Annotated in this window: 104 protein-coding genes and 1 tRNA gene (1 of these 105 running past the window's edge); 72 read left to right on the top strand and 33 right to left on the bottom strand. The window is 35.7% G+C overall.

Features of this window, described 5'->3' with window-relative positions:
* A protein-coding gene (hemL, locus tag ACY2RS_RS09195) for a glutamate-1-semialdehyde 2,1-aminomutase (RefSeq protein WP_490098350.1) crosses the window boundary here: on the top strand, positions 1-398 show its end. The gene continues 895 nt to the left of window position 1, outside the view; only the last 398 of its 1,293 coding nucleotides appear in the window; its start codon lies beyond the left edge, outside the window; the stop codon is at positions 396-398.
* A gap of 50 nt (positions 399-448) precedes the next feature.
* Here hemL and ACY2RS_RS09190 read toward each other — a convergent pair whose 3' ends face one another.
* The gene (locus tag ACY2RS_RS09190) at positions 449-793 is read right to left on the bottom strand and encodes a hypothetical protein (RefSeq protein WP_490098349.1); all 345 of its coding nucleotides are present in this window, start codon (positions 791-793) and stop codon (positions 449-451) included.
* 219 nt (positions 794-1,012) lie between these two features.
* Here ACY2RS_RS09190 and ACY2RS_RS09185 point away from each other — a divergent pair, with 219 nt between their 5' ends.
* A complete protein-coding gene (locus tag ACY2RS_RS09185; protein WP_490098348.1) occupies positions 1,013-2,311 on the top strand; it encodes a hypothetical protein in 1,299 nt (432 codons plus the stop codon).
* A 104-nt stretch (positions 2,312-2,415) separates the two neighbouring features.
* Here ACY2RS_RS09185 and ACY2RS_RS09180 read toward each other — a convergent pair whose 3' ends face one another.
* Positions 2,416-3,954, bottom strand: a complete 1,539-nt coding sequence (locus ACY2RS_RS09180) for a hypothetical protein (RefSeq protein WP_490098347.1) — start codon at positions 3,952-3,954, stop codon at positions 2,416-2,418.
* Positions 3,955-4,119: 165 nt separating this feature from the next.
* Here ACY2RS_RS09180 and yiaA point away from each other — a divergent pair, with 165 nt between their 5' ends.
* Positions 4,120-4,605, top strand: a complete 486-nt coding sequence (gene yiaA / locus ACY2RS_RS09175; RefSeq protein ID WP_490098346.1) for an inner membrane protein YiaA — start codon at positions 4,120-4,122, stop codon at positions 4,603-4,605.
* Between the two features lie 154 nt (positions 4,606-4,759).
* A complete protein-coding gene (locus tag ACY2RS_RS09170) occupies positions 4,760-5,410 on the top strand; it encodes an LA_2272 family surface repeat-containing protein (RefSeq protein ID WP_490098345.1) in 651 nt (216 codons plus the stop codon).
* 95 nt (positions 5,411-5,505) lie between these two features.
* On the opposite strand, the gene ACY2RS_RS09165 is transcribed toward ACY2RS_RS09170, so the two are convergent.
* The 6 genes from ACY2RS_RS09165 to ACY2RS_RS09140 form a co-directional block, all read right to left on the bottom strand.
* The gene (locus ACY2RS_RS09165; RefSeq protein WP_490098344.1) at positions 5,506-7,140 is read right to left on the bottom strand and encodes an FG-GAP-like repeat-containing protein; all 1,635 of its coding nucleotides are present in this window, start codon (positions 7,138-7,140) and stop codon (positions 5,506-5,508) included.
* Positions 7,141-7,156: 16 nt separating this feature from the next.
* Positions 7,157-8,848, bottom strand: coding sequence for a lysine--tRNA ligase (lysS, locus tag ACY2RS_RS09160; RefSeq protein WP_490098343.1), 1,692 nt, complete (start codon positions 8,846-8,848; stop codon positions 7,157-7,159).
* Between the two features lie 67 nt (positions 8,849-8,915).
* Entirely contained in the window at positions 8,916-9,731 is an 816-nt protein-coding gene (locus tag ACY2RS_RS09155) for a tetratricopeptide repeat protein (RefSeq protein ID WP_490098342.1), read from the bottom strand.
* Positions 9,728-10,237, bottom strand: coding sequence for a hypothetical protein (locus tag ACY2RS_RS09150; protein WP_490098341.1), 510 nt, complete (start codon positions 10,235-10,237; stop codon positions 9,728-9,730). Before ACY2RS_RS09150 ends, ACY2RS_RS09155 begins: the two co-directional genes overlap by 4 nt.
* 5 nt (positions 10,238-10,242) lie before the next feature.
* Entirely contained in the window at positions 10,243-11,130 is an 888-nt protein-coding gene (locus tag ACY2RS_RS09145) for a hypothetical protein (RefSeq protein WP_490098340.1), read from the bottom strand.
* 114 nt (positions 11,131-11,244) lie between these two features.
* Complete coding sequence (locus tag ACY2RS_RS09140) at positions 11,245-12,291, bottom strand: response regulator transcription factor (RefSeq protein ID WP_490098339.1); 1,047 nt, start codon at positions 12,289-12,291, stop codon at positions 11,245-11,247.
* A gap of 121 nt (positions 12,292-12,412) precedes the next feature.
* Here ACY2RS_RS09140 and ACY2RS_RS09135 point away from each other — a divergent pair, with 121 nt between their 5' ends.
* The 3 genes from ACY2RS_RS09135 to ACY2RS_RS09125 are packed head-to-tail and all read left to right on the top strand — an operon-like array spanning position 12,413 to position 13,950.
* Complete coding sequence (locus ACY2RS_RS09135) at positions 12,413-12,571, top strand: YqaE/Pmp3 family membrane protein (protein WP_490098338.1); 159 nt, start codon at positions 12,413-12,415, stop codon at positions 12,569-12,571.
* A gap of 3 nt (positions 12,572-12,574) precedes the next feature.
* The gene (locus ACY2RS_RS09130) at positions 12,575-13,387 is read left to right on the top strand and encodes a hypothetical protein (protein WP_490098337.1); all 813 of its coding nucleotides are present in this window, start codon (positions 12,575-12,577) and stop codon (positions 13,385-13,387) included.
* A gap of 32 nt (positions 13,388-13,419) precedes the next feature.
* A complete protein-coding gene (locus tag ACY2RS_RS09125) occupies positions 13,420-13,950 on the top strand; it encodes a hypothetical protein (RefSeq protein ID WP_490098336.1) in 531 nt (176 codons plus the stop codon).
* 80 nt (positions 13,951-14,030) lie between these two features.
* On the opposite strand, the gene ACY2RS_RS09120 is transcribed toward ACY2RS_RS09125, so the two are convergent.
* A complete protein-coding gene (locus ACY2RS_RS09120) occupies positions 14,031-16,268 on the bottom strand; it encodes a reprolysin-like metallopeptidase (protein ID WP_490098335.1) in 2,238 nt (745 codons plus the stop codon).
* Between the two features lie 90 nt (positions 16,269-16,358).
* On the opposite strand from ACY2RS_RS09120, the gene lipB reads away from it, so the two are divergent.
* Complete coding sequence (lipB, locus tag ACY2RS_RS09115) at positions 16,359-17,063, top strand: lipoyl(octanoyl) transferase LipB (protein ID WP_490098334.1); 705 nt, start codon at positions 16,359-16,361, stop codon at positions 17,061-17,063.
* Here lipB and ACY2RS_RS09110 read toward each other — a convergent pair.
* The 5 genes from ACY2RS_RS09110 to ACY2RS_RS09090 all read right to left on the bottom strand — a co-directional run bounded on the left by ACY2RS_RS09110 (position 17,056) and on the right by ACY2RS_RS09090 (position 24,564).
* Positions 17,056-19,443, bottom strand: a complete 2,388-nt coding sequence (locus ACY2RS_RS09110; protein ID WP_490098333.1) for a hypothetical protein — start codon at positions 19,441-19,443, stop codon at positions 17,056-17,058. The genes lipB and ACY2RS_RS09110 overlap by 8 nt on opposite strands.
* 73 nt (positions 19,444-19,516) lie before the next feature.
* The gene (gene rnhB / locus ACY2RS_RS09105; protein ID WP_490098332.1) at positions 19,517-20,116 is read right to left on the bottom strand and encodes a ribonuclease HII; all 600 of its coding nucleotides are present in this window, start codon (positions 20,114-20,116) and stop codon (positions 19,517-19,519) included.
* 473 nt (positions 20,117-20,589) lie between these two features.
* The gene (locus ACY2RS_RS09100; protein ID WP_490098331.1) at positions 20,590-23,097 is read right to left on the bottom strand and encodes a TonB-dependent receptor plug domain-containing protein; all 2,508 of its coding nucleotides are present in this window, start codon (positions 23,095-23,097) and stop codon (positions 20,590-20,592) included.
* 4 nt (positions 23,098-23,101) lie between these two features.
* Positions 23,102-23,995 carry a FecR family protein gene (locus tag ACY2RS_RS09095; protein WP_490098330.1) on the bottom strand — a complete coding sequence of 298 codons (894 nt, stop codon included), beginning with the start codon at positions 23,993-23,995 and terminating at the stop codon, positions 23,102-23,104.
* A gap of 53 nt (positions 23,996-24,048) precedes the next feature.
* Positions 24,049-24,564 carry an RNA polymerase sigma factor gene (locus tag ACY2RS_RS09090; protein WP_490098329.1) on the bottom strand — a complete coding sequence of 172 codons (516 nt, stop codon included), beginning with the start codon at positions 24,562-24,564 and terminating at the stop codon, positions 24,049-24,051.
* A gap of 82 nt (positions 24,565-24,646) precedes the next feature.
* Here ACY2RS_RS09090 and ACY2RS_RS09085 point away from each other — a divergent pair, with 82 nt between their 5' ends.
* Together ACY2RS_RS09085 and ACY2RS_RS09080 are read left to right on the top strand one after the other, a co-directional pair.
* Positions 24,647-25,300 carry a hypothetical protein gene (locus tag ACY2RS_RS09085; protein WP_490098328.1) on the top strand — a complete coding sequence of 218 codons (654 nt, stop codon included), beginning with the start codon at positions 24,647-24,649 and terminating at the stop codon, positions 25,298-25,300.
* Between the two features lie 268 nt (positions 25,301-25,568).
* Complete coding sequence (locus ACY2RS_RS09080) at positions 25,569-27,404, top strand: fasciclin domain-containing protein (protein WP_490098327.1); 1,836 nt, start codon at positions 25,569-25,571, stop codon at positions 27,402-27,404.
* A gap of 159 nt (positions 27,405-27,563) precedes the next feature.
* Here ACY2RS_RS09080 and ACY2RS_RS09075 read toward each other — a convergent pair whose 3' ends face one another.
* The 6 genes from ACY2RS_RS09075 to ACY2RS_RS09050 all read right to left on the bottom strand — a co-directional run bounded on the left by ACY2RS_RS09075 (position 27,564) and on the right by ACY2RS_RS09050 (position 31,359).
* The gene (locus tag ACY2RS_RS09075; RefSeq protein WP_490098412.1) at positions 27,564-27,812 is read right to left on the bottom strand and encodes a VOC family protein; all 249 of its coding nucleotides are present in this window, start codon (positions 27,810-27,812) and stop codon (positions 27,564-27,566) included.
* 149 nt (positions 27,813-27,961) lie between these two features.
* Entirely contained in the window at positions 27,962-28,780 is an 819-nt protein-coding gene (locus ACY2RS_RS09070; protein WP_490098326.1) for a TPM domain-containing protein, read from the bottom strand.
* An 84-nt stretch (positions 28,781-28,864) separates the two neighbouring features.
* Entirely contained in the window at positions 28,865-29,308 is a 444-nt protein-coding gene (locus tag ACY2RS_RS09065) for a TPM domain-containing protein (protein WP_490098325.1), read from the bottom strand.
* 4 nt (positions 29,309-29,312) lie between these two features.
* Positions 29,313-29,921, bottom strand: coding sequence for a LemA family protein (locus ACY2RS_RS09060; protein ID WP_490098324.1), 609 nt, complete (start codon positions 29,919-29,921; stop codon positions 29,313-29,315).
* A gap of 20 nt (positions 29,922-29,941) precedes the next feature.
* Complete coding sequence (locus tag ACY2RS_RS09055) at positions 29,942-30,271, bottom strand: MerR family transcriptional regulator (RefSeq protein WP_490098323.1); 330 nt, start codon at positions 30,269-30,271, stop codon at positions 29,942-29,944.
* A 110-nt stretch (positions 30,272-30,381) separates the two neighbouring features.
* Positions 30,382-31,359, bottom strand: a complete 978-nt coding sequence (locus ACY2RS_RS09050) for a M23 family metallopeptidase (RefSeq protein ID WP_490098322.1) — start codon at positions 31,357-31,359, stop codon at positions 30,382-30,384.
* 121 nt (positions 31,360-31,480) lie between these two features.
* Here ACY2RS_RS09050 and alaS point away from each other — a divergent pair, with 121 nt between their 5' ends.
* The 5 genes from alaS (at position 31,481) to ACY2RS_RS09025 (ending at position 39,094) form a co-directional block, all read left to right on the top strand.
* On the top strand, positions 31,481-34,099 hold the full coding sequence (gene alaS, locus ACY2RS_RS09045) for an alanine--tRNA ligase (RefSeq protein ID WP_490098321.1): 2,619 nt from the start codon (positions 31,481-31,483) through the stop codon (positions 34,097-34,099).
* A 151-nt stretch (positions 34,100-34,250) separates the two neighbouring features.
* Positions 34,251-35,198, top strand: coding sequence for a GSCFA domain-containing protein (locus ACY2RS_RS09040; RefSeq protein WP_490098320.1), 948 nt, complete (start codon positions 34,251-34,253; stop codon positions 35,196-35,198).
* 324 nt (positions 35,199-35,522) lie between these two features.
* The gene (locus ACY2RS_RS09035) at positions 35,523-36,074 is read left to right on the top strand and encodes a DUF6252 domain-containing protein (protein ID WP_490098319.1); all 552 of its coding nucleotides are present in this window, start codon (positions 35,523-35,525) and stop codon (positions 36,072-36,074) included.
* A 367-nt stretch (positions 36,075-36,441) separates the two neighbouring features.
* A complete protein-coding gene (locus tag ACY2RS_RS09030) occupies positions 36,442-38,385 on the top strand; it encodes a tetratricopeptide repeat-containing sensor histidine kinase (protein WP_490098318.1) in 1,944 nt (647 codons plus the stop codon).
* Between the two features lie 58 nt (positions 38,386-38,443).
* Positions 38,444-39,094, top strand: coding sequence for a response regulator (locus tag ACY2RS_RS09025; protein ID WP_490098317.1), 651 nt, complete (start codon positions 38,444-38,446; stop codon positions 39,092-39,094).
* Here ACY2RS_RS09025 and ACY2RS_RS09020 read toward each other — a convergent pair.
* From ACY2RS_RS09020 to ACY2RS_RS09000, 5 genes are all read right to left on the bottom strand, one after another.
* Positions 39,087-39,629, bottom strand: coding sequence for a CIA30 family protein (locus tag ACY2RS_RS09020; protein ID WP_490098316.1), 543 nt, complete (start codon positions 39,627-39,629; stop codon positions 39,087-39,089). The genes ACY2RS_RS09025 and ACY2RS_RS09020 overlap by 8 nt on opposite strands.
* 92 nt (positions 39,630-39,721) lie before the next feature.
* Complete coding sequence (locus ACY2RS_RS09015) at positions 39,722-41,353, bottom strand: serine hydrolase domain-containing protein (protein WP_490098315.1); 1,632 nt, start codon at positions 41,351-41,353, stop codon at positions 39,722-39,724.
* Positions 41,354-41,431: 78 nt separating this feature from the next.
* Complete coding sequence (locus ACY2RS_RS09010; RefSeq protein WP_490098314.1) at positions 41,432-42,232, bottom strand: helix-turn-helix domain-containing protein; 801 nt, start codon at positions 42,230-42,232, stop codon at positions 41,432-41,434.
* Between the two features lie 206 nt (positions 42,233-42,438).
* Complete coding sequence (gene metK, locus ACY2RS_RS09005) at positions 42,439-43,695, bottom strand: methionine adenosyltransferase (protein WP_490098313.1); 1,257 nt, start codon at positions 43,693-43,695, stop codon at positions 42,439-42,441.
* Between the two features lie 217 nt (positions 43,696-43,912).
* Positions 43,913-44,434, bottom strand: a complete 522-nt coding sequence (locus tag ACY2RS_RS09000) for a hypothetical protein (protein ID WP_490098312.1) — start codon at positions 44,432-44,434, stop codon at positions 43,913-43,915.
* 194 nt (positions 44,435-44,628) lie between these two features.
* On the opposite strand from ACY2RS_RS09000, the gene ACY2RS_RS08995 reads away from it, so the two are divergent.
* The 7 genes from ACY2RS_RS08995 to ACY2RS_RS08965 all read left to right on the top strand — a co-directional run bounded on the left by ACY2RS_RS08995 (position 44,629) and on the right by ACY2RS_RS08965 (position 50,290).
* Positions 44,629-45,054, top strand: coding sequence for an OsmC family protein (locus ACY2RS_RS08995; protein WP_490098311.1), 426 nt, complete (start codon positions 44,629-44,631; stop codon positions 45,052-45,054).
* 18 nt (positions 45,055-45,072) lie between these two features.
* Entirely contained in the window at positions 45,073-45,495 is a 423-nt protein-coding gene (locus ACY2RS_RS08990; RefSeq protein WP_490098310.1) for an RrF2 family transcriptional regulator, read from the top strand.
* Positions 45,496-45,549: 54 nt separating this feature from the next.
* Complete coding sequence (locus tag ACY2RS_RS08985) at positions 45,550-46,491, top strand: pyridoxal-phosphate dependent enzyme (protein WP_490098309.1); 942 nt, start codon at positions 45,550-45,552, stop codon at positions 46,489-46,491.
* Between the two features lie 70 nt (positions 46,492-46,561).
* A complete protein-coding gene (locus ACY2RS_RS08980; protein WP_490098308.1) occupies positions 46,562-47,617 on the top strand; it encodes an acyloxyacyl hydrolase in 1,056 nt (351 codons plus the stop codon).
* A 10-nt stretch (positions 47,618-47,627) separates the two neighbouring features.
* Positions 47,628-48,401 (top strand): head GIN domain-containing protein, encoded by a 774-nt coding sequence (locus tag ACY2RS_RS08975; RefSeq protein ID WP_490098307.1) that lies wholly within the window; start codon positions 47,628-47,630, stop codon positions 48,399-48,401.
* Between the two features lie 14 nt (positions 48,402-48,415).
* Positions 48,416-49,540 carry an acyloxyacyl hydrolase gene (locus ACY2RS_RS08970; protein WP_490098306.1) on the top strand — a complete coding sequence of 375 codons (1,125 nt, stop codon included), beginning with the start codon at positions 48,416-48,418 and terminating at the stop codon, positions 49,538-49,540.
* Positions 49,541-50,290 carry a head GIN domain-containing protein gene (locus ACY2RS_RS08965; RefSeq protein WP_490098305.1) on the top strand — a complete coding sequence of 250 codons (750 nt, stop codon included), beginning with the start codon at positions 49,541-49,543 and terminating at the stop codon, positions 50,288-50,290. It abuts the gene before it with no gap.
* On the opposite strand, the gene gldA is transcribed toward ACY2RS_RS08965, so the two are convergent.
* Entirely contained in the window at positions 50,277-51,185 is a 909-nt protein-coding gene (gene gldA / locus ACY2RS_RS08960) for a gliding motility-associated ABC transporter ATP-binding subunit GldA (protein WP_490098304.1), read from the bottom strand. The two genes, ACY2RS_RS08965 and gldA, sit on opposite strands and share 14 nt — an antisense overlap.
* 247 nt (positions 51,186-51,432) lie before the next feature.
* Between gldA and ACY2RS_RS08955 the strand changes: the two genes are divergently transcribed.
* From ACY2RS_RS08955 to rlmN, 10 genes are all read left to right on the top strand, one after another.
* A complete protein-coding gene (locus ACY2RS_RS08955; RefSeq protein WP_490098303.1) occupies positions 51,433-52,302 on the top strand; it encodes a prephenate dehydratase in 870 nt (289 codons plus the stop codon).
* Positions 52,292-53,377: a chorismate mutase gene (locus ACY2RS_RS08950; protein ID WP_490098302.1), complete on the top strand. Its 1,086-nt coding sequence runs from the start codon at positions 52,292-52,294 to the stop codon at positions 53,375-53,377. Before ACY2RS_RS08955 ends, ACY2RS_RS08950 begins: the two co-directional genes overlap by 11 nt.
* A 41-nt stretch (positions 53,378-53,418) precedes the next feature.
* Positions 53,419-54,372, top strand: a complete 954-nt coding sequence (gene rsgA, locus ACY2RS_RS08945) for a ribosome small subunit-dependent GTPase A (RefSeq protein WP_490098301.1) — start codon at positions 53,419-53,421, stop codon at positions 54,370-54,372.
* 47 nt (positions 54,373-54,419) lie between these two features.
* Positions 54,420-54,872: a D-aminoacyl-tRNA deacylase gene (gene dtd / locus ACY2RS_RS08940; RefSeq protein ID WP_490098300.1), complete on the top strand. Its 453-nt coding sequence runs from the start codon at positions 54,420-54,422 to the stop codon at positions 54,870-54,872.
* Positions 54,872-55,198 carry a nucleotide pyrophosphohydrolase gene (locus ACY2RS_RS08935; protein ID WP_490098299.1) on the top strand — a complete coding sequence of 109 codons (327 nt, stop codon included), beginning with the start codon at positions 54,872-54,874 and terminating at the stop codon, positions 55,196-55,198. The genes dtd and ACY2RS_RS08935 overlap by 1 nt, the downstream gene beginning before the upstream one ends.
* The gene (locus tag ACY2RS_RS08930; RefSeq protein ID WP_490098298.1) at positions 55,198-55,437 is read left to right on the top strand and encodes a hypothetical protein; all 240 of its coding nucleotides are present in this window, start codon (positions 55,198-55,200) and stop codon (positions 55,435-55,437) included. Before ACY2RS_RS08935 ends, ACY2RS_RS08930 begins: the two co-directional genes overlap by 1 nt.
* Entirely contained in the window at positions 55,434-56,675 is a 1,242-nt protein-coding gene (locus ACY2RS_RS08925; RefSeq protein WP_490098297.1) for a 3-phosphoshikimate 1-carboxyvinyltransferase, read from the top strand. The genes ACY2RS_RS08930 and ACY2RS_RS08925 overlap by 4 nt, the downstream gene beginning before the upstream one ends.
* Before the next feature lie 164 nt (positions 56,676-56,839).
* Positions 56,840-57,889, top strand: a complete 1,050-nt coding sequence (queA, locus tag ACY2RS_RS08920) for a tRNA preQ1(34) S-adenosylmethionine ribosyltransferase-isomerase QueA (RefSeq protein ID WP_490098296.1) — start codon at positions 56,840-56,842, stop codon at positions 57,887-57,889.
* A gap of 159 nt (positions 57,890-58,048) precedes the next feature.
* Positions 58,049-59,671, top strand: a complete 1,623-nt coding sequence (locus tag ACY2RS_RS08915; protein WP_490098295.1) for a T9SS type A sorting domain-containing protein — start codon at positions 58,049-58,051, stop codon at positions 59,669-59,671.
* Positions 59,672-59,772: 101 nt separating this feature from the next.
* On the top strand, positions 59,773-60,813 hold the full coding sequence (gene rlmN / locus ACY2RS_RS08910) for a dual-specificity RNA methyltransferase RlmN (RefSeq protein WP_490098294.1): 1,041 nt from the start codon (positions 59,773-59,775) through the stop codon (positions 60,811-60,813).
* Between the two features lie 60 nt (positions 60,814-60,873).
* On the opposite strand, the gene ACY2RS_RS08905 is transcribed toward rlmN, so the two are convergent.
* The gene (locus tag ACY2RS_RS08905) at positions 60,874-61,698 is read right to left on the bottom strand and encodes a T9SS type A sorting domain-containing protein (protein WP_490098293.1); all 825 of its coding nucleotides are present in this window, start codon (positions 61,696-61,698) and stop codon (positions 60,874-60,876) included.
* Positions 61,699-61,829: 131 nt separating this feature from the next.
* Between ACY2RS_RS08905 and ACY2RS_RS08900 the strand changes: the two genes are divergently transcribed.
* The 7 genes from ACY2RS_RS08900 to dnaG all read left to right on the top strand — a co-directional run bounded on the left by ACY2RS_RS08900 (position 61,830) and on the right by dnaG (position 70,384).
* Positions 61,830-61,979 carry a hypothetical protein gene (locus tag ACY2RS_RS08900; RefSeq protein ID WP_490098292.1) on the top strand — a complete coding sequence of 50 codons (150 nt, stop codon included), beginning with the start codon at positions 61,830-61,832 and terminating at the stop codon, positions 61,977-61,979.
* A gap of 10 nt (positions 61,980-61,989) precedes the next feature.
* Positions 61,990-64,524, top strand: coding sequence for an alkaline phosphatase family protein (locus tag ACY2RS_RS08895; RefSeq protein WP_490098291.1), 2,535 nt, complete (start codon positions 61,990-61,992; stop codon positions 64,522-64,524).
* Between the two features lie 82 nt (positions 64,525-64,606).
* Positions 64,607-65,584 (top strand): polyprenyl synthetase family protein, encoded by a 978-nt coding sequence (locus tag ACY2RS_RS08890; RefSeq protein WP_490098290.1) that lies wholly within the window; start codon positions 64,607-64,609, stop codon positions 65,582-65,584.
* 156 nt (positions 65,585-65,740) lie between these two features.
* Positions 65,741-66,307, top strand: coding sequence for an RNA polymerase sigma factor (locus ACY2RS_RS08885; RefSeq protein ID WP_490098289.1), 567 nt, complete (start codon positions 65,741-65,743; stop codon positions 66,305-66,307).
* Entirely contained in the window at positions 66,294-67,151 is an 858-nt protein-coding gene (locus ACY2RS_RS08880) for a hypothetical protein (RefSeq protein WP_490098288.1), read from the top strand. The genes ACY2RS_RS08885 and ACY2RS_RS08880 overlap by 14 nt, the downstream gene beginning before the upstream one ends.
* Positions 67,152-67,252: 101 nt before the next feature.
* The gene (locus ACY2RS_RS08875; RefSeq protein ID WP_490098287.1) at positions 67,253-68,296 is read left to right on the top strand and encodes a hypothetical protein; all 1,044 of its coding nucleotides are present in this window, start codon (positions 67,253-67,255) and stop codon (positions 68,294-68,296) included.
* A 126-nt stretch (positions 68,297-68,422) separates the two neighbouring features.
* Complete coding sequence (gene dnaG, locus ACY2RS_RS08870) at positions 68,423-70,384, top strand: DNA primase (RefSeq protein ID WP_490098286.1); 1,962 nt, start codon at positions 68,423-68,425, stop codon at positions 70,382-70,384.
* Between the two features lie 123 nt (positions 70,385-70,507).
* On the opposite strand, the gene ACY2RS_RS08865 is transcribed toward dnaG, so the two are convergent.
* Positions 70,508-71,140, bottom strand: coding sequence for a response regulator (locus ACY2RS_RS08865; protein WP_490098285.1), 633 nt, complete (start codon positions 71,138-71,140; stop codon positions 70,508-70,510).
* Between the two features lie 150 nt (positions 71,141-71,290).
* Complete coding sequence (gene nadE, locus ACY2RS_RS08860; RefSeq protein ID WP_490098284.1) at positions 71,291-72,079, bottom strand: NAD(+) synthase; 789 nt, start codon at positions 72,077-72,079, stop codon at positions 71,291-71,293.
* A gap of 173 nt (positions 72,080-72,252) precedes the next feature.
* Here nadE and gldB point away from each other — a divergent pair, with 173 nt between their 5' ends.
* The 3 genes from gldB to ACY2RS_RS08845 are packed head-to-tail and all read left to right on the top strand — an operon-like array spanning position 72,253 to position 73,916.
* Positions 72,253-73,212 carry a gliding motility lipoprotein GldB gene (gene gldB / locus ACY2RS_RS08855; RefSeq protein ID WP_490098283.1) on the top strand — a complete coding sequence of 320 codons (960 nt, stop codon included), beginning with the start codon at positions 72,253-72,255 and terminating at the stop codon, positions 73,210-73,212.
* Positions 73,212-73,550, top strand: a complete 339-nt coding sequence (gene gldC / locus ACY2RS_RS08850) for a gliding motility protein GldC (protein ID WP_490098282.1) — start codon at positions 73,212-73,214, stop codon at positions 73,548-73,550. Before gldB ends, gldC begins: the two co-directional genes overlap by 1 nt.
* Before the next feature lie 9 nt (positions 73,551-73,559).
* Positions 73,560-73,916, top strand: a complete 357-nt coding sequence (locus ACY2RS_RS08845) for a GTPase (protein ID WP_490098281.1) — start codon at positions 73,560-73,562, stop codon at positions 73,914-73,916.
* 17 nt (positions 73,917-73,933) lie between these two features.
* Here the strand turns inward: ACY2RS_RS08845 and yihA are convergent, their stop codons facing one another.
* Together yihA and ACY2RS_RS08835 are read right to left on the bottom strand one after the other, a co-directional pair.
* Positions 73,934-74,542 carry a ribosome biogenesis GTP-binding protein YihA/YsxC gene (yihA, locus tag ACY2RS_RS08840; protein WP_490098280.1) on the bottom strand — a complete coding sequence of 203 codons (609 nt, stop codon included), beginning with the start codon at positions 74,540-74,542 and terminating at the stop codon, positions 73,934-73,936.
* A 55-nt stretch (positions 74,543-74,597) separates the two neighbouring features.
* On the bottom strand, positions 74,598-75,362 hold the full coding sequence (locus tag ACY2RS_RS08835) for an alpha/beta fold hydrolase (protein WP_490098279.1): 765 nt from the start codon (positions 75,360-75,362) through the stop codon (positions 74,598-74,600).
* A 287-nt stretch (positions 75,363-75,649) separates the two neighbouring features.
* Here ACY2RS_RS08835 and mraZ point away from each other — a divergent pair, with 287 nt between their 5' ends.
* From mraZ to ACY2RS_RS08685, 30 genes are all read left to right on the top strand, one after another.
* Positions 75,650-76,120: a division/cell wall cluster transcriptional repressor MraZ gene (gene mraZ / locus ACY2RS_RS08830; RefSeq protein WP_490098278.1), complete on the top strand. Its 471-nt coding sequence runs from the start codon at positions 75,650-75,652 to the stop codon at positions 76,118-76,120.
* Complete coding sequence (rsmH, locus tag ACY2RS_RS08825; protein WP_490098277.1) at positions 76,107-77,003, top strand: 16S rRNA (cytosine(1402)-N(4))-methyltransferase RsmH; 897 nt, start codon at positions 76,107-76,109, stop codon at positions 77,001-77,003. The genes mraZ and rsmH overlap by 14 nt, the downstream gene beginning before the upstream one ends.
* A gap of 76 nt (positions 77,004-77,079) precedes the next feature.
* A complete protein-coding gene (locus tag ACY2RS_RS08820) occupies positions 77,080-77,397 on the top strand; it encodes an FtsL-like putative cell division protein (RefSeq protein ID WP_490098276.1) in 318 nt (105 codons plus the stop codon).
* A 4-nt stretch (positions 77,398-77,401) separates the two neighbouring features.
* Positions 77,402-79,405 (top strand): penicillin-binding protein, encoded by a 2,004-nt coding sequence (locus tag ACY2RS_RS08815; protein ID WP_490098275.1) that lies wholly within the window; start codon positions 77,402-77,404, stop codon positions 79,403-79,405.
* Positions 79,402-80,865, top strand: a complete 1,464-nt coding sequence (locus ACY2RS_RS08810; protein WP_490098274.1) for a UDP-N-acetylmuramoyl-L-alanyl-D-glutamate--2,6-diaminopimelate ligase — start codon at positions 79,402-79,404, stop codon at positions 80,863-80,865. The genes ACY2RS_RS08815 and ACY2RS_RS08810 overlap by 4 nt, the downstream gene beginning before the upstream one ends.
* Before the next feature lie 3 nt (positions 80,866-80,868).
* Entirely contained in the window at positions 80,869-82,101 is a 1,233-nt protein-coding gene (mraY, locus tag ACY2RS_RS08805; protein WP_490098273.1) for a phospho-N-acetylmuramoyl-pentapeptide-transferase, read from the top strand.
* A 73-nt stretch (positions 82,102-82,174) separates the two neighbouring features.
* Positions 82,175-83,509 (top strand): UDP-N-acetylmuramoyl-L-alanine--D-glutamate ligase, encoded by a 1,335-nt coding sequence (gene murD, locus ACY2RS_RS08800; protein WP_490098272.1) that lies wholly within the window; start codon positions 82,175-82,177, stop codon positions 83,507-83,509.
* A 67-nt stretch (positions 83,510-83,576) separates the two neighbouring features.
* Positions 83,577-84,767 carry an FtsW/RodA/SpoVE family cell cycle protein gene (locus tag ACY2RS_RS08795; protein ID WP_490098271.1) on the top strand — a complete coding sequence of 397 codons (1,191 nt, stop codon included), beginning with the start codon at positions 83,577-83,579 and terminating at the stop codon, positions 84,765-84,767.
* Positions 84,768-84,829: 62 nt separating this feature from the next.
* Positions 84,830-85,936, top strand: a complete 1,107-nt coding sequence (gene murG, locus ACY2RS_RS08790) for an undecaprenyldiphospho-muramoylpentapeptide beta-N-acetylglucosaminyltransferase (protein ID WP_490098411.1) — start codon at positions 84,830-84,832, stop codon at positions 85,934-85,936.
* Between the two features lie 109 nt (positions 85,937-86,045).
* Positions 86,046-87,422: a UDP-N-acetylmuramate--L-alanine ligase gene (locus ACY2RS_RS08785; RefSeq protein ID WP_490098410.1), complete on the top strand. Its 1,377-nt coding sequence runs from the start codon at positions 86,046-86,048 to the stop codon at positions 87,420-87,422.
* The gene (locus ACY2RS_RS08780) at positions 87,412-88,128 is read left to right on the top strand and encodes a cell division protein FtsQ/DivIB (protein ID WP_490098270.1); all 717 of its coding nucleotides are present in this window, start codon (positions 87,412-87,414) and stop codon (positions 88,126-88,128) included. The genes ACY2RS_RS08785 and ACY2RS_RS08780 overlap by 11 nt, the downstream gene beginning before the upstream one ends.
* 5 nt (positions 88,129-88,133) lie before the next feature.
* Positions 88,134-89,492, top strand: coding sequence for a cell division protein FtsA (gene ftsA, locus ACY2RS_RS08775; RefSeq protein ID WP_490098269.1), 1,359 nt, complete (start codon positions 88,134-88,136; stop codon positions 89,490-89,492).
* Positions 89,493-89,648: 156 nt separating this feature from the next.
* Positions 89,649-91,808, top strand: a complete 2,160-nt coding sequence (gene ftsZ / locus ACY2RS_RS08770) for a cell division protein FtsZ (RefSeq protein ID WP_490098268.1) — start codon at positions 89,649-89,651, stop codon at positions 91,806-91,808.
* 152 nt (positions 91,809-91,960) lie between these two features.
* Positions 91,961-92,413, top strand: a complete 453-nt coding sequence (locus tag ACY2RS_RS08765; protein WP_490098267.1) for a GatB/YqeY domain-containing protein — start codon at positions 91,961-91,963, stop codon at positions 92,411-92,413.
* 27 nt (positions 92,414-92,440) lie between these two features.
* Positions 92,441-92,514 (top strand) — tRNA-Arg (locus ACY2RS_RS08760).
* 442 nt (positions 92,515-92,956) lie between these two features.
* A complete protein-coding gene (locus ACY2RS_RS08755; protein WP_490098266.1) occupies positions 92,957-93,835 on the top strand; it encodes a helix-turn-helix domain-containing protein in 879 nt (292 codons plus the stop codon).
* Between the two features lie 109 nt (positions 93,836-93,944).
* Positions 93,945-95,396: a nuclear transport factor 2 family protein gene (locus tag ACY2RS_RS08750; protein ID WP_490098265.1), complete on the top strand. Its 1,452-nt coding sequence runs from the start codon at positions 93,945-93,947 to the stop codon at positions 95,394-95,396.
* Positions 95,397-95,438: 42 nt separating this feature from the next.
* Entirely contained in the window at positions 95,439-95,828 is a 390-nt protein-coding gene (locus tag ACY2RS_RS08745; protein WP_490098264.1) for a hypothetical protein, read from the top strand.
* A 123-nt stretch (positions 95,829-95,951) separates the two neighbouring features.
* The gene (locus ACY2RS_RS08740; protein ID WP_490098263.1) at positions 95,952-97,178 is read left to right on the top strand and encodes a hypothetical protein; all 1,227 of its coding nucleotides are present in this window, start codon (positions 95,952-95,954) and stop codon (positions 97,176-97,178) included.
* A gap of 3 nt (positions 97,179-97,181) precedes the next feature.
* A complete protein-coding gene (locus ACY2RS_RS08735) occupies positions 97,182-98,279 on the top strand; it encodes a hypothetical protein (RefSeq protein WP_490098262.1) in 1,098 nt (365 codons plus the stop codon).
* Between the two features lie 9 nt (positions 98,280-98,288).
* A complete protein-coding gene (locus ACY2RS_RS08730) occupies positions 98,289-99,872 on the top strand; it encodes a GMC family oxidoreductase (protein WP_490098261.1) in 1,584 nt (527 codons plus the stop codon).
* A 12-nt stretch (positions 99,873-99,884) separates the two neighbouring features.
* The gene (locus ACY2RS_RS08725; protein ID WP_490098260.1) at positions 99,885-100,904 is read left to right on the top strand and encodes an MBL fold metallo-hydrolase; all 1,020 of its coding nucleotides are present in this window, start codon (positions 99,885-99,887) and stop codon (positions 100,902-100,904) included.
* A gap of 69 nt (positions 100,905-100,973) precedes the next feature.
* On the top strand, positions 100,974-101,732 hold the full coding sequence (locus ACY2RS_RS08720) for a flavodoxin family protein (protein WP_490098259.1): 759 nt from the start codon (positions 100,974-100,976) through the stop codon (positions 101,730-101,732).
* Positions 101,733-101,755: 23 nt separating this feature from the next.
* Positions 101,756-102,448: a hypothetical protein gene (locus ACY2RS_RS08715; RefSeq protein WP_490098258.1), complete on the top strand. Its 693-nt coding sequence runs from the start codon at positions 101,756-101,758 to the stop codon at positions 102,446-102,448.
* A 201-nt stretch (positions 102,449-102,649) separates the two neighbouring features.
* Entirely contained in the window at positions 102,650-103,402 is a 753-nt protein-coding gene (locus tag ACY2RS_RS08710; RefSeq protein WP_490098257.1) for a nuclear transport factor 2 family protein, read from the top strand.
* A gap of 62 nt (positions 103,403-103,464) precedes the next feature.
* Positions 103,465-103,860, top strand: a complete 396-nt coding sequence (locus ACY2RS_RS08705; protein ID WP_490098256.1) for a hypothetical protein — start codon at positions 103,465-103,467, stop codon at positions 103,858-103,860.
* Positions 103,861-103,866: 6 nt separating this feature from the next.
* A complete protein-coding gene (locus ACY2RS_RS08700; RefSeq protein ID WP_490098255.1) occupies positions 103,867-104,553 on the top strand; it encodes a Pycsar system effector family protein in 687 nt (228 codons plus the stop codon).
* An 86-nt stretch (positions 104,554-104,639) separates the two neighbouring features.
* Complete coding sequence (locus ACY2RS_RS08695; protein WP_490098254.1) at positions 104,640-108,359, top strand: bifunctional metallophosphoesterase/BamA family protein; 3,720 nt, start codon at positions 104,640-104,642, stop codon at positions 108,357-108,359.
* Positions 108,360-108,530: 171 nt separating this feature from the next.
* Positions 108,531-109,391 carry an alpha/beta fold hydrolase gene (locus ACY2RS_RS08690; RefSeq protein WP_490098253.1) on the top strand — a complete coding sequence of 287 codons (861 nt, stop codon included), beginning with the start codon at positions 108,531-108,533 and terminating at the stop codon, positions 109,389-109,391.
* A 6-nt stretch (positions 109,392-109,397) separates the two neighbouring features.
* Positions 109,398-110,249: an SDR family oxidoreductase gene (locus ACY2RS_RS08685; RefSeq protein WP_490098252.1), complete on the top strand. Its 852-nt coding sequence runs from the start codon at positions 109,398-109,400 to the stop codon at positions 110,247-110,249.
* Between the two features lie 187 nt (positions 110,250-110,436).
* Here the strand turns inward: ACY2RS_RS08685 and ACY2RS_RS08680 are convergent, their stop codons facing one another.
* Together ACY2RS_RS08680 and ACY2RS_RS08675 are read right to left on the bottom strand one after the other, a co-directional pair.
* Positions 110,437-113,061 (bottom strand): T9SS type A sorting domain-containing protein, encoded by a 2,625-nt coding sequence (locus ACY2RS_RS08680; RefSeq protein ID WP_490098251.1) that lies wholly within the window; start codon positions 113,059-113,061, stop codon positions 110,437-110,439.
* Between the two features lie 499 nt (positions 113,062-113,560).
* Positions 113,561-115,201: a tetratricopeptide repeat protein gene (locus ACY2RS_RS08675; protein ID WP_490098250.1), complete on the bottom strand. Its 1,641-nt coding sequence runs from the start codon at positions 115,199-115,201 to the stop codon at positions 113,561-113,563.
* Positions 115,202-115,343 lie beyond the last annotated feature (142 nt).

Below are 115,343 nucleotides of genomic sequence, written 5' to 3'. Positions count from 1 at the left end.
CATTGAGTGGAAATCCTTTAGCCATGTCGGCTGGATTGGCGATGCTATCTGAACTAGACAACAAACCAGAAATTTTCACCTCCTTAGAAAAAAAGACGGCATATCTTCATAAAGGACTCTCTGAAGTTTTAACAAGAAGAGGTGTGGCGCATACCATTAATAGAGAGCAATCTATGATTTCTGTTCATTTTATGGAAGCACCTGTAACTGATTTCGAATCTGCTGCGAAAGCGGCTTCGAATGGTGCTTTTAATACCTTTTTTCATAGCATGCTCGCTCAAGGAATTTATATTGCTCCTAGTGCCTATGAGTCCTGGTTTTTAACAGAAGCGCTTAGTTATGAGGATATTGATCAAACCATTGCAGCTGCAGATACAGCGGCAAAATTATTGGCATAAAAAAAGTCCTACTAGATAAAGTAGGACTTTTAAATATGTATGCGTTAGCTTTATTGCTTTGCTGCCCATTTAGCGTATTGCTCTGGAGTTAATGTTTTCTTCATAGCTCTTACTAAAGCATCATCAAATTTTTTCTTGTTTGCTGCTACTTCTGGGTTGTTAGCATCTTTTCCGTTCACACTTTTTCTCATGTTTACTTCATTTGCAGTAAGTGCTCTAAAGATGTAACGTTGTTGGTTTCCGTCTAGACCTAATTCTTCAGTTAGCTCAGCAGTTTTTTGCTTAGCCACAACTTCTGGTCTGTCTTGATTTGCTGATAGCGTTTGCGCAGTTGTGTTTTGAATTCCTAAAACAAATACCCCCGCAATGGCAATAATTTTTATTAAATTTTTCATTATCATGTGTTTAAAATAGGTTACTAAAGTATGTAATTTGAATATAATAAACCAATAATTAAGCCAAAAACCTCTAATTTTCTATCAACGGTTCTTTTTGAAAAATACTGCCTTCCTATTTCTACCTGTTTACGCATTGAAAAGTCCTCTTGACTCATTCTCCCTTTAACATTTAGTAAAGCCCACATACTTTTACTTTAAATCATAAAAAGATACATAATGAAAACAAAAATGTTAATACTAGTCATTCCTTTTTTAGTGGGAGGAATTGTATTTAAAAGTACACAGCCTAAAAGTGAATATGCCGAAACAAAGAGAGTCTTGGCACCTATAGATGGATGTGTATTTATGACGGTTATGGGAGAGCAATCTTCTAAAGACTTTAATGTGTTTAAAACAGATGAAAATCTTGACCTGGCTGTGAGAGATGGTTTGGCTTGGCTTTCTGAAGCACAACTCCAAAATGGAGGGTATGGGGAAGGTTCTCATGCATCACAACATGTTAGAGATCCACATGCAGTGTCAGGAGATCCGGCAACTACAGCGATGGTGGCTACTGCTTTTTTAAGAAGCGGAACCACAGTTAAAAAAGGGAAGTATGCTAAAAACCTAAAAGGAGCTATTACATATTTGCTAGCTGAAATTAATGAGAACGAAAATCAGCCTTTTATTACACAAACAAGAGGGACCCAAATACAACGTAAATTAGGTGAAAATATAGACGCGGTAATGGCAGCTCAGTTTTTGTCGAATTTATTAGATAGAGATATGAAAGAGGTCAACACAAAAGAAGTAAAAAAAGCATTGGCAATTTGTATTTCAAAAATTCAAAATGCTACCGATGGTCAAGGAAGACAAAAAGGTGCTGGTTGGGCAGGTGTGTTACAAAGTGGCTTGGCAAACAGTGCTTTGGAAGCTGCTCAGAGCGTAGGGGCCGAAGTAGATGATGAAATATTAGAGCGTTCTAGAAATTACCAGCAATCTAATTACGATGGTGTTTCAGGAAATGTGAACACCGAAGATGGTGCTGGGGTGATGCTTTATAGTGTTAGTGGAAGTGTACGTGCTACTGCTAAAGATGCGAGAAAGGCAGAAAAAGCTATTCAAAGAGCTAAAGATAAAGGCTTGTTAGATGAAGTTATTGTTACTGCAGAAAATTTAAAAAAGGCTGGGTATAGCGAATCTGAAGCCATCGGGTATGCGGCATCTTATAATGTATACCAATCGGCAAAACAAAAAGCACAGCGAGAAGATGTATTAAACGGTTTTGGAAATAATGGAGGCGAAGAGTTTTTAAGCTTCCTTCAAACCGGAGAATCCTTAGCGGTAAATCAAGATAACGACTGGAAAAAATGGTACGATGATATGAGTGGTCGTATTCTTAAAATACAAAATCAAGATGGTAGTTGGAACGGACATCATTGTATTACAAGCCCTGTTTTTTGTACTGCAACAAGCTTGCTCTTATTAACCATAGAGAATGATATTGACTACTTGCAGCAAATGGGAGAAGAATAAATGAGTCTTCATTTATAAATACCGCGTCTTACTATTTTGAGCGCAAGCAAGAAACAAATATCTTAGCCTAAAGTTCATGTTTTGTAAAAACACTGTTGGTAATCTTAGTTGTGAATACTAAGCCCCTTATGCCAAAAAGGAGGAAATAGTACCGACAGTGTTTTTTTTATTTTTCTGAAATTGTATGTTGTTCCAACAAGTGCTAAGGTAACTTCATAGAGATCTTTTGCTTCCATTTTCGCTTTTAGCCAAGCATAGAAACTCAATACAAAAATATCTTCTCTTTCTCTACCAATCCATTCAAAAGAACCTTCTACTTTTTCGGCAAATGCTTCTGTGGTAACTTGCTTCGGATTTTCATAGTAATACGATACTAGCTTTATAAAAGTAAGGACTCTGGTTTCTCCTTGTGCTTTTAGTTTTTTTGAAAATTTAGTTTTAAAACTTTGTAGTCTTGACAATACCAAGTCTAACTTGTCTAGTTCAATTAAAACTAATAACTCTATGGTGGCTTTTTTTACAACCCATAGCCAGCCAGCTTTCTTTTCATACCAAACATCACTGTGTTGAAATCCTTTAATGATTTCATAAGTTTCTGTAAATTTTCCTTTTTGATACAAGCAAAGCATCAATGACAGTTGCGCTTGTAAGGAAGGTTTTTTTGAAGCAGTTAAAAGTGAAATTGCTTTTTCATTTGCGCCACTATAAAAATGATTCAAAGATTCGGTCACCAAAATTCGATCCTCAAATAAGTGGCTATAGTTGTTTTTATGTTCAGCCAATGTTTGTTTTAAGGTTTCTATAAATTGCTGTGAAATGACAAACTCTTTGTTTCTGAAATATGAAAAACCCATAACATATAAAATCTCCAAATAGTAAAACAAGTGCTTTGTCGCGATTGCTTTTTTCTTTTCTACAATGGCATACACATTTTTTAGAAAAGGCATCACATCGTAATAATTACTGCTAGTGCGTGCTGCACTTGCCGAAATAGTCATGAGCTGAAAAATAGATTTATAGGTAAGCGCTTCGGAAATTTGAATGTCAAATTTTTCTAGCGCTTCATCTATAATGTGTAAGGGGTTAGCGTGTGGCTGTTCTCGAAATGCTTTTTTAATAGTAGCATAGGCCATGTTTAATTCTTGTTCTTGTAACAGGGCTAAGGTGTTTTGTTTTGAGGTCTGTATAATCTCTTGTAGATTCCAAGAAGGAATAACATGTGCATACTGAATTTTGGTATGATACAATTCACTTAATAAGGTGTAAACATCATATTGTAAAGCTATTTTTTCAGCTTTCTCTAAGGTTTTAGCTGCAATTTTATAGCGTTTGTGTTCAAAGAATATCCGCGCCGATAGTACTAACTTTAACATGCTTAGCTCTTCTGCACTTTCATCATTAAAGTTTTGTATGGCTATAAAGTCGATGAGAGCATCTTGTACTCTTTTGCAAAGTGCATGATAGGCGTTTCTAGATGGTTTTCCATACAAATGTATGTCAAGACCGTCTGTATTTCCAGCCAAAAGGAGTTTGCATAATTGGATGTTTTTAGTGTCACCTCTCCGATTCTTTTTGTGAAGATATTGAAGAAAATCTGCTTGCTCTTCTGGAGTTAATATGTCTAATACAGATGCTAATAGCATTATTTAATCGTAAGTTAATTAATCTTATTTTAAATAAATATAGTACTAATGAGTGTTTATTGTTTTATTAAATCATAAGTTTTTTTGAAAACTAACATTTCCGAAGCTAAGAACATCTCACATCTTTGTGCTGTGAACTATTTTAATCATCAAAATTTAAAACTTATGGAAACGACATTCACAAAAGACAAAAAACCAGTTAATGCACCTTTAATAGAAACGATTACCAAAGGTTCAAAAAAAGAAACAACATTTAATTGTAAACCGAGTCCGGCCTTTATTGGAGCCTCTTGGTCTGCCTTACTCATTGGGATGGTCTCTTACTGTATCGGTCTCTGGAACGTGGGGATGGAGCTCAATGAAAAAGGGTACTACTTTACCATTTTACTCTTCGGATTGTTCTCTGTAGTCTCAGTACAAAAGAGTGTACGCGATCGTGTAGAAGGAATTCCTGTTACAGATATGTATTATGGCATTAGTTGGTTTACCACTATTGCATCTATATGTCTCTTGATTATCGGACTCTGGAATGCAGACATAGCACTCAGTGAAAAAGGCTTCTATGGTATGTCATTTACCTTGGCACTTTTTGCCGCAGTAGCCGTGCAAAAGAACACCAGAGATGTAAAATTTTTGGAAGCGAATAATTAATAACCATGATGATGTCTAGAAGGTCAATATAGATGTCTGTTCGAGCGCAGTCGAGAACTACAACTCTCTGATGGTCAATGTAGGTTTCGACTGCGCTCAACCTGACAAAAGTCTATTTTTTACTTTTTGGACATTATCACAAAATCAATATAGAATGAAACAATTTATATTTATAACAGCAGTATTACTTGCATTTCAAAGCTTTGGACAAAGTTATAATGAGAAAACCTCAAATGTGTTTGGAACATTTCACACTACAAATACTACCATTAATGGTGTTTCTGTAGGGGCTTTTCCTCAATTGAACAATACCAAAAGATACGTTCTTACCAATGGTATTAGACTTGAAGTGCCAGGGATTGGTTTTTTAGGATTATTGGCAAATGGAAGTTTGATTCCAAGAGAGGCTACTAGCGAAAAGGTAAATGGTCTCAATATCTCAAGTGGAACATTAGGAAACGTACATTACAATGGTCTCACCTTAGCTCTTGGTAGTCAAAATGGAACAGAACAAAATGGAATCGCGCTTGCTGGGTTTGGTAATTCGATGCAAAAGAGCAACGGACTTATGGTGTCCTTTATGTATAATGAAACTCATTCTAGTAATGGGTTACAAATTTCGTTAGGAAATCACACAGATCATTTAAAAGGAATCCAATTGGGTGGGTTCAATACTGTAAATAAACAAATGGTGGGGCTACAAATAGGGCTTTTTAATGAAAGCAAGAATACCAAAGGTATGCAAATAGGGCTCTGGAACATTAATGAAAAAAGAAAGCTACCTTTTGTAAATTGGAATATATAATTGACTAGATGTGTACAAAATAAAACGCCGAATTATTTTCAGCGTTTATTTTGATGGTGAGAACGGTTTTTTCAGATGTCTGAAGAGACCGTTTTTTATTGCTTGGTAAATTGCTTGGTCACTTTTACACCCGTTAAAGTTTCTGAAGTAATACGATACACACCTGCAGCTAGATAGTGTACATTAATGGTTCCATTTTTAATGGTTGCTATGAATTTTGCACCTGTATTTGAAGTAATTGTTACTTGACTTTTTAACTCCTTTGGCGAGGTAATGTAAAGAAGATTACTAGTAGGAACTGGATACAGCACTATGCTGTCTTTGTTGTTTTCTGAAATATCCAAAATCGGGAAGCTTCCTTCTTCTACAAACACACTTTGATTAACCTCCACGTTTTCTAAAAAGTCCACTTCTCCCGAAGGCCATTCAATTAATATAGTGCCTACTATTTCATCGCTACCCAAGCCAAAATGGGGGATGATAGAATGCGCATTTAAAAAACCTTCACCACTGCGTACATGTCTCATCTGCATTCCAGATGCCGTCTCAATAGTAATAATAGCACCAATACCATTATAGTTGCTTTCTACACCTTTGAGGTTTAGTTTTAACCAATTGTTATTGTTTCCATCATTGAGACGTACATTGTTTCCTCTATAGATGTCATAAAATCCATCATTATTGGCATCACCAACGCTTCCTCTTTGTGGTGGAAGAAAGGTGTTTGGAGTAAAGGTTAGATCTCCATTTCCAAGATACAATCTAGCACCTACTTCTACATAAATATCTAAAAAACCATCGTTATTAAAATCGAAGGTTGTACAAGTAACACTCCCATCAACACCTCCTAAACCAGATCCTGAAGTTTGATTTGTAAAAGTGCCGTCTCCATTGTTTTCCATGACTCTAGTGCCTACTTCTCCTACATGCTGGTCGGCAACAACTAAGTCCATGTCGCCATCATTGTCAAAATCTCCTACCGCAGTAGACCATCCTTGCGAAGGAATATCGACGCCTGCTTCTGGTGCAACATCTGTAAAGGTACCATCGCCATTATTTCTATGTAATTGGTTGATGCGTTTTGGATCTGTAAGTTCTCCACCTAAGAAATAACATTTAGAAATATATAAATCCATGTCTTTATCACCATCAAAATCAAACCAAATAGAACCATAATCGCCACCACCATCGGTGTCTCCTAGACCTCCTTGTATTTCAGGTAAAAAACTACCTGCGCCATCATTTAAAAAATAGACATTTGCTTCTGTATCATGACACATAAAGGCGTCTAGGTCACCATCATTATTAATGTCTACAAAATTTCCACGTTGAGAAACAATAGGGTCTTCTGTGTTGCTTGCAAAGACTTCTGTGAAAGCACTACCGTCCTCATTAGCACTAAAAAAACTCACGCCTGTACTACTTGCATACATAACATCATTTATGCCATTGCTATCAAAATCTGCCACTGCTACGGTCCATTCGGGTAGATAGGTAGGAGTGATAGGAAAGGTGTTTTCTTCAAAACCAGTATCGGTTTGATAATACACTTTGATGTTGTTGTTTAAAGGAACAAAAATATCATCTAAATAATCTCCATTGAGATCGACTACACCACTTAAAACACTTGGTCCAATAAATTGATTTGTAAAGGTTACTTCTTGGGCATAGAGGAAACTGCCAAAAAATAACATGCTATATAAGATGTGTTGTTGGATTATTTTTTTCATGGTATGTAGATTAGGGTTACACGATATTCACAAACAAACCATCTTCTGTTTTTGCAACAGTTGCAAGTTTGTTCTTGGTCAAACCTTTTATGGTTTTATCCCATTTTTTATTACTTAAACCGCTTTGCTCTTTTAAGGCGTTAAGTGCTAATGGGCTATTTGCTTTTAAAATAGCAAAAACTGCTTTTTCTTCATCGGTCATGGCAACTTGCTTTACCTCAGGTTTCATTTGAGGGAAGAAAAGCACCTCTTGAATAGAAGCATTGTTTGTAAGATACATAATTAAACGATCCATCCCAATACCCATACCACTAGTTGGTGGCATACCATATTCTAGAGCACGTAAGAAATCGTAATCTATAAAAGCCGTCGCTTCATCATCACCTCGATCTGCTAACTTAAGCTGGGCTTCAAAACGTTCGCGTTGGTCTATAGGGTCGTTTAATTCACTGTAAGCGTTGGCAATTTCTTTACCACATACCATCAACTCAAAACGCTCGGTTAATTCTGGGTTGTCGCGGTGTTCTTTACACAAGGGACTCATTTCTTTTGGGTAATCTGTGATAAAAGTAGGCTGTATATAATTACCTTCACACTTCTCACCAAAAATCTCGTCGATTAGTTTTCCTTTCCCCATGGTAGCATCTACAGCGATGCCCATGTCTTTACAAGCAGCTCTTAATTCATCTTCACTTTTTCCAGTAATATCAAAACCAGTAAAATGTTTGATAGAATCTGCCATTGTTACTCTTGCATAGGGAGCTTTAAAGTCTATTTCATGCTCCCCAAAAGTCGCTTTTGAAGTACCGTTTACTTGGATAGCACAAAACTCTAATAACTGCTCGCAAAACTCCATCATCCAATTGTAGTCCTTGTAAGCTACATAGATTTCCATGGCGGTGAATTCTGGATTGTGAGTTCGATCCATTCCTTCGTTACGGAAGTTTTTTGAAAACTCATACACGCCATCAAACCCCCCTACTATCAATCTTTTTAAGTAGAGCTCGTTAGCAATTCGCATATATAGCGGAATGTCTAGTGAATTGTGATGTGTAATAAAAGGACGTGCTGCAGCTCCACCAGCAATGGGCTGTAGAATTGGCGTTTCTACTTCAAAATACTCACGCTCATTAAAAAAGGTACGCATGGCATTAAAGAGTTTGGTGCGCTTCATAAATACCTCTTTTACATGAGGATTTACTACCAAATCTGCGTAACGCTGACGGTATCGTTGTTCTGGATCTGTAAAGGCGTCAAACACATTTCCATCCGCATCAACTCTTGGCTGAGGTAAGGGTTTTAGAGCTTTACTTAGTAAAGTAAACCCTTTTACCATCACCGTTTGTTCTCCTACCTGAGTCTTAAAAAGCGCTCCTTCAATCCCAATAAAATCACCTATATCTAGTAATTTTTTGTAAACTTCATTGTACTGTACTTTGTCTTCACCAGGACAAATTTCGTCTCTGTTAAAGTACACTTGTATACGTCCTTCACTGTCTTGTAATTCTGCAAAAGAAGCTTTTCCTTGGATACGTCTAGACATTAGTCTACCCGCGATCACTACTTTTTTACCTTCTGAAAACTCCTGTTTAATCTGTTTGCTTGTGTGGTCTACAGGAAACAAATCTGCTGGATAGGGGTTGATACCTAGGCTTCTTAATTGAGCCAGTTTTTCTCTACGAATGATTTCTACTTCAGAAAGTTGCATACAATACTTTTAAAAGCGCAAAACTATACTTTTTAGAGGTAAATAGAAACGATTTTGACTAGGATATTTAGTGTTGGAGTTTTTCTATTTCATTGAGTACATCACTTCTCGAAACAGGAAAACCAGCATTGATATTTTGAAAGCGATATTTGTCATTAAAAATAGATAAAGCTTTATTAAATTTTAATGTAGCTTCTTTGAAATTTAATAGGTTCTTATAAGCAATTCCAAGAAAGTAATAAGCCTCTGCAAAATTTTCATTATACATCAGTTGTTTTTCTAGCGCTATCTTTGCTTTGTTAAATTCTTTGTTCTTGATATATAAAACTCCTAAAGTATAATAATCTGAGAGTCCTAGTTCATCTATAGTACTATGATGATTAATATATTTCTCTAAGGTTCTAATCCCTTTTTCTAAATTCTTTGTTTTTGCATAAGCCATGCTAAAAATTACTTTCATATTCTTTTCTCCTCCTGGGGTAAATTCTGGATAGGCTTTTGGTGAGCTATAAAATTGCTCTAAATCTCGAATGCATAATTCATAATTTTTATACTGCCAAAACCAATACGCTCTGTAACATAGATAATTTAGAGGTTCAAGTTTAACCGCAGTATTTAAATGTTCGAGCCCTTTCAAAAGGAGTCCTCTTTTCAAATAAGGAACAGATTTTTGATAATGAGCCCAAGCATAATTTGGACCAACCGCAATGGCTTTATCAAAAAGTATTTGAGATTCTTTACTGCCTTGTGGGTATTCAATTGCTTTATAACTTAATTCACAAGCTTTTCTTTCTCCACTATTTTCAGAATATACTAGGCAATTTCCTTGACCATAGAGATAAAAAGAACATGCAAAGTATATATATAAAGTAAGTTTTTTCATGGAATAGAAATTATACCATTTGTGATTTTTATTATAAAAAAGGTGTAGCCATCATAATCTTTATCATTAAATCTAGGGTGTTTCCATCCTTTTAATTTTTTAATACTCAATAAAAGACTAGTTTCTAGTTTTATTGGAAATTTCAGAAAATTGAAATTTTTGTCAAGAGTTTCTAATCTATATCTTCCACTCTCATCGTTACAATTTACCCCTAATCTCACAATACAATAACCATTAAATAATGAGTACTCCTCAAGAAATTTGAAATTTTTAATAAGGTCCTTTTCTAAAGTTTTATTTCCGCCAGTATACTGAATTCGAGCTCTTTTATGTAGCACATTAGAATTGTTACAAAATTTAAACTTTTTACTATCAATATCTTTATCAAATTGTGTGTCTCCAATTTGTTTTTCATATTCTTGTTTATAGGATGTATTTTTTTTGTTACATCCTATAAATAGAATTAATAGTAAGAAAGCTAAATACATTAAATGGTTTTTACGCATGAAGCTTAACTGTTTTTTTGTAGTTTTTTTATTGCTTCTTTCGCTTGTTTGTGCTCTGGGTCTAGAGAGAGTGCTTTTTCATAGAGCGTTAAAGCTTCTTTTGTGTTGTTTGTTTGTACTAACTTGTTTGCCAAGGAAACAAAGGTGTCTGCTTCTTGAGGATATAATAACGTATTTAATTTTGCTACGGCTATGGCTTCTTCTTTTTTGTTGGCAAAGAATAATACAGTACTATAACCATTAAGTTCGTAATGGTTTTTTGATATGGGTTTTAGTTTTTTGGCGAGTCTTTTTGTTTTTTTCTGAAATTTTAGTGTTCCCATTTCTGTGAGTAACTCCCCAGTTTTGGCTACAATTTGATACGAAGATTGGTATTCGCCTTGTAATAATTGTAAAATGTCTTTTTCCAAGGTTTCAACAGGGCGTTCTACAAAACGGTTAATTTCTTTACCATCTTTATAGAAAATAAAGGTGGGCACTCTTGCAATATGAAGCCCTTCTTCTTCGCCACCCGGACTTTGTTTATAGGTGACTCTATCTCGACTAAGACCTACCATAGTTAACCTGTCTAAAGGAAATGATGCTTCGTCGAGTAATTTGTAAAATTTTGGAACTTCTTTTTTGCTGTCGCCACACCAAGTCCCCATAAAAGCTTTTATGGTGATGCCTTCTAGTTCGGTTTGTAGTGCATCGATAATTTCTGGGCTAGGATTATAAGCAGCATAGTTTTTTGTAAACCATTCTCCATAACTATTACTGGATAATCCTTCCTTATTTATTTTACCCTGTAAGGATGTCGTTTTTCCTTCGGTGATTTCGGTGTTAAAAGATTGGGCAGATAGTTGGCTAATAGATAGCGCGGCACTGATAAAAAAAATGATGATCGTTTTCATATGATGATATTGTTGATTATGAGATCAAAAATGAAAAACTATGAAGGCGTTTTATAGTTTGGGAGGGTTGAAAAGGGGACTAGACCCCGTAGGAAATAAATGAATGGTATTAATTTATAGGTTTTTGGCTTCTTCTCTAGAGGAGATCTCCAACTTTTTATACAAGTTATTGATATGCGTTTTCACAGTACTAACACTAACAAATAATGCTTCAGCAATTTCTTTATTGCTTTTGTCTTGTTGTATTAAAGATAATACACGCTGTTCTTGTTTGGATAAGGATTGGTTTTTTTGGGTAGCAGTTTGTAGCGTTTTGTTCTTTTTCAACAATAGTATATTTCCGAAGAAAGATACCAACGCAAGAAGTGCAAGTAGGTAGGCCCACCAGGGTAAGGTATTTTCGAAAGAAGAAGTAACAAGCATGTTATCTGCTCTCAATTCTGCTTTGTATTGTTGCGTGTAAGCACTATTTGGGTAGTTTGTTTCCAATCTACTTTGCAATGCCTCATAATAGCTATTGGTTTTTAAGTCGTCTAGATAATATCCATGTAAATCACTGGAGCGATCACTTAAAAAGGCATAACTGTATAATTCTGCTAAGGGTTCTTGTAGTTGTGCGCCATATTCTTGTAAAATTCCAAACCACTTTTTGGAGTTTAGTTTTCTATTGGCCTCGCTTCTGTAGGTGCCAAAAGCATACTTCATGTCGTTTTTTAAAGAGTCGATTTTTAAGAAAGCGCTGGCTTTTTCATTCTTTGAACGAATGCTACAAAACATTTCGTTTTCAAACCCAAAGGGTAGCGATAATTTGGTATTATTATTTGCAACAAAGACAATTTCTTTACTGTTTTTGCAATGTCCTGTAAAATGGTTGGTTTGCTGTTCTTCTTCGGTACAGCTGTCAATGTGTATTCTGTAAATGGCATTTTCTTTGGAAAGATTATTGCCGCTAAAGGTGAAGAAGCCAGTGGTGTCTGCTTTTGTTTTATTTAGGATTTGTTCTGGATGCACACCCGATATCTTACGGTAATCTTCTACCAGTGAAAGGTATACGGTGCCTTCAATATAATCTTCATTTACATTTCCAGAAAATTCATACTGCGCCCAGACACCAGTTGAGAACAAAAGGCAAAGGATAGATAAAACGAAACAATTTTTCATGTGCTAAAATTTCCGCGAAAGCGAAATAAACCACTAAGATACATTTTTACTGCGTGTAACAAAACCAAAATTGATAGACCAATAGGGTAATTAATTGTAATTTTGTAATATAATAATTCCTATGAGTTTTTGGAGAGTTTTGCTTTCAATTTTGTTTCCACCACTTGCCGTAATAGATAAAGGTTGTGGTTCTTTTTTAATTGTTTTAATTTTAACCTGTTTGGGTTGGATTCCTGGAGTGATTGCCGCCCTTATTATTTTAAATAATCCTGATAGATAAGGTATGAAAAAGTATATTGTTTTAGTAGTACTTGCCATCACTGTGATAAGTTGTAATGTGCAAGAGCGTATTGTGTTTAATAACAACATGGGAGGTACCTATGAAAGCACTTTCGATTTGGGGCAGATGATGCAAATGGTAGGGCAAAGTGGATCTGCTAGTACAGAAGAACTCCCTGTAAAAATGGATACCCTCATTAATTTTAATGATATGATGGTGCAATACAAAGACAGTATTGCAACGCTTTCTCCAGAAAAACAGGAGCAATTAAAGCAACTAAAAGGCATGACTATGCGCATGCAAATGGATCAAGAAGCTGGTGTGTATAGTATTGCTGCAAATAAAGAGTTTGTTACTTTTAGTGATATCGAATTTGTGTCTTACCAAATGGATGAGGTATTTAACATGGCAAAACAACAAGGAGCGCAAGAGCAACAAGCAGCGGGTCCTGGTGGCGATATGCTAAAAACAGATAAAGTGCGCTATACTTTTAAAGATAACGTGTTTAGACGTGTTGATGAGAAAACTTTTGAGAAAGAGAATCAAAAAGAGGGTGAAGCAATAGAAGTAGAAGATGAAGATGAAGATACTACAGAAGACGACATGATGAAAGGCATGCTGGCTCAATTTGATGATATGCTAGCCCAAAGTAAAATGACCTTGGTGTATACCTTTCCTAAAAAAATAAAGTCTGTTTCTAATGATATGGCAGAAATTTCGGAAGATGGCAAAACCGTTGTGTTTGAAGTAGACTGGAAAACATTGCTAGATGATAAAACTATATTAGACACTTTTGAAGTTGTCTTAGAAGAATAAAGATTCATTTACTATCTTTAAAGAAAAATAGTATGAAACTTATCATTTTATGTACCTCCATTTTGTTGGTTGTAAACAGCTGTGGGAATACCAAAACAACTACAGAATCTGTGAATACCGAAAATCCACAAGAAAATGAAGCAAAGATGTCTTTGAATAACGACATCACAGTAACTGTAAAAGAAAACACAATCTACAGTTTAGAAGAAGATACCATTGGGGCTTTATACCCAGCTTTTTCTGAAGGAGATGCCACTGTATTAGTTTTTAACTACCAAGAAAAAGGGGCTCCAGGTACTGCCGATGGAGATTATAATGAATCTATACATATCATGATTCCCAACAACATGAAAGAAAAAACAATATCGGGGGCAGCGTTGAAAGATGTGGGTATGACTTTCGGTAAATTTTGTTTCTGTAAAGGGGAAGCGGGATACCATCGAGTGACAAATGGTACACTCCATATCCGTAAATCAGATGGGAAAATTGAGATTAAGGGAAATTTTACAATTCCTGAAATAAGTCACAAAATAACTGAATTTGAGCAAATTATTTTACTGTAATTTTTTTAAAAGTATCTACATAAAAAAAAGAAAAACCGCTCATAGGCGGTTTTTCTTTTATGCAGTTATAAATTAAAACACTACTGTTTTAAAAGTTGTTTCGTTAGCATGGTAGTACCTTGTTTGATATTTAAAAAGTACATGCCAGCATCTAATGTATTGTACTGTAATGTCTCTTTAAAAAAGGTAGCATTGCTTTCAAATTGTTGTGTTTTTAATATGCGTCCTCGTACATCATATACTGAGATAATGACTGGTGCATTGTTTAAAGGCGTGAATGAAACGGTGTAAATACCATTTGAAGGATTTGGATAAATGCTTAGATCTGTGAGCGTGTTATCTTCTGTTCCTAAGGTGCCATCAATAACAAAATCAGCTTCATTGATATCATAAAATATATGGTTAGACCCTTGTATCATAAGACGAGCCTCGTTAGTATCTATGTCTGGTGAAACAACTACATGTTCTCCATCATTTGGAACATTGGAAGCTAATACGATGTCAAAATTTTCTCCACCATCAATTGACAGTAAAATGTCAACATTAGGGGCATTTACAGGAGCTTCGTTAGATCCAGCAACATTCCAAGTAACCGTTTGATTAAAATTATGTCCCCAAGCAGTTCCAGCAGTTTGAGAGGTTACTTCAAAAGGTCCGTTGTTTGTAGTTGTAATGGTAACCAAATCACTATTGCTAGCACCGCCACCAGCTACATTATCACGCACGGTAAGTCTAAACCTCATGTTTCTTGCAACAGCTGGCAGTCGCTCCCATGTAGTTCCTGTTTGATTGTTTAATACTGTTTCAAAAGCAGGCATATATCTGTCTGTTTCTGCTACTGGATCTAGAGATCTAAATAGTGGTCCTGCGGTTGAATTTGCAGAAGGAGGCATCTGTGCTGGAGTTGCATCCATTTGTTCCCAGCAGTATGACAATACATCTCCTGTGTTTGGATCTGTAGCAGCTCCTTTTAATATAAAAGGAGTATCATTTGGTATGGTAAAGTTTGGTCCAGCATCTGCGTCTGGGGCTTGGTTGTTTGTTTGTGATTTTGCAGCGCAATCATTATTGTTGATACCATTCCACATTTCAATAATACTTAAACCATTGAAGTAGTCATCACTAGCGTTTTGAACATTAGGAGCACAGATTCCTGCATAACCCATAATGGTGGAAGCACTACCAGGTTCAATTGAAGACCCTGAACGTTGACAGTTATTATTTTGTGGATGTCTTGCGCCATATTGGTGTCCCATTTCATGCGCCACATAATCGATATCAAATGGGTCATTAATGGGGTTGTTAATTCCCGTTACTCCACGAGCTTTACTGCCAGTATTACAAGGTGAATTTAATTGAGCAATCCCACCACCCTGCGTACTAAAAACATGGCCAATATCGTAGTTTGCATTTAGAATCACAGCATCGCAAATATCTTGACACTGTTGAAGGAGTGCTCCTGGGTTATTATTGGTAAGTCCATCTGTGGCAGGGTCTAAGAAAATAATTTGATCATTGTTAGGAACTAATTCCATGGTTAAGGCTAAATCACGTTCAAAAACACCATTTATTCTAGCCATAGAAACTGCCATGGCACTAAGTACTCCAGCCTTTTTATCAGCATCAGATGCAGAGGAAGGGATTCCTTGTTGATTGATATGGAATTGAGAATATTCACCTGTACTTACTAAAGCCAGTCGGTAGGTTCTTAACATTCCATCATCTGCATTTCTTGTTGCTTCAAATGGGAATGATGCATTCGTAGTCACTGTTTCTTCAATTAGACACTCAAAGTCTAGCGGATTTTGAGCAAGTGATTCTCTTGAGTAACTTATGTAATAGTTATTTTCTTTTGTATAAGGATCTATATATACTGTTTTGTGTTTTCCAGAAGTGACCATGATGTGAATTCCTAATGAAGTGGAACTGATGATAGCAATTGCGGTGGGATCATCAATTCCTTGCGCAGTATAGGTGTTTATCATTGGGAACTTTGATTGCAGGCCTTCCGAAAGCACTGCGCTCTTGTATACACGAAATTGCTCCATACCAATATTTTCTACTGGTATATCAACAGTCACATTTGATGTAAGACCACTATTTTTAGAAGGAGCATTTTGAAGACTAGTTTCAAAATTAGTTGTGTTGAGGGCATACACAGAAAAAGCTTCTGGCATTGTTTTTCTAGCTTCTTTTACTAAAGTGCTTGTTCTAGAGGGGCTTGTTTCTTGCCAAAATCCTGTATTATTTTGAGCAAATACTGCAGTGCTTACAAATAGTAGCATGCATACGATCATTTTTTTTCTAGTAAATTTCATATCAATCTCTTTTTTAGTTAAACAAATCTACTTTATTATAATTCAAAAGAATCAATATAGAGTAACTTTGTATCTCACAAAAACCTCATTTTGAATAAACAAATTTTCATAGAAGACTTAGGTCTAAAAGATTATAAAGAGACTTGGGAATACCAAGAACAGCTCTTTCAAGATATTCTCAATATAAAAATTAAGAATAGAAGGGAAGATGCTGGTCTAGAAACACCTAATTATTTTTTGTTTGTTGAGCATCCTCATGTCTATACCTTAGGCAAAAGTGGAGACCTCGATAATTTACTCATCCCAGAAGCTACCCTTGCCGAAATAGGAGCTACATTCTATAAAATTAATAGAGGAGGAGATATTACCTATCATGGACCCGGACAAATTGTTGGGTATCCTATTGTAGATCTTGAAAATTACTTTACAGACATTCATAAATATTTACGTCTTCTGGAAGAAATGGTAATTTTAACGCTTGCCGAATATGGAGTTACGTCCCAACGCTCAAAAGGAGAAACAGGGGTTTGGTTGGACGTAGGAACTCCTTTTGCACGTAAAATTTGTGCCATGGGTGTACGTGCAAGTAGATGGGTGACCATGCACGGATTTGCTTTAAATGTAAATGCAGATTTAGGCTATTTTGATCATATGATTCCTTGCGGTATTAAAGGCAAAGCAGTGACTTCTTTGAATGTAGAGTTGGGCATCCCTAAAATTGATATGGAAGAAGTAAAAACAAAATTGCTCAAACATTTCTTGGTGCTTTTTGAGGCACATGTAGCGACTACTTAATTGTGTAGACAACGACAGTGGTATCTGCCTCCTTGGTAGCAACTAACAACTCTTTTTTTGAAGCAATTAGGGCAGATGAGGAAGTTCCAAATACAGGAAAGCCTCTGTAAAGATTCCCTTTAAAATCATATACATAGACCTTTTTTTCTTGTGTTTCAGTAATAGATACATAGCCTTTTTTATTTGCATAATAGACTGTAGGTGGTGTATATATTCCAAAGGGAAGTTCGATGTATTTATTGTTGATTTTTAGTTGATTATCCATTAGGCTAATCGTGTTATTTCTCACAATGTCTAAGAAATAATCACTTGTAGTGTTCAATTTTTTAGTGCTCACTTTTCCTTTCTGCGAAATGGTTTTTTGTTCATTGTCTTGGGTGACAAGTACAAAGCTATTTCTGGTTTTTTGAATGGGGTTTCCTGTGAGATCTAATTTTTCAGAAACAGTAACACGCGTTTTTCCTGTCCTGCTTACAATACTGAGGGTGCCATTTTTCTGTTGAAATAGTAAATAATCCTTGTTTTGTAATCGAATGTGTTGTGGTACACCCAAAATACTACTATTGGTCTTTTTAAGTGTAAAACCTTTTACAACCTTTCCTTTACTATTAAGCATGACAATTTCGTTGTCTTGCACAATCACAAATCTATATTTCCTATTTGAGTCATAATCAAACAGAGCCAAAGGTTGGCTAATATCATCTTTAAAACTAATAGGAAAAGGCGCTACATCTTTTCCGTTTCTATCCAACACATGCATTTTGTTTTTGGTTACAAAGGCTAGTTGTTTTTTCCCATTTCGCAGCAAATCTACTTCATGAATTGTTCCTAGTATTGGATTTTCAAGAGTGCGAGTCCACAATTTCTTTCCGTTCAGCGCATATAGATGTAGCGTATTCTCTATATCCTGAACAATAAGTTCTTTTTCTTTGGATTTATGATTGGTAAAAAAAGTAGGATCTCCTAGTATTGTTTTTTGTGTGTCAAAAGCAATTAATTGAGAGACACCTTTTGATGTAGGAGTTTCTTTTCCAGCTATCTGACAAATAAAATTAATGTGTGCAAAAGAGTTGTCATATTGATATTGTTTGATTGCAATCGGAAACTTTCTTTCTTTCTTTTCTGAAATATCCGTACCCAACATTGTGTTAGAAAATCCTGCAACTTGTTCTTGCTCAAATTGAATCAAAGATGCATGTGTAGGCAATTGCTCTACAGCATTTTTATAATACCCAGTTGCTGCAAGGGTATTGTTGGTTTTTACTGTGGTGATATATTGTTCTGCAACTTCTTGAGAATTGGCTCCAATAATATAATTATCAAGAGGAAAGAGCACATTTATTTCTTGTGCTTCTAGTAAAGGATTAAATGCAGCGCTCACAAAGTTTGGGGTGTTGCAACTATAAAGTACAATGTCTCTGTAGCTTTCTTTTTCTGAAATATTAGCCGATAAACTCTCTAGGCTTAATTGAGGATCTAGGCTTTCTAAAATTGTAATGGTACCGTCATTTAGTTCAATTTGTGCGATTGTTTTTATGGTTTCAAAGACATCTGCTACTACAGTTGCAGTGCTGTCATTTTTTACTTTGTTGATGTTTTGATATAATAAAGCAGCATTCGAATATCCAATTAGAGTACCTCTTTTGGCATTACTAGGAATCATTGTTTCTAGTTGAATTGGGTGTGTTTTTTGGCCTTTAAATACCGATATTAAATTCAAACTGTCTTGTTCTATAGCAACACCAGAGGCTTTTATGCCCTTAGAAATTAGGGTGATGTCTAATGAGTTCCAAGTACTAAAAAGGTGTTGACTGGTTTTATAGCTATTGTTTTTTGTGTAGGTACTTATTCCTTTATGAATATTTGAAAGGAGTATCTTTTCTAGAAGGGTATCTTTTTTGTTTTCCTTAGCTAGCGCTTTTTCTATTTGTTCTTTTTGAGGCGATACCAATACATAGTCCCCAACCTGTGTTTGGTAAACTTCTTTAGCTGCATACGTTTCTGTGAAAATTCCTTTTGTAGCAGCCTTCGATTCTTGAAGCGTATCTTGATCGGTGTTTTTGTTTTTTTTGGCAATAATTAAAATATTAGTGGTGTCTAACGCAGTGGGCAATGCTACTAAAATTTCCGAAGTAAAAGGAAGTTCAGAAATAAAAGAATGCTGCTTTAAGAGCCTTTGCAAAGCAGAAGTGTTCATGCTATTTACCAATACATTATCATCCAACTCTTTTGCTACTTGAGCAATATCATCTATGGCATAGATAAGATTTGTGTTGGTGCTTATAAAATCTGCTGGCGATGTTGGAGTAGGTTGAAATGTTTCGCAAGCGCAAAAAAGAAAACTACTCAAAATGACACATACAATTGCTAGAAATCTCATACTACAAAAATATAAGGAATGTATGATAATTGAACGTATCTGCTATTAGTTTATTGACGGGTTTTCAACAGCATTAAAAATCTAAACGTAACTGTTCGGGTAATAATTTAAAGCTTTTTCTGTGGTAAGGTGACGGACCGTACTTTCGAATAGCTTCTCTGTGTTCTTTGGTAGGATAGCCTTTGTTTTGTTTCCAATTGTACATGGGGTATTCTTCATGCAATTGCTCCATGTATAGATCTCTTGCAGTCTTTGCAAGAATAGATGCTGCGGCTATGTGTAAGTATTTGCCATCACCTTTTACTATGCACTCATATTTGGTTTTTTGATACGGCTTAAATCGATTGCCATCGATTGCAATAAATTCTGGACGTGTGCTAAGTTGGTCTATAGAGCGATGCATCCCTAAAATAGAGGCGTTTAAAATATTAATTTGATCAATCTCTTCCATCATCACATGCGAAACTCCATAGCAAAGTGCCTGTGCTTCGATAATGGGTTTGAGTTCCATTCTTTTTTTCTCGCTTAATTGCTTTGAGTCGGTAAGGAAGGGATGGCTAAAATCATCGGGTAAAATAACAGCAGCAGCTGTAACAGGACCCGCCAAGCAACCACGCCCAGCTTCATCGGTACCGCATTCTATTAAGTTTGAATGTATTTTTAACGCAAGCATTTTTTTTTCTTGGTTTAAAGATAGGATTATTTGGGAAATCGATCCCGAAGCTTCGGGAGAAATCGAACTTGAATTTGAAGATAGAGCTAAACATTTCAATGCGTCGAATTCTCAACTATATAAGAAAAGAGGTTCAAAGGATCAAAGGATCAAAGAAGCAAAGTTTCAGAGTGCAGGGTTTATATAGTAATATTGCTCTCCTCTCAGAGGGAGAGGCCCCAAAGCTTCGGGAGGGGGTGAGGGACTTTTTGACGAACTTGAACTTGAACTCGAATTTGAAGATAGGGCTAAACATTTCAACGCATCGACTTCTCAACTAAATAAAACTGCTCCCCTCTCAGCGGGAGAGGGGTTGGGGGTGAGGGACGTTTTGATGAAATCGAAACTGAACTCGAAATTGAAACTGAATTCCCCCTTTGACCGCGTGCGCTAAAGCTATAGAGGTGGCGCAAGGGGGCTAGGGGGATGTACGTTTAAAAAAACACTCTAAACGCAACATTAGGAGTAATTCCCAGCGAATTTTCACTTACTTCTTCTAAGGTGTCACTGTGATTTAAACGATAAAAGTGGTTCAGGCTATTATTGGTATTAAATAGATTCCAAATGGAAGCTGCGAGTTGCCCTTTTACGTTTTTGTAGACAGAAAAATCGTAGGTTGCAGAGAGGTCTACCCTAAAGTAATCTTCAATAGTACTGCTGTTGGGTGCTTGGTAATTGATAACACCATTCGTGACTGGGTTATTTTCAATAACAAACGTGGTGGGCTTACCACTGTGCCAATTAAATCCGGTGGAGAATTTAAATTGGTCAAGCACATAATTTACCCCGTAAGTAATGGTATGACGAATGTCTAAGTTGTTATGAAACTCACTGGGAGTAAAAGCTTCAAAATCATACACATTTTTAGCATAGGTGTAACTTAGCCATGTTGTAAATACTTTGTAGCGTTTATTAATTAAGAGTTCAAGTCCGCTAACAGTGTAACTTCCTACTGTTTTGATATCTTGAAACTGATTTTGAAATCCTTGACTCTGACTGGTAATACCATCTACTTCTTTGAGATATCCTTCTAAATTTACAAGCCATCCTTTACGGCTGTAACTAAGTCCCGTTGAGAGTTGCTTGCTTTTTATAATTGGAATTTCATCTGGATTAGAGAGTACCCAACGTCTGTTTTCTACGCCCAAAAAGTCTTCTTGGAAATCGATGACTTGTGAGGTGGTCTGGCTTTTAATTTCCCCTAACAGTTCGGCTGTAAAATAATCAAGAAACTCTTTTTTTAAGTTTACTCTAGGTTCTAGCCTTAAGGTTTCAAACTTGCTAAAATGATTAAGTCTTGCACCTACAGTGATGTCGAGTGCCGCTAGGGTATTGGTGTAGGATATTTCAGAAAAAATACTATTCGTACGTAATACTTGTGTGTCTGTTCTTTGAAATGCGGGTCTGTTGATGTTCTCAAAATTAGTGATGCCAGTTTCATTAAATTGGTAGCCAAAAGCTCCTTTGAATTGGGTGTTGAAACTATGTTTTGCAATGGCTTTTACCCCAGTTTCTAAAATTTCATTTTCCTGGATAAGTCGCTGGTCATTTAAAATATCAAAATTAGTAGCTTCTAATCCGTACGAACTGCCATAAAACTGTAACTCTGTTTGCCAACTATCGCTCCAAGTACGCTGATACCAGAGCCCTGCAGAGAAGTTGTTTTGAGATAAACTACTTCTTCTTGAAAGGTCAAAATTATCTACGGTGGCATTCTCTAAAAAACTAAGGTCGTTTCCTAAGAGCATTAGGTTTGCACGAATTTTATCGGTAGTACTAGGCTCGTAGAGCAAGCGCATGTTGGCGTCAAAAAATGAAAACGTATCGTCTGTACTTGCAGTAGTTTCGCTAGCAGAAATCACCTCTGTATTTTGAAAAGCTTTATCAAAATATTGATCGAATGTAGGAGTTCTTACCAAACCGTTAATAGAAGTCCTACCCGAAATTTGTATACCTAACTTTTTTGAAATAGGAATATCAATGGCCGCATCTGTACTCAATAGATTTAGACTTACATGTGCGCCGAGTTGCTCTGGTAGCTTAGATTTTCCTTGCATATCAATAACTCCAGAAACACCATCGCCGTATTGAGCACTAGTACCATTTTTTGTCACCGTTACTTTTTCGGTAAGAAAGGGATTAAAAGCAGAGATGAGTCCAAAAAAGTGACCGCTTTGATACATTTTAATACCATCCCATAGCATCAAGTTTTGGTCGTTAGTACCACCTCTAATGTTGAGGTTCGATACTCTCTCATTGACACTTTGTATACCTGGTAGTGCTTTTAGAGTTTGTAGTACATCTGCTTCAATAAGGCCTGGTAGCAGATCAAAATTTGTATAGTCTACAGTAATGGCTCCTGTATTGTCTTTGGTAATCCCTCTTGCGAGGTAATTTTGTAGCTGAACAGTTGCAAGGGTAGTGATTTCTGGTATAAGTGTAATGCTATTATTACAAAATTCACTTTTTGGAAGTATAGTGTTTACAGTTTCATAGCCTTGATACGTTGCGTTGACATTAAACTGTTCTCCTTCATGAAATATAGTAAAAGCACCTTCTTGGTTGGTATATAGTTGTTGGTATTTTGTAGTAATTAAAACATCTTGTAAGGGTATATTACCATCGGCATACACTACACCACAGGAAGAAATGATGGTTTCTTTTAGTTGTATTGTAATTGTGTTTTTGTCTAATACTGAAAAATTAAATGCCGTTTTATTGTTTAATTCCTGAAGATAACCTTCTAAAGTGGTTTCGTTAGAAAGTGAAACGCGATGGTTTTCTAATTGCTGATCTTGATATGAGAACAATACCGGAAAAGATTGTTCTATTTTTTTAATGGCTTGAACAAGAGAAATAGGCTCACTGTTTGTTTGAGAAAAGCAGCAGGGGATGAATTGAAAAAAAATAAAAATGACTACAAGTATTCTTGTGAGATGCACTTAATTATTGTTTTGTTAGCGTAACCTTGTTATTATTTATTTGGTAGTCTAATGTAAGCGGAATTGCAATACTTTGCAAAGCAGAAGCTAAGTTTTTGTGGGTAAAGCTACCTGTAAACAAAACAGTCTTGTCTACATCGATTGCATCGATGTCAATTTCGTATTGACGTTCTAGTTCTCTTAATACTTGTTCTAAAGATGTACTTTTAAAAATGGAGATACCTCGAATCCATGAAGGCTCAATTGCAGTAATTACTTCATTTTTTATGGTTCCATTTTCTATTTTTAAACTTTTACCAACGGGTAATTTGTATTCTTTGTTTTGATAGGTAACAGCCACAAGGCCTTCGTAACAAATCACTTCAAATAGATTAGGTCTGTCTTTTACAATAAATTGTGTCCCTAGAACTTGAATCATTCCTTGATTAGTGTGAACCGAAAATGTTTTGCCTTTAGCAACTTTGAAATATGCTTCACCTTGTAGTTGAATATTTCTATCCCAAGATTTTTCATTAAAATTAAGTGAAGAATAGGCATTTAGCGTAACGTTTGAGGTATCGGGTAATTCAATGTTTTTTTGTTCTCCAACACCAGCATAGTAATTTGTTGTTAATGGAGTTCCTAAAAATTGAAACAATCCAAATGCAATGACTAAAACAGCAGCAATAGTTGCAATATATCTTGATAAAGGAATTGCGGTTTTTGTGTTAGATTTTTTTGTTTCTGAAATAGAAGTGTAATTTGAATTAATGTCAAACTCGGGCGCTTTAAAATGCTGCGCTGCTTGGTCAATTTTTTTAAACGCAGCAAAGTCGTCCGTAGTCATAAACGACTTTAGCTCCGTTTCAGTAAGCTCGTTTGCGAGCCACTTTTGTACTAATTTTTCTTTCTCTTTCATAGCAATTTCATCTATATAACAACCAGGAAGTAAAATGTCCTACCATTTTATATTTAAATTTCTTTGATATCTTCTCGCAGGGCTTTTAGTGCTGTATAAATTCTTTTTTCGACTGCTTTTTTTGAAAGTCCTAGCATGTCTGCAATTTCTTGGTGTTTTTTTCCTTCTACCCGATTTAACATGAAAGCAATGCGCTGCCCTTCGGGTAATTTTGCCAAGGCTTTTTCAAAACGGGATAAGTATTGTTTCGATTCTAGTTCAAATTCTGGGTTTTCGTTGGTGTACGATTTTGGTTTTGTTTGCTGAAATTTTAAAACAACTTTATTGTGTTTCGCCTCGTTTAATGCTGTATTGTTGGCAATGGTGAATAAAAAACTTTTTGCCTTCTCGGGCGAGACCTTTTTGCAATTGTTCCATAGTTTTATGAATGCTTCTTGTATCGTATCTTGTGGATTAAAATGTGCGCCAAATTTATAGTAGATGAAGTCATGTAAATCCTTGGCATATTTGCTGTGAATTTGCTCGAAGATTTGCTCATCGCAAACGGTATCATGAAGTTGTTTTGGCATCTATTGGGTCGAGTTCAAAAAAAGGTTACTGTTGTAAGTAGGACTTTTTTGATTTAAGTTGTTTTATGTGAAATGTAAAAGTATGAAGAATTTATTGTTAATCCTCTGTGTTATTTTTTTAGGAGTTGGATGTCAAGAAGAAGAACTTACCATTGTACAACTTGAAGAAGAAGCTTCTTTTTTACAAGATGCACAATTAACCTCTTTACTAAAAGGAGTTTCCTCTCATGATGGTTCTTTTGATGATGTGATCGATCAATCCTCTTGTTTTAGTATTAATTTTCCATATCAAATTCTATTAAACAATGAAGCGCACACTGTAAACAGCATAGAAGATCTAATGCCCATAACCTCTGAAGATACGGTCGTTCCTATATTTCCCCTCACAATTACCTACGCAACGTACGAACCTCAGGAGGTTGCGTCGCAGCAAGCACTACAAGAACAAATAGCATTTTGTGCAAACGGAACTCTTTTTAATGACAGAATTACTTGTGTAGATATGGTATATCCTATTAATATCAATTTGTACAATCCTGAAACAAATAATTTTGAAACTGTTGTTTTTGATCACGATAAAAAAACATTCCAGTCTATAGTTTCTTTCTCTAACGATCAATTGGCGAGTATTTCGTTTCCTATTACGCTAACAACTTCGACTGTTGATGAAATTTCAATTACTTCAAACGAAATTTTAAAGGACGAAATATTATCTCAAGTTCCTTTCTGCGAATAAGGCAAGACAACCCTTTTTTAAAGCACATCTTAACCTAGCGTTACGATGTGTTTTTTTTGATTTACATCCCTTTGGTTAAGTGCTACTTAATCATTTTAACCCGAAAGCAAGCAATACAATTCGTTTTCTAATATTTCCGAAGTCATTTGTATTTCAGATAAAATTAACAGTTGTGTTAAATAAATATTAAAGTGAAAAAAGACGGTAGTACATTTTGAAAAGTGGTTGTTTCATGTACAAATAATCTAAAATCAAAAAAACAACAGTTATGAAAAATGTATTAAAATTAAGTTTGGTATTATTTGCTTTTATTTTTGCCTCTTGTGGTAATGATGATGACGCAGTTATTATTCCAGACGCAGCAACCTCGATCACAGAGTTTGTAGCAACCAATTCAGATTACTCTGCACTAGCTGCAGCTCTAGAGCGTGCGAATCTAACCGCTACTCTAAGCGGTGAAGGACCATTTACAGTTTTTGCACCTAACAATGCTGCTTTCGCAACCTTTTTAAATGCAAATGGTTTTGCAAGTCTTGAAGAAGTGCCAGTAGATGTGCTTACTAACACATTATTAAATCACGTAGTTTCTGGAACAAACAATGCTGCAGACCTAACTACAGGCTACATCAACTCGCTTGCTACTTTTGGCACGACAGATCGTAATCTTAGTTTATTTGTAGATCTTGCCTCCGGAGTTAAAATCAATGGAGTGTCAACAGTTACTGGTGCAGACATTGGAGCATCTAATGGTGTGATTCATGCTGTAGATACTGTAATTGCAATTCCTACAATTGTAACGCAAGCCACTGCAAACCCAGCATTCTCAACACTAGTAGATGCTTTAGTTGCAGGAACAGACGCTAACACAGATTATGTAGCTTTATTATCAGGAACAACGGCATCACCTTTTACAGTCTTTGCGCCAACCAATGATGCATTCTCTGGTTTGTTAAGTTCATTAGGACTAAGTTCTTTAGATGATGTACCACAAAGTTTGTTACAAACTATCTTAAATTACCATGTATTGGCAGGCGCTAATGTACAGTCTGGAGATTTAACAGACGGACAAGTAGCAACTACATTCCAAGGAGAAGATATTACCGTTTCATTGGCAAACGGAGCACAGATTATTGATGCGTCTGGAATGCCAGCTAACATTATTGTAGTAGACGTGCAGACAGGAAACGGTGTAGTACACGCATTAGACAAAGTATTATTACCACAAGCAGCCATTGATGTAGTAGACCCAACTATTGCTGGATTGGCAATGATGACACCAGATTTATCTTCTTTAGCACAAGCCTTACAAATTACAGGATTAGATGCTGCTTTAGGCGATAGAAATGCAGAATTTACAGTGTTTGCGCCAACCAATGCTGCCTTCGATACGTTCTTAGGAGGTGCAGCACTAGAAGATGTTGCAGTAGAAGCACTAACGCAAATTATATTAAATCACGCTTTGACAGGTATTAATAACGCAGCAGATTTATCTACAAGTTATACGAATACATTAGCAACCTTTAACGGTGAAGCAGACGCTCCATTGAGCCTATATATCAATACTGAAAGTGGAGTACGTTTAAATGGAGTATCAAGTGTTGCAACTGCAGATGTTGCGGCTGCAAACGGAGTAGTACATATTGTAGATGCAGTGATAGGATTGCCAACGGTAGTTACTTTTGCAACTGCAGATGCAACATTCTCAAATTTAGTTGCTGCCTTGACTAGAGACGATCAGCCAGATTATGTAACTACGTTGAGCACACCAAACGGAACTTCTCCGGCACCTTTTACGGTATTTGCACCAACAGATGCAGCTTTTGCAGATTTATTAGTAGAATTAGGGGCTTCTGAACTAGGAGATATAGATGGAGCAACATTAACTGCTACCTTAAATACACACGTTATTGCACCTGCTAACATTCGTGCAGAAGACTTAGTGGATGGTCAAGTTGGAACTTTAGGAGATGATATTATCATTGATGCAGCCAATGCAACGATTACAGATCTAAATGGTCGTGTAAGTAATATTATAGTAGTAAATGTACAGGCAGCAAATGGTGTTGTACATGCTATAGACAAAGTAATACTTCCAGAACTATAGGAAGCTATTATTTGATTGGTTAGGTTGTTGAACCGCTCTTTTTTTGCTATGAAAAAGGGCGGTTCTTTATTTTCTTAGGAAATATTATTGGGTTGAAAGTAGTTCTACAAAGAAAAGTGCATTCTTGTTGGGGTGAAAAAGGCCAAACTCATGCGTGATTCATGGTGTATTGTAATGAATTCTATTTTCAGAAAGACAACCCTTTTGTATGAACTCTGATACATACTTAGAAATATCTTCTACTACAATTTTTAAAACAGCGCCTCCATGAAGTGGGTCATCTTCAGTTCCAGCATGCCATTGCAAATGTATGGTGATGGTATCTCTTTTTAACACAGCATAGTGAGTGTTTGATGCAACTATCGTAAAACCAAGAATGTCTCTGTACCATTGGCAGTCATTAGCAATATCGCTACTTTCAAGAATAGGTATTATGTATGGAAGTTGAGGTATTTAGTCTTTTGTTCAAATTTTAAAAAATGTATGTGTTTAGAAAGTAGTGCTTTTTTATTTTGCCTACAGCCTACAGCCTACAGCCTACAGCTTATAGCACAACATCACCAACCTCCAGAAGCGCCTCCGCCTCCAAAGCCACCTCCGCCGAAGCCTCCTCCAAAGCCGCCTCCTCCTCCAAAACCGCCAGAGGAACCTCCACCAAAGTTTCCTCCTCCGAAGCCTCCAGTTCGGCCCATGTTCGATAAGATGATCACATCAAGTAGGCTGGTTCCTTTGTTAGAACCCGTACCGCCGCCGCCACGACCATTCTTTTTGGCGCTTAGCGCAATGATAAAAACGATGAATAAAAAGAATAATAAAAATACCAACTCTGCTGGAAAATTATCTTCTTCGTTAAAGTCTCTGGTTTCTTTAAACTCTCCATTGAGTGCTGCAAAAATAGCATCGGCACCTTGGTTGAGTCCTTCGTAGTAATTGCCAGTTTTAAACTGTGGTACCATGACTCTATTAATGATACGTTCGGCCATTAAATCGGTAATTCTATATTCTATACCATAGCCAGTATTGATGTCAATTTTTCGGTCTCCTTTGGCGAGTAGTATTAAAATACCATTGTCTTCATCGGCCTGACCAATACCCCATTTTTGTCCCCACTTAGCACCCAAAAAAGAGATATCTTCTCCTTTGGTGGTGTCTATTATTGCCACCACAATTTGTGTTGAGGTAGAATCTGCATAGCGGACTAATTTTCGCTCTAAGGTATTTTTTTGAGAGGGTGTTAATAGGTTGACATAATCATATAAGGATGTCTGCTCTTTTGGAACAGGAGGGATGTCAAATTGGGCATTGGTTGTACTAACCCCACAAAATAATGTGAGACAGATGATAAGTATTCTAGTATAAAAGTTTTTCGTTTTCAAATAAAATAATTTTGCCTAATGCCTAATGCCTAATGCCTAATGCCTAATGCCTAATGCCTAATGCCTAATGCCTAATGCCTAATACTAACCCACAGAAATAGTGTCTCCCAATTCATTAACATCATTGGATGTTCTTGGGAAATGTTCTTGTAATTGTTTGCCAGCACTTAATACGCCGTCTACCAATCCTTGTGCTATTTGGTTGTTTTTAAATTGCGATATGATGGCATCTTTTGTGCTTTCCCAAAAGTTTGTTGGTACGACATCGTTAATCCCTTTGTCTCCCATAATCACCAATGTTTTGTCGGCTACAGCAACATAAATTAAAACACCATTGCTATGTTTGGTATTATTCATATGCAGAAAATCGAATACTTGAGCAGCTCTGTCAAAGGCATTCATGTCTTTTACAGAGTTTTCTAGATGTACACGTATTTCACCACTCGTATTACTTTCAGCAATACGAATGGCTTCCACAACGCGTGCTTCGTCTTGTGCACTTAAAAAATCTTCTACTTTAGAGCCCATCTGTTTATGATCCGAAGTCGAAATCTACTTCTGGTGCTTCATCGCTTCCTTCTTTTGCTTTGAAATACGAAATAGGATCCCATTTTCCAATAAAATTATTAATCATATTGTTCGGAAAGGTTGCTATGTGTTTGTTAAAAGGTTTTGCCGATTCATTAAAGCGATTACGCTCTACATTAATTCTATTTTCTGTACGCTCTAATTCGTTGATGAGCTCCTTGAAATTTTCATTAGCTTTTAAATCTGGATAGCGTTCAAAAACGGCTAATAGTCTAGATAAAGCTCCTGTCATACTTTCTTGAACTTTTTGAAATTGCTCCATTTTTTCTGGAGTAATGTTGGTAGGATCTATGGTAATTGAGGTTGCCTTGCTTCTTGCTTCAATCACTTTGGTAAGTGTTTCTTGCTCAAATTCTGCATATCCTTTAGCAGTATTTACAATGTTAGGAATGAGATCTGCTCGACGTTGGTAAGCACTTTCTACATTCCCCCATTGTGCAGTAGCATTTTCTTTTAACTCAATTCCTGAATTGTAAAATTTCGGTCCTACAGAAAAAGCTATAAATGCGATTAAGGCAACAATAGCAATTATAAAAATGAGTGATTTTTTCATGATGATTGGTGTTTTTGTTGTTATAACTGGTCTTTAATTTTTAATAATTCGGCTTTCACCGTTTCTAATTTACGAATTATATCAAAGGTTTCTAATGTTTTGCCTTTGTTTTCTTTTAAGTGTGTTTTAGCACCGTCTAAGGTAAAACCACGTTCTTTTACCAGGTGATAAATTAGCTCAAGGTTTTTGATGTCTTTTGGAGTGAACTTGCGGTTGCCTTTGGCATTTTTCTTAGGTTGTAAAACATCAAATTCCTTTTCCCAGAAACGAATGAGTGAGGTATTCACGTTAAATGCTTCGGCAACTTCACCAATGCCGTAATATAATTTTTCTGGTAGCTCTACATGCATAATTTGTTGGTGGTCTTTGGTCGTTAGACGTTGGTTAAAAGTCTATGTTCTATCAGTCTCGAAGAGACGGTCTAACTTGTATCAGCGAAGCGGTCTAACATCCAAAGGCTTTAATCTAGAGACTGATTCTCTTGTTCACTAAGCTTCAATATATCAGCAAATTCTTCGGGACTCAAATTTCCGTAGTAAAAATTAATTGGGTTGATGCGCTCTTTGTCTTTAAACACTTCATAGTGTAAGTGAGGTGCTTCCGACCTTCCAGTACTTCCTACAAAACCAATTAAATCGCCACGTTTTACTTTTTGTCCTTTTTTTACATTGTATTTGTATAAGTGCGCATACAAACTTTCGTACCCAAAACCATGTTCGATGCGGATGTGTTTTCCATAGCCAGATGCACTATTGTCGGCACGTGTTACTTTACCATCACCACTGGCATACACAGGGGTCCCTCTAGGGGCTGTAAAATCCATTCCAAAATGAAATTTTCTAGCCTTGGTAAAAGGATCTGTACGGTAGCCATATCCAGATGCCATGCGCGTTAAGTCTTCATTGTTAACAGGTTGAATGGCTGGAATACTTTTGAGTAATGCTTCTTTTTCTGTTGCTAACGCAGCAATTTCGTCTAGGGATCTAGACTGTACTACAATTTGTTTGGTTAAAATATCGATACGCTTGTTAGAAGATACAATGAGTTTAGAGTTGTCGTATCCTTCTAAATCTTTATATCTGTTAATTCCTCCAAAACCTGCTTTTCTTTGCTCTTCAGGAATAGGGTTGGCTTCAAAGTAGATACGATACAGATTGTTGTCTCTTTCGGCGATTTCGGTTAATACGGTTTCTGCCTCATCCATTTTTTTGTTGAGGACATTGAGCTGAAATTCTAAGTTGGTTAATTCTCGTTTCAGTTCCTTTTCTTTGGGCGTTTCAAAATTTGGAAGGTTTAAGAAGAGTAGCATGAGTAAAAATCCACTCAGTATAATACCCAAAAAACTCAAAGCGAATAAGCCCGTTTTGCGTCCTTTTTTTCGCTCAATTTTTCGGTATGATAATGTTTCACTATCATAGTAATATTTTACCTTACTCATAAATTTAAAAAACTTATTTTTGCTTGTTGATAAGTAGCGTTATTTTGACTAACGTTACACAAATATAGAAATTGTTTTTGGCATTGCCTTTTCAACTAAAATTTCAGCTTAAAAAACACCTATGAAGTCTCAAGAAATTCGATCTACATTTTTAAACTTTTTTGAAAGTAAAAAACACAGTATTGTGCCCTCTGCGCCTATGGTGTTAAAAAATGATCCTACCCTTATGTTTGTGAATAGTGGGATGGCTCCTTTTAAAGAGTTTTTCCTCGGAAATGCTACACCAAAGAATAATCGTCTTACAGATACACAAAAGTGCTTGCGTGTGAGCGGAAAACATAACGATTTGGAAGAGGTGGGATATGATACCTATCACCATACCTTATTTGAAATGTTAGGGAATTGGAGTTTTGGAGATTACTTTAAAAAGGAAGCCATTGCTTGGGCTTGGGAACTACTTACCGAAGTCTACAAAATAGACAAAGATATTTTGTATGTCACCGTTTTTGAGGGAAGCGACGATGCAGATAATTTAGATATGGATACAGAGGCCTATGATATCTGGAAAGAATACATAGCCGAAGACAGAATCTTAAAAGGAAATAAAAAAGACAACTTCTGGGAAATGGGTGCGCAAGGACCCTGCGGACCCTGTAGCGAGATACATGTAGACATTAGAAGTGCCGAAGAGAAAGCTGTTGTAGATGGAAAAACCTTGGTGAACATGGACCATCCACAAGTGGTGGAGATTTGGAACTTGGTATTTATGCAATACAACCGTAAAGCAGATAGTTCTTTAGAGATATTACCCAACCAACACATTGATACTGGAATGGGCTTTGAACGGCTATGTATGGTATTGCAAGGCGTACAGAGTAATTATGATACTGATGTATTTAAACCACTTATTAGAGAAATAGAAGCTGTAACTCGTTGTGTGAAATACGGAAAAGATGAAAAAGTAGATGTGGCAGTTCGCGTTATTAGTGATCACCTGCGCGCAGTAGCATTTTCTATAGCCGATGGTCAACTTCCAAGCAACACGGGGGCTGGATATGTAATACGAAGAATATTACGTCGTGCTATACGATACGGATTTACCTTTTTAAATACCAAAGAACCTTTTATCTATAAGTTGGTAGATACCCTTATCAAGCAAATGGGGACGGCTTTTCCAGAATTAAAGCAGGAGAAGAATTTAGTCACCAATGTTATCAAAGAAGAAGAAGCTTCTTTTTTAAGAACCCTAGAGCAAGGATTGGTGCTGCTAGATTCTGTAATTGAACAAGCAGAAAACAAAACCATTGCAGGCACAAAAGCATTTGAGTTATATGATACTTTTGGATTCCCAATAGATTTAACGGCACTTATCTTGAGAGAGCGTGGCTACGATTTGGATGAAAAGGGATTTGAAGCTGCTTTAAAAGAGCAAAAAGATAGATCTCGTTCTGCGACCAAAGTGTCTACAGGAGACTGGGTTGAATTAACAGACGATAATGAAGAAGAGTTTGTGGGTTATGATACGCTTGAAACTAAGATTAAGATTGTTAAGTATCGAAAAGTAGAAAATAAAAAGGATGGAGAGATGTACCAATTGGTCTTCAATTTAACACCTTTTTATCCTGAAGGTGGAGGTCAAGTAGGAGACAAAGGCTATTTAGAAGCAAGTAATGGCGAAGTAGTATACATTATAGATACCAAGAAAGAAAACAATTTAATTGTTCATTTTGCGAAGAACCTACCAAGAAATCCAGAAGAAAACTTTAAAGCTGTTGTAGATAGCAAGCAACGTAGTAGGTCTGCTTCAAATCATACTGCCACGCACTTATTACACCAAGCCCTACGAAAGGTACTTGGAGAACATGTGGCTCAAAAAGGATCTATGGTGCATAGTAGAAGTTTGCGTTTCGATTTTTCTCATTTCAGTAAAGTGACTGATGAGGAGTTGCTACAGGTGCAAGATTTTGTGAATGCCCGTATCAAAGAAGAATTACCTTTAGAAGAAAAACGTAACATTCCGTATCAACAAGCTATCGATGAGGGCGCTATTGCCTTATTTGGAGAAAAATATGGTGATGCTGTTCGTGCTATTAAGTTTGGAAAGTCTATGGAATTATGTGGAGGGACCCATGTTCCAAATACTAGTAATATATGGCACTTTATCATTACCAGTGAAAGTGCTGTTGCAAGCGGAATACGCCGTGTAGAAGCTATCACTGGAGATGCTGCAAAGCAATACTTTATTGAAAGAAGCAATGCCTTTGCTAGCTTACAAAAATCATTAAATAATGCCCAAGATCCTGTAAAAGCAGTCACAAGTTTGCAGGAAGAAAATAGTGCTTTGCAAAAGCAAATAGCGCAATTATTAAAAGACAAAGCAAAAAATATTAAAGGTGAATTAAAGAATGAAATCACAGCCCTAAACGGCGTCAATTTCTTAGCAAAAGAATTGGATTTAGATGCTGGCGGACTAAAAGACTTAGCCTTTGAATTGGGTGGTGAAGTAGAAAATTTGTTTATTTTATTTGGAAGCAAAGCAAACGGAAAAGCACTTTTGACCTGTTATATTGATAAGCAATTAGCAGCAGATAAAGGCTTAAATGCTGGACAAATTGTTCGCGAACTTGGGAAACACATCCAAGGAGGCGGAGGAGGACAATCTTTCTTTGCAACCGCAGGAGGAAAGAACCCAGAAGGGATTGCAACAGCGCTTAGCGAAGTGAAAGGATATCTAGAATAGTCGTTTTCTTGTTTTTTAATTGAAATATTAGGTCTGGTTAAACCTATATCTAATAATTAATCTAAAAGATAAAACATAATAACCTGCAAGGTATGAGGAGGTACGACGATCCTTGTAGGTTTATTTATAGTATACTTATAACAATTACTACATGAAACTAATAACACCCATACAGCTCTCACCAGAGAGAAACCAGATAGACTACAAGTCTAAGGTATTGTTGTTGGGAAGTTGTTTTGCGGAAAATATAGGTGCTTCTTTGGAGTACTTTAAATTCCAACATCAGACTAATCCTTTTGGGGTTTTATTTCATCCTGTAGCCCTAGAAAAGTTGATTACCCGAGCTATTAATGAAACCTGGTTTACTGCAGACGATGTATTCTTTGAAGGAGAACAGTGGCATTGTTTTGAGGTGCACTCGCAGCTATCTCATGGTTCTCAAGAGACCTTGATTTTAAAACTAAACGAACAATTATCGCTCCTTAAAAAATGGGTAGAAGAAGCAACACATATTGTATGTACATTTGGCACTGCATGGGTGTATCGACATATTGAAACAGATCGTATTGTTGCTAATTGTCATAAGGTGCCTCAAAAGAAATTTTTAAAAGAATTGCTCTCTCCAGACGATGTAAGTGATGTGCTACTAGGTATTGAGGCATTGCTAAGAGTAGTCAATCCATCATGTGTGATCATCAATACGGTTTCACCAGTTAGGCATACCAAAGATGGTATGTTAGAAAATAGCAGGAGCAAAGCGCATCTTATTGCGGGGGTTCAAGAAATTGTGGAACCAAAAAAGAGGAATCACTATTTTCCATCTTATGAAATTTTGATGGATGAGTTGCGGGATTACCGATTTTATAAAGAGGACTTAATTCATCCAAATGCAACCGCAATCGCTATTATCAGGGAAAAATTTCAAGCTGTTTGGGTGGCTTCGGAAACATTAGCGCTCCGAAAAAAGATAGCGGTTATCCAAAGTGGCTTAGCGCACCGACCTTTTAATGAAGGTTCTGAAGCACATATCAATTTTAAAAAAGACCTGGCAACTAAAATTTCCGAAGTGAACCAAGAACTTCCTTGGGTGAAATTTTAGGCATTAGGCATTAGGCATTAGGTATTCCATTGCTTTGTTGCTAAAGGGTAACACTTTATCCTAGGTTAGATAATCACTACCTAAGATGCTAATGACCAAAGACTAAAGACTACCGACTATAAGCGCGCTATTCCCCTCCCGAAGTTTCGGGACTAAAGGGTGCGCGCTAGCTTCCAAAAGTTAAAACCTACAACCTACAAGCGTAGCGTCCTACCCATTACCTCCTTCTACCTATTTTTTGCGAATACGTCAATTGTCGTATTGTCAGGGTTTTAAGTCTGCTGCATCTTTGCGGTAGGTAACAACAATTAAAACTCAACTGATATGAAGACTTTAAAACAAATTTCAATTTTATTTTTTATGGCGCTGGCTTTTACAGCGTGTAGTAGTGATGACGATAACGCAACTGAAAATAACGGTGGTGGAAACGGCGGGGGTTCTGGAGAAGAATACTTTAGAGCAACAGTAGATGGGCAAGCTTTTGCTGCAGATACAGATTTGGCAACTTTAATAGGAGGGCAACTTAATGGGTCTGGTCCAACAAGAGTATTAACGGCTCAAGGAAGTACAAATAATGGTGATTTTATCAACTTTAATATCATTGGCTATGATGGTGTTGGTACCTATCCAGTAGGAGACGACATAAGCAATGCAAGTATGATTATGTATGGAGAATTAAATGGGACTTCGGTACAAGGATGGCAGTCTAATGGTATTATAGCTATTACAGGTGTTATTGAGCCTGGTAGGATCGTAGTGACTGCTCAAAACGATACAGGTGCAGAAGGAACGTTTTCTTTTGAAGGATATAATGGGGAAGACGAAACTGTAAAGGTGATTACCAATGGTGAATTCAAAATAATTTTCGATAACTAGGTAGCCAAGTATGAAAGATCTCACTAGTTGAGGTTTTTAACTGGGACCGGAAGTAGTCATCATGATGCTTCCGGTTTTTAACTTGATAGCAAAGTAAATGTCTTTATTGTACAATGTTTTTTCTACAGAAAAGTCGTGATTTGTTATGTATGTTTAGTGTAAATAAATCATGTTTTTATACGTCAAGTGCCGTATTGTTTTTTATGCTAATTCGTGGCATTTTTGATTCATAATTGTGTGACATGATTTTTTTTTCATTAAACAAGTTGAGGAGCTTGTCTTAATGGGTTAACCCCGTCTTTTGATGGGGTTTTATTTTAAAATTCGTTTTAAGTATCTTAGTCTCAACTAATCAATCCTTTACAACATGAGAGCTTGCCTTCTTGTGGTTTTTCTAGCAACCACAATTCATTCGGTGTCCCAAACTCCAATAGATAAAATTAATGTTTTAAAAGTGGAGCTTTCCAAGACTTCGTCAGATTCTGTTTCTATTAAATTGATGGGTGACTTATGCTGGTATTACAGAACGGTCAATATGGATTCTGCTTTTTATTTTGGAAATAAAGCGTTGGCATTATCGAAACGTACTAATAATGAGAAAGGAACAGCTCAATCGTATAATGATTTAGGAATTTTGTATTTCAACAAAGGTGAATATCCAGAAGCATTAGAAAATTATAGAAAATCTCTATCCATTAGAAAACGTCTAAGCGATAGTAGTGGTATTGCATCGGCCTATAGTAAAATGGGGTTGTTGTATCAAAATTCTTATAAGATGGATTCTGCTATTTATTATAATACAGAAGCCTTAAAAATATACATCGCTACAAAAAATGTAAGAAATTCGACCACCATTAGAAATAACATTGCTAACATCTATCGTAATTTAAAAATGTACGATAGAGCTTTAAAAGAGCAAAAAGATATTGTGGCATATTTAGAAAATAAATCGCAACCCTTGTTACTCACTCGAAGTTATAATAATCTGGCCAATACCTATTTGTATACAAAAGATACAGTACAAGCCTTAGACTATTATAAAAAAGGTCTTGCACTTGCGAGTACTCATAATTTTGAGAGAGAACTGGGAGGTCTTTATAATAATATAGGCTCCATTCATGAAGCTAGGAGAGAATTTAATAAAGCGAATCTAAATTTTAAAGAGTCCTTGGCCTATCGTGAAAAAATAAAGGATCAATTGGGCATCGCAAGTACCTCTATAAACCTAGCGACCTCCTATTTACAAACAGAAGAGTTACCTAAAGTAGTTCCTTTGTTACGAAGAAGTCTTAGTATTGGTAAAAAATTAGATGCTCAAGATATATTAAGAGGCACATACGCACAATTTTCTGCCTACTATGCCATGAAGAAAAATGTAGATAGTACCTTACATTATCAAGATTTATTTCGTGACATCAATGAAACAATCCTTGGAGAACGTATCACAAAAGAAATTGCTGAAGTGCAAGAGAAGTATGATGCCTCTGAGCGCGAAAAAGAAATACTTTCGCAGCGCGCTGCTCTAGCAGAGAAAGAGATTGAAGTGACCAAAAAGAACAATCAGATTTATGGTGGCTTTGGCTTGGCAACACTCTTAGGTCTTTTAGGCTTTTTGTTTTACAATCAACAAAAATCTAAGAATCATCAGTTAAAAAAAGAAGGAGAACTCAAACAGGCTTTGGCTAAGATCGAAACACAAAATAAGTTACAAGAACAACGTTTGCGTATTTCTAGAGACTTGCATGATAATATTGGCTCACAACTCACTTTTGTAACTTCTAGTGTCGATAATTTAAAATATGGCCTAAAAGATGCAGATCCAAAAATTACCAGCAAACTAGGAAACATAAGTGATTTTACAACCCAAACTATTTATGAGTTGCGGGATACTATTTGGGCGATGAATAAAACTGAAATTTCCTTTGAAGACTTGCAGGCTAGGATATCAAACTTTATTGATAATGCTGGAGCCGCGGCAGAACACGTGCATTTTACTTTTGAAGTTTCTGAAACACTTGATAAAGAAAAAACAATGTCATCTGTTGTGGGGATGAATGTGTATAGAATTATTCAAGAAGCCATTAATAATGCCTTAAAGTATGCCAATGCATCTACTATTTCGGTACATATTACTGAAAAGGATGCAGCGATTCATGTTACTGTCGAGGACAATGGTAGTGGTTTTGATATTGCCAATGCAGCTTTGGGGAATGGGCTTACTAATATGAAGAAACGTGCTAGAGATATTCAGGCTAACATTGACATAAGAAGTGAACTTTCAAAAGGAACCAAGATACTGTTGACAGTTTAATAGGGCAATTGCCCTATGTTTATTATATCGCTTTAGATATACCTTTAAAACAAAAAACATGAATATAAAAATAGCAATAGTAGACGATAACACGTTCTTGATTCACGCTATTAAGGAGAAGCTTTCTTTTTTTGACGATGTCACTGTAAAACATGTGAGTTTAAATGGTAGTGACTTGCTAACAAAATTAGAAGAGAATCATACCATTGATCTCATTTTAATGGATATTGAAATGCCTGTCTTAAATGGTATAGAGACTACGGCTGTGGTGAAACAAAAGTATCCACAAATAAAAATTATCATGCTCACTGCTTTTGATAATGATGAGCATATTTTTAACGCTATTAAAGCAGGGGCAGATGGGTATTTGTTAAAAGAAACCAATCCAGAAGCACTCTATAATGGTATAAAAGAAACACTAGATGGTGGTGCTGCCATGAATCCCTCTATTGCTTTAAAGACATTGAAATTATTGCGAAACCCTAACGCAGTAGAAAACCTAAAAGATCAAGAAGAAATAAAGTTGTCGAAGCGGGAGGTAGAAGTGTTAGAGCAATTAAGCAAAGGACTTAGTTATACAGTCATTGCTGGAAATTTATTTCTATCACCCAGCACCGTTCGGAAACATATCGAAAACATCTATAAAAAACTACAAGTACATAGCAAAATAGAAGCGGTGCAAAAAGCAAAGAATCACAATATTATTTAATGTATTCTAAGCGAATATTATCTATTATTAATGAAAAAGGTTCGGCTTTTTTATTTCCGGCTAGGAAGGTGATTTCTTCGATAACGTCACCTTTAAAATTTTGTAAATCTAAGGTCCTGCCTCGAAACGTTGGATATAGGTCTCCCAATACAATAGTTATTTCTTGCCAGTTTCCATTGGTAGTAAAGGTAGTGGTGTACGAGTATCTTTTTCTATAATCGTCACGAACTCTGCATTGATACTTCTTCCCGTCACCTTTTAATTTGATAATAATTTTGGTAGCGCCAGAAGCTTTCATAGGTTGTGGTAACCGGTAGCGAACCGAAGAAAAGCCTCCGTAGTTTTCTAGTGATATGTTTCCAGAAAAAACACCATAGCCCTCTTTATCTAATGCAATAGTTCCTTGAGAGAGCCCTCCCATCACACCGTCATTCACAATATACCAATTATTGATCTTAGCATCTTTATGAAAATCGAAAACGGTTTGTGCATTCATGCTTGTAGTAAAAAATAGTAGTATAATAAAATAGTGCATAATGTGTTTGTAAACTAGTGATGCTAAGGTAGTTTAAAATATCCAAAATTTAGGAAATGTAGTACCTAAGGTTTTTTTATTGGTGTTTGATTTTATTCTTTTTGAATAATTGCTGGCAATATATATTCAGTCATCATTTTATCGACATTTTCATGTGCATTTGGAATTTGATATGCAGAAGAAGTAATAACAATTACAAAAGGAAGTTCTTTAAAAATGTATATCTTATTTCCTCCCATACCATTACAATAGGATACTTCATATTCTCTATTGTTAATAGTAAAAGTTTTGTTCCAAAACAAATAGCCATAGAAACCATTACCAATAGATAGTTTTATGTGTTTGTCTAAGCTTTTTTCTACCCAATTCTGGTTTAAAATTTGTTTTCCATCCCATAGGCCTTTGTTTTTATATAATTGGCCATATTTTGCGAAATCAATTGCTCTTAGTCTAATTCCACCAGCGGTATTTCCAACTTTTTGTGGAGTAAATTCCCATCTGTAATTTGTAATGCCGAGAGGTGAAAATAATTTTTGATCAGCATAAGAAACTAACCCATTAGGAACAGATTTTTCAATAATATCTCCTAAAACAACTGCTCCTGCTGTGAAATAAGAAAAATCGTTTTCAATTTTATTGTCTTTTTGCATGGGTAAATCAAGTGCGAATTTCACCCAGTTTTTTGTTGGATACATGTTTTCTTCATTTCCTATACTACTGTAGTCATTATCATTTCCTTCAAATCCTGAACTCATTGTTAGGAGAGATTTAAGTGTAACAGAGTCTTTTTTTAGACTGTAGTTTTTAAAGGATTTTAAATCATAAAAATCTTTCAAAAAAACATTTTCATTCTGTATAAAATGATCCTTAATTGCAATACCCATCATGGTAGAAGCTATAGATTTGCCTACAGATCTTGGATCATGTAAACTATTTCTATCTTCTCCATTAAAATATTCTTCAAGTAAAAGTTTACCTTCTTTTATAACAACAATTCCATTAATTTGTTCAAATCTATTTTCTGCTATTTTTCTATTTAAAGCTTCAATTTTTTTGTGATCAAAAGTGTCTTTTGATAATTCCCAACCACTTTCAGGTTGTATTTTTTGAACAGAAATTAGTTTTTGATCTACGGGTATTTCAGCTACTTCTATAGCTATTTTTCCTTTGGCTAAAAGATCTCCTGTAATCAATGTATTTTCTTTTATATAAGGTCTCACTTCTATAACTAGAGAATGATTTCCTTCACTAAGTTCGTCTTGTCCTCCACCTAACTTCATGAATTTAAGCCACATAAACCAACCCCAATAATCTAATTGTTTTGGTGCAGCTAAGCGAATGGAGTGTTGTAGTTGTTCTGTTTTAGATGCCTTTAGACCAGCTCCTTTATCTAGATTCTCTACATACACTATTTTTCCATCTACTAAAAAAGAAAATTGGAAATTGCCTTTTTCTAATAGCTCATCTACAGTTAAGTTTGGTGCTAATATTTGAAGACTTTCTAAAAGTGGGTTGTCTAATGTAAAATGGATATTTAAAAATTCATCTTTGTTTAAAATGAAGTTGTTTGTGTAGTTGTTTTCGGAAGGCTTAAACTTACTAAGGTCATTTTTAGAAAAATATAAGTTTTCAATTTCTTCCGAATGGGATGTACTTGGATTGATATTATTCTTGCAGGATATCAATAAACAAGTTATTAAGATAAATAAATAGTTTGATTTCATGTTATGAGTTTTTGATTGACTTTTGATGAAAAGCAAAGTTGAGATTATTTATTTCCTTAAAATTGTATAAAATTAGTGTTATGAAATATTCTTCAAGATTTTTGAAGGTGTCTTTTTATATATTCGTTTAAAGTTTGTGATGAAATGACTTTGATCGTAAAAACCACATTTGTAGCAAATCTCAGTCATTGAAAATTTATTTAACACAAGAAGGTTAAAAGCCTGGTTGACTTTTATTAATCTTAAATAATTTCCTAATGTTGTTCCAAAATATCTGCTAAATTCTTTTGATATATGAACTGGATGTACACCTAAAATTGCACTTAAGTTTTTTAAAGAATATTCTGTTTTTTCTTCAATCAACAATTCTTTTAATTGGTTTACCCAGATAGGTTTCTTTGAATGCCCCTTTTTAGATTCTTTTATGGAGTTAAATATATTAATCAAATCACTCTCAACACTTAAATTTGAATAAGGATCGTTGATTTTAGTCTCTATAAAGATATGATTCATAAAGTTTTTTATGAGAGGACTTTTTAGGTTAATGCTTCCCTCAAAATTTGCAATATCAATATCAAAATTCGAAAACCAAGTTTCATTAAATTCAATGTGGAACCCTCTTGTAAATTCAGGTGGTTTAATGTTATAATGTGAGTCCTGCCAATTATGAAATAATAAATCTCCAGGTTCTAAGTAATAAGATCTTTTTTTATTAGATTCAAATAGTTTTCCTTCAAGCAAATAGGTGAAATATGGATTTTCATGATAATGCCAATCAACTTTATTATGGGTATATTCTGTGTCGGTAATGATTAAATTATTTAATGCAGATTTTTGATAATGTGTCCCATAAAATTCACCAGTTTTTAGTTTGTTCATTTGCTAAGCTTTGTATCAATTTTCTTTAAATATACGCAGCACTTTTTCAATGTAAATCTTATTTAACGTAGTGCTAACGTTTTATGCTGAAATGTTTGCGAAATATAAAACTTTAGTAAACCAAAAAAAGACTGTTTAAAAGCATTCTCATACTCTAAAACAGTCTTTTGAATTCTAAAATTTCCGAAGTGCTTCAGAAAAAAAAATTATAAAGCAAATGCTTCTTTTACCTTGCTAACGTAGTCTAGTTTTTCCCAAGTAAATAATTCTACTTCCATGGTTTTACTTGCTGCATTAGGAATATCGAATGTTTTGGTAACTACTTCATTGGTTCGTCCCATGTGTCCGTAAGCAGCCGTTTCACTATACATTGGCTGACGCAATTTTAGGCGTTCCTCAATAGCAGCTGGACGCATATCAAATACTTTTGCTACTAGATTTGCGATTTCACCATCTGTCATGTTCACTTTGCTTGTTCCATAGGTGTCTACAAAAATCCCCATAGGTTCTACCACACCAATGGCGTAACTTACTTGTACAAGTATTTCATCACAAACACCAGCAGCCACCATATTTTTAGCAATATGTCTGGTTGCATAGGCCGCAGAACGGTCTACCTTACTTGGGTCTTTTCCAGAAAAAGCACCACCACCGTGAGCTCCTTTTCCACCATAAGTGTCTACAATAATTTTACGACCTGTTAAACCTGTATCTCCATGAGGTCCTCCAATTACAAATTTTCCTGTTGGGTTGATATGGTAGGTGATATCGTCGTTAAATAATGCTTGTATTTCTGGCTTTAAGTCTGCTTTTACACGTGGAATTAATATAGAAACAATATCGCTTTTAATTTTAGCCAACATTTTTGTGTCGTCTTTGTCAAAATCATCGTGCTGTGTCGAAATCACAATACTATCGATACGCACGGGAGTGTTGTCGTCATTATATTCTATAGTTACTTGACTCTTAGAGTCTGGACGTAAATAAGGAATATCTTTTTCTTCTCTTCTTAGCACAGCAAGCTCTTGCAATAGTTTGTGAGATAAATCTAAAGCTAATGGCATGTAATTTTCAGTCTCACGAGTGGCGTAACCAAACATCATTCCTTGGTCACCAGCACCTTGCTCTTCTTTTGTCTCACGATCTACTCCACGGTTTATATCATCACTTTGTTCGTGAATAGCGCTTAAAACCCCACAAGAATTACCATCAAATTGGTATTCTCCTTTGGTGTATCCTATTTTGTTAATGACATCACGTGCAATTTTTTGAACATCTAGATATACACTACTCTTAACTTCTCCAGCCAATACTACTTGTCCTGTAGTAACTAAGGTTTCGCAAGCTACTTTCGATTTCGGATCGAATGCTAAGAAATTGTCTATTAAAGCATCACTAATTTGATCTGCTACTTTGTCTGGATGTCCTTCAGATACACTTTCTGAAGTGAATAAATATGCCATAGAAATGGTTTTATGTTTTTTGTTTGTTGCGTTAGATTTGACGTATACGTCCAGAGAAGATTACAAAATATGTAATTCACTGATTTAGCATTTAATTCTAAAATGATTTAGAATTCTTTTTTCTGAAATATTATATTTCAGAAGAGGTTGCAAGCAGTCAAATCTTTCCTCTTAATTATCGCTGCAAATGTAAACGTTTCTTTGAAATTAAAAAAAGTTATTGTTTATAAAGTATGGCGCGTTGCACAACAGAAACTGGGTATGAAATCACTTCCGGAATACTATCGCTTGTGCCTCCAGAGATACGCTTCTTTGAAGTATTTGAGACTACAATTTCAAAAATCATATGGTCTTTTTCAAAGGTGATAAAAGTAGTTAGTAGGCTGCCTCCCACATCAAAGAGGGCATACATTCGGTTATCGATAACTTTATCGTCTAAAATAATGCTATTGTTTTCATCTACAATGTATTCGCCTTTGTCTTTGTTTTTTTCTTTTAGGGTGTACAGTCGTTCTTGGCGTTGTTCGTTTTCGCCATACACCAAAGTGTATTTATAACTTCCAATACTATCGGTGGGTTGCAAATGAAATTCCATAGGGATTTCAGACCTTCCTGCATCGTTATGAATGGTTAGCGACCCGATATAATTTCCGAAGAAATCATCTGGAAAATGTATGGCTGTTTCTTGAGCTATTGCCGAATAAGTAACCAGTAAAAATAAAATAAAATAGCCTCGCATATGATTTTGTTTGTAAATTTAAGATAATCTGCAGTTTGTTTGAGTAATTTTATTGATTTCTACCCAAACCCTTCCGCGTGTCGCTGAAGCTTTAGCGGAGGTACAAAGGGATAATCAATAAAATTTTTAGTTCTTCTTTTAGGACTGAGGTAAAAACTAAAAATTTTATAAGTGAATTAAAAATTTTTATAGGTATGAAAGTAACACTAGAGCGTAAAAATGATGGCTATTTATTTGAAGCCAAAGGTAAAACTGGGGTCCCAATTTTAATAGATAATACTTCTCAAGAAAATGCACAAGGCGCTAGCCCCATGGAATTGTTATTAATGGGTGTAGGAAGCTGTAGTGCCATAGATGTGATACATATATTAGAAAAACAGCGTCAGAAAATTGATGCATATCACATAGAAGTAACAGGAGGTAGAAGAGAAGTGAAAGCTGCAAAGCCCTTTGAAAGCATACATGTGCATATTTTTTTAGAGGGAGATATCGATCCTGAGAAAGCAAAAAAAGCAGCCGATTTAAGTTTCGAAAAATATTGCTCAGTTTCTATAACATTAGAAAAATGTGTGATTGTATCTTATGAAATTACACTTAATAATAGTAAGATTGCGTACTAAACTCCTCAACCAATTACTATGTTATCAAGAAAAACAAAATATGGTTTAAAAGCACTTACGTTTCTTGCCAAACAAGAAACGGGTTTGCCTGTTCAAATTTCAAAAATTGCGGAAGCTGAGAATATCTCGTTAAAGTTTCTAGAAAGTATTTTGTTGACACTTCGCAAAAACGACTTACTTGTTTCTAAAAAAGGAAAAGGTGGTGGATACATGTTGAGAGAAGATGCCGATAAAATTAGCATCGCATCTGTGTATAGAGTTTTAGAAGGTCCTATAGCATTGGTGCCTTGTGTGAGTTTAAATTTCTATAAGAAATGTGATGACTGTCCAGACGAACATGCATGTTCAATACATCATTTTATGCTAAAAGTGAGAGACAATAACTTAAAAGTTTACGAAAACACAACAATTACCGATTTAGTTTCGGGTGGTCTTCTGTAAGTGAACAATTCAAAAATGTATTTTTCTCACTAGATTAATGCGTATCTTAGTAGTATGATTCCTAGTAAAAAAGATGTCCAAGCTGCTTTTTCAAGAGTATCACCTCATGTGCATAATACACCAGTGCTTAGTTCTAGATTACTCAACGAAATAAGTGGTGCTTCCCTATATTTTAAGTGTGAAAATTTCCAGAAAATGGGTGCCTTTAAAATGCGTGGAGCTATTAATGCTATGTTGCAAATTCCAGCAGCAAAACGTAGCAAAGGAGTTGTTACGCACAGTTCGGGGAATTTTGCGCAAGCCGTTTCTTTGGCAGCAAAAAATATTGGTATACCAGCGTATATTGTAATGCCTAATAATGCACCCCAAGTAAAGCGTGAAGCTGTTGCTGGATATGGCGGGCGCATCACACTTTCTGAGGGTACCATTACTGCAAGAGAAGCCATGGCAGAAAGAATACAAAATGAAACAGGTGCCACCTTTTTACATCCTTCAAATGATCTTGATGTAATTTTAGGACAGGGAACAGCAGCCATAGAATTGCTAGAAGCTCAGCCAAACCTTGAGCTGTTATTTACCCCAGTAGGTGGTGGTGGCTTATTAGCTGGCACAGCTTTGGCAGCTACTTATTATGGAACCAATTGTAAGGTGTATGCAGGAGAGCCTTTTGCTGCAGATGATGCTTACAGATCACTTTTGTCTGGAAAGATTGAATACAACACAAGTGTGAACACTATAGCTGATGGGTTGCGAACTCATCTTGGAGATAAAAACTTTCCTATTATTAAAGAATTGGTCTCTGGTATTATTCGTGTAGAAGAAGAGGAGATTATTGCTGCAATGAAACTACTTTGGGAACGTCTTAAAATTATTATAGAACCATCTTGTGCTGTTCCTTTTGCTGCTTTGTTAAAAGATAAAGAACAATTTTCTGGGAAACGTATTGGTATTATTCTTTCTGGAGGAAATGTTGATTTAACAAACTTGCCTTTTTAAAACCCTTCAATTTTACTTTATTTGCTGCGTGGGAAGATTATTACTAATATGTATCGCTTTATGGAGCTGTATGCTTGTTCAGGCTCAAGAAGATAACACGAATTTTTTTGTGGATGCCAACTATTTTTATGGAAGCATTTTAAGGCATAACAAGGATATTGAACATCTTATTAAAGGACATCCAGAAGGATTTATACTTGGGTATAATGTAAAAACATTTGGAACGGAGCGCTGGGAACAGGCCTATAATTATCCAGATTTTGGTGTTTCTATGGTCTATCAAAACCCACAAAATGAGGTTTTAGGAAGAACCATAGGAGTACATGGTCACTATAATTTTTATTTTCTAAAACGGAATTTGTTTTTGCGTTTGGCAACAGGAATAGCCTATGCAGAAAACCCTTTTGATATTGATGAAAATCCAAATAATAATGCTTTTGGTAGTCACATACTAGGATCTACATATTTTATGTTGGGCTACAATAAACAAAACCTGTTTAAAGGCTTTGGTGTAAAGGCTGGACTGTCTTTAATTCATTATTCAAATTCGAGTGTAAAAGCGCCCAATACAAGTATCAATACTTTTGCAGCAACCCTCGGGCTCACTTATGAAATAGATGCGGCAAACGTTCCTAATTACATACAAACTAATTCTTTTGAGAAAATTACTGAGCCCATTCATTTTAATCTAGTGCTTCGTGGTGGAGTTAATGAAGGAAGCGTAATTGGTTTGGGACAAAAGCCATTTTTTGTACTGTCTGGATATGCAGATAAACGGGTAAGCTTTAAAAGCTCTTTACAATTAGGAGTAGACTTTATGTATTCAAAATTTTTGGAGACAGAAATTGATTACAATGCGGCAGCTTTTCCAAATTCGGGTGTTACAGGAGACGAAGATTTTAAAAGAGCTGGTATTTTTGCAGGATATGAATTGCATGTAAATAGATTGTCGCTGATAGGCCAAGTAGGATATTATGTGTATTATCCTTATGATTTTGAAGGACGTATTTATTTAAGACCCGGATTAAAGTATTACATTCATAAAAAGGTGTTTGCTGTTGTAACCTTAAAGTCTCATTGGGCAAAGGCAGAAAATGTAGCTTTTGGAGTAGGGTATAGAATATAATTTGATGCGTATGAACAAAACAAGAAACATACTATGTAAGAACACCATTATTGCGTTGCTCATTGTGTTTTTGTATGGTTGTAATTCATCTTCAGGAAGTGATTGCTTCCAGGCAGCAGGAGATAGTATTACTACGAATGTTGAAGTGCCCCCTTTCTCTAAGGTGAGAACAGAAGGAGAAGTGACCTTGTTTATTCAGCAAGGAGATGTTCAAGAAGTGTCTGTCACTACTGGAGAAAATTTACTTTCAGATGTTAGCATTAGTGTTCTTGACGACACACTTATTCTAACAGATACAAATGCCTGTAACTTTGTAAGGGATTACGGTGTAACCATTATTACAGTAACTACGCCAAACCTAACGAGTATTAGAAACGCCTCTAATTATGATATACGAAGTATTGGTACCTTAAATTTTCCTGAGTTGCAACTTTCAAGCAATACCGAAGGAGGGCTGGATTCTCCAAAGAAGACTGGTGATTTTTATCTAGATATTGTAAGTGAAGAGTTGCGTGTCAATGCTAACGGACAAAGTGTGTTTTTTATGAGCGGCGCTGTTGCCAAAGCAAGAGTGAGTTTTTTAGATGAAAACCCTCGATTTGAAGGACGAAATCTAGTTGTAAATGAGTTTGATTTCTTTCAAAGAAGCGCCAATAAAATGATTGTGAATCCTCAAGAAAAATTAACAGGAAATATTGTGAGTACCGGAGATGTTATTGCTGTAAATAGACCTCCTATCGTGGAGGTTGAGATTGCCTTTACTGGACAGTTAATATTCGAATAATCTAGATCTTGGAAATGAAAAAATGGCTACTTATTTTCAATCTATTTTTTTGTAGTTATGTCTTACTATCACAGGAAGACACTGGTTCTGTAGTGAAGTATTTTTATAGTATTGAGGCAGATTATTTCTACGGAAATATTCTAGAGCACAACCCAGATTTAGGGCATCTAATATTGGGACACCCCCAGGGAATTTCAGTAGCATTTAACAAGAAAACATTTGGAGAAAAGACTTGGCAAAGACTTTATAATTACCCAGATGTGGGCTTTACATTTATATACCAAGATGCAAATGCACCATACCTTGGTAAGCAATTTAGTATCAATGGGCATTACAATTTTTATTTTCTAAAAAGAAACCTGTCACTCTCCTTAGGACAAGGATTAAGTTATATTACAGACCCTTATGATCCTGTAGATAATTTTAATAATAATGCCTATGGCACGGCGCTGGTGACTTCCATGTTCGCAAAGTTGAGTTATCGCAAAGATCGAATTATAGGAGGTTTAGGTGTGCATGCTGGGATAGAATTAATACACTTTAGCAATGGGAATTTTAGAGCGCCAAACACTAGTACCAATACAGTTGCAGCAACAATTGGAGTGCATTATGATGTTGATTCTGATCAAACACCCACGTATATTCCGAGAAAGGCAACAGATAGTGCAGGTAGTTATAAAGAGCGTATTAAATACAATGTTGTTTTTAGATCTGGAGTTAATGAAAGCAATGTAATTAGATCTGGACAGTTTCCTTTCTATGTAGCTTCTGCTTATGCAGACAAGCGCATTAATTACAAAAGCAAACTACAAGTTGGAGTAGATTTTTTCTTTATGAAATTTCTAGAAGAGTATATTCAATATAGAAGTATTGCTTTTCCCGAAGACGGATTAACAGGGGATGAAGATTATAAACAAGTCGGATTTTTTATTGGTCATGAGTTGTTATTTAACAAAACCGCTTTTGTATCTCAATTAGGATATTATGTGTATTATCCATATGATTTTGAAGGTAGAGTGTATAATAGATTAGGACTAAAACGATATGTACTAAAAGATCAGTTTTTTGCAACCATTGCTGTAAAGTCTATTTGGGCAAAAGCAGAAGCTATAGAATTTGGAATAGGAATACGAATCTAGATGAAGCACATATATTACATATTCTTACTACTGTTGTTTGCAGATTGCAATACAGAAAATGCTCCAGACTGTTTGCAAACAGCGGGCACTATTGTAGCGACAGAAGTTACTGTAGCTCCTTTTACAAAAGTACTTGTTTGGCAAGGAATACAGCTGTTTGTAAGTCAAGGAGAAACTCATAAAGTGATGGTAGAGACCGGAGAGAATTTACTTCCAGAAATAGAACTAAGTGTGGTGGATGGACAGCTCAATCTTTTTAATAATAATGGCTGTAATCTTGTGCGTGACTATGGAATTACAAAAGTATATATTACGGCTCCCAACATCCAAGAAATAAGATCAAGCTCAAGTCTGCCAATCACTAGTATTGGGGTACTGCAATTTCCAGAACTTACACTTATTAGTGAAGATCAAGGGGTTTCAGGAATTACACATACCGATGGAGATTTTAATCTTGAAGTGCAAGCAACTAGATTAAACATAGTTGCCAATGGTTTATCTCGATTTTATATTAGCGGACAAGTAACCAATGCAAACCTTCAGTTTTTTGGAGGTAATGGTGCTGTTACTGCACCTAATTTAGAAATTCAATTTGCAACCGTATTTCATAGAGGGAGTGCAGATTGGAGGATCAATCCCCAACAATCAATTCGAGGTAGTATTGTAAGTGTGGGTGATATTATTTGTAAAAATGAACCTCCTATAGTCGATGTTGAGACTCCATATCAAGGACAGCTTATTTTTGACTAGTAAGTTCTATAAAAAGCTTTTCTAAGGTAGTGTTTTTTTTGTGTAGCTGTAATATTTTGAGTCCGTTGTCATGGGCAAAATCAAATACAACACCGCGCATGTCTTCTTGAGTATCACAATAAATATGGTAATTAAAACCGCGTGTGTTATCAACCTTGTTTACGTGAGGGATCTTTCCTAGTGCAGTTTCTTCGATGCGATAATCGAATTCAACTTCAATAATTTGTTCTTTATTTTTAGAAAGTGCTTCTAAGCTCTTATCAAGAACAATACTTCCTTTATTAATAATAATGACACGTTCGCAAATGGCTTCCACCTCTTGCATGATATGGGTTGATAATACAATGGTTTTTCCTTTTCCTTCACCTCCTAGACTTTTAATTAAAGCTCTAATCTCTACCAATTGGTTTGGGTCTAATCCTGTAGTAGGTTCGTCAAGGATTAACACTTGAGGATCGTGTAACAAAGCATTTGCAAGTCCTACACGTTGTCTATATCCTTTGGAGAGTTGTTTTATTTTTTTTCCAGCCTCTGGTGTAAGACCAGTTTGATCAATCACTTTGGTTACTTGCTCTTTAGAAATATGGTAGACATTTGCATTAAATTGTAAGTACTCACGTACATACATGTCTAGATATAAAGGATTGTGTTCTGGTAAATAGCCTATGCTTTTTTGAACTTCTTTTTGTTGCAAAGAAACATCAAATCCATTTACGATGGCCACCCCTTCATTGGCGGGTAAAAAAGTGGTGAGTATTTTCATCATGGTAGATTTTCCAGCACCATTAGGGCCTAAAAAACCAACAATTTCTCCTGGAGCAATACTAAATGAAATAGCATCTAACGCTTTTTGATTGTTGTAATTTTTAGAGATGTTTTTAACTTCTATTGACATGGAATATGGATGTATTGCAAAAATACAGTATTAAAAAAAGGATAAAAAATTTTGTTGTTGTATAGAATTATTTACTTTCGTACCATATAAACGAACAATGAACAATTTACGTACATTTTATAACTTTTGGTATTTCTTCTTTTTTACGAAGCGAGACGGGGTTATTGTGTAGATAATTAATAACAATATAATTTTAAAATCCCGGATATAGCATCTGGGATTTTTTTTGTTCAAAAATTAAAATAGTATGTCATTAAAAATAGCCATTCAGGGTATTGAAAGTAGTTTTCATGACCTTGCCGTACAGCAGCTTTTTCCAGAGAAAAAAGTAAACTTAGTAACATGTTCTTCTTTTCGAGAGGTTGCAGATTCTTTAGAAAAGTATCGCGCAGATTTTGGCGTTCTCGCTATTGAAAATACCATAGCGGGATCTATTTTGCCTAACTACAATTTAATCGATGGAGGTGATTTTAAAATTCTTGGGGAAACCTTTTTAACGATTGACATGTATCTTATGGCACTAGAAGGGCAAACAATACATGATATAGATGAGGTGCATTCTCATCCTGTTGCATTACAACAATGCAGTGAGTATTTAAAAAGGTTACAACCCTATTGTAAGATTATTGAAGGAAAAGATACGGCTTCTGAGGCTAAAAATATTGTAGAAAAGAAATTAAAAGGAGTTGCTGCCATTGGAGGAAAACAAGTAGCACAAGCATATGGATTAACAATTTTAGATGCTAATATTCAAACTATTAAAGAGAATAAAACTCGATTTGTAGTGATTGGCAGAAAAGAGGGAGATGAAACAGGAACCAACAAGGCTACTTTAAAATTTCAGTTAGATCATAAAATAGGAAGTCTGTCTAATATATTACAGTTGTTGAGTACCTTTGAAATTAATTTAACCAAAATACAATCCTTCCCAATAGAGGGAAAACCTTGGCAATATGCCTTTTTTGTTGATGTGTTATTTAACAATTATAGCATTTTTAAAGAAGTTACTTTATTACTAGAAAAAGCAGTTAAAGAATTAAAAATATTGGGAGTTTACAAACAGAATTTGCAAAATGCTCCAACAGAGCTAGAAAAAGAATTGATATATGGAGAATAAGAAAGAATTACGCACTTGGTTAAATAAGATGGAACTAGTACACCCCTTGGTGATCGCTGGACCTTGTAGTGCTGAAACTGAAGAACAAGTATTAAAAATTGCACACCAGTTAAAAGATACAGATACTACGGTGCTAAGAGCGGGTATATGGAAACCTAGAACACGCCCTGGAAATTTTGAAGGCGTAGGTGCACTAGGTCTTAAGTGGTTGCAAAGAGCGAAAGACGAGACGGGTCTGTTAACAACTACAGAGGTTGCGAATGCGAATCATGTAGATCTTGCGTTACAACACGATGTAGATATTTTATGGATTGGCGCACGTACCACAGTATCGCCATTTATTGTTCAAGAAATAGCAGATGCTTTAAAAGGAACCGACAAAACGGTGCTAATTAAGAACCCTGTAAACCCAGATTTAGCATTGTGGCTTGGTGCTGTAGAGCGTTTTTATGAAGCAGATGTGAAAAACTTAGGAGTCATTCACAGAGGATTTTCTACCTATGAAAAAAACACCTATCGCAACAATCCTGAATGGCAAATACCCATCGATTTGCAAAATAGATTCCCAGATTTGCCACTTATTTTAGATCCATCTCACATTGCAGGCAGACGTGATCTTATATTCGATTTATGTCAAACCGCATTAGATCTCAATTACGATGGTTTGATGGTAGAAACGCATTTCGATCCTGATAATGCTTGGAGTGATGCAAAGCAACAAATTAGGCCAGGTACTCTAGAGCAAATGACCTTAGATTTACGCATTAGAGTGCAAGAAGGAGATGCGGTAGAGTTTAAAAATAAATTGAATACCCTACGTACTAAAATAGATGTACTAGATCATCAGCTTATAGAAACATTAGGTAAGCGCATGCGCATATCGGATGATATAGGAGCCCTTAAACAGGCAAATAATGTTGCCATTCTACAAACAAAGCGTTGGAATGAAATTTTAGGAAAAATGATTCTGGAAGGGGAGGAGTATCAATTAAGTGAAGAGTTTATTTTAAAGATATACAAAGCCATTCATCAAGAGTCTATTAACCATCAAAAAAACATTGTAAATCCTTCGTAGGCTATGGTGTATCTCTCATTTTTTTCTCAACTTTACACTTCATGAAAGGAGTTGTCTATAAATCTACTGGAAGTTGGTATACCGTGAAAGGGACCGATGACATCTTTTATGAGTGTAGAATTAAAGGAAAGTTTAGAATAGAAGGAATTAAAAGTACCAATCCAATTGCGGCTGGAGATCATGTTGTTTTTGAAGTAGAAACCAAGGGGGATGAAACTATTGGCGTGATTCATAAAATTGAGCCAAGAGAGAATTACATCATTCGTAAATCGGTTAATTTATCGAAGCAAACCCATATTATTGCCGCCAATGTCGATGTGGCTTTTTTGCTGGTAACTTTAAATAATCCACCTACGTTTACTTCTTTTATAGATCGTTTTTTGGTCACTGCAGAGGCCTATCATATCAAAGCAGTTTTGTTGTTTAATAAAATAGATACCTACAACGAAGAAGAAACACTAGAGATCAAATACCTTGCAGCTTTGTATCGAAGTATTGGCTATGAATGTCTCGGTATTTCTGCTACAACCGGTAAAAATATAAACAAGGTTAAAGAAATGATGCAGGGCAAAGTAGCTATGTTTTCTGGCCATAGTGGGGTAGGGAAATCAACGCTTGTAAATGCTTTAGAACCTAGTTTGTCTTTAAAGACTTCTGAAATTTCCTCCCAACACCAACAAGGACAACATACTACAACATTTGCAGAAATGTTTGATTTGTCTTTTGGCGCCAAAATAATCGATACCCCAGGGATAAAAGGTTTTGGTGTGGTAGAAGTAGAAAAGGAAGAATTAGGCGATTATTTTCCAGAATTTTTTGATTTAAAAGAACACTGTAAATTCAATAATTGCTTGCATACAGAAGAGCCTAAATGTGCTGTAAAAGATGCGCTAGAAAATGATACCTTGGCCTGGTCTCGCTATAAAAGTTACCTTCAAATTCTAGAAGGTGAAGAAGAACATTTCAGAAAAGATATTTATAATTCAAAAGAGTAGTTGCTTTTTTTCTTCGGAAATAGGAGCACCTTACGTTGCGTTAGTTTATGAGAGTAGTGATTCAAAGAGTAAAAGAAGCTTCTGTAAGTGTTGCGGGAACTAACATTTCAGCAATACAAAAAGGCTTCCTTATTTTGTTAGGTATTGAAGCTGCAGATACTCAAGAAGATATTGAATGGTTGGTGGGTAAAATATCAAAATTACGAGTGTTTTCAGATGCTGAAGGTGCTATGAGCTTATCTATTCAAGATATAGATGGGGATGTACTGGTGGTAAGTCAGTTTACGTTATATGCAAGCACTAAAAAAGGGAATAGACCCTCTTTTATAAAAGCGGCTAGACCTGATGTAGCTATTCCTCTTTATAAAGCTTTTGTGAAACTCATGGAGCATACCTTAGCAAAAAAAATATCGACAGGACAGTTTGGTGCCATGATGGATATAGCACTCATAAATGATGGTCCTGTTACCATAACAATCGATTCAAAGCACAAAGAATAATGGATATTAAAAATGCACAACAAGCCGTAGATACCTGGATTAAAAACCACGGAGTTCGCTATTTTAACGAGCTTACTAATATGGCGCAACTTACCGAAGAAGTTGGGGAAGTAGCACGTATCATCGCAAGGCGCTATGGAGAACAAAGTGAAAAAGAGAGTGATAAAAATAAAGACCTCGGAGAAGAATTGGCAGATGTAGTCTTTGTAGTTTTGTGCTTGGCTAACCAAACTGGAGTCGATTTACAAGATGCTTTTGATAAGAAACTTGATCTTAAAACAAAACGTGATCACGATAGACACCACAATAACGAAAAATTAAAATAATGTTTAAAAGAATAACCTCTCATAAGGGCTTTTGGAAATCTGTGGTGATGCTTACGTTGGCTTTTGCTATTGTGTTCTTTTTTATTCAATGGGCATTTACAGGTTTTAATAGCGGTTTTTTACAAGTGAGTCCAAGAACAGTTTTAGCATTGCTTGTAGGGGGAGTTATCTATGGTTTTGTAATGACTTATGGTAAGTTTTGGGCAAAGCTAAAACAGCAAGATCAAAAAAGATCATGATAGCTGCATTATCAAAGTATAGAACCACCCTTGAGGCTTCTTTGGTACTTTCTGGATCGAAGAGTGAAAGTAATAGATTGCTCATTTTACAAGCATTGTATCCTTCCATTACTATCGATAATCTTTCTACTAGTGATGATACCAAAGTACTACAAAAGGCTCTTTCTTTAAGTGAAAATGTATTAGATATACATCACGCAGGTACTGCTATGCGTTTTTTAACGGCATATTTGGCAGCTACTACTCAAAAAGAAGTGGTGCTTACTGGAAGTAAAAGAATGCAAGAACGCCCTATAGAAGTATTAGTTACTGCATTACGTGATTTAGGGGCACAAATTGAATATACGGCTACAGAAGGATATCCACCTATCAAGATAGCACCTGCTAGGCTAGGAAATAAGGTCACCATTCAAGCCCATGTGAGTAGTCAATACATCTCAGCTTTGTTGCTCATTGGTTCTCAACTAGAGGGCGGTTTAACAATTACCCTGGAAGGTGCTATTACCTCAAGACCTTATATAGAAATGACACTAGCACTTTTACACCAAATAGGCGTGTCTAGCTCTTTTGAAGGACAACAAATACAAGTAATGCCTTGTAAAGAGGACTTAAAAAAGAACATAACGGTGGAGTCAGATTGGAGCTCTGCTTCCTATTTTTATGGTTGTGTTGCTTTGTCAAAAAACGAACATATCACCTTGTCAAATTTCAAAGAAAATAGCTTGCAGGGTGATACTGCTTTGGTGAGTTTATATCAAAAACTAGGTGTTACAACAACGCGTTTAAATGAAAATACTATAGTTCTTTCAAAGAATAGTGACACGATAGAAGGCGTTTTTAAGGCAGATTTAATACGCACGCCAGATATAGCCCAAACCCTAGCAGTTACCTGTTTTGGCTTAGGGATTGCTTGCGAGTTAACGGGACTCCATACCTTAAAAATCAAGGAAACAGATCGGTTGTTGGCCTTGCAAAAAGAACTTACAAAGTTTGGCGCTACTGTAAAAGTAACAGAAGATACCTTGCAACTGGCAGCACATACCCTAGACTTTAATACTATTGCAGATTCAATTACCATACAAACCTATCAAGATCATAGAATGGCGATGGCCTTTGCGCCCTTAGCTCAGGTAACCTCTTTTTGCATCGAAGATCCAATGGTAGTCACAAAGTCGTATCCAGATTTCTATAAAGACCTAAAGAAAATAGGAATTAGAACTCAATTTTCAGAAGCATAAGTACTTCGGAAATATGAGCTGCATGGTCATGCTTTAGGGTGTTTTTAACCCGCTAACATTTCCGAAGAGAAAATACTTTCAATAATAAATGCTCATTTACTTGACAAGGCCTATCTCCAGATTGTATATTTGCTGCTTTTGATTTAAAATTCACACGATATTCTATGAAATTATCACACTTTCAATTTGATTTACCAAACGAATTATTAGCAGAGTACCCTGCTGAGAATAGAGACGAAGCTCGACTAATGGTCTTAAATAGAAAAGAGCAAACTATTGAGCATAAAATGTTTAAAGATCTTATCAATTATTTTGATGAAGATGATGTGTTGGTGATGAATAACACAAAGGTTTTTCCAGCACGTTTGTATGGAAACAAAGAAAAAACAGGTGCGAGAATTGAAGTATTTTTACTGCGCGAGCTAAATGCAGAAACCCGTTTGTGGGATGTACTAGTAGATCCAGCACGTAAAATACGAATTGGAAATAAGCTGTACTTTGGTGATGACGAAACACTAGTAGCAGAGGTAATTGATAATACTACGTCTAGAGGTAGAACGTTACGCTTCTTGTTTGATGGTTCGTATGAAGAGTTTAGAAATAAATTAACAGAGCTTGGTGAAACACCACTTCCAAAATACATTAAAAGAGATGTAGAGCCAGAAGATGCAGAGCGTTATCAAACTATTTTTGCCAAAGAAGAAGGGGCAGTAGCAGCACCAACTGCTGGATTGCACTTTTCTAAACATTTATTGAAGCGTCTAGAAATTAAAGGAGTTGATTTTGCTGAGGTTACATTACATGTTGGCTTAGGTACTTTTAGCGCCGTTGAGGTAGAAGATTTATCGAAACACAAAATGGATAGCGAAGAAATGCGCATTGACCAAAGTAGTGTGGATATTATTAATAGAGGTATTGAAAAGCAAAGAAGAATTTGTGCTGTAGGTACCACCGCAATGCGAGCATTAGAAAGTTCGGTGTCTTCTCAACACACATTAAACCCTTATTCTGGATGGACCAATAAGTTTATTTTTCCTCCTTACGATTTTAGTATTGCAAATGCTATGGTCACTAATTTTCATACCCCAAAATCAACCTTATTAATGATGGTGTCTGCGTTTGCAGGACATGAATTTATTAAGAAGGCATATGAGGAAGCTATCAAAGAAAAATATCGTTTTTTCTCATATGGTGATGCTATGTTGATTATATAATTTGGTATTCCAATATTTTTTTAAAAAGCGCTGCTATGCATATGGTGGCGCTTTTTTGTATTTGCCGCATTTTATAGTGGCTATTTGCTTGAAATAATGTATTTTAGTTGAGTTATTGTAATTTCTAATACTCTAATGAAAAAAACAGCTTTCATAATCTTGATTCTCTTAATGGCTTTGCCGCTTTTTGCGCAAAATCCAATAAGCTGGGATATGGACCTAGAAGCTAGTTCTGAAATCATTGAATTGACTGACATTGATATTGAAGAAATTGCACAAGAAGATGCTTTAAATGATCTATACAAAGATCAACCTTGGCGCTATGGTATTGAAAGAGAATTGACTATAGATATAAATACCCATGGTGTTTGGACTGAGCTTCCCGATGATGGAGGTCGTGTTTGGACTGCGGGTATAAAATCTCCAGAAGCAATTAATTTAAGTGTAAAGTTTAACGATATCTTTATTCCACAAGGAGGCCGTCTCCAGATGTTTAATGGCGATAGAACAGACTTCTCAAGGTCTTATGGAGCCTCAGAAAATACGCCAAACAATAAATTGAGTTCTTGGTTTGTTGAGGGAGATGTTATATGGATAGAGTACTTTGAACCTGCAGGAGTAACACAAATCACACGATTAAATATTGGCAGCATTATCCACGGATATAGAATGGGTAGAGTTACTCAATTTGTAGATCAAACACGAGGATTTAACGATAGTGGTGCCTGTAATTATGATGTAAATTGTCCAACTGGAGATGACTTTAGCGGGTATAAGGATGTTGTAAAAAAATCTGTTGCCTTACTAACCTTAGGAAACGGGTATTTATGTTCCGCTTCTTTGATAAACAATACAGCAGAAGATAAAAAACCTTTTTTGTTAACAGCAAATCATTGTTTGCAAAATAGTGATCCAACTTATTGGACAGTTCGTTTTAATTGGATGAGTCCTAGTCCTGTGTGTGCAGAAGAATTACCAAGTATAGATATACAAACAAACTTTACCATAAGCGGTGCAACCCTTCGTGCTAATAACTCGTTGAGTGACTTTGCTTTGGTTGAATTGGTAAATCCTGTTCCATCTTCTTGGGATATAGCTTTTGCTGGTTGGGATGTAAGCGATACAGCTCCTTTGTTTGAGGTTGGTATTCATCATCCTAATGGAGATATCATGAAAATTTGTAGAGACGATGATGGTGCTGTAAAGGAGAACGCAAATGGAACTCAGGTTTGGCTCATTGGTGGCGCCTCTGTTGGAACGGGTAATGGTTGGGAAATTGGTACAACAGAAAGTGGTTCTTCTGGTTCTCCTCTTTTTAATGAGTCGGGTAGAATTATTGGTCAGTTATATGCGGGGCAGTCTAATTGTAATGGCACTGAGAATAACAATGATTATGATATTTATGGACGTATCGGGGTGTCGTGGGATGCTGGAAATTCGCCAGAAACAAGATTAAAGGATTGGTTAGATCCAATAAATTCTGGACAGATTACTACCGAGTCACTTCAAAATATTCTTGGTTTACCAGACAATCAATTAATTGGTGTGTTAGAGATTTACCCAAATCCTGCAACAACAGCTATTACTATAAACAATACAAGATATCCAAACCTAGTGTATGGATTTTACAGTACTACAGGGCAGCGCCTCATGGGTGGTTCTCTTTCAAACACAAATAATGTGATGAACATAGAAAATTGTGCTAATGGAATATATTTTCTACATTTAATTGATGAGGATACGAATCAGCAAATCACAAAAAAAATAATTATTGACAAATAACTTTCTTCTGAAATGTTAGAAAAATGTCGTTTCTTAAAAGAATAAGAAGCGATTTTTTTATTCCTGAAATTCGCGTTAAATAATAGTATTTTTGTAACACCATGAGTGAGACTAAAAAAGACATACGAGCATTATCTAAACAAGAATTACGTGCTTTCTTTGAGAGTACAGGAGATAAAGCATTTAGAGGGAATCAAGTATATGAGTGGCTATGGAGCAAGAGTGCCCATACATTTGAAGAGATGACCAATTTGTCTAAAGAAACAAGAAATCATTTAGAGGAGCATTTTGTAATTAATCATATAAAGGTAGATACCATTCAAAGAAGTACCGATGGTACCATCAAAAATGCCGTAAAGCTCCATGATGGTCTTATTGTAGAATCGGTGCTTATTCCAACCGAAGCTAGAACTACTGCCTGTGTTTCATCTCAAGTTGGATGTAGTTTGGATTGCAAATTTTGTGCAACGGCAAGGTTAAAACGTATGCGTAATTTAAATCCTGATGAAATTTATGATCAGGTTGTTGCTATAGACAGGGAAAGTAAATTATATCACAATAAACCTTTGTCTAATATCGTCTTTATGGGGATGGGAGAGCCACTGATGAATTATAAAAATGTACTGGCTGCTATCTCAAAAATCACCTCTCCAGAAGGTTTAGGAATGTCTCCTAAAAGAATTGTAGTGTCTACTTCTGGTGTTCCAAAAATGATTAAAAAAATGGCAGATGATGAAGTTAAGTTTAACTTGGCTGTTTCATTACATTCTGCAATACAAGAAACAAGAGAGCAAATTATGCCTTTTGCAAAGTCTTTTACCTTAGAAGACCTAAAAGATGCACTTATCTATTGGTATGAAAAAACTTCAAAAAAAGTAACCTACGAGTATGTGGTTTGGAAGGGTATTAATGATGCTAAAAAAGATGTACAAGCCCTAATTAGATTTTGTAGCTATGTTCCTTGTAAGGTAAATATCATAGAGTATAATCCTATTGATGATGGTGTGTTTCAGCAAGCTAGCACAGAGGGGCTTGAGATGTATATTTCTATGTTAGAAAAGGCTAGAATACCAGTGACAGTTCGAAGGAGTAGGGGGAAAGATATTGATGCGGCTTGTGGCCAATTGGCAAACAAACAATAAATAAAAAGAGCACTATTTTCATAGCGCTCTTTAATAATATGTAGTTTCTAATTTCTTAGATTACTTTACAAATTTGAAAGTCTTTTCAGCACCATCAATTGCTACAGTAGCGATGTAAACTCCAGTGTTAAGACCACTAAGGTTTACTTGAGCATTTGTAGAAGATAAGTTCTGAGAAATAACTTGCTTTCCAGAGATGTCATATACCATTACACTGTTCATCGCAGAAGTTGCTTTCAAGTTTAGTTGGTTGTCAGCTACAAACTGTACAAATCCGTTAAATGCTTGATCGTCTGTTCCTAATGTTTCACCAACAGTTACAGTAGCTTCTGGAGTTGCATCAAAAGCAAAACCTTTCACAGTATAGGTTCCTGTAGCAGCGTCAGTTGTAAAGTCCATGTGTACCCATCCAAAGTGAGAGTTTCCAGCGAAATCAAAAACAAGACCTAAATATACATCTTCTTCAGTTCCACAAAACTCAGAGTTACTGTAAGCACATCCGTAAAAGTTTAAATCTCCTCTTACACCAGCATCTGTTCTTGGGCTAGCAGTATCAATCTCGTCTCCAGCAAACAATAATTGAGGGTATTGGTAGTTACCAGCTGGTATACCAACAAAAGCTCCTCCGTTAGGGTTGTCCATTTCGTCTCTTGGTCTAGTTACAAAAGAAAGACCACCTGCAGCTTCTGCGATTGTGATAGAGAAATCTGCAGTTCCATCATCGTTTAAATCAATGTTGTAACGTCCACCGTTAGCATCACCAGGAGCTAAAGTAGTATCTTCAACATCTGTGTAAACAATTTGTCCAGAAGCAACAGCAGTAGCTAAGATAGCAGCTGACATTGACGAATAATTTCTTAATTTTTTTGTAGTAATTTTTTTCATTATTGATAATTATTAAGTTACATTGTTTCTAAAAAAAAAAGGGCTTTAACTCACTATAATTCTTAGAATTTGAGATAAATTTACCTAAATTTTAACACAAGACAAAATATTTAGAATATAATTAAGAAAGTATGACTAAAAAGAAGGTTGATCCTAAGGCAGAAATAGAGATAAAAAACATTCCAGTTAGCGGTTCTTTATCGTTGTTGGCATTTGGTGATGTTGCCTTTAAACAGTGGCGTAAGGTGAAAGTAGAGGCTAATATTTCAAAAAGAAAATAATTGATAATTGATGAAGAAAAAAAATAAGTTTTTAGTAATAGGTTGGGATGCTGCAGATTGGCAAATAATTGGTCCTTTATTGGCAAAAGGGCTCATGCCTTCGCTAAAAAAAATTATCGATAATGGTGTTTACGGAAATATGAGTACCATGAACCCGCCTTATTCTCCAATGCTGTGGACTTCTGTGGCAACAGGTAAAACAGCAGATAAGCATGGAGTCTTAGGTTTTGTAGAAATCATGCCAGATTTGGGAGGTGTTCGCTCTGTAACAACACACTCTAGAAAGACCAGAGCTCTCTGGAATATTATGCATCATGAAGGGTATAAAAGTAATCTAGTAGGTTGGTGGCCTAGTTTTCCAACCGAGCCTATAAATGGGGTAGTCATTTCTGATAAATTTCAGAAAGTACATGCAGATCCAGAAAAGAGAAAACCCATACATCCAGATGCAATTCATCCTAAAGAAGAAATGAAAAACTTTCATGATTTAAGGATGTTCCCTACAGAAGTAACTCCAGAGCATATATTGCCTTTTATTCCAAATGCTGCAAAAATTGATCAGAGTAAAGATCATTTACTTGTTGCTTTTGCAAATATTCTTGCACACAACGTTTCTGTGCATAATGCAGCTACACGTTTATTAAGGACAAGTGAATGGGATTTTATGGCTGTATACTTTGATATGATAGACCATTTTTGCCATACATTTATGAAGTTTCATCCTCCAAAACAAAACGGAGTAGAGCAAGATAAATATGAAATCTATAAGGAAGTCATCAATGGAGCTTACCGCTTCCAAGACATGATGTTGGGAAGAAAACTTCAACTTATTGATGAGGATACCACGGTTTTAGTGATGAGTGACCACGGTTATGAATCTGGTGATAGACGTATTTTAGACATGCCCAAAATTAACGCGGCGCCAGCTTTGGAGCATAGAAATTTTGGGATGTTTGCTGCCATGGGGCCAAACATCAAGAAAAACACAAAACTTTACGGGTTAGGCTTAATGGATATTGCACCTACCATTTTACACCATTTTAACTTACCTATTGGTAAGGACATGGATGGTAGGGTTATTGGCGAAATGTTTGAGGATTTTCAAACTCCAAAATATATAGAAAGTTGGGATAAAGTCGAAGGAGATTTCGGAGAGCTAGATAAAGATACAGAGGTAGATGCATTGTCAGATCAGGAGGCAATGCAACAGCTTATTGAATTAGGATATATTGACGCGCCAGATGAAGATAGAACGACAGCAATTCATAAAACAAAATGTGACCTCCAACACAACTTAGCAACAGTGTATAAGGGAAATAGAAATTATGATAAAGCCGAAAAGATATTATTAGAATTAATTCAAGAAAAGGAGCCAATAGATGTAACAGAATTCTACAGAGATCTTGTAGCTATTAATATCGCAAAGAAAGATTTTCTTAAAGCTGCAGAGTATTTTGATAAAATGAAGAAAGTAAATACCAAAATAAGGTATAACCTTTTCTTTATTGAAGCCGAAATTTTAGAAGGATTGGGCTATACGGATAAAGCGTTGGCAGTTTTACAAGCTGCTTTAAAAGAAAGATCCGATATTTCTGAGCTTTGGTATCGTGTGGGTATTCTTCAGTATAAAATGGGAGACTTTACTCTTGCACGAACTTCTTTTGAAGGTGCTATCGATAGAATGCAAGACATGGCAAAATACCATCGCGTATTGGCAGAAACACTCTATAAACTAAAAGAATACGAAGAGGCAGTAGACTATGCTATTACTAGTATTGAGTTAGTGCATAATGTTGCTGCGGCGCATTACATTCTTGCACAATCACTTGAGAAACTTGGAGATTTAGAAAATGCAAAAATGGCTTACACTACTGCTGCTAGTTTAACCAAGATGAAAAGTGCTAAAGAAAAAATGGCACTTGAAAATATAGAAGAAAAACTTAAAGAAGTAGCTCTTGTAGACAAAAGTACCACGAAATACAGAGAGAATCAAATTGTATTGGTATCGGGTCTTCCAAGATCTGGAACTTCTTTAATGATGCAGATGCTAAATAAGGGTGGTTTAGAGCCTCTAGTAGATGGCGTGCGAGAAGCTGATATTTCAAACCCAAAAGGGTATTTTGAGTACGAACCCGTCATGAAACTGCATACCGACAATACCTGGTTGGGAGATGCTCAAAATAAAGTGGTTAAAATTGTAGCTCCGCTCTTAAAATATCTAGATCCGCAATACAGATACAAAATTATTTTTATGAAGCGTGACCTTCCAGAAATTATAAAGTCACAAAGAGTAATGACCGGTAAAGATGATGGAGACATGCCAATAACATTGTTTAATTCGTATGTGAGATTACTTCAAAACATAGAGAGTTGGAAAGAACAAGAGCCAAACATCGAAATGATATATGTGGATTATAAAGAAACCCTTGAAAATCCTAATAAAACATTAGAGAAAGTAACTAGTTTTATAGGGACACCTCTAGATACAGAGGCAATGGCTAGTTGTGTAGATAGATCTCTTTATAGAAACAAAGGCACTAAATAAATTGTATTGCCTTGTCTAACAAAACCCAATAGCATTTTTTTGTGTTATTGGGTTTTACTTTTTAGCTATCTTTGAACTACACATGAAAGTCGTCGCGCAAATAAAACTTCCTATAGAAGATGAAATGGAACTTTTCGAAAAGAAATTTTCGAACTCCATGACTTCCAAAGTGTCGCTTCTTAATAGAATTACACATTATGTTGTAAATAGAAAAGGAAAACAAATGCGACCCATGTTTGTGTTCTTAATTGCCAAAATGAATAATGATGGTGTAGTTAACGAACGTACTTATAGAGGAGCCTCAGTCATCGAACTTATTCACACTGCAACCTTAGTCCATGATGATGTTGTAGATGATAGTGACCGAAGAAGAGGGTTCTTCTCCATCAATGCGCTCTGGAAAAATAAAATTGCCGTCTTAGTTGGGGATTTTTTATTATCGAAAGGCTTATTGCTTTCTATAGATAACAATGATTTCGATTTGCTTAAAATTATCTCAGTAGCAGTACGTGAAATGAGTGAAGGCGAACTCCTTCAAATAGAAAAGGCAAGAAGTTTAGACATTACAGAAGCTGTCTATTTTGAGATTATTCGTCAAAAAACAGCAACGCTCATTGCAGCCTGCTGTGCTATGGGAGCAAAATCTGTAGAAGCTAACCCCGAGCAAGTAGAGGCCATGCGTACCTTTGGGGAACTCATTGGTATTGCTTTTCAAATTAAAGACGACTTGTTTGACTACGGAAGTGCAGCTATAGGGAAACCTACAGGAATAGATATAAAGGAGCAAAAAATGACGCTCCCACTTATTTATGCCCTCAACAATGCAAGTCCAAAAGAGAAAAGCTGGCTTATTAATTCGGTAAAAAATCATAACAAAGATAAAAAGCGTGTCAAAGAAGTGATTGCCTTTGTAAAAGAGCATGGCGGTCTCCAATATGCTGTTACGCAAATGAAAGATTACCAGCAACGAGCTTTGAAAATTCTTCATACCTATCCAAGTTCACCTTACAGAGATGCTCTAGAGCTTATGGTGAATTATGTTATTGAGCGAAAGAAATAGAATTAATTTGTCTTCGGAAATTTTATTGGGTGTAAATTGCTTTAAAACAATAAGTTAGAGACTGCATCTTGACTTTTTTAATTATTTTCAATTTTTTAGGCAACCAAAACAAAAGATCCTGCGTCTTTAAAAATAGAAACCATCGCATCGCGTATTTTGAAACTCATTTCATTACATAAAAACTATACATCTCTCATTGCCAAAGCTGGTAAAAATGATAGAAGAGCACAGCAACAATTGTTTGAGCTTTTTTCTCCTAAGATGTTAAGCGTTTGTAGAAAATACATGAAGTCTACAGAGCGAGCAGAAGAAGTAATGATTACGGGTTTCTTTAAAGTATTTACCAACCTACAATCGTTTAAAGCCGAAGGTAGTTTTGAAGGATGGATACGCCGAATTATGGTAAATCAATGTATTTCGCAACTACGAAAAGATAAAAAGTTAGATTTTAATGATACTACAGTGATAGAAAACTCTATAGAACACGTATCGTATCAAGAAACAAATTTTGAAGTAGACGAAATTCAAAAAATCATAGACACCTTACCTAATGGTTATAAAACAGTTTTTGTCTTGCATGCCATTGAAGGATACAAACATAGCGAAATAAGTGAGCTATTACAGATTAGCGAAAGCACTTCTAAAACACAGTTGTTTAAAGCGCGAAAGCTATTACAAAAGCAAATTACAGCACAACAAAAAATAAAGTATGGAACCCACTAAATTTGAAGAGCACAGCCGAGAGAAGTTTGAGGAGCGCGAATTACAGCCTTCTGCGACTGCTTGGGATCGCCTAGAAAAAATGTTGGATGCAGAAGCACCCACAAAGAAAAAATCACCTTTTCCTTGGTTTGCCATTGCGGCTTCATTTGTAGGATTTGTGATTATCGCCTCTATAGTTTTTAAGAACTCAGACAAGATTGGTAGCCCCGATTTTGTAGAAGAAACAACTCCTACAGAAGTGCTAGAAACTAAAGGAGTAATTCCTCAAGAAAACAAAATAATACAAACAGAAGAACAAACAGAAGGCTTAGCAAGTACTAATGAAACCACAAACAACGTCGAGTCAAACCAAGAAGCTGTTAAGCAAAAAGGAACTGCAATCCAATACAATACTTCAGAAAAAGAAAGGGTAGCATCTGCAGCTAATGCAAACAAAAAGCAAGCAGCACCTAATAAACAACAACAAAAATCTGGAGCAGTACCATTTCAGAAACCTAAAAATGCAATTGCATACCATACAACTGTAAAGGAAGAAGTGCCAATACCTATACCTAACATTTCAGAAAATAAATTAAATCCGAATTCTAATAAAACGCCAGAAGTAGGAAAGGAAGCAATTGCAACAACTGATGCTGCAAAAGCCACAGATGTAGATGCTCTTTTAAAGCAAGCGCAACAAAAGTTAAAAGAAAACTCAGATTTAAAAACTCAAAAAGTAGATGCCATGGCTTTGCTGGGAGATATCGAGTTAAACAGGGAGCAGTCGTTACGTACAAAGGTTATATATGCATTAGGCGAAGGGTTTGAATACGTAAAATCTAACGTGGTAGCAACGGGTAACTAATACCAACAAAAAACAAAATAATTCATTCATCAATCATGTAGTGTCATACTCCCGCGCTTCGGCGGGGGAGGGTACCTACGTAATCATTAAAAAAAAACAATATGAAATCAATTACATTTATTACAGGAATTGCATTGTGGATAGCCTCAAGTATGCTGGCCATAGCTCAAGAAACAGAAACCGTAGACGAGAGTGTTCTAGAACGAATTGAAACGCTCGAAAAGGGAAAGCAAGAAATTATTGACGAAGAAAAAAGATTGCTTTCCAACGAGGTGAGCGACATTGAAGACCGTCTCGCTGCCAATGAAATTTCTGCCGACGAAGCTGAAAATTTAAAGCAAGAAGTTGCCAAGAAAAGAGCTTTAAATATCGAAAACAAGACAGCTATTTTAGATAATAAAATTGCTTTATTGCGCCGCAATGGAGGTGATTATGATTCCTTTAATGTGAAAGTGAAATTTAATGACAAGAAGATTTTTAGGAGCGATGGACATGTGTCGAGTCATTTAAATAGAACGTTTTCTTCAACAGTAATCTCTTTTGGTCTCAATAACGCTATCATTGACGGACAGTCTTTAGATGATTCTCCATACAGAGTAGGGGGTAGTAGATATTTTGAAATTGGACATGCTTGGACGACTCGAGTGTTGAAAAATGCTGGTTGGTTTAGAGTAAAATACGGATTGTCATTTCAGTTCAATGGGTTAAAGCCTGAAGGAAATAAATATGTGGTGACAACCAGTGGAACACCAGTATTAGAAGAATATCCTTTAGACCTTGATAAATCTAAAATACGCCAAGACAACTTGGTAATTCCATTACATTTTGAGTTTGGTCCAGCAAAAAGAGTAGAGAAGAATGGTAAAACATACTTTAATACCCATAGCCAAGTAAAAATTGGATTGGGTGGATATGCCGGATTAAATTTAAACACCATCCAGAAGCTAAAATTTGAAGAAAACGGTCAAGACGTAAAAGAAAAGACAAAGCTAAATTCATCTACCAACAACTTTGTATATGGTTTGAGTGGTTATTTTGGCTGGGATACCATGTCTCTATACGTAAAGTATGATCTAAATCCGATCTTTAAAAACGGGCCAGAACAGCGTAATGTTTCTGCCGGAGTTCGATTTGATTTCGACTAATTTTTTATGTGTTAGTTAGTCTTTAAAAGCGTTGTGTAAACAGCGCTTTTTTTTATGCTGAAATATGACACACATTTTATATATTGACAGTTCATTTGTGTAGTTTTACATTCTTGTTTGATACCTATGATAAGTCGATCCACCATAGATACTGTTTTTGAAACTGCTCGCGTAGAGGAGGTAATTGGCGATTTTGTACAACTCAAAAAATCGGGTAGTAACTTTAAAGGATTAAGTCCGTTTAGTGAAGAAAGAACACCCAGTTTTATGGTGTCGCCAGTAAAGCAGATCTGGAAAGATTTCTCCAGTGGTAAAGGAGGCAATGCGGTTACCTTTTTAATGGAACATGAACATTTCACCTATCCTGAAGCCATCAAGTATCTTGCAAAAAAGTATGGGATAGAAATAGAAGAAACAGAACAGTCAGACGAGCAAAAAGAACAAGCCAATACACGAGAAAGTTTGTATCTGGTCAATGAATATGCTACCCAATACTTTCATACTAACTTATTAAAAACAGAGCCCGGGAAAGCTATTGGACTCTCTTATTTTAAAGAGCGTGGTTTTACACAAGAAACCATAGAAAAATTTAAGCTAGGATATTCTATCGATGGATGGTCTGCTTTTACAGATCAGGCTATTAAAAAGGGCTATAAGCTCAACTTTTTGGAGCAAACGGGGCTCACTATAGTTAAAGAGGAGAAGCAGTTCGATCGTTTTAAAGGGCGTGTCATGTTTCCTATTCTAAGCATGAGTGGGCGTACCTTGGGTTTTGGAGGTAGAATTTTAACCAACGATAAAAAGGCAGCCAAATACCTAAACTCTCCAGAGAGTGAGGTCTATCACAAAAGCAAGGTCTTGTATGGTATTTACCATGCAAAGCAAAGTATTGCCAAAGAAGATAATTGTTATTTAGTAGAAGGCTATACGGATGTCATTCAATTTGCACAACGAGGAATAACCAATGTCGTTTCTTCTTCAGGTACAGCATTAACACCCGAGCAGATTCGATTAATTAATAGGCTTACTCAAAATATTACGGTACTGTTTGATGGTGATGCAGCAGGTTTAAGAGCTTCCATTCGAGGCGTGGATCTTATCCTTGAACAAGGTATGAATGTCAAAATTTGCACCTTTCCAGAAGGAGAAGATCCAGATAGCTTTGCAAAGAACAATACCTTAGATGTGTTGCAAACCTATTTGGCAGAACATGCACAAGATTTTATTTCGTTTAAAGCGTCGTTACTTGCCAAAGAAGCGGTCAATGATCCTATAAAAAAGGCAGAAACGATTCGCGATATGGTTGTGAGTATTTCAAAGATACCCGATAATATAAAGCGAGAAATCTACATTAAAGAATGTGCGCGTATTATGGATATTGGAGAAGAAGTGCTCTTTAATACCTTAGCGCAACTACTACAAAAAGATGCCAACGAAGCTGCTAAGAAAAACAAGCAACCACAGCAAGCTTTTGATGTAATAACACCAGCAAAAACACCTGCTAAAAAAGTAGATCCTCTTTTTGAGTTAGAACGAAAAATAATAGAATTATTATTGTTATATGGAACCTCTGAAGAAGAATTTGAAGACCTTATTCTTGAAGCTAATGAGCAAGGAGAAATTTCATTTAAGCCAGAAATAAGCACGAATAAGGTTTTTGAAAAAATCTATCTAGACCTTCAAGACGATGAAATTGAGTTTACGAACACTACTTTTAAAGCCTTGTATACAGAAATTATTACACAATTAAATCAAGGGAAGGATTTTCAGGTAGATACCTTTATAAATGATTTAGAAGCTCCGCAAGCAAGTCTTGTCTCTGATATATTGATGGATGATGAGAAGCACGCGCTGCACGATTGGGAACGTATGGAGATTTATGTGAAAGATAAAAAGACGGGAGTGGCACAAGTGGTAAATGAAACCATACTCAATTTACGAAGGTTCTTAATAAGCTTAAAAATTAAGGATTTAATAAACTCACCTGTCGAAGATGGTGCCTATAAAGATAGAAGCGTGTTAGAAACCGTAAAGGATTATAACACACTACATAGTATTTTATCAGAAAAATTAAGACGGGTTATCTAGTTTGTTTTCTTTTTCGGCAATGGAAAAAGAATAATTAGAAAAAAAATAGCGTGTTAGAAACCGTAAAGGATTATAACACGCTGCATTATATTTTATAAGAAAAATGAAAACGGAAACTCTAGACTATCCAAATTGGAACATTCTAGATTGGTGTATTAAATCGGCTAGATTGTCTACTTTCAATTTCTTTAATAATCTTGTTTTGTAGGTGCTTACCGTTTTTTCGTTAATGTCTAATGCATTGGCAATGTCTTTATTTCTTTTACCGCTAGACAATAAGTTAAGAACTTCAATTTCTCTAGAAGAAAGTTTCTTGTAACGGCTTATCGCATTACTTTCTCCTACATTTCTACTTGTAAATGTAGAGGTGAGTTCTTCATTTAAGAAAATACCTCCTTTTGCAATTTGTTTCATTGCTTTTAAGAAGGTTTTGGTGGATGCTGTTTTTGGAACATATCCTGCAGCACCTGATTTGATAGAACGTAACGCGTAAATTTCTTCTGGATGTGTTGAGAAGATCAACACACGCATTCCTGGGAACTCAGTTTTAATATTTCGTAACGCATTAATTCCATTAATTTGTGGAATATCAATCTCCATAATAAGAATATCTGGAGTGTTGGTTCTTAAGCTATCGTATAATTCTTCAGCATTACTCGCTTTCCCAATAATCGAAAAGTTTTCATTTTTTTTGAGCATACAAGTTATTCCCTTTCTTGTAACTGGATGATTATCGGCTATAAATACGGTCTTCATTTTTCTAGTTTTAGTGTTACACTTATATAAAGTGGGGAAAATTAAGCGTGAGGTTGTAATACTTATACTACAAAATCAAAAGTAAATAATACAATCGTAGCTTCTTTCTCTTTTCGTTATAACACTAGAAAAATCGTTTAAAAACTAAAATTAGGCAAAATCTGACGGTATTTTGCAAACTGGGATAGGATTCATTTTATGTTGATTAGCCCTATTAAGTCTAGTGTAAATCTCAAAAACCTCCTTTTTTCTACCTACAAAATCACTAGGGTTTTTTCCTACAGCCTGCATGTGCATTGCCCATTCTAATTCGTCATAGCTTGCACCTATTTGATCTTCATCGGTTCGGCTATCTCCAAAGAGCCCGTCGGTAGGGGCAGCTTTTAATATAGCTGCAGGAACTTGTATATGTGCACCTACGGCATATACTTCACTTTTCATTAAATCTGCTATCGGACTCAAATCAACCCCACCATCTCCATACTTGGTGTAAAATCCAACACCAAAATCTTCTACTTTATTTCCAGTTCCTGCAACCAAATACTTATGAAGCCCAGCAAAATAATATAAGGTAGTCATTCTTAATCGAGCTCTTGTGTTTGCAAGAGAAAGATCGAGTAGGGCGTTGCCTTCTGGATCTGGAACTTGTTTTTTGAAACCTTCAAATACAGGCGTGAGATCTACTTCTGTGCTCGATACATTATCAAAGCGATCTTTTAATTGCGCAATATGCTCTTGCGCTCTAGTTACTTGACTTATGGCTTGATGAATGGGCATTTCTACACAGAGTGTAGGGAATCCGGTCATGGCACAAAGTGTTGAGGTCACGCCACTATCAATGCCTCCGCTTACGCCTACTACAAAGCCTTCCATGCCAGCATTTGTTGCATAATCTTTTAACCAGTTTACAATATATTCTGTTACTTTTTCTACCTGCATCGTATTGGTTTTTTGTTTAAAACAGCTTCGGAAATTTTAAAATTTCCGAAGTAATTAAAAGGTCACTATTCCTGTTAAAAGTGTATTTTTGTGCTTTCTAAAACCGAAAAAAATACCTTCTCTGTAAAATTAATAAAAAGGTATTGAGTTCTATACCATAGAACCTTTATATTATGCAAAAGTTTATTTTTTTTATTTGTTTTGTTGCATTGTTTGGATGCACAAAAACAAGTACCCTAGAAACAGAAATTTCTAAAATTCCTGTAGATGTCACTGTGATTCGTTTTGATAAAGAATTTGCAAACAGCACTGTGAGTGATCTTCCTGTCTTGAAAAAGAAGTTTCCTATGTTTTTTTCAAGTAAGACTCCAGATAGTATTTGGGAGTTACGTATTCAAGAACCTTTACAAAAGGAAATGGCTGCAGAGATTTCAAAATTGTTTCCAGACGAGACCGAATTGGCAGATAAATTAGGTTCGTTATTTCAACATATAAAGTATTATTTTCCAAGATTTAGAGTGCCTACCACAGTTACATTGATTAACGATGTAGACTATAAAAATAGAGTGATGGTGGCTTCAGATACCTTATTGTTACTTTCATTAGATAACTATTTAGGAGCAGAGCATCGCTATTATACAGACATTAAAAAATACATTTCAAAAAATTTAAAGGCATCTCAATTAGAAAGTGACATTGCAAAAGCCTATGCGCAGCAATATGTCTCGCCACCCAATAAGAACACCTTCTTAGAACAGGTTATTTACTTCGGGAAACAGTTGTACTTACAAGATGCATGGTTGCCCTCTGTGAGTGATGCCTCCATAATTGGATACACAGAAGAAGAATGGAAATGGGCCCAAGATAATGAGGTAGAAATGTGGCGTTATTTTATTGAGAAAGAATTGTTGTTTAGCACCAATCCAAAGCTAACCCCAAGGTTCATTTCTAATGCGCCTTTCTCAAAGTTCTACCTAGAACTAGATAACGAATCCCCAGGTATGGTAGGTCGCTATATTGGTTGGCAAATAGTACGTTCTTTTATGGATAACAACGATATTACATTACAGCAATTATTGGTTCTCGATGCAGAAGCACTCTTTAAAAAATCTAAATACAAACCCAAGAAATAATGGCAGCACAACACAAATCACAAATCACTATTGATGTTTCACTTGACGAAAATAAAGTGCCAGAAAAATTGCACTGGACAGCTAAAGATGGTGGTATAGAAAACCAAGAAACCAAAGCAATGTTGTTGTCTGTTTGGGACCAAAAAGCCAAAGAGTCTTTGCGCATTGATTTATGGACCAAAGACATGCCGCTTGATGAAATGAAAATCTTCTTTCACCAAACCTTAAGCGCTATGGCAGATACCTTTCATCGTGCTACCAACGATGAAAAAATGACAGCAACCATGAAAGATTTTTGCGATTATTTTGCTGAAAAATTAGAGCTCGTTAAGAAGTAAGCGTATACTATGAAGCTTATTTTTATTTACAATGCAAACTCAGGTGCTGTAAATGCTATGCTAGATAGTGCGCACAAATTGCTAAGTCCGAGCACCTATGATTGCAAATTATGTGATATCACCTTCGGGCTATTTTCTGAAAATAAAAAATGGAAGTCATTTCGAGAGACAACTCCTATAGAAATGATTTTTCTTCATAAAGATGAATTTTTAAAGCAATACAATTCGAAATGGTTGCCAAAATATACCTTTCCGCTCATTCTCTCTGAGGAAAATCAGGAACTTCATATTTTTATGAGTGCTAGTGATTTTGAGTCTATTGCTACAGAAGAGGAATTAATAGAAGCAATTAAGGTAAGAATGTAATGCTGTGAACTGATGTCTTAGTTAAGATCGTTCATTTCTTCATTGACAGATTCAATGTAGTCTACTAATGCTTCCTTTCCAGTTCTATTGCTAGAAGAAGTGATAAAATATTGTGGCATTTCTTCCCAGGTTTCAAGCATTTTTTCAATATAAGCCTCTACATTTCTCGTGAGTGCATTTGGTTTCAACTTATCGGCTTTTGTGAAGATAATTTGAAAAGGAATTCCAGCTTCTCCTAAGTAGTGCATAAAATCAACATCAACGGGCTGGGGTTCATGTCTGCAATCTATTAATACAAAAGCAAGTACTAATTGTGCGCGCTTTTCAAAATAATCGGTGATAAATTTCTGGAAGGTTTTTTTCGCTTTTTTAGAAACACGTGCATATCCGTATCCAGGTAAATCTACGAGATACCAGTTTTTATTAATCAAAAAATGATTGATCAGTTGCGTTTTTCCTGGGCGCCCCGAGGTTTTAGCCAAGTTTTTTCGATCTACCAACATATTAATGAGCGATGATTTCCCCACATTACTACGACCAATAAAAGCGTATTCGGGTATGCGATCTTTGGGGCATTTTGCTACATCGCTATTACTCATTACAAATTCTGCAGATTTTATTTTCATACTGTGGGTATGTTAACTTCGGAAATATAAGGCAAATACTACTTGTTATGCGGCATTAAAACTCGCGCTTATGAAGCCAAGCTAGTAATATTTCATTGAATTGCTTTGGATGTTCCATCATGGATGCATGACCACATTTGTCTATCCAAAACAAGTCGCTGTCTGGAAGCTTTTCATGAAACTCATCGGCAACTTCTGGTGGCGTTACTGTGTCGTTTTTACCCCAGATAATACAGGTAGGCGTATCCATTTCTGGTAAATCTTTCCCCATATTATGACGTATAGCACTTTTGGCGATAGAAAGCGTACGTATTAACTTTGACCTGTCATTTACAGTATTGTAAACATCATCAACCAACTCTGGTGTAGCAATAGATGCATCATAAAAAACGCCTTCGGTTTTTTTACGAATGTATTCTCTATCACCACGTTTTGGGTAGCTTTCTCCCATAGCGCTCTCATACAAACCACTACTTCCGGTAAGTACCAGTCCTTTTACGTGTTCTGGGTAGTATTTTGTGTATAATAAACCAATGTGTCCCCCTAGGGAATTTCCGACCAAAATAACCTGTTCAAACTTTTTGTGAATGATAAATTCTTTTAAAAATTTCGCAAAGTTACGTACGTTCGTTTTTAACAACGGTAGGGTGTACAGAGGCAATTCTGGTATGATAACCTTGTATCCTTTTTCTGGAAAAAAATTGGCAACACCATCAAAATTACTGAGGCCTCCCATCAATCCATGTAAGATAATGATTGGGGTTCCTTCACCAATTTCTACGTAATTAAATTTTCCTTCTTTCTTTAGTTGATGCGTCATTAAATGAGTCAGGTTATAAAAACAAAAATACACTTTTTTTATTCAAAATAAGCGCCTCTTTTTTTTGGCAAATAACAGCACATTTTTAAAGAAGTATGTTGTTGAAATCCCACTTTTAGTTTTTAAATAATCGATTGCAAATCAGAAGCATAGCCTCTTTTCTTCTTTCTGAAATTTAAAACTTATTAACAATGTGGTAAATAGTGGTAAAAAGTGGTAAATACTTTTTATATTTGACCTTTATCACAAAAATTTCACGAACTAATATTTCAGAATAAATCTAAGAAATGCTCAGTTTAATAGGGACATACGAATGCAAAGCAGATGTAAAGGGAAGGCTTATGGTGCCTGCTCCTTTAAAGAAGCAATTGTCTCCTGTGATGGCAGATGGATTTGTGATTAAGCGCGCTGTTTTTCAGCCTTGCTTGGAAATCTATCCCATGCAAGAATGGAACGCACTCATGGATAAAATGAGTAAACTCAATCGTTTTAATCGTAAAAATGTCGATTTCATTCGTCGTTTTACTGCTGGAGTTAAGACGGTGGAGTTGGATGCGACGGGACGATTAAATATACCTAAGGATCTCGCTTCTTTTGCAGGTATTTCTAAAGAAGTTGTGCTCTCTTCTGCAATTAACATTGTAGAGGTTTGGGATAAAGATAAGTATGAACAAGCCATCGATGATGCTGCAAATGATTTTGCCGATTTGGCAGAAGAGGTGATGGGTGATAACGACGTGCCAGATGGAATATCATAATCCCGTTTTGTTGCATCCAACAGTAGATGGTCTAGCGATTAAGCCAGATGGTGTTTATGTTGATGTAACCTTTGGTGGTGGAGGTCATTCTCGAGAAATTTTAAAGAGACTAGGTCCAGAAGGTACCCTCATTGCTTTTGATCAAGATACAGATGCATTGGCAAATACAATTGATGATCCTCGATTTACATTGGTGAATGAGAACTTCCGTTTTTTGAAGCGTTTTTTGAGATTTCATGGTCACAAAGAAGTAGATGGAATTTTGGGAGATTTTGGAGTTTCTTCTCATCAATTTGATGTAGCAGAACGCGGTTTTTCAACACGTTTTGAAGCCGATCTGGATATGAGAATGAATCAAGGTGCTGCATTTTCTGCATATGATGTAGTAAACAATTATGAAGAAGCGCATTTGAGAAGTGTTTTGTTTCAATATGGAGAGCTAAGAGCAGCAGCGGGAATGGCAAGAGTGATTTGTGATGCACGATCGCAAGAAGAGATCAAGACAAGTGAGCAGTTAAAAAAAGCCTTAGGCAGGTTTTTACCAAAACATAGAGAGAACAAAATTTTAGCCCAGATTTATCAAGCTATCAGGATTGAAGTAAATCAGGAGCTGGAAGTGTTAAAAGAATTTTTAAACCAAACCATCGAAGTTTTAAAGCCTGAGGGGCGATTAAGCTTAATTAGCTATCACAGTCTAGAAGATAGGTTGGTAAAACGCTTCATGCGAAATGGGATGTTTGAAGGAGAGCCAGAAAAAGATGTGTTTGGAAGAGTGGAAGTTCCACTAAAGCCAGTTGGGAAATTTATCATTCCTGATGCAGAAGAAATAAAAGATAATAACAGAGCGCGAAGTGCAAAACTTAGAGTAGCTCAAAAATTATAGATGTTGTCTGATCGAGCGCACGTGTCGCTGAAGCTATAGCGTAAGCACAGTCGAGACCTTGATGTGAATTATAAAAATGAAACAAAACTTCTACAATATCATCAAAGGAAAATTTCTAGTGAGCGACGATGCTCTTAAAAACTGGAGGTTTATCATTTTCCTGAGTCTCTTGGCTTTGGTGATGATAGGGAGTAGTCATACGGCAGATAAAAAGGTACACCGTATTGCACAGCTTAATAATGAAGTAAAAGAATTAAAGAGTGAGTATCTAGATGTGCGAAAGCAACTTACTCAAACCAAAATGGAAAGTAAAATAACTGCGGCAATGGCAAAGAGAGGGTTGCAAACCAGCGAAACACCACCGCAAAAAATAATCATCACTAAAAAACAGTAGCGCGGTGTCTAACAAAGAAAAAAACATATTAAACCGCTTATATTTTGTCGCTGGAGGTATGTTTCTCTTTGCGCTACTTATTGCTGTGAAATTAATTGACATTCAATTCATCGAAGGCGATACTTATCGTGCGCTTGCAGCTAAAAACACCACCAAAAACTTCACCATTCCTGCAAATCGTGGCAATGTATATGCAGATGATGGAAGTCTTCTAGCGAGTTCTGTGCCGAAATATGATATTCGATTTGATGCTGTCACAGTAACTAAAAAAGATTTTGATGAAAATTTAGTGCCACTCTCTAAGGAGTTGGCGACGATGTTTAAGAAGCCTGCTTCATATTACCAAAACTTACTTCGTAAAGCGCGCACCAATAAAAACAGGTATTTGTTGATCGCTAAAAAATTGGGCTACTCAGATTATATACGCGTTAAAAAAATGCCTTTGTTTAAAAAAGGACCTAATAGAGGTGGTTTTATTGCAGAGCAGAGTACAGTTCGTGAACATCCTATGGGGAAAATTGCAGAGCGTTTGGTGGGTAATGAAGATCGAAACACGCCTGGTTACTATGCGGTTGGCTTAGAGGGTGCCTATCATGAGCAATTAAGTGGAAAAGACGGAAAGCGTCTCAAACAAAAAATTTCAAAAGGACGATGGAAGCCTGTCTATGATGAAAATGAAGTAGAGCCACAAGATGGGTACGATGTGATTTCTACTATTAATGTAAACATGCAAGATATTGCGCACCATGCTTTATTGAAACAATTGGAAGCCTACGAAGCCGATCATGGAAGTGTCATTGTGATGGAAGTAGCCACAGGAGAAATTAAAGCCGTAGCCAATCTTGGTAAAAGTAGAAATGGTAATTATTACGAACGTTTAAATTATGCTGTTTGGGAATCTATAGAACCAGGTTCAACCTTTAAAACAGTAGCGATGACGGTTGCTTTAGAACATAAAGTGATCGATACTGCTACAGTGGTAGATACAGAGCAAGGTAAAATTCGCATGTATGGTCGTACTATCACAGATTCTAAAAGAGGAGGTTATGGTGAAATATCTGCGGCTAGAGCCCTTGAGGTGTCATCAAATATTGGTTTTGCTAGAATGATTGATGGGGCGTATAAAGATGATCCTAAAAAGTTCATGGATCAAGTTAGAAAGTGGGGCTTACATAAAAAAATTGGAATTCCTATTAAAGGCGAAGGGGAGCCAATAATTCCAGAGGTTGGTGATAAGCGTTGGAGTAGAAATGCCTTGCCATCCATCTCGTATGGTTATAACCTACAAATGACTCCTCTGCAAATTCTAACCTTTTACAATGCCATAGCCAATAATGGCACTATGGTGAAGCCGCAATTCATTAAAGAGATTCGATCTTGGAACGAACAAATAGAATCTTTTGGAACCGAAGTGCTTATAGATCAAATTGCATCGAAGACAACCATTGCTAAAATGCAAGAAATATTGAAAAATATTGTGCGTAGAGGTACTGGAAAAGGCTTGTATTCAAAAAACTTTTCGATGGCTGGTAAAACAGGTACAGCAAGAACGGAATATGCAAACCTCGAAGAATGGTTGAAGGACAGAAAGTATGTGTCTTCTTTTGCAGGATACTTTCCAGCCAAAGCTCCAAAATATTCTTGCATTGTAGTCATCCACAAACCAAGTACCAAGATTGGTATTTATGGAGCAGATGTTACGGGTCCTGTGTTTAAACGTATTGCACAAAAGATATATACCGACAGTCCTCTAAAAGCAGAAGTGGCTGCATCAGACTTGTTAGATAAAAGTATGCAGAGTGACTATGATAGCTATTATGATAAAGTGCAAAACCGTGCTACAACAATGCCTAATGTAAAAGGCATGGCAGGTATGGATGCGGTGGCTTTGTTAGAAAATTTAGGACTTAAGGTGAAGATTCAAGGACAGGGAACTGTAAAAAGTCAGTCACTCTCGAAGGGTGAAAATATCAAAGACGGACAAGAAATAATACTCCAATTATCGTGATTGTTTTAAAAGACATACTCTATAAAGTGTCACTAGAAAAGGTAGTGGGGAATACTGCTGTGGCGTTTCGTGAACTGCAATTTGATAGCAGAAAAGTAGGCTTAGACGATGTTTTTATAGCCATTAAAGGGACACAAAGTGATGGACATGCCTATATAGAAAAAGCAATACAGCAAGGCGCTTTGGCGATTATTTGTGAAACACTTCCAGAAGTTATTATTGGAGGAATCACCTATGTACAGGTTGCCGATAGTCAGCAAGCTATGGCGATCATGGCAGCTAATTTTTACGAAAATCCTTCAGAGCAACTCAAGCTCGTAGGAGTGACAGGAACCAATGGAAAAACAACGATTGCAACCTTGCTCTATAACTTATTTGCTGCGGCTGGTTATGAGGTGGGGCTATTGTCTACCGTAAAAATAATGGTTGGAATATTTCAGCACAAAGCAACGCACACCACGCCAGATAGTTTGACTATTAATAAGTATTTGCGAGAAATGGTAGATGCTGGAGTTGAGTTTTGTTTTATGGAAGTAAGCTCGCATGGGATTCACCAAAAAAGAACCGAAGGATTGCATTTTGCAGGAGGGATTTTCACAAACCTTTCTCACGATCATCTTGACTATCACAACGATTTCAAAGAATATCGTGATGTGAAGAAAACCTTCTTCGATCAGTTACCAAAAACGGCTTTTGCATTGACAAATGTGGATGACAAAAATGGGGCAGTGATGCTTCAAAATACCGTTGCAAAGAAATATACCTATGCCTTAAAAAGCTTTGCAGATTACAGAGCGCAAATTTTAGAAAACCAATTGCAAGGATTACTTCTTAAGATTAACAATCAAGAGTTGTGGGTGAAGCTCATCGGAAATTTTAATGCCTATAATCTTTTAGCGATTTATGCTACTGCAGAACAGCTCGGTTTGGAAGCGTTAGAGGCATTACAGTTGTTGAGCAATTTAGAAAGTGTAGATGGTAGATTTCAGTATTTAATTTCTGAAGGAAAAGTAACCGCAATTGTAGATTATGCACACACACCTGATGCTTTACAAAATGTATTAGAAACTATTAATACCATTAGAACTGGGAATGAAGAATTGATAACTGTAGTAGGTTGTGGAGGAGATCGTGATGCAACAAAGCGCCCAAAAATGGGCAACATTGCAGCGCAACTTAGTACCAAAGTGATTTTCACGAGTGATAATCCACGTACCGAAAATCCAGAAACCATCATAGAACAAATGGAAGCGGGCGTTCCTGCAGAGCATTATAAAAAGACACTATCTATTACCGATAGAAAACAAGCCATTAAAACTGCCTGTCAAATGGCCAATGAAAATGACATCATTTTGGTAGCTGGAAAAGGTCATGAAACCTATCAAGAAGTAAACGGAGAACGCACCGATTTTGATGATTTTAAAATTATAAACCAACTATTAATCGCCCTAAATAAATAAACTATGTTGTATTACTTGTTCGATTTTTTAGATAAAACCTATGACTTGCCAGGTGCTGGACTGTTTCAGTTTATCACTTTTAGAGCGGCTATGGCTGTCATCACTTCTTTGTTGATAGCAACAGTTTGGGGTAAAAAAATCATCAAGATTTTACAGCAAAAACAAATGGGTGAAACCATTCGTGATTTAGGTCTTGAAGGACAAACAGAAAAAGCGGGAACACCTACTATGGGTGGCTTGATTATCATTTTAGCAACCTTAGTGCCTGTACTCTTGTTTGCAAAACTCGAAAACATTTATGTCATCCTTTTAATTGTGACCACCCTATGGATGGGAGCAATTGGGTTTTTAGATGATTACTTAAAAAAGTTTAAAAATGACAAGGCTGGATTGCCAGGTGAATTTAAGGTAATTGGGCAAGTTGGATTAGGAATAATTGTAGGAGCTACTATGTTTTTTCATAGTGATATTACTGTAAAAACCGAAAAACTTGATCCTGTTACTGGGCAAGAAATTGTGAATGAACGAGGAAGTAAAACTTTTAACGAAGCAGAAAAGAAATTGTTAACCACCATGCCTTTTATAAGTGGTAATGAAATTAATTACGAAAAGTTAGTAACCTGGGCTGGTGATGAGTATGCTTCTTACGCTTGGTTGATTTTCATTCCAATCGTGATCATTATTATAACTGGTGTTTCAAATGGTGCAAATCTTACAGACGGTATTGATGGTCTCGCAGCTGGAACATCTGCGATTATTGCAGTCACTTTGGCTTTGTTTGCATGGGTAAGTGGGAATGTCATTTTCTCAGACTATCTCAATATCATGTACATCCCAAATACGGGAGAGCTTACCATTTTTATCATGGCATTTGTAGGAGCGCTCATTGGGTTTTTATGGTATAATGCTTATCCGGCACAAGTGTTTATGGGAGATACAGGAAGTTTAACAATAGGTGCAATTATCGCTGTAATTGCCATTGCGATTCGAAAAGAATGGTTGATTCCAATTCTATGTGGAATTTTCGTAATGGAAAACTTATCTGTGATAATGCAAGTAAGTTGGTTTAAGTATACCCGAAAGAAATACGGAGAAGGACGACGCATTTTTAAAATGTCACCCTTACACCATCATTATCAAAAAGGAGGTTTTCACGAAAGTAAGATAGTAACCAGGTTTTGGATCGTTGGGATTTTTCTTGCGGTCTTAACCATAGTGACACTCAAAATTAGATAAAATAAAGTCTCCCTTTGAAGGGAGATTTAGAGGGATGTTCAGCAATAGTTTGGAGTATCTAATAAAGAAGTTAATGAAACAAAGATTAGTCATATTAGGAGGTGGAGAAAGTGGTGTTGGTACCGCGCTTCTTGGGATGCAGAAAGGATATGATGTGTTTGTTAGTGACTTCGGAAATATTAAAGATCAATATGCATCTGTATTGTCACAAAATGAGATCGACTGGGAAGAAGGCGGACATACCGAAGCGAAGATATTAAATGCCGATGTGGTGGTGAAAAGTCCAGGAATTCCCGATACAGTTCTAATTGTAATGCAACTAAAAGCAAAAGGGATTCAGGTAATTTCAGAAATCGAATTTGCAGCAGCTTTTACTAAGGCAACCATTGTTGGAATTACTGGGAGTAATGGAAAAACAACCACAGCAAGTCTAACGTACGCCTTGCTAAAAGACGAGCTCAATGTGGCACTCGGAGGAAATATAGGAGACAGTTTTGCAGCGCAAGTTGCAGCTGGAGATTTTGAAAACTATGTATTGGAGTTGAGTAGTTTTCAACTAGATGGAATAGAAGATTTTGCGCCGCACATTGCAGTGCTGACAAATCTAAGCCCAGATCATTTAGATAGATATGAGTATAAGTATGAAAACTATATCGCTTCTAAATTTAAAATTACTAAAAATCAGACTGCGTCAGATTATTTTATCTATGATGCCGATGATGAAGAGATACAAAAGTGGCTTTCAAACCACGAGATTAAAGCAAAAAAAATACCTTTTTCACTTACAAAAAAAGTAGATGAAGGTGCATATATAAAAGAAGAACAAATAATTATAACCTTACAAAATACCCAATTTACTATGCCAATCGCAGCTTTAGGATTACAAGGACAACACAATGTTAAAAACGCTATGGCGGCTACTACAGTGGCTACCCTTCTAAAAATTAGAAAGGCAACTATTAGAGAGTCGTTAGAGAATTTTCAAGGGGTAGAACACCGTCTAGAAAAAGTGTTGAAAATTAATAATGTGATGTATATCAACGATAGCAAAGCTACTAATGTAAATGCCACATTTTATGCCTTAGATAGTATGCAAACACCAACTGTTTGGATAGTAGGTGGTGTAGATAAAGGGAACGATTACTCAGAGTTGCTACCCTTAGTAAATGAAAAAGTGAAAGCCATTATCTGTTTGGGTGTAGATAATGAAAAAATAAAAAAGCAGTTTGGGAATGTAGTAGACATGCTCATTGAAACCGCAGGTATGGAAGAAGCTGTAAAAGTGGCCTACAAATTAGCCGATAGGAACGATACGGTATTATTAAGTCCAGCATGCGCAAGCTTCGATTTGTTTTCAAATTATGAAGACAGAGGAAGACAGTTTAAAGAAGCGGTGAGACATCTGTAAAGTATGATGACGGTTGACCGAAGACGGATGCCGTTAATGGTATAATACAAATTAGATAAAATAAAATTTGAAAATTTTCAAAAACATACAAGGAGATAGAGCCATTTGGGCCATTGCAGGTGCTTTGGCTATATTCTCGTTTATGCCAGTGTATAGCGCAAGTAGTAATTTGGCGTATATGTATGGGGATGGAAATACCTTCAAGTTTCTCATAAAACATTTTGCACACTTGATGCTTGGGTTTGGTATTTTATATGGTGTTCACAAAATACCGTACCATTACTTTAGAGGACTTTCAATTATTGCCTTACCAGTTATCATTGTATTGTTATTACTTACCATGGCGCAAGGAAATACTATTGGAGGCGCTAACGCTAGTAGGTGGATACGGGTGCCTTTGGTTGGTGTAACATTTCAGACTTCCACCTTGGCAGCAGTTGTCTTAATGACCTATGTAGCGCGGTATTTATCCAGAATAAAAGATAAAGTAGTCACTTTTAAAGAAACCTTGTTGCCACTCTGGCTTCCAGTATTTATTGTACTTGCACTCATCTTACCCGCTAACTTTTCTACAACCGCAATTATTTTTGCGATGGTAATTTTACTTGTCTTTGTTGGAGGATATCCTATTAAATATCTAGGTATCGTATTGGGTGCAGGACTTATCATGCTCACACTTTTTGTATTGACAGCAAAAGCATTTCCAGGTGTATTCCCAAACAGAGTAGATACATGGATTAGTAGGGTTGAGAACTTTGCAGACAAAACAGATACCGAGGCTGATTACCAAATTGAAAAAGCGAAAATTGCCATTGCATCAGGAGGTGTTACGGGCTTAGGACCAGGGAAAAGTGTACAAAAAAACTTCTTGCCACAGTCGTCTTCAGATTTCATTTATGCCATTATCGTAGAAGAATTTGGGATTGTAGGAGCCCTAGGAGTTATGATTATTTATTTGATTTTACTCTTTAGGTTGGTGGTGGTGGCACATAAGTCTACTGCTATGTTTGCTAAGTTGTTAGTCATTGGCGTAGGACTCCCTATTGTATTTCAAGCATTGATTAATATGGCGGTTGCTGTAGAATTATTTCCAGTAACAGGACAAACATTACCACTCATTAGTAGTGGAGGGACCAGTATCTGGATGACCTGTTTGGCTTTAGGAATGGTATTAAGTGTAAGTGCCAAAAGAGAAGTGAAAAAGAAAGATGATGCCGCGACAGAAAATCCATTAGATATTTTAAGTCAAGCGTTATAGAATTTAAAACTGTTCTTCAAATCACCCTTTAGGGTTTGAAGAAGTAAATAAAAACAAACAGCATTAAAACAAACAAAACATACAAGTTTATCATCTCTGGTGGAGGCACCGGAGGGCATATTTATCCTGCTATAGCAATCGCCAACGAATTGAAATCTCGTTATCCTCAATCTGAATTTCTTTTTGTTGGTGCTAAGGATAGAATGGAAATGGAAAAAGTGCCGCAAGCTGGATACAAAATTGAGGGACTCTGGATCGCAGGATTACAACGTAACCTGACACTAAAAAATCTGATGTTTCCATTTAAATTGATTTCTAGTTTATGGAGATCTAGACGCATCGTCTCAAAATTTAAACCCGATGCTGCTATCGGTACGGGTGGCTATGCAAGTGCGCCATTACTAAAAATGGCGGCTTCAAAAGGAGTGCCTTGTTTGATACAAGAACAAAATAGCCACGCAGGAATTACCAATAAATGGTTGAGTAAACATGTACAACGTATTTGTACTGCCTATGATGGGATGGAGCAATTTTTTCCAGCAAGTAAGGTGCAATTAACTGGAAATCCTGTGCGCCAAGATTTACTGGATGTACAAGGAAAACGAGAAGAAGCACAAGCGTTTTTTAAACTGAAATCTTCGGCAAAAACCATCCTTGTATTGGGAGGAAGTTTGGGAGCTAAAAAAATAAACGAATTAATTGATACCCATCTTTCATATTTCAAAGAAGAAGAAGTACAAGTGATTTGGCAATGTGGAAAATTCTATGCAGAAACGTATAAAGATAGATCACGAGAAAACATACAAGTGCATCCTTTTTTAAATAAGATGGATTTGGCCTATGCGGCAGCAGATGTTATTATCAGTCGAGCAGGTGCCTTGTCGGTTTCTGAACTTTGTTTGGTAGGAAAGCCAGTGATTTTCATTCCGAGTCCAAATGTGGCTGAGGATCATCAAACCAAGAATGCCTTGTCGATATCTCAAAAAAATGCAGCCATTTTATTGCGAGAAAAAGATGCACAAGAACAGTTCAAAGAAGTGTTGGGGAGTTTGCTAAGTGATAATGCAAAGCAACAAGAGTTGAGTGCTCAAATTTCAGCATTAGCAAAACCAAATGCTACTAAAGAGATTGTAAATGAAATTGAAAAACTATTAAAAAATAAAGGTTAGACATTTTTCAAGAGATCAAAAACGATGTTTTCAAAAGGAAGTCTCCGTTTGAAGGGAGATTTAGATAGATGTTAAGCAAGATTAATATAAAAAATAACTAGTATAAATAATAAATTTGAATCCCTTACAAAACATAAAAGCTATTTATTTTGTTGGTATAGGCGGCATTGGTATGAGTGCTTTGGCTCGTTTTGCTATTAAAAAAGAACTGGCAGTTTTTGGTTACGATAAAACAAAAACAACCTTAACCGAAACCTTAGAAAATGAAGGGGCTGTTATTTCATTTATGGACAGTGTTGCATCATTACCAAAAGCTGTTAAAAATCAAGAGACCACCTTGGTGGTATATACGCCAGCAATCCCAAAAAATAATGTCTTGTTGCAATGGTTTTATAACAATAAGTATCGTGTGATAAAACGATCTCAATTTCTTGGAGAGGTCACACAAGACACCCTTTGCTTAGCAGTTGCTGGAACGCATGGTAAAACCACAACTTCGGCAATATTAGGGCATTTATTGGCACATTGCAATATGCCTGTTACGGCTTTCTTAGGGGGTATCACAGAGAATTATAAATCAAATTTTATTTGTAAAGGAACTGAAATTACCGTGGTAGAAGCAGATGAGTTTGATCGTTCTTTTTTAACACTGCGCCCAGACATTGCCTGTGTTACTTCTATGGATGCAGATCATCTAGATATCTACGGAAATGCTACTGCGATTGAAGAATCGTTCGTTGAATTTGCAAGTTTAGTGGCCGATAAAAATCAGTTGCTGCACAAAAAAGGTTTGCCTTTAAACGGACAATCGGTTGCCATTCAAGAAACTGCGCAATTTGAAGCGCAACATGTACGTATCGAAAACGGAGTCTATGTATTTGATTTAAAGACACCAGAAATTACCTTAAAAGATTTAGAGTTTTCTATTCCTGGACATCATAACCTACACAACGCTATTACAGCTTTGGGGATGGCAATTTTAGCGGGTACCCCAACCCATTGCCTACCCAAAGCTATTTCAACTTTTAAAGGCGTTGAAAGAAGGTTTACCTATAAAATTCGAAGAGATGATTTGGTATTGATAGACGATTACGCGCACCATCCAACCGAGATAAATGCATTGTATCAAGCGGTAGCAGAAATGTATCCAAACGATAAAAAAATGATTGTTTTTCAACCACATTTATTTAGTAGAACCCAAGATTTTGTTGATGGTTTTGCTGAAAGTTTAGCGCAATTTGATGAAGTCCTTTTGTTGGATATTTATCCTGCTCGAGAAGAACCTATCGAAGGAGTTACTTCACAATGGTTATTAGATAAAATTAAAAAGTTGGCAATAGATGCATCAAAAGTTGCGTTGATTTCTAAGGAAACACTACTACGCAACGTGCAGGCAGCTGACTGCAGAATAAAATTATTGGTTGGAGCTGGCGATATTGGCGCTGAAGTTTCAAGCATAACACATGCACTTGCTTATGAAAGTTAACTGGGGTATCATAAGGTTTGTTGTTCTTACACTATTGGTAGGCCTTCTTTTTGGCTTTACGAAGCAACGAAATAGTGCTCGAAATTTAACGAAAACTACCATAGAATTCCTGGATGAAAACCCTCCTTTTATTACGCTGAATTCGGTTAATAAATTGTTAATACAAAATTTTGACACCATTACGAGCATCCCTAAAGAAGCCTTAGTTTTGAAAGAGGTGGAGCAACGTTTGCTGGAAAATGACATGATTCGAGACGCCGAAGTGTATATCACGGTTCAAGGGGTATTGGGAGCAAAAATAAATCAGAGAAATCCAATCGCTCGTGTGGCTGCATCGACAGATTATTACCTTGATGATGACGGAAAAAAGATGCCTTTGTCATCTGTGTACACGGCAAGGGTTCCAATTGTTACCGGAAATGCACAAAAACACGCCGAGGCAATTAAAGATGTACTATTGAAAATAAATCGGGATGCCATGATGAAAAGTAGTGTGGTGGGAATGCATGTTTCAAAAGATGGAACGATTGAAATGCGCATGCGCAATCAAGCATTTACATTGCTTTTTGGAACGACACAAAATGCCGAAAGGAAATTTCAGAATTACAAGGCATTTTATCAAAAAACAAAACAAGATAAAATGTTGTCAAACTACAAAACTGTAGATGTACGCTTTGGCAGTCAAGTAGTAGCAACAAAAAAATAAAGGCTATGGAACAAGGAAACATTGCTGTAGGATTGGATATAGGAACAACAAAGATTGTTGCTATGATTGGTCGAGAGAATGAGTATGGCAAGATGGAAATTTTGGGGATTGGGAAATCCAAAAGTTTAGGCGTTCACCGTGGGGTAGTAAATAATATTACGCAAACCATTCAGTCTATTCAACAGGCTGTTACCGATGCAGAAACATCTTCTGGAATTAAAATAGAAGATGTTGTAGTAGGGATTGCGGGTCAGCACATTCGTAGCCTCCAGCACAGTGATTATATCACAAGGGCCGATAGTGATGAAGTGATCGATGAAGATGATATTGATAGCCTCTGCAACCAAGTGCATAAGCTAGTGATGTTGCCTGGAGAAGAGATTATTCATGTATTGCCACAGGATTTTAAAGTAGATGGGCAGGCAGAGATAAAAGAACCTATTGGAATGTATGGAGGTCGTTTAGAGGCCAATTTTCACGTGGTAGTAGGGCAGGTAGCCTCGATAAAAAATATTGGGCGTTGTGTAAAAAGCTCCGGATTAGAATTAAGCGGAATTACACTAGAGCCTTTGGCGTCTGCAAATGCAGTATTAAGCCAAGAAGAAAAAGAAGCTGGAGTTGCATTGATTGATATTGGAGGTGGAACGACAGATTTAGCCATTTTTAAAGATGGTATCATTCGCCATACTGCGGTGATTCCTTTCGGCGGAAATGTGATTACCGAAGATATTAAAGAAGGATGCAGCATTATTGAAAAGCAAGCAGAATTACTGAAGATTAAATTTGGGTCTGCATGGCCAGGCGAAAATAAAGACAATGAAATAGTATCGATTCCCGGATTAAGAGGAAGAGAGCCTAAAGAAATAACATTAAAAAACTTGTCTAAAATAATCCACGCACGTGTGGTAGAGATTATTGAGCAAGTGTATTTAGAAATTAAAAATTACGGTCACGAAGAGCAAAAGAAGAAATTGATTGCTGGTATTGTATTAACAGGTGGTGGTGCACAATTGCAACACTTAAAACAGCTGGTAGAATATATCACAGGAATGGATACCAGAATTGGATATCCTAATGAGCACTTGGCAGGCGATAGTGATAGCGAAACTACGAGTCCGTTGTACGCAACAGCTGTAGGATTGGTAATGAACAGTCTAGAAAATAAAGCAAGAGCGACTGCTGTTTCAAAACAACAAGAAGCCGCAGCAGATGCAAAAGAAAGCGCCGAGCGTATTTTAGTTTCAGATGACCCAGAAAGTGAAGAAGATATTATAGAAATTCAGCCCAGAGAAGACAAAGAGCGTAAAGGGATTTTTGAGAAATGGGCAGAAAAATTTAAAGAGTTTCTAGATAACGCAGAATAACGAATTAATTAAAGTTAAAAGTTCCATGATTTGTCTGGTTGAGCGCAGTCGAAACCTACATAGATAAGATTTGGAAAAACTTTTAAGAATAAAAAAATAACCTACTAGGCGACATGTCGCCTAGTATAACAACATAAACCTCGCAAAAACAACTATATGAGCAGTAACACAGAATTTGACAACATTTCGTTCGATCTGCCTAAAAACCAATCTAATGTCATTAAAGTAATTGGCGTTGGTGGTGGTGGTAGCAATGCCATAAATCACATGTTTAATCAAGGAATTAAAGGTGTAGATTTTGTGATTTGCAACACAGATGCACAAGCTTTAGAAAATAGCGCTGTGCCAAATAAAATTCAATTAGGAGTAGATCTTACCGAAGGTCTTGGGGCAGGAGCCAATCCTAAAATTGGAGAACAATCTGCTGTAGAAAGTATGGCAGACATAAAAAACATGCTGACTACCAATACCAAAATGATTTTTATCACGGCGGGTATGGGTGGTGGAACCGGAACAGGAGCTGCGCCAATAATTGCGAGAATGGCGAAGGATCTTGATATTTTAACGGTAGGTATTGTTACTATTCCTTTCCAGTTTGAAGGTAAAATACGTAACGAGCAAGCGCATATTGGAGTAGAAAATCTACGCCAGAATGTAGATAGTTTAGTTGTCATTAATAATAATAAATTACGTGAAGTATACGGTAATCTTGGTTTTAAAGCTGGTTTCTCTAAAGCAGATGAAGTCTTAGCTACTGCCGCTCGAGGTATTGCAGAAGTAATTACACATCACTACACACAAAATATTGATTTACGTGATGCTAAAACCGTACTTTCTAATAGTGGTACTGCCATTATGGGTAGTGCAACAGCAAGTGGTGCTAACCGAGCGCAAGAGGCTATTAGCAAAGCTTTAGATTCACCATTATTAAACGATAATAAGATTACAGGAGCTAAAAATGTATTGCTTCTTATTGTTTCGGGAACCGAAGAAATTACCATTGATGAGATTGGAGAAATTAGTGATCACATTCAAGTAGAAGCAGGTCATGGTGCCAATATTATTATGGGGGTTGGTGATGATGAAGCTCTAGAAGGAGCGGTATCTATTACCGTAATTGCTACTGGATTTGACGCAGAACAACAAAACGAAATTACCAATACTGAAACAAAGAAAATCATTCATACGCTTGGCGATGAGGCGAAAGCGCAGTTAGATTTAACACCTAATGTAACCGCTACACCAGTGGTGTTGCCTGAAGAGGTAGCCGTAGATGCTATTGTCGAAGAAATTGTTGCGTCTCCAGAGATTGTAGATGAAACTCCAGAGGAAGCGCCAATTATTAGACATACTTTATTCGAAGAAGAAGAGGAAACTGTAATGCCTGCTTCGGAAATGGTCACACCTAAAGCTACGTTAGTTCAAGAAACTGAGGAGCTACCGTTTGAAGGATACATTCCAACTTCTGAATTGATAAAGAATATCGAAGTGGAGTCTAAGCTAATTGATATTCATTACTTGGCAGAGTTTGAACAGCTGCTCATTAATGAAATTGATGTGAACGATTTTGAGGTAGTTGTTCCTGAAGTGAAAACAACAGAAACAATAAAGAGTGAGGCAATTTCCGAAGAGAAAATGCCTCAAGTTACAGAAGAGATTGAATTTGTAATCAACGAAGTCGCAGAAGAAACGACTCCAGAAATCGACGAAGCCAAAGAGCCTATGTTGATGTTTGATATGCCTATGGCTAATCAAGATGAAACTCCAGAGGTAAAGCGTTTCGATTTGCAGTTAGAAGATGAAACCGAAGCCGTTATCACTGTAAATGTTGAGGATATCGAAGTAAAAGATCATGTAGAAGTAGTGCCTGTTAGTGAAGTTTCTAAAGAGGGAATTAAGCGCTACAGTCTGGATGATTATACTGAAAAAGAAGAAGCGTTATTGTCTGCAAAGCCAACTGATACTGCTGAAGTGGCAGAAGAAGAGCTTGTTTTTGAAACAAAGACCATAGAGACAGATGAGGAAGCTGAAGTTGCAGAAAATGCGCCGTTGGATCCAATGAATACGCCAATCTCGAAATTATTACGTGATCGTACAGAAGAACGTAAGCGCAAGATGAAAGACTTTAATTATAAGTTTAGAAATAGTGCTTCAAAAATAGATGATATTGAGAAGCAGCCTGCCTACAAAAGAGCTGGAATTGAGTTAGAAGATGCTACCGATGAAGTGAATTTATCTAGAACGTCTGTAAATATAAACGACGATGATATTGACTTACGAAGTAACAATAGCTTCTTGCACGATAATGTAGATTAAGTTTAGTACGGTTGCCCTCCCTAAAGCAACCAAGTATTAGTGCTTCAAAAACCCATTGACAGTTTGTTAGTGGGTTTTTTTATGAAGGCATCGTTCTTTAATCTTGAAACAGAATTTGCTATCTTCGCTTTTTAAATTTTATACCTAAGAAAATGAGTTTATTTGCAAAGATTATGGATGCCATGAAAACGGCAATGAAGAGCAAAGATTCTGAAGCATTACAAGCATTGCGTTCTGTAAAGAGTGCTATTTTATTGGCACAGACAGAAAGTGGTGCTAAAGAAGAATTAACAGAAGAAGCTGAGTTGAAACTACTTCAAAAATTAGTAAAACAACGCAAGGATAGCGCTGCTATTTTTACTGAGCAGGGAAGAGCAGATTTAGCAGAACCAGAATTGGCAGAAGCTAAAGTAATAGCACAATTTTTACCTGCACAGTTAAGTGAGGCAGAAGTAGCCGCATTGGTAGATGAAGCCATTGCTGCAACAGGGGCGAGTTCTATGGCAGATATGGGAAAAGTAATGGGAATGGTCAATGGTAAAGCCGCTGGAAGAGCAGATGGTAAGACGATCTCTACTATTGTAAAAGCAAGACTTTTAAGTTAAATAAAATTCCTGCTTGCGCAGGAATGAGGCCGCGTGGCGCAACTGAATAGCGCATCAGATTTCGGCTCTGAGGGTTGGGGGTTTGAATCCCTCCGCGGTCACAATCACTCACAACTACATTGTGACTTAAATAATAAAAAATCCAACAAGCTTTTTTGCTTGAATGGATTTTTTAGTTTTATGGCACCTAGACTTTTTTCTAGTCTAGGCAGTTGTATTTGCAGCATGGACATTAATTGGGATGTGCCATGCAAATCCCATCGAGGTCACAATATGTTATAAAAGAGTAAAAGAACGTGAGATTATTCATGTGTCGTTTTACTCCTTTTTCTTTTTAGATATAGAATTCAGGAAAATTATCCAAATAGTGTTCTCATATTACTAACACTTTAAATCATATTATTGCAACTTAAACAAAATATAGATACGTATCCAATTAGGATAGTTGTTAAGTCCATCAAAGGTTTATTCTTATTCTAACATAATTCAACGGCTACATTTTCAATTTAAATAGCTTTATCTTTAATTCGTTTTATAATAAGAATGAATAAACAAACCTACAAACAAGTTGAATTTAAAAAGCACCAAAGCTCAGGTATTAATTTTGATATTGTTGAAATTGAAAAATTACAGTCTCAGATAATTTCAGACCATTCTATAAATGAACATCACAGAGTTAATTTTTTTGTGATAGTTTATGTTGAACAAGGATCAGGTTTTCATACAATAGACTTCAATGATTATAATTGTCTACAAGGTACTGTTTTAACAATTCGTAAAGATCAAATTCATAAATTTTCAAATCAAAGCCAGATAAAAGGGAAACTTCTTGTATTCACAGAAGAATTCCTTGTTAGTTATTTACAACAGAGTGAAGCTAGGTTGTTACTGCTTCTGTTTAACGAGCAGCTAGGTGTTCCAAAATTACAGTTGACAAAAGCAGAGCAAGAGGATGTTTTGCAGAGTATAATGCGTTTAGAGAACGAGTATTTTAATGTGAAAGATAGATATTCATCTGGTATTCTTAGAAGTGAATTGCATATTCTTATCACTAAGCTTTTTAGGCTAAAAGATGAGAGAGACTACATACGTCCAAAGAAAAAATATTTAAAAGAATTTATAGACTTTCAGTCGCTTGTTGAAGAAAATGTTACTCAAAATACACAAGTTAAGTATTTTGCAAATATAATGGGAGTCTCTACAAAAACCTTAAATACCGTCACAAGAAGTATAGTAGATAAATCAGCCAAAGTTTTTATAGATGAAATAAGTATTAAGCATATAAAACGATTGTTGTTAAATACTAAACTTTCTATTAAAGAAATAGCCTATCAATCCGGTTTTGAAGAAACAACAAATTTTTATAAATATTTCAAGCGACAAACTCAATTAACTCCAGAAAAATTTAGAAATACACAATAGTACTTTCTTATTTGTACAGTATTTATTCCCTTTATTATATTCTTATCTTTCTTAGGCCTATTTATATTTACACATCATATAGAGCTTAAATATTTATACAACCAAAATTATGAAACTTAAATTATTAATGCTAGCAATAGTAGCTATTACAGCTACAAGCTGCAATGAAGAAAAAGCAGTAGAACCTTCCGTGCTGGAAGTCACTACTTTTTCTCTTAAAACCACCGCAAATAGTCAAACGTTCAATTCTTTGGATGCTAAAGTACAGGAGAATTTCACTAGTAAGCAGCCTGGCTTCATAAGACGCGAAAGTGGTGTAAATGAAAATGGTATTTATACTGTTATTGTATACTGGAAGACACTTGCAGACGCTGAAGCATCAATGAACAAGTTTATGAGTGATAGCTCTGTAGCGGAGTACGCAGGAATGATAGAAGGTGCTACAATGAAAATGAATCGATTTACGATTAATTCAGATTTTACAGCTGATAAAAGTGAATTTGTAGAAATGATGTATTTTAATCTGGGTGATGGTGCAGCTCTAGAAGCTTTTGATACAGCAAATGACAATGTAGCAAAAGAAACAGCAACAAGAAAAGGGTTTATGCAACGCATAACGGGAGTTGATGAAAATGGCAAGCATGTAGTAGTTATCTATTGGGATACCAAAGAGAATTCTGATGCAGCTTTACAACCTTTTATGAGTAGCCCAACATCTCAAACGTTTATGGGAATGATGAATCCATCTACAATGATGATGACGCGTTCTCAAATGCTTAGCTCTTTAGCATCAACTGAAATGTCCAATAAAGACAAAGTAGTAGCCTTGTTAAATAGTTTCAATACTGGCGACCAAACACCTATTTCTTACATTAATCCAGAAAAATACATTCAGCATAACTTAGGTGTTGCAGATGGACTGGCAGGATTTGGCGAAGTAATGAAAAACGCACCAGAAGGTGGGTTTAAAGCAAATGTTATAAGAGCCTTTCAAGACGGAGATTATGTGTTTACACATACAGAATATGATTTCTATGGCCCTAAAGTTGGATTTGATGTATTTCGATTTGAAGATGGGGAAATTGTAGAACATTGGGATAACCTATTACCAGTTGCAGCCGCAAACCCGAGCGGTCATACACAATTTGACGGTGCAACTGCACTTACCGATTTTGACAAAACAGATGCAAACAAAGAAACGGTTCGTAATCTTCTAGAAAATGTATTTATGAAAGGTGAAATGGATAAAATTGCAACCTACATAAATCCAAAAAACTATGTGCAACACAATCCTAGTGTGCCAGATGGTTTAGATGGTCTTGGGAATGCTGTGAAAATGATGGCAGAACAAGGAATGTTTATGAAATATACTAAAATTCATAAAGTACTGGGACAAGGAAACTTTGTACTAACGATGAGTGAAGGCACCTTTGGGAAAGATACACCTACGGCTTATTACGATTTGTTTAGGTTAGAAAATGGTCAGATAGTTGAGCATTGGGATGTAATTGCGCCTATTCCTGCAAAATCTCAATGGAAAAATACAAACGGAAAATTTTAGAAATACAACAACCAATACAACTAACCATTAAAATCAACGATTATGACTACAGAAACTAATTCAACACCAAAATGGATAATTATTTATTTATGGCTTACCGCAGTAATTACTATTGGCGCTTGCGCAGCTGGGTATTTTATGCCAGAAGCTTTATTAGCAACTTGGCCAGCGCTTGAAGCTGTTGGAGCACTTTCGCTTGCAGGACCTTTAGGTTTATTTCTTTCAAGAAATGTAGCAACAGCTGTGGTTACTGTTTTTTCATTAGTTAAAAAGAATGTAGCAATGATTAAAATAGTCCTACTGCTTCGAATATTTAGTGATGGGTTTGATTTAATAAACAACCTGATCGCAGATAATGTGCAGGTAGCTATTATGGGAGGTGTTATGTGCTTAATTGAAATTTTTGCTTTCATAACTTTAAGCAAAAAGTAAGAGTATACATCTAAGTACTTAATTCATTATTGTCAATTTATAAGGGGATTTTGGTACTTACCAAGATTCCCTTTTTTTATTTAAAAAGAATATTGAAATTAATAATATCTAAAAACACAAATTATGAAGTTACAATTAAGAATGTTTGTCTTTCTACTAACCTCTGTTGCTTTCATAGCAAGTGCTCAGGAAATAAAATCGCTGGATGCACTAGAGTTTAGTCCAGAAGGAATACTATTTGCCGGAGATAAAGTGACGGGTGCTATTCACGCGTTTGATTTAAGTGCAGAAAAGCTTAGTGTCCAACAATTTGAAATTAATGCCTATAACATTGACGGACAAGTAGCTGCTGCTCTTGGAACAGCTGCAGGAAATTCTAAAATTAATGATATGGCCGTCCACCCTGTAAGTGGAGAAGTATTTATATCTGTAACTCGTGGTCACGGTCTAGACGCACTACCTGCTTTAGTAAAAGTTGATGCAACCAATAGGTTACACATTATAGATTTAACTATTGTAAAACACACATCTCAAGCTTTAGGGAAACTTCCTGATGGTAGTCAAAACTTTATAGTACGTGGGACAATGGGACCACCTACAATTAAGGAAACTGAAAAATCAAAATTACCTATGCGTACCTTGTCTATTATGGATATTGAGTACCATAAAGGTGAAGTCTTTGTTGCAGGTATTACCAATGAGAATTTTTGTTCTTCTTTACGTAGAATGTCTTATCCTTTTAATGGTTCTGAAAGTATAAGCAATATAGAGATGTTTCATATTGCTCACGATGAGTATGAAACACGCGCACCTATTCGCTCATTCGTAATAGAAAATGTTGATGGAAAAGATCAAATTATAGCTGCTTATACTTGTAGCCCTTTAGTGATGATTCCGTTAGATGAGTTGAAAAATGGAACAAAAGTAAAGGCTAAAACACTTGGTGATATGGGTAATGGACAGCCTATAGATATGGTGTCATTCAATATGAAAGGAAACAAAATGATTTTTGTTACGAGCAATAGTAGAACACCAAGAGTTATTCCAGTAGGAGGTTTAGCTGGTGCTAAAGACTATACTTTAGATGATTTTGAAAGGGGTGGAAAACAAGATTTGGGTATTTTACCAGTAGGACCAATGGGTAAACCAGTAATGTTTACAGGTTCTGCACTTCACGTAGCATTATTGAACCCTATGCAATTTGCTACTATTAGAAGAGACCCAGAAACCGGGAGTATGGATTTAGAAACAGTATCTATTTTCTTCCCAAACAAACTTAACAATGTAATGGCAGAAATGGATTTCCCACAATATGTTGAAGAACATAAAAACGACAAGAAGAAAAATTAATTTATGAAAAAACTTGGGTTTATCATTTTAACTTTAATGTTGAACATAGTAGGAGTAGTAGCACAAACGACTCCTACTATTGTTCTTCCTATAAAAAGTGAGGATGCAATTAAACTCAATATTTCTGATATTATAGACAATACTGAAAGTGTAATACTAACGTATGATTACTTGGCGGTCTTTGTTAAAAATGAAATTGAAAAATATGATTCAAATGCAATTCAGGGAAAACACAGTATAGTAGAGAATCAGTTAACTTTTAAACCTTATTTCCCTTTTGAAAGTAAAGTAACCTATGTGATACGATTCAAGGATAGTAATTTGAAAAGCAACTACTCTTATCGGTCATTTCAAATAGCAAGCACTAACAAAATTGAACAAGCAAAAGTATTAAGTATATATCCATCGGCTAGTCAACTTCCTGAAAATCTATTGCGATTTTATATCTATTTCAGTACACCAATGAAAAAAGGTGAAGCATTGACACATATAAAATTATTAGATACCAACGGGAATATAGATGATGACGTTTTTATGACATTCAAACAAGAATTATGGAGTGCAGATGGCAAGAGACTGACCTTATTATTTGACCCAGGACGCATTAAAAGAGGTGTTTCAACTAATGTAAAACTAGGTACTGCTTTACAAGAATTTAAAGACTATACATTGCGTATATCTAATACTTGGCAAGATGTATATGGGCAATACCTATCCATATCAAACAAGCAATTTAAAGTCACAAAGGCATTGAGGGATAAAATTAATATTTCGCAATGGCCACTAAACAGACCACAAGCCAATAGTAGGGAAACTCTGGTTTTGAAGTTCGATAGAATTATGGATCACGCGTTACTTCAATCTATGATTCAAATAAAAGATGGCGCAGAGCATATCATAAGTGGTAATTGGGAAATTTTAAACAATGAACAACAACTGCAATTTATTCCAGAAGAAAAATGGAAAAAAGGAACGTATCAAATTGTAATCGACAGTCGCTTAGAAGATGCTGCAGGGAATAATCTTCAAAACTTATTGGATTATTTTAAAACAGACGAAAACAATACTGAATCTTATCAATTCATCACACTTAAAATATAGAAATTAATTATGAAAAAAATATATGACTATATCATCGTCGGCGGAGGTACAGCAGGCCCAATAATAGCTGCACGACTAACAGAAGATCCAACCGTAAACGTATTACTTATAGAGGCCGGAGAAGAAAATACAAAAGAAGCTATTGGGTATGTAAATGGAGCACATAGAATGTGGGAGCCTGATACCAATTGGGGCTATAACTCTACGCCGCAAGAGGCACTCAATGGTCGTTCAATTATGCAGCCAAGAGGGAAAGTAATGGGAGGTTCAGCTTCCATAAATGTAGGATCTTGGTCAAGAGGTACGGCAAAAAACTATGAACATTGGAATATTGAAGGATGGGATTGGGAGACTATTTTACAATGGTATCGTAAAATAGAGGATAGTGATAAAGGTGGCAACGCGTTTCGCGGAGGTAATGGCCCTATGAAGTTAGAGTATACACCAGAAGGAACACCAATAACACAGGCCTTTAAAAAAGCCTCTACTGAGGTGGGTATTGGGGCCACCGAAGACCTTAACGCAGAAAACAATGAAGGTTTCTGTGTTTGGCAATGTATTTTTAGAGATGGTCGTCGTCACAATACTATTGTAAACTATCTTGATGGTGCTAGAAACAGGTCAAACCTCACTATTCTTACTAATGCCTTTGTGTCAAAAGTACTAATAGACAATGAAATTGCTAAAGGCGTGTCCTATTTTAAAGATGGTGTTACACAAACTGTAGACGCTTTAAAAGAGGTAATTCTTTGCGCCGGAACATACAACACACCAAAAATATTGATGCATTCTGGTATAGGACCAAAAGACCATTTAGAAAGTCTTGGTATTAAAGTTAAAGTAGCGCTTGCTGGTGTAGGTGAAAATCTATCAGACCATTTACGTTTAGATGTTGGCGTTATTTCACCAGATGGTGTTGGTGAGACCCTACGAGCTAATGATGAAGACCCAAAAGAATTAGAAGAATGGCGTAAAACTGGTTACGGACCGCTGGCTGTTGCTGAAAATACGAGTGCCGCCTTTTTTAAATCTTCGCCAGACGTCCCTGTTGCCGATTTAGAATTAATGTTTAATATCAATGCGCCCATTCAATGGGGTGCACCACCACCAAAAAATGCAGGCTATCATATTAATGTAGGGTTAATTCAGCCTAAAAGTAAAGGAACCATTCGTTTGGCATCAAATGACCCTAAAGATGCACCGCTCATTAACCCAAATTATTTAGGCGAACCAGAAGATGTACAAACTTATATTAAAGGTATCAGAAAAGCATTAGAGTATACATCAACAAATGCTTTAAAAGACCTTACTGATGCGAGTACTATAAATCCCAGTCCGCAAGCCACCGATGAAGAATTAGCTGCATATATTAAAAATACAGCAGAGTCTATTTATCATCCCGTTGGCACATCAAAAATGGGTAATGATAATGACCCGATGCGTGTGGTTGATGCGCGCTTGAAAGTAATTGGTGTAAAAAATTTACGAGTTGCAGATGCTTCGGTAATTCCTTCTTTAATTAGTGGTCACACTATGGCACCAACAATACTCATTGCAGAAAGGGCTGCTGAATTTATTAAAAATTCTAACTAAAAAACTAAAACGATGTATAAAACTCAATTAATTAAATGCTTGACGTTGTTACTCTTTTTAGTTGGCTTTCTCGTAAGCGCACAAAATACAGCTGCCGAGATAAAAGCAGAAGTACTTACAAAATATAGCACGAGAGATTATGTGTTTTCCCCATTACCAGAGCGTGGCTATGATTATTTTAAGGTTGCAGAAAACACCTACTTTGTCCATAACGATTTTGATAATTTAGTGTTTTTTGTTACTACAGAAGGTGTGGTTGTGGTAGACCCAAAACCACAATTAGCAGAAACGGTAGTTAAGATTATTGCGGAAGTTACAGATAAGCCTATAACGCACGTTATCTACTCGCATCATCATAGAGATCACTCGCAAGGTGCTTATGTTTTTCCAAAATCTGCGCAGCTTATTGCTCATAAAAAAGTAGCAGACTTTATGGCGATTGCAAACGACCCAAAGCGTCCTGCACCAGATTTTACGTGGACAGATGAATACACGCTAAAAACTGGAGGACTTACATTGGAGATGAAAGATTTAGGCAGAAACTGGCACTCGCAGCAAGATGTTATCATCTATGCACCAGAGCAAAAGATTTTATTTGCTATAGATATGTTTCATCCAGATGCTGCACCTTGGATTCATTTTGGCGAGTCGTCAGATCCAATGTTTGCATTTGGATTACCGGATTTACTTTTAAAGTCATATGATTTTGATTTTGTAGTCGTAGGTCACGAAAAAATCATTGGTACTAGAGCACATATGGAAAAGTATAAAGCGCTTATTGAAGATATGAAAAAGATATTGATAGAGGTGGTTAAATCTCCTGTATACAAAACGTTATCTGAACAGACAGAAAAGCGATTTTCAGAATATGAAGTACATTATAAATACAAGGCAGGTATTGAAGCGGCAATGAATTTATGTGCTCAAAAACTAATAAATAGTGAATGGTCCGAAAAATTGCGAAATATTGAGTTAAATGCAGCTGAAAATTTTCAGACAATGTTTATGCATATCATTGTTTTAGATCCTTGATTTATAAAAATAAAGAACCATTACATAGATTCAACACAAGAAGTCTTAGTAAAATTAAATATTAAAAAAATGAGCGAACAACTAAAAAAAATCACAGAAAAACATTGCGAAAATGCACCAGCTACGTATGATGACTTAAAAGTGCTGTTCCTTAATTGTACTTTAAACAGAACACCTGTTATGTCTCATACTGAAGGGCTCATAAAAAAAGCACAATCAATTTTTGATGCTGTAGGTGCTTCTTCTAAAATAATTAGACCGGTAGATTATACTATTCCTGCTGGTTTAGGACTTGATATGTCAAAAACCCCAGAATGGGAAAAAGACGACTGGCCACAGATACAAAAAGAAATAGATGCCTGTGATATCTTAATACTTTGCACCTCTGTTTGGCTAGGTGAAAAATCATCTGTATGCAATCGTACACTCGAACGAATGTATGGGTATACCCATAAATTCAATGCAAAAGGGCAATACAGAGATTATGATAAAGTAGGTGCAACATTAATTACAGGAAACGAAGATGGGGTGAAGCATTGCGCAATGAGTATTTTGTTCTCACTATCACACATTGGATATACGGTACCACCTCAAGCAGATGCAGGTTGGATGGGTGAGGCTGGACCAGGACCATCATATATGGACAAAGGTTCTGGTGGTCCTGAAAACGATTTTACAAACAGAAACACGTCATTTCTTGTATGGAACTGTTTACATCTTGCCCGAATGCTAAAAGATAATGGAGGGATACCTGCTTACGGAAATCAGCCAGGTGAATGGGAAGCCGGATGTCACGCTGGATTTGATAGTCCAGAACATAAAAAATAATAACAACCTATAATAAATTTCAAATGAAAAAATCAATATTTATAAAATCGTTAATTCTATTTTTAATAAGTCAAATCACATACGCGCAAGTAGGTATAGGGACAACTTCGCCTACAAAAGATTTAGATGTAAATGGAGAATTAAGAGTAAGGGATTTACCTCAACTGGGTTCTTCAACTATACTAACGGCTGATAGTGACGGAAATATAGGTAAATTTTCAACCTTCTTACTAGCCGATGTAAATGCTATTGAAGCAACTACAGACGTAAATCGAATTGTTAATTCAGATATTACCATTAATGATATAGACCTTGGTCTTGCAACAACACTTACAATACCAGCAGGCCAAGAAGCAGTAGTAATTATAACATATTCTGTACCTATGGGTATTGCAAGCTTTACAGATCCATATGATTCCTATTATGGGATTCGATTTTTAAAAAATGGTACTGAAGAAGAGCAAGGATCTAGAAAATTCTCTGTAATTATTAATGATAGTGCTAATATGGTTACAGTTAGCAACACTTATATAGAAAATTTTACAAGTGATCCTATGGATAGAACAATAACATATACCCTTAATGGATATATAGAAAATATTGACCCGAATAATACTAGTGGATCACATATTTACAAGTTTAATATGTGGGATTCTACTGGGGCTAATTTTAACTGGGGTAGAGCTACAATGACACATGTAATGTATTTGAAATAAAAATATCTGCATTTCAAAGAAATTCAAAGTAAGGTTTGTTGTTAGTGTAATATTTATGTTTTCATCTTACAATACAAAATATGATGTAGATGCAGACTTTTATCTAATTAATAACATCTCATAAGACAAAACGATGCCTCACAGCAATGGGATTTTTAAAATAAAGAATTAATATTATTATAAGTATCAAAAATGGTTACAATGAAATTTATTGAACAAGTACTCAACGAAGATTACAACAGTTTGCTCTCTAACTTGACCGAAGATGTTGTACTCAACTTGCAAACTGTAGGGGAATCTAAAGGTAAAGCCTCGGGTATTGCACTATTAAAAAAGCAAAATAAATACCTTAAAGATGAAGTAAAAGAAGTAAAGATCTTCCGTCAGTTTGAAGATGATAAACACCTTGTTGTTGAATATGATATTCTATTAAACAATTCGTTCGATTTACCATTAGTGGTCATTTTAGTTAAAGATGGTACGAAATACAGTGCTGTTCGTACCTATCATTCGGTGTATCCTATTACAGAAGGACATATTTTTAGAGCCTCTATTTTTGAAGAGGAAATAAACCTGACAGAACCAACTGAGGTAGTCAAGTATTTTGACGGCATTACCATTGGTGATGTAGAAGCTACTATGGATACTTTGTCTTTTGACGATGATGTATATTTTAGGGAACCAGCTGGTTGGCGTTGGAATCATAAGACTGAAGATGGCCTTCGTAAACACTTTCAACATTTCTTTGCCGATGGTGGAGTGCCGTTAAAATTTCACAATTACATTTTTGACAAGGAAAAAGGAACATTTGCAGGTGAATATACCTGTGACGTTTGGGGAAGTGCCACTTTCAAACCACAAGCCGGAATCTCGATCTATGATATTAATACAGAAACAGGAAAAATAACTGGCATTAGAGTGTATGATAATGTGGATATGACTTATGTGGAATAGACATTCGATAAGGTCTATAGTATTAAATAATTCAAACAATATCATTTTTAAAAATTAAAATCATGAATAAGACAAAAATCCCAACTTGGATTACTTTTTTTGGCGGTTTTTTAGCGACTTTTGGATTACTATTAGGTGTTATGGGGTATGTAAAGCCAGACCTAGTAATTCCAGGATTTACAGGTGATACAAATGCACACGATATGGCAATATGGATGACATCCGCACGAAATATTGCTATGGGCGTAGTGATGATTTATGCGCTTTGGTCTAAAAAGCCTGGATTGATTGCCTTAGCCTTCATTATGCGTTTATTTACTGAATTTTTTGATATGTTCGGTACGGCTGCTTCAGGTATTATGGGTGTGCCACCTCTTGCTATTTATATAGTTTATTTACTATTATTTATCATACCTGAAATATTAGCCATTAGAAAAATGAAAAACTTAGAAAAATAAAAAGAAATGGAAGAACCAACAACGCCAGAAAGTATCAATACAAAAAAAGGCAGTGATCTTCTAGAAATGGAAGCTATTCATCTTAAAGAGAAAAAAAATAAAGAAAAAGCAGCCTTAAATATACTCAATATGCAAGGGGATTTTGGAACAGTAAGTGAGCCTCGGAAATCTCTTAGTACTTTTTTTAGAAATCAAAATAAGTTTGAAGTAAGTGGTGTTGCAATACTTGATAGAAAAGCGTCTATTGTTATTAGGATTTGCGCAACAACAATTTCTGCGGTCATTGCATTTAATCAACAAATTGAAAGTAATGTTGAAGGAGGTAATATTATTTCTATAGTTCTTTTAATAGGTCTTTCTGTATCACTTGTTTTAGCAATATTAGCAACAAAACCATCAACAAAAGGTTTGAGGAAATTAGTAAAAGATCAGGTTGCTCCATTACACCCCAGTTTAGAAGAAAACATATTTTACGTTTGGGATAATGAAAATCTAGAAGAGTATGAGGAGGCTATGAAAAAAGTAATCAAAAGTCAAGATTTACAAGTGGGAAATATGATTAGAGCAAACTTCCTATTGGGAAGAAAAAATGTAAACAGTGCCCGACTAATTGATTATTCATACGACGCATTTTTATATTCTTTCGTGATTTCTGGTGTTATTTTTTTACTTGCAAGATATTCTATCATTTAAATTAGTTTCTTTTTTATTTGATTAATTGCGTATACATAATCTCAAAATCTTCAATATTTTTCTTCGGAACTATTACAATAAAAAATATGTTTAAAAAACTATCCTTTTTCACTTTAGTAATTATTCTACTATTGATTGTTAATGCCTGTGCAACTTTTAAACCACAATTTGAAACCTCAAAATCAGTTAAAAAGTCCCCTGAAGCCTCTATTGAACATTCCTTTTACTTGATAGGAAACAGCGGTGATTCTCCTTTAGGGGAAACTTCAGAAACCTTACAGGCTTTTATGAATGAGCTTAATGAAGCCCCAGAAAATAGTACTGCCATTTTTCTAGGTAATAATATTAAAGATGGAGGTTTGCCTAAAAAAGATCATAAAAAAAGAGTTCTTGCAGAGCATCAACTAAATGTCCAAACTAACGCCGTCAGTAATTTTAAGGGAAATACTATTTTTCTCTCAGGAAATGAAGACTGGGCTAGCGATGGCTTGAAAGGTCTCAAAAGACAAGAAAAATATATTGTAAATGCAATTGGTGAAAAATCATTTTTACCTGCAGAGGGATGTCCTATTGATAAAATTCATATTTCTGAGGATATAGAATTAATCGTTATCGATAGTCAATGGTTTTTAGAAGATTGGGATGAACACCCTACCATCAATAGTGATTGTGATATAAAAACAAGAAATGCATTTTTTGATGAATACAGTAGCTTAATCAAAAAAGCACGTGGAAAAACCACACTTGTTGCCTTGCATCACCCAATGTATTCTAACGGTGAGTACGGTGGTCAATATTCACTGGCAAGTCATATGAAGCCGCTTCCAGTGATAGGAACACTAAAAAATATTTTACGAAAAACTGGCGGTATTAGTGATGTAGATCTACAAAACAAACGTTACAATGAGTTTAAAAAACGATTAGTAACTATTTCTCAAGAAAATGAAAAAGTAGTTTTTCTATCAGGGCACGAAAATAATTTACAATACATCATAGAAGATAATTTACACCAGATCATTAGCGGTTCAGGTTCTAATCCTTCGGCAACAAGAAATATAGCAAATGGAGTTTTTTCTTATGGAACCTTGGGATATGCTCGATTAGATGTCTATGAAGATGGTTCTTCTTTTGTGCGCTACTATTCAGTTGAAGAAGATGCATTAGTTTTTGAGACAGAAGTATTTCCGTCAACAGTGGCTAAAGACCCAGTAATTTATCCTAAAAATTTTCCAAGTAAGATGGAAGGATCTGTTTACACTGAAGAAGAAACCGATAAATCTGGATTCTTTAAATTTATTTGGGGTGATCGTTATAGAGAATCCTATAGTAAAAAAGTACTAGCGCCTACGGTCAATCTAGACACTTTATATGGTGGACTAAAAGTGATTAAAAAAGGTGGAGGAAATCAATCTAAATCATTGCGACTTGAAGCTGAAAATGGTGCGCAATATGTGATGAGGGCCTTAAGAAAAAATGCAGTACAATATTTACAAGCAGTACTTTTTAAAGACCAGTTTATTAAAGGTCAATTTGACAATACAGGTACAGAAGATTTGATCCTCGATGTTTTTACGGGTTCACATCCTTATGCTCCATTTACAATAGGCACTTTATCTGATGCCGTTGGAGTATATCATACAAATCCCATCCTTTATTTTATTCCTAAACAGAATGCCTTAGGTGATTACAATAGTGAATTTGGAGATGAACTTTATATGATCGAGGAACACACCTCAGAAGGGCATAGCGATCTTGCTAGTTTTGGGTTTAAGGATAAAATAATAAGCACGGATGATGTAATAAAGAGAATTCACAAAGATGAGGACATCGTTATTGATGAAGCCTCATACATTCGCGCTCGTTTATTTGATATGTTGATAGGTGATTGGGATAGGCATCAAGATCAATGGCGATGGATTGAATTTAAAGAAAATGGGAAGAAAGTGTACCGCCCTTTGCCAAGAGATAGAGATCAAGCGTTTTCTATAATGGCTGATGGCTTTTTATTAGAAGCTTCGGTAAAGCTAGTGCCTACATCTAGAATACTTAGGAAATACGATGACGATTTAATAGATGTTAAAGGAGTTAATGTAGAACCATATCCTTTAGATATGGAGTTCATACAAATATCAGGTAAAGACGTATGGGATGCACAAGTTAAAATGATTGAAGAAGGATTAACAGATGAGGTAATTGAAGAAGCGTTTTTATTCATTCCTACAGAAGTAAGAGATGAAAGAATAGATGAAATTAAAGTGAAATTAAAAGCGCGGAGAGGTAATCTTCAAGCTATTTCGGATAGATATTTTAAACTCGTAAATAAACTTGCTGTAATTAAAGGAACTGATAAAGATGACTATTTTACTATAAATTGTTTTGATAATGGTGATGTAAAAGTAGTAGCACAGCGCATTAAGGATGGAAAAAAATCAGATGTTTTTCTAGACCGAACCTATGTCACAGGGCAAACAAAAGAGATATGGATCTATGGATTAGATGATAAAGATGTCTTTGAAGTACTAGGAAAAAATAAAAAAAATAAAATTAGAATCATAGGAGGACAAAATAAAGATACCTATATCATTCCCGAAGGTGGTAAAGTTCTCATTTATGATTATAAGAGTAAAGAAAATGATATTTCGGAAGTAAACAATACCCGTGTGAGATTAAGAGATGATTATGACGTTAATACCTATGACTATAAAAAATTAAGAAACAATGTAAATCAAATTATACCAACCATTGGTTCGAATCCTGATGATGGTTTAAAAATTGGGGTAAGTAATACATATACATCATATGGTTTTGAACGCAATCCTTTTACATTTCAGCATAAAGTAAGTGCGGCCTACTATTTTGCAACAGCTGGTTTTGATTTTAACTATAACGGAGAGTTTGCTAATGTAATTGGTAACTTAAACTTAGGGGTAGACGCTCACTTTAATAGCCCTAATTATGCCGTAAACTTTTTTGGTTTTGGAAATAGCACCCCTAATTTGGAAACCGATGATACGAGTGATTTTGATGTAGACTTAGACTTTAATCGAGTAAAAATAAGAACATTTAAGGCTATGCCATCTTTAATCTGGAGAGGCAAATTAGGTGGATACTTTAAAGCTGGTGTTTTTTATGAATCAAATGAGGTTGAACGTACTGCTAATCGTTTTATAGATGCAGCTGTAACTGAAGGTTCCTTAAACGAATCTGTTTTTGATGAGCAAGATTTTTATGGTCTTGATGCGGCGTACCATTATGAAAATTTTGATTATGCAGCTTTTCCTACCTTAGGTATGAAGGTAAGTTTACAACTGGGTTATAAAAACAATGTTTCTAGCGGTAAAGGATTCGGGTATATAGCTCCAGAATTTGGTATTGATTATAAACTTATACCAACCGGTCAGCTTGTTTTTGCCACAAATTTAAGAGCACATTTGAATGTAGGCGATGATTTTGAGTTTTACCAAGGCGCAACATTAGGTGCCAATTCTGGCCTTAGAGGTTACAGAAATGAACGATTTACAGGAAAAAGTGCATTTGTACAATCCTCAGATATTAGATGGAATTTCTTAAGTCTTAAAACCTCTTTATTGCCTATTAATCTTGGTGTATACGCTGGGGCAGATTATGGAAGAGTTTGGGTAAATGAAAGTTTAACATCAAACACATTATTTAATGATGATAATTTTAACACCTCTTTTGGTGGTGGTGCCTTTATGAGTTTGGCTAATATGATGACTGCTAATATTTCGTTATTTAATAGTGCTGATGGCTTGCGTTTTGGATTTAAAATGGGGTTTGGATTTTAGTCTAATTGCTGTTTTGATTATACTGTTTCCAATGTATTTGGGGTTATAATCTCTAAGATTTTGTTACGTAAGTCGACTGCCTATTTCACTAGTAGGTGTGGAAATTTAATTCATAATGAAACTTAAAAAGGGATAATTAATCCTATTAAAACAATTGGAATAATAAATACTATGAAAAACTATATTTTAATTTTTAGTTTGTTAGGTATTTGCTTTTTTAATTCCTCCTGTACTGTGCTTCAATGGAGAAAATCTGACAAAGAAATTCAACAGCGCTTTAATGAATTAGAGATAGGAAGTGATATATTTTACTACGAGGTAGATAGCCTTGACTTAAAAGTTCGTGTTCAACAAGTTATTAAAGATGATAAAAACGTTCATCTAGTTTTTATACACGGTGCGCCTAGTTCTTTGTCTACTTGGGAAGGGTATCTCGCAGATGATAATCTGAGAGAAGTATCAAATATGTATGCTATAGACAGACCTGGGTATGGATATTCTAATTTTGGAACAAAACCACTCCCCATTGATTTACAAGCTCAAATAATTAATACCATTATTAATGAAAAGAAATTGTCACGTGTTGTCGTTGTTGGGTCATCTTATGGAGGTCCTCTCGCAGCAAGAGTTGGCTTTTTGAATCTCAATGTTAAAGCTGTGGTAATGATTTCACCTGCAATAGACCCAACTAATGAGAAGGATATTTGGGCATCGCGTTTAACACAATGGAAATTGACAAGGTGGCTGGTTCCTACAGCATATCGAGTAGCTGGTGATGAGAAGAAAGCACACGCACAAGAGCTTCAACTGATAGCCGATGATTGGAAAGAAGTTAGTATTCCTGTGTTACATTTTCACGGAGAAGAGGATGCTTTAGTCCCTTTTGAGAATGTAAATTTTAGTAAAGAAAATTTTCAGAATATTGAAGTGATTTCTTTTTCTGAAAAAGGACACGAATTAGCGTGGACAGATAAGGAAGTAATTATAGAACGAATAGTTCAACTCATTAATCAAATTCAAGAAGAAAAATAAGTAAATATGAAAATAGCAGTAACATTAGCTAGTGGTCAATTAGGAGCCGCTATTATAAAACAGCTTTTACAGACTAGTAGTTTACAAAACATAATAGGTATTGCACGTTCCCCAGAAAAAGCAAAACACCTAGGTGTTGAAGTACGAAAAGGAGATTATAATAGTCGTGAAGATTTTGATATAGCACTTAAAGGTGTTGATGCTCTTTTAATAATTTCTGGGATAGATGAACCTCAAAAAAGAATACAACAACACAGAAATATTATAGAGGCTGCAAAACAAAATGGTATAAAAAAAATAGTCTACACAAGCATCATAGGTGATGGAGAAGAAAATGCCTTTAGCCCTGTTGTAAATAGCAATAGACAGACAGAAAATGATGTTAAAAACTCAGGTCTTGACTGGGTAATAGGTAGAAATGGAATTTATATTGAACCAGATTTAGAATATATAGACACCTATCTCAAAGAAGGAGGAATTACTAATTGTGCGGGAGACGGTAAATGTACCTATACCAGTAGAACAGAATTAGGGTATGCTTACGCTAAAATGTTAGTAGAAGACAAACACAATGGACAAACCTATAATCTAGTGGGAGAACCCATAACGCAGTATCAACTAGCTGATTACATCAATCAAGTGTATGATACTAATCTTGAATATAAAGAAGTTTCTGTAGCAAATTATTTGACTGAAAGACAGGCAGCACTTGGTGATTTTATGGGAACCGTAATTGCGGGTATTTATGAAGGAATTAGAAATGGAGCAAATGATGTGGCTTCAGACTATGAAAGCGCTGCCGGAAGACTCCACCAACTCCCTCTTGAAATGATTAATACCTTTAAAAGAAATAATTGAGAATTTAAAGTAAGCTACTTTAAATTCTTTTTAATAATAAGATTCTCTAATACTTATATCACTAGAATGAACTGCTAAATTTGAAAACTACAAAACGAAAAATTTAAATATCCTAATACATAAAGTCCTAAAAAAAATCAGAGCCTTTCAAAAAGGCTCTGATTCATTATTATTCTTTAAAAAAGGATTATTTTTTTATGAAACGCTTTATTAAATCAATATTATTAATCCTAGATTTAATAAAGTATATACCTCCTTCTAGGTTAGAAATATCAAGTGTACAACTGGTCTTTCCTCCGTTATTATAATGTATTTGCTGTCCAAGCATATTAACAATAGAAATGTTTTCAATAATAAAATCAGATCTTAGATTGATTTCGTTATTTGCTGGGTTAGGAAAAATATCATAAGAGGTAATAGAAGCATCTTCAATTCCTAAATTTGGATCTAGTTCACAAATAACGTCAGCGTCCCAACCTCCTAGAGATGAACTTCCGTCTGATATGAAAGTAACAAAAAGATTTCCTCCGGTTACCGTTCCCCTAAATTGTCCAGACTCCAGTACACCAGTTTCAGGATCAGAAAGTTCAGTTGCAGTTGCATCGTCACCATCATATACACGCAAAAAATCAAAATCTTCCTCAATATCAACGAAAAGGAAGTCCAACGTAATAAGGTTCATTGGATCATTGGACTCTATTAATATAGAATAATTTTGATCGTCATTGTATCCATCATCTGAACCACCTGTATCATAAAATTTACCACCACAAATAGGAATGTTAATGGTTACACCAGTCGTAAAGTCTAAGGAAGTAAGTAATGAAGCATCATCTGCTGCGCAGTTAGAATTAATGTAAGCATCATACGCTGTAGTTGCTGTTAATCCTGTTGCTGTAGCCGTAAGTGTTCCAATAGCAATATCCTCAGTATAGACAGGCGTGTCTATCGTTGGGTCTGCACCATCTACAAATACACTTAATGTGTATCCATCTAAGGCCTCAATAACTTCATCCCATATAAAATCTGCTGTTGTGTCTGTAATACTTGTTGTCTCAAAGTTAATTGGAGAAGGACAGGTTATTGGTGAAGAGCATATAACATTAGCATCCCAACCCAATAGGTTTACACTTCCGTCTGATGTGAAAGTAACAAAAAGATTTCCTCCCGGAACAGTTCCCGTAAATTGTGACTCCTCAGTTACACCAGTTTCAGGATCAGAAAGTTCAGTTGCAGTTGCATCGTCACCATCATAAATGCGTAAAAAATCTGCTTCATCTTCAAGAGATACTTGTAGAAACTCTAAAGTAACAACATTTGTTGGGTCATCAGGTGATATTAAAATAGAATAATTTTCACTATCTGAGTAAGGGGCATCTGAACCGCCAGTATCGTAAAATTTTCCACCGCAAACTGGATTCTCTGAATTTGTAGTAAATTCAAACAGTGCTTGAGTAGAGTTATCATCCACTCCACAATTAGCATTAAGATATGCATCATACTGGGTACTAGCTGAGAGACCTGTTGCCGTAGCTGTTAGTGTTCCAGCAGCAACGTCTTCTGTATAGATAGGTGTATCTGCTGTAGGATCTGCATCGTTTTCAAATACATTTAAAGTATACCCATCTGCTGCCTCTGTAATAGCATCCCAACTAAAGTTTGCTGTAGTATCTGTAGTGCTAGTTGTCATAAAATTTACTGGCTCTGGACAAGTAGGTGGTGGTGCACATATGACGTTAGCATCCCAGCCTCCTCTAGTTGCAGAATCATCTGATGTGAAGGTGACAAAAAGATTTCCTCCAAGAATTGTGCTTGTAAATTCTCCTGGCTGTGTTACACCATTTGCTGGGCTAGGAACTGAAAGTTCAGTTGCAGTTGCATCATCACCATCGTATACACGTAAAAAATCAAACCCCTCTTCTACATTTACTGATAAAAATTCTAATGTAACTAAATTAGCCGGATCATCAGATTCTATTAAAAAAGAATAATTTTCGTCATTTTGATATTCAAAGTCAGGTCCGCCGGTATCATAAAACTTACCACCACAAACGGGAGTAGGTGGAAGCGCATTAAATGACAAAGTAGTAGCCAGAGAGACACCACCTGCGCCACAATCACCTTGAATGTAGGCGTCATACCCCTGAGATGCTGTTAATAAATTCGTGTTTGCAGTAAGTGTTCCAGTAGCAATTGACTGTGTATCTACAGCAACTGCAGCAGGGTCTGTAGGGTCGTCACCTATATTGTATATAGATAAAACATATCCATTTACAGCTGTTGCGTCTTCTTCCCAACTAAAATCTGCTGTAGTTTCTGTAATAGCACTTACTGCAAAATTGATGATCTCTGGGCAAGTGGGAGGTGCTTCAACAGCATATTCAAAAGTAAACGTACCAGCACCAGTATCGAATGCTGCAATTATTATATATACCTCTTGATCTGCACCAGTCTCATTGGTCCATTCTTGAGCCTCTGTGTCTGGATCATCATAACAAACTATAAGCATATCACCTGGGCAGGTTGCACCGTATGCTATTCTCACTTTAGAGTCATAATTATTTTCAGTTTGTTGAAAACTTAAAGTAAATGTGTCAGGAACCAAAATGGAGTAAATAAGGTCTGGAGAACCTGGGTTAGATAAACAATCAATTACAAAATCATTAGTAGCACCTTCGGTAGAGGAACTAAAGGGACTTGTTTCATTATCTAAATCTATAATACTGGCACAATTTTCATTTGATTGAGTGTAACCTTGCCAGGATATTCCGGCAATAAGAATTAATGTAAATAATTTAGTGAATTTTTTCATAGTTGTTTTTTTTAAAATTAGGAGTAATAAATGTTAATAATGGTTTCTAATGAAGAGGGTTACATTTTTAACTTGATTCATATTTATTTAATAATTACTTTTGTTGTAATTCTAAAAAGATATATTTCTTTAGAAATATGGGGTGTTTTTTCAAGATATTTATATTTGAAAATTGTGATCTTTAAATGGACGGTAAATATCATACTATTGATAGCTATCCCTAACGTACCTTTTGTATAAAAAAAGTGAGCAAAGTGCTTTTTTATGAAATAAAAAGTGAGCAATGAAATAAAAAGTGAGCAATGAATGCTTTAAAATTATTTCACTAGAGTTTATAGCTATAAGTTAAAGTCTTTTTAAAAATAATACTTAGGGTCATTTTTAAGTTAAAACCAAAAATGAAAAGCGTATTGCAAAAACATCTAACGAAGAAGTGAACAATAGAAATAATGAAGAATGGATTATAGTATTATAAATATAGTTTACAGTCTCGATATTTTTAAAATTGACTAATATGATTTACGAGGTTTTCACCTTTGTTTAAGTTCATTTTTTTACGAAGTCTATAACGATTTACTTTAACGCTCTCTTTTGATATTCCCATTAGACTTGCAATGTCCTTTGTGTTAAAATTAAGCTTTAAAAAGGTGCATAATTTTAATTCACTAAGAGTAAGCGAAGGATATTGTGATTTTAATTTTTCAAAAAAACCAATATTTACCTGCTCAAATCTAATTTTAAATTCAGCCCAGTTTTTTGTCGTATTATTTGTTAGTGAATTTGACAGATTAATTATTTTTTGGTGATGTATAGGATCTGTCTCTTTTTTTAGCTTATTTAATTCTTTTTTAAAATACTGAATATTTTCACCATTTTCAATAATTTGTAGTGCAGTAGATGTCAATTCTTTTTTCTTTAACTCTAAAGCATCTTTTGTTTTTTCTAATTCTAAGTCACTTATCGCCTGTTGTTGGTTGTTTATCTCTTTTGCTTTTTTATGTTTACTTATAAGGTTCTTAATTATTAGTAGAGAAATAATTAACAACGATGTAATACTTATTGCATATAGCAGTATAAGCGTATTATTTATTTTTTTTTCTTTTTCAATGAGCTTTAATTTTTGATTTTTCTCAATTAATTCAAACTCTTTATTGCGTTTGTAAAATTTCCAACTTTCTTCATTATTAAAGAGTTCAAGATCTAGTTTTTGTGCTTTTTTTAAGTAGCTCAGAGCAGGTTTCATCTCACCTCGGGTTTCATAAATTTCAGAAAACAAATAATACGTTTCCTTCCTTGCAGCTAAGTCCGCGTTTAATTTTTCCAATGAATCAGCCTTCTTTAAGTGATATAGTGCTTTATTAGTTTTATTAAAGCCATTGTATATTTTTGCTAAGTATATATTATTTAGGTATTTGGTGTACGTATTGTCACTGCTATCTATAATAGGTTTGTTTTTAAGTGCTAGGTCTTTAGCTCTATTTAATTGATCTAGGCCAAATAATATATTAGCTTTTTCATTATTAATTGTAGCCAGTCTTATTGCTTTTTTTTCTTTTGTAAGATGCGTTGTGCTTATTAAACTTTGTGCTGCTTTTTCATTATAGGAAAGTGCCTCATCATACTCTTTTTGATCATTTTTAATCATTGATATGTTTAATAAAACTAAGCTCTGATTATGTGTTAGGTCATTCTCAAGGTCTTGCGCAAATTGTTTTTCAGAAATTAAAAAATATTCTAAAGCTTCTTCTTCTAGTTTAAACCTTGCATAAATTATTGCTATAAGGTTACTAGCCTGCCCAGTTCTAGACCCTTTATCTCTATTTTTAAGAAGATTATATCCTTTAAAAGAATAATCGTAGCTTTTTGCAAAGTCCGTTTTAATAAAATAAGCCCTTCCAATCTGCGTATAAGCTCTACCTAAAACTATTGAATCATTAATCGATTGATTTTTCTGTAAAATTTCAGTAATAAGCGCTATGGCTTCATCTGGAGACGTATCTGTTTTTTCATTAACAATTTTAAATAAAGAATCTATCTTAAACTGTTTCTCTGAGCCTTCCTGAGCTACTAGAGGATAAGAGAAAAATGTGAGAAGTAATAATACGAGTCCTTTTTTTATGCTGTAAGCTACAGCTTCCATAGCGTTTTTTTTTAAAATTAAAAGTAAACTTTTAGTATGAAATATCATTCCAAAATCGATATTACTTTTTTTGATTGTCCGTAATTTATCATAATCCTGTAATGCCTGCTATTACTATTCTATCGAACAAACGCTCTCCAAA

The sequence above is a fragment of the Patiriisocius sp. 208BN25-11 genome, assembly GCF_058147145.1.
Note: the sequence above shows the minus strand (reverse complement) of the source record. Positions and strands in the feature narration are given on the sequence as shown.

What these genes read in the sequence shown, in the direction of transcription:
- ACY2RS_RS08685 (WP_490098252.1), top strand. Translation starts at nt 109,398, where the DNA reads ATGAAAATAGCAGTAACATTAGCTAGTGGTCAATTAGGAGCCGCTATT.
- ACY2RS_RS09110 (WP_490098333.1), bottom strand. Translation starts at nt 19,443, where the DNA reads ATGAGATTTCTAGCAATTGTATGTGTCATTTTGAGTAGTTTTCTTTTT.
- ftsA (WP_490098269.1), top strand. Translation starts at nt 88,134, where the DNA reads ATGGAACAAGGAAACATTGCTGTAGGATTGGATATAGGAACAACAAAG.
- ACY2RS_RS08750 (WP_490098265.1), top strand. Translation starts at nt 93,945, where the DNA reads ATGAAACTTAAATTATTAATGCTAGCAATAGTAGCTATTACAGCTACA.
- ACY2RS_RS08930 (WP_490098298.1), top strand. Translation starts at nt 55,198, where the DNA reads ATGTTTAAAAGAATAACCTCTCATAAGGGCTTTTGGAAATCTGTGGTG.
- rsmH (WP_490098277.1), top strand. Translation starts at nt 76,107, where the DNA reads ATGGAATATCATAATCCCGTTTTGTTGCATCCAACAGTAGATGGTCTA.
- ACY2RS_RS08725 (WP_490098260.1), top strand. Translation starts at nt 99,885, where the DNA reads ATGTATAAAACTCAATTAATTAAATGCTTGACGTTGTTACTCTTTTTA.
- ftsZ (WP_490098268.1), top strand. Translation starts at nt 89,649, where the DNA reads ATGAGCAGTAACACAGAATTTGACAACATTTCGTTCGATCTGCCTAAA.
- ACY2RS_RS09190 (WP_490098349.1), bottom strand. Translation starts at nt 793, where the DNA reads ATGAAAAATTTAATAAAAATTATTGCCATTGCGGGGGTATTTGTTTTA.
- ACY2RS_RS08715 (WP_490098258.1), top strand. Translation starts at nt 101,756, where the DNA reads ATGAAAAAATCAATATTTATAAAATCGTTAATTCTATTTTTAATAAGT.
- ACY2RS_RS08985 (WP_490098309.1), top strand. Translation starts at nt 45,550, where the DNA reads ATGATTCCTAGTAAAAAAGATGTCCAAGCTGCTTTTTCAAGAGTATCA.
- gldB (WP_490098283.1), top strand. Translation starts at nt 72,253, where the DNA reads ATGCAAAAGTTTATTTTTTTTATTTGTTTTGTTGCATTGTTTGGATGC.
- alaS (WP_490098321.1), top strand. Translation starts at nt 31,481, where the DNA reads ATGAAGTCTCAAGAAATTCGATCTACATTTTTAAACTTTTTTGAAAGT.
- ACY2RS_RS08710 (WP_490098257.1), top strand. Translation starts at nt 102,650, where the DNA reads ATGAAATTTATTGAACAAGTACTCAACGAAGATTACAACAGTTTGCTC.
- ACY2RS_RS09150 (WP_490098341.1), bottom strand. Translation starts at nt 10,237, where the DNA reads ATGCGTAAAAACCATTTAATGTATTTAGCTTTCTTACTATTAATTCTA.
- mraY (WP_490098273.1), top strand. Translation starts at nt 80,869, where the DNA reads ATGTTGTATTACTTGTTCGATTTTTTAGATAAAACCTATGACTTGCCA.
- yiaA (WP_490098346.1), top strand. Translation starts at nt 4,120, where the DNA reads ATGGAAACGACATTCACAAAAGACAAAAAACCAGTTAATGCACCTTTA.
- ACY2RS_RS08720 (WP_490098259.1), top strand. Translation starts at nt 100,974, where the DNA reads ATGAGCGAACAACTAAAAAAAATCACAGAAAAACATTGCGAAAATGCA.
- ACY2RS_RS08765 (WP_490098267.1), top strand. Translation starts at nt 91,961, where the DNA reads ATGAGTTTATTTGCAAAGATTATGGATGCCATGAAAACGGCAATGAAG.
- ACY2RS_RS09185 (WP_490098348.1), top strand. Translation starts at nt 1,013, where the DNA reads ATGAAAACAAAAATGTTAATACTAGTCATTCCTTTTTTAGTGGGAGGA.
- ACY2RS_RS08780 (WP_490098270.1), top strand. Translation starts at nt 87,412, where the DNA reads ATGAAAGTTAACTGGGGTATCATAAGGTTTGTTGTTCTTACACTATTG.
- ACY2RS_RS08755 (WP_490098266.1), top strand. Translation starts at nt 92,957, where the DNA reads ATGAATAAACAAACCTACAAACAAGTTGAATTTAAAAAGCACCAAAGC.
- ACY2RS_RS09035 (WP_490098319.1), top strand. Translation starts at nt 35,523, where the DNA reads ATGAAGACTTTAAAACAAATTTCAATTTTATTTTTTATGGCGCTGGCT.
- ACY2RS_RS08995 (WP_490098311.1), top strand. Translation starts at nt 44,629, where the DNA reads ATGAAAGTAACACTAGAGCGTAAAAATGATGGCTATTTATTTGAAGCC.
- ACY2RS_RS09180 (WP_490098347.1), bottom strand. Translation starts at nt 3,954, where the DNA reads ATGCTATTAGCATCTGTATTAGACATATTAACTCCAGAAGAGCAAGCA.
- ACY2RS_RS08890 (WP_490098290.1), top strand. Translation starts at nt 64,607, where the DNA reads ATGAAAGTCGTCGCGCAAATAAAACTTCCTATAGAAGATGAAATGGAA.
- ACY2RS_RS09050 (WP_490098322.1), bottom strand. Translation starts at nt 31,359, where the DNA reads ATGAGTAAGGTAAAATATTACTATGATAGTGAAACATTATCATACCGA.
- rlmN (WP_490098294.1), top strand. Translation starts at nt 59,773, where the DNA reads ATGAGTGAGACTAAAAAAGACATACGAGCATTATCTAAACAAGAATTA.
- ACY2RS_RS09165 (WP_490098344.1), bottom strand. Translation starts at nt 7,140, where the DNA reads ATGAAAAAAATAATCCAACAACACATCTTATATAGCATGTTATTTTTT.
- ACY2RS_RS08675 (WP_490098250.1), bottom strand. Translation starts at nt 115,201, where the DNA reads ATGGAAGCTGTAGCTTACAGCATAAAAAAAGGACTCGTATTATTACTT.
- dnaG (WP_490098286.1), top strand. Translation starts at nt 68,423, where the DNA reads ATGATAAGTCGATCCACCATAGATACTGTTTTTGAAACTGCTCGCGTA.
- ACY2RS_RS09095 (WP_490098330.1), bottom strand. Translation starts at nt 23,995, where the DNA reads ATGAAAGAGAAAGAAAAATTAGTACAAAAGTGGCTCGCAAACGAGCTT.
- ACY2RS_RS09055 (WP_490098323.1), bottom strand. Translation starts at nt 30,271, where the DNA reads ATGCATGTAGAGCTACCAGAAAAATTATATTACGGCATTGGTGAAGTT.
- metK (WP_490098313.1), bottom strand. Translation starts at nt 43,695, where the DNA reads ATGGCATATTTATTCACTTCAGAAAGTGTATCTGAAGGACATCCAGAC.
- ACY2RS_RS09060 (WP_490098324.1), bottom strand. Translation starts at nt 29,921, where the DNA reads ATGAAAAAATCACTCATTTTTATAATTGCTATTGTTGCCTTAATCGCA.
- nadE (WP_490098284.1), bottom strand. Translation starts at nt 72,079, where the DNA reads ATGCAGGTAGAAAAAGTAACAGAATATATTGTAAACTGGTTAAAAGAT.
- ACY2RS_RS08835 (WP_490098279.1), bottom strand. Translation starts at nt 75,362, where the DNA reads ATGACGCATCAACTAAAGAAAGAAGGAAAATTTAATTACGTAGAAATT.
- dtd (WP_490098300.1), top strand. Translation starts at nt 54,420, where the DNA reads ATGAGAGTAGTGATTCAAAGAGTAAAAGAAGCTTCTGTAAGTGTTGCG.
- ACY2RS_RS08740 (WP_490098263.1), top strand. Translation starts at nt 95,952, where the DNA reads ATGAAGTTACAATTAAGAATGTTTGTCTTTCTACTAACCTCTGTTGCT.
- ACY2RS_RS09080 (WP_490098327.1), top strand. Translation starts at nt 25,569, where the DNA reads ATGAAAAATGTATTAAAATTAAGTTTGGTATTATTTGCTTTTATTTTT.
- rnhB (WP_490098332.1), bottom strand. Translation starts at nt 20,116, where the DNA reads ATGCTTGCGTTAAAAATACATTCAAACTTAATAGAATGCGGTACCGAT.
- ACY2RS_RS08820 (WP_490098276.1), top strand. Translation starts at nt 77,080, where the DNA reads ATGAAACAAAACTTCTACAATATCATCAAAGGAAAATTTCTAGTGAGC.
- ACY2RS_RS08950 (WP_490098302.1), top strand. Translation starts at nt 52,292, where the DNA reads ATGGAGAATAAGAAAGAATTACGCACTTGGTTAAATAAGATGGAACTA.
- ACY2RS_RS09010 (WP_490098314.1), bottom strand. Translation starts at nt 42,232, where the DNA reads ATGAACAAACTAAAAACTGGTGAATTTTATGGGACACATTATCAAAAA.
- ACY2RS_RS08990 (WP_490098310.1), top strand. Translation starts at nt 45,073, where the DNA reads ATGTTATCAAGAAAAACAAAATATGGTTTAAAAGCACTTACGTTTCTT.
- ACY2RS_RS08970 (WP_490098306.1), top strand. Translation starts at nt 48,416, where the DNA reads ATGAAAAAATGGCTACTTATTTTCAATCTATTTTTTTGTAGTTATGTC.
- ACY2RS_RS09135 (WP_490098338.1), top strand. Translation starts at nt 12,413, where the DNA reads ATGAGTTTTTGGAGAGTTTTGCTTTCAATTTTGTTTCCACCACTTGCC.
- ACY2RS_RS09170 (WP_490098345.1), top strand. Translation starts at nt 4,760, where the DNA reads ATGAAACAATTTATATTTATAACAGCAGTATTACTTGCATTTCAAAGC.
- ACY2RS_RS08735 (WP_490098262.1), top strand. Translation starts at nt 97,182, where the DNA reads ATGAAAAAACTTGGGTTTATCATTTTAACTTTAATGTTGAACATAGTA.
- ACY2RS_RS08975 (WP_490098307.1), top strand. Translation starts at nt 47,628, where the DNA reads ATGAACAAAACAAGAAACATACTATGTAAGAACACCATTATTGCGTTG.
- ACY2RS_RS08875 (WP_490098287.1), top strand. Translation starts at nt 67,253, where the DNA reads ATGAAATCAATTACATTTATTACAGGAATTGCATTGTGGATAGCCTCA.
- ACY2RS_RS09040 (WP_490098320.1), top strand. Translation starts at nt 34,251, where the DNA reads ATGAAACTAATAACACCCATACAGCTCTCACCAGAGAGAAACCAGATA.
- ACY2RS_RS09120 (WP_490098335.1), bottom strand. Translation starts at nt 16,268, where the DNA reads ATGAAATTTACTAGAAAAAAAATGATCGTATGCATGCTACTATTTGTA.
- ACY2RS_RS09145 (WP_490098340.1), bottom strand. Translation starts at nt 11,130, where the DNA reads ATGAAAACGATCATCATTTTTTTTATCAGTGCCGCGCTATCTATTAGC.
- ACY2RS_RS08925 (WP_490098297.1), top strand. Translation starts at nt 55,434, where the DNA reads ATGATAGCTGCATTATCAAAGTATAGAACCACCCTTGAGGCTTCTTTG.
- yihA (WP_490098280.1), bottom strand. Translation starts at nt 74,542, where the DNA reads ATGAAAATAAAATCTGCAGAATTTGTAATGAGTAATAGCGATGTAGCA.
- gldC (WP_490098282.1), top strand. Translation starts at nt 73,212, where the DNA reads ATGGCAGCACAACACAAATCACAAATCACTATTGATGTTTCACTTGAC.
- ACY2RS_RS08695 (WP_490098254.1), top strand. Translation starts at nt 104,640, where the DNA reads ATGTTTAAAAAACTATCCTTTTTCACTTTAGTAATTATTCTACTATTG.
- ACY2RS_RS08680 (WP_490098251.1), bottom strand. Translation starts at nt 113,061, where the DNA reads ATGAAAAAATTCACTAAATTATTTACATTAATTCTTATTGCCGGAATA.
- queA (WP_490098296.1), top strand. Translation starts at nt 56,840, where the DNA reads ATGAAATTATCACACTTTCAATTTGATTTACCAAACGAATTATTAGCA.
- gldA (WP_490098304.1), bottom strand. Translation starts at nt 51,185, where the DNA reads ATGTCAATAGAAGTTAAAAACATCTCTAAAAATTACAACAATCAAAAA.
- ACY2RS_RS09090 (WP_490098329.1), bottom strand. Translation starts at nt 24,564, where the DNA reads ATGCCAAAACAACTTCATGATACCGTTTGCGATGAGCAAATCTTCGAG.
- ACY2RS_RS08700 (WP_490098255.1), top strand. Translation starts at nt 103,867, where the DNA reads ATGGAAGAACCAACAACGCCAGAAAGTATCAATACAAAAAAAGGCAGT.
- ACY2RS_RS09065 (WP_490098325.1), bottom strand. Translation starts at nt 29,308, where the DNA reads ATGGGCTCTAAAGTAGAAGATTTTTTAAGTGCACAAGACGAAGCACGC.
- ACY2RS_RS08865 (WP_490098285.1), bottom strand. Translation starts at nt 71,140, where the DNA reads ATGAAGACCGTATTTATAGCCGATAATCATCCAGTTACAAGAAAGGGA.
- ACY2RS_RS08745 (WP_490098264.1), top strand. Translation starts at nt 95,439, where the DNA reads ATGACTACAGAAACTAATTCAACACCAAAATGGATAATTATTTATTTA.
- ACY2RS_RS08880 (WP_490098288.1), top strand. Translation starts at nt 66,294, where the DNA reads ATGGAACCCACTAAATTTGAAGAGCACAGCCGAGAGAAGTTTGAGGAG.
- ACY2RS_RS08905 (WP_490098293.1), bottom strand. Translation starts at nt 61,698, where the DNA reads ATGAAAAAAATTACTACAAAAAAATTAAGAAATTATTCGTCAATGTCA.
- ACY2RS_RS08705 (WP_490098256.1), top strand. Translation starts at nt 103,465, where the DNA reads ATGAATAAGACAAAAATCCCAACTTGGATTACTTTTTTTGGCGGTTTT.
- ACY2RS_RS09030 (WP_490098318.1), top strand. Translation starts at nt 36,442, where the DNA reads ATGAGAGCTTGCCTTCTTGTGGTTTTTCTAGCAACCACAATTCATTCG.
- ACY2RS_RS08900 (WP_490098292.1), top strand. Translation starts at nt 61,830, where the DNA reads ATGACTAAAAAGAAGGTTGATCCTAAGGCAGAAATAGAGATAAAAAAC.
- murD (WP_490098272.1), top strand. Translation starts at nt 82,175, where the DNA reads ATGAAACAAAGATTAGTCATATTAGGAGGTGGAGAAAGTGGTGTTGGT.
- ACY2RS_RS08895 (WP_490098291.1), top strand. Translation starts at nt 61,990, where the DNA reads ATGAAGAAAAAAAATAAGTTTTTAGTAATAGGTTGGGATGCTGCAGAT.
- ACY2RS_RS09085 (WP_490098328.1), top strand. Translation starts at nt 24,647, where the DNA reads ATGAAGAATTTATTGTTAATCCTCTGTGTTATTTTTTTAGGAGTTGGA.
- rsgA (WP_490098301.1), top strand. Translation starts at nt 53,419, where the DNA reads ATGAAAGGAGTTGTCTATAAATCTACTGGAAGTTGGTATACCGTGAAA.
- mraZ (WP_490098278.1), top strand. Translation starts at nt 75,650, where the DNA reads ATGCTCAGTTTAATAGGGACATACGAATGCAAAGCAGATGTAAAGGGA.
- ACY2RS_RS09015 (WP_490098315.1), bottom strand. Translation starts at nt 41,353, where the DNA reads ATGAAATCAAACTATTTATTTATCTTAATAACTTGTTTATTGATATCC.
- ACY2RS_RS09130 (WP_490098337.1), top strand. Translation starts at nt 12,575, where the DNA reads ATGAAAAAGTATATTGTTTTAGTAGTACTTGCCATCACTGTGATAAGT.
- ACY2RS_RS09025 (WP_490098317.1), top strand. Translation starts at nt 38,444, where the DNA reads ATGAATATAAAAATAGCAATAGTAGACGATAACACGTTCTTGATTCAC.
- ACY2RS_RS09140 (WP_490098339.1), bottom strand. Translation starts at nt 12,291, where the DNA reads ATGAAAAATTGTTTCGTTTTATCTATCCTTTGCCTTTTGTTCTCAACT.
- ACY2RS_RS08980 (WP_490098308.1), top strand. Translation starts at nt 46,562, where the DNA reads ATGCTTGTTCAGGCTCAAGAAGATAACACGAATTTTTTTGTGGATGCC.
- ACY2RS_RS08690 (WP_490098253.1), top strand. Translation starts at nt 108,531, where the DNA reads ATGAAAAACTATATTTTAATTTTTAGTTTGTTAGGTATTTGCTTTTTT.
- ACY2RS_RS08955 (WP_490098303.1), top strand. Translation starts at nt 51,433, where the DNA reads ATGTCATTAAAAATAGCCATTCAGGGTATTGAAAGTAGTTTTCATGAC.
- ACY2RS_RS08730 (WP_490098261.1), top strand. Translation starts at nt 98,289, where the DNA reads ATGAAAAAAATATATGACTATATCATCGTCGGCGGAGGTACAGCAGGC.
- lysS (WP_490098343.1), bottom strand. Translation starts at nt 8,848, where the DNA reads ATGCAACTTTCTGAAGTAGAAATCATTCGTAGAGAAAAACTGGCTCAA.
- ACY2RS_RS09125 (WP_490098336.1), top strand. Translation starts at nt 13,420, where the DNA reads ATGAAACTTATCATTTTATGTACCTCCATTTTGTTGGTTGTAAACAGC.
- ACY2RS_RS08965 (WP_490098305.1), top strand. Translation starts at nt 49,541, where the DNA reads ATGAAGCACATATATTACATATTCTTACTACTGTTGTTTGCAGATTGC.
- ACY2RS_RS09155 (WP_490098342.1), bottom strand. Translation starts at nt 9,731, where the DNA reads ATGAAAAAACTTACTTTATATATATACTTTGCATGTTCTTTTTATCTC.
- ACY2RS_RS08935 (WP_490098299.1), top strand. Translation starts at nt 54,872, where the DNA reads ATGGATATTAAAAATGCACAACAAGCCGTAGATACCTGGATTAAAAAC.
- ACY2RS_RS09000 (WP_490098312.1), bottom strand. Translation starts at nt 44,434, where the DNA reads ATGCGAGGCTATTTTATTTTATTTTTACTGGTTACTTATTCGGCAATA.
- ACY2RS_RS08845 (WP_490098281.1), top strand. Translation starts at nt 73,560, where the DNA reads ATGAAGCTTATTTTTATTTACAATGCAAACTCAGGTGCTGTAAATGCT.
- ACY2RS_RS09020 (WP_490098316.1), bottom strand. Translation starts at nt 39,629, where the DNA reads ATGCACTATTTTATTATACTACTATTTTTTACTACAAGCATGAATGCA.